This window comes from Shewanella kaireitica (genome assembly GCF_023284045.1).
Lineage (GTDB): Bacteria > Pseudomonadota > Gammaproteobacteria > Enterobacterales > Shewanellaceae > Shewanella > Shewanella kaireitica.
Genome location: NZ_JAKIKQ010000013.1, coordinates 57,672 through 153,453 on the forward strand (window position 1 = coordinate 57,672; position 95,782 = coordinate 153,453).

76 protein-coding genes, 9 tRNA genes, 1 pseudogene and 1 riboswitch (1 of these 87 running past the window's edge) are annotated in these 95,782 nt (G+C 42.3%); of the genes and pseudogenes, 46 read left to right on the forward strand and 40 right to left on the reverse strand.

The window, feature by feature from the left end:
• The 3 genes from L2730_RS15325 to L2730_RS15335 all read left to right on the forward strand — a co-directional run.
• Positions 1 to 1,544, forward strand: partial view of a Y-family DNA polymerase gene (locus L2730_RS15325; RefSeq protein WP_248975390.1) — the 3' portion only. 28 nt of this gene lie to the left of the window's left edge; the window shows 1,544 of its 1,572 coding nt (coding positions 29-1,572); the start codon falls outside the window, past its left edge; the stop codon is at positions 1,542 to 1,544.
• Positions 1,544 to 4,717, forward strand: a complete 3,174-nt coding sequence (locus L2730_RS15330) for an error-prone DNA polymerase (protein ID WP_248975391.1) — start codon at positions 1,544 to 1,546, stop codon at positions 4,715 to 4,717. Before L2730_RS15325 ends, L2730_RS15330 begins: the two co-directional genes overlap by 1 nt.
• Positions 4,718 to 4,802: 85 nt before the next feature.
• Positions 4,803 to 5,318 (forward strand): tRNA-uridine aminocarboxypropyltransferase, encoded by a 516-nt coding sequence (locus L2730_RS15335; protein ID WP_248975392.1) that lies wholly within the window; start codon positions 4,803 to 4,805, stop codon positions 5,316 to 5,318.
• Between the two features lie 60 nt (positions 5,319 to 5,378).
• Here L2730_RS15335 and trhA read toward each other — a convergent pair whose 3' ends face one another.
• Complete coding sequence (trhA, locus tag L2730_RS15340) at positions 5,379 to 6,068, reverse strand: PAQR family membrane homeostasis protein TrhA (protein ID WP_248975393.1); 690 nt, start codon at positions 6,066 to 6,068, stop codon at positions 5,379 to 5,381.
• Between the two features lie 357 nt (positions 6,069 to 6,425).
• Between trhA and L2730_RS15345 the strand changes: the two genes are divergently transcribed.
• The 8 genes and pseudogenes from L2730_RS15345 to L2730_RS15380 all read left to right on the forward strand — a co-directional run.
• Positions 6,426 to 7,421, forward strand: a complete 996-nt coding sequence (locus L2730_RS15345; RefSeq protein ID WP_248975394.1) for a hypothetical protein — start codon at positions 6,426 to 6,428, stop codon at positions 7,419 to 7,421.
• A 167-nt stretch (positions 7,422 to 7,588) separates the two neighbouring features.
• Positions 7,589 to 7,687, forward strand: a riboswitch (TPP riboswitch).
• A gap of 156 nt (positions 7,688 to 7,843) precedes the next feature.
• Entirely contained in the window at positions 7,844 to 9,856 is a 2,013-nt protein-coding gene (gene thiC / locus L2730_RS15350) for a phosphomethylpyrimidine synthase ThiC (RefSeq protein WP_248975395.1), read from the forward strand.
• A gap of 2 nt (positions 9,857 to 9,858) precedes the next feature.
• Positions 9,859 to 11,442 (forward strand): thiamine phosphate synthase, encoded by a 1,584-nt coding sequence (gene thiE, locus L2730_RS15355; protein ID WP_248975396.1) that lies wholly within the window; start codon positions 9,859 to 9,861, stop codon positions 11,440 to 11,442.
• Positions 11,442 to 12,257, forward strand: a complete 816-nt coding sequence (locus L2730_RS15360) for a HesA/MoeB/ThiF family protein (protein WP_248975397.1) — start codon at positions 11,442 to 11,444, stop codon at positions 12,255 to 12,257. The genes thiE and L2730_RS15360 overlap by 1 nt, the downstream gene beginning before the upstream one ends.
• 49 nt (positions 12,258 to 12,306) lie before the next feature.
• Positions 12,307 to 12,510 carry a sulfur carrier protein ThiS gene (thiS, locus tag L2730_RS15365; protein WP_248975398.1) on the forward strand — a complete coding sequence of 68 codons (204 nt, stop codon included), beginning with the start codon at positions 12,307 to 12,309 and terminating at the stop codon, positions 12,508 to 12,510.
• Between the two features lie 2 nt (positions 12,511 to 12,512).
• Complete coding sequence (locus L2730_RS15370; RefSeq protein WP_248975457.1) at positions 12,513 to 13,277, forward strand: thiazole synthase; 765 nt, start codon at positions 12,513 to 12,515, stop codon at positions 13,275 to 13,277.
• A gap of 36 nt (positions 13,278 to 13,313) precedes the next feature.
• Positions 13,314 to 14,423: a 2-iminoacetate synthase ThiH gene (thiH, locus tag L2730_RS15375; protein WP_248975399.1), complete on the forward strand. Its 1,110-nt coding sequence runs from the start codon at positions 13,314 to 13,316 to the stop codon at positions 14,421 to 14,423.
• Positions 14,424 to 14,849: 426 nt separating this feature from the next.
• Positions 14,850 to 15,200: pseudogene (locus L2730_RS15380) on the forward strand (GNAT family N-acetyltransferase); the annotation flags it as partial.
• Positions 15,201 to 15,206: 6 nt separating this feature from the next.
• Here the strand turns inward: L2730_RS15380 and L2730_RS15385 are convergent.
• Positions 15,207 to 15,572, reverse strand: a complete 366-nt coding sequence (locus L2730_RS15385) for a response regulator (protein ID WP_248975401.1) — start codon at positions 15,570 to 15,572, stop codon at positions 15,207 to 15,209.
• 381 nt (positions 15,573 to 15,953) lie between these two features.
• On the opposite strand from L2730_RS15385, the gene L2730_RS15390 reads away from it, so the two are divergent.
• Positions 15,954 to 16,214, forward strand: coding sequence for a chemotaxis protein (locus L2730_RS15390; protein ID WP_248975402.1), 261 nt, complete (start codon positions 15,954 to 15,956; stop codon positions 16,212 to 16,214).
• 35 nt (positions 16,215 to 16,249) lie between these two features.
• On the opposite strand, the gene L2730_RS15395 is transcribed toward L2730_RS15390, so the two are convergent.
• The 8 genes from L2730_RS15395 to cmoA are packed head-to-tail and all read right to left on the reverse strand — an operon-like array spanning position 16,250 to position 24,857.
• The gene (locus L2730_RS15395) at positions 16,250 to 17,149 is read right to left on the reverse strand and encodes a LysR family transcriptional regulator (RefSeq protein WP_248975403.1); all 900 of its coding nucleotides are present in this window, start codon (positions 17,147 to 17,149) and stop codon (positions 16,250 to 16,252) included.
• The gene (locus tag L2730_RS15400) at positions 17,149 to 18,225 is read right to left on the reverse strand and encodes a DUF3541 domain-containing protein (RefSeq protein WP_248975404.1); all 1,077 of its coding nucleotides are present in this window, start codon (positions 18,223 to 18,225) and stop codon (positions 17,149 to 17,151) included. Before L2730_RS15400 ends, L2730_RS15395 begins: the two co-directional genes overlap by 1 nt.
• The gene (locus L2730_RS15405) at positions 18,170 to 19,912 is read right to left on the reverse strand and encodes a M3 family metallopeptidase (RefSeq protein WP_248975405.1); all 1,743 of its coding nucleotides are present in this window, start codon (positions 19,910 to 19,912) and stop codon (positions 18,170 to 18,172) included. The genes L2730_RS15400 and L2730_RS15405 overlap by 56 nt, the downstream gene beginning before the upstream one ends.
• Positions 19,881 to 20,831, reverse strand: a complete 951-nt coding sequence (locus L2730_RS15410) for an alpha-L-glutamate ligase-like protein (protein WP_248975406.1) — start codon at positions 20,829 to 20,831, stop codon at positions 19,881 to 19,883. Before L2730_RS15410 ends, L2730_RS15405 begins: the two co-directional genes overlap by 32 nt.
• 1 nt (position 20,832) lies before the next feature.
• The gene (locus L2730_RS15415) at positions 20,833 to 22,338 is read right to left on the reverse strand and encodes a UUP1 family membrane protein (RefSeq protein ID WP_248975407.1); all 1,506 of its coding nucleotides are present in this window, start codon (positions 22,336 to 22,338) and stop codon (positions 20,833 to 20,835) included.
• Positions 22,339 to 22,352: 14 nt separating this feature from the next.
• A complete protein-coding gene (locus L2730_RS15420) occupies positions 22,353 to 23,102 on the reverse strand; it encodes an ATP-dependent zinc protease family protein (RefSeq protein ID WP_248975408.1) in 750 nt (249 codons plus the stop codon).
• 34 nt (positions 23,103 to 23,136) lie between these two features.
• Positions 23,137 to 24,129 carry a tRNA 5-methoxyuridine(34)/uridine 5-oxyacetic acid(34) synthase CmoB gene (gene cmoB, locus L2730_RS15425; protein WP_248975409.1) on the reverse strand — a complete coding sequence of 331 codons (993 nt, stop codon included), beginning with the start codon at positions 24,127 to 24,129 and terminating at the stop codon, positions 23,137 to 23,139.
• Entirely contained in the window at positions 24,126 to 24,857 is a 732-nt protein-coding gene (gene cmoA, locus L2730_RS15430; RefSeq protein WP_220738014.1) for a carboxy-S-adenosyl-L-methionine synthase CmoA, read from the reverse strand. Before cmoA ends, cmoB begins: the two co-directional genes overlap by 4 nt.
• Positions 24,858 to 25,008: 151 nt before the next feature.
• Here cmoA and L2730_RS15435 point away from each other — a divergent pair, with 151 nt between their 5' ends.
• The 6 genes from L2730_RS15435 (at position 25,009) to ruvB (ending at position 32,788) form a co-directional block, all read left to right on the forward strand.
• A complete protein-coding gene (locus tag L2730_RS15435) occupies positions 25,009 to 27,831 on the forward strand; it encodes a transporter substrate-binding domain-containing protein (protein WP_248975410.1) in 2,823 nt (940 codons plus the stop codon).
• Positions 27,832 to 27,993: 162 nt separating this feature from the next.
• Positions 27,994 to 29,775: an aspartate--tRNA ligase gene (aspS, locus tag L2730_RS15440; protein WP_248975411.1), complete on the forward strand. Its 1,782-nt coding sequence runs from the start codon at positions 27,994 to 27,996 to the stop codon at positions 29,773 to 29,775.
• Between the two features lie 108 nt (positions 29,776 to 29,883).
• The gene (locus tag L2730_RS15445) at positions 29,884 to 30,627 is read left to right on the forward strand and encodes a YebC/PmpR family DNA-binding transcriptional regulator (RefSeq protein ID WP_248975412.1); all 744 of its coding nucleotides are present in this window, start codon (positions 29,884 to 29,886) and stop codon (positions 30,625 to 30,627) included.
• Between the two features lie 5 nt (positions 30,628 to 30,632).
• Positions 30,633 to 31,154 carry a crossover junction endodeoxyribonuclease RuvC gene (gene ruvC, locus L2730_RS15450; protein ID WP_248975413.1) on the forward strand — a complete coding sequence of 174 codons (522 nt, stop codon included), beginning with the start codon at positions 30,633 to 30,635 and terminating at the stop codon, positions 31,152 to 31,154.
• Positions 31,151 to 31,768 (forward strand): Holliday junction branch migration protein RuvA, encoded by a 618-nt coding sequence (gene ruvA, locus L2730_RS15455; RefSeq protein WP_020912459.1) that lies wholly within the window; start codon positions 31,151 to 31,153, stop codon positions 31,766 to 31,768. The genes ruvC and ruvA overlap by 4 nt, the downstream gene beginning before the upstream one ends.
• A 9-nt stretch (positions 31,769 to 31,777) precedes the next feature.
• Positions 31,778 to 32,788: a Holliday junction branch migration DNA helicase RuvB gene (ruvB, locus tag L2730_RS15460; RefSeq protein WP_248975414.1), complete on the forward strand. Its 1,011-nt coding sequence runs from the start codon at positions 31,778 to 31,780 to the stop codon at positions 32,786 to 32,788.
• 29 nt (positions 32,789 to 32,817) lie between these two features.
• On the opposite strand, the gene L2730_RS15465 is transcribed toward ruvB, so the two are convergent.
• Positions 32,818 to 33,306: a hypothetical protein gene (locus tag L2730_RS15465; protein ID WP_248975415.1), complete on the reverse strand. Its 489-nt coding sequence runs from the start codon at positions 33,304 to 33,306 to the stop codon at positions 32,818 to 32,820.
• A gap of 510 nt (positions 33,307 to 33,816) precedes the next feature.
• On the opposite strand from L2730_RS15465, the gene L2730_RS15470 reads away from it, so the two are divergent.
• The 5 genes from L2730_RS15470 (at position 33,817) to L2730_RS15490 (ending at position 41,920) form a co-directional block, all read left to right on the forward strand.
• Positions 33,817 to 34,296, forward strand: coding sequence for a hypothetical protein (locus L2730_RS15470; RefSeq protein ID WP_248975416.1), 480 nt, complete (start codon positions 33,817 to 33,819; stop codon positions 34,294 to 34,296).
• Between the two features lie 174 nt (positions 34,297 to 34,470).
• The gene (locus L2730_RS15475) at positions 34,471 to 35,253 is read left to right on the forward strand and encodes a fimbrial biogenesis chaperone (RefSeq protein ID WP_248975417.1); all 783 of its coding nucleotides are present in this window, start codon (positions 34,471 to 34,473) and stop codon (positions 35,251 to 35,253) included.
• Between the two features lie 68 nt (positions 35,254 to 35,321).
• Positions 35,322 to 38,285: a carboxypeptidase regulatory-like domain-containing protein gene (locus tag L2730_RS15480; RefSeq protein ID WP_248975418.1), complete on the forward strand. Its 2,964-nt coding sequence runs from the start codon at positions 35,322 to 35,324 to the stop codon at positions 38,283 to 38,285.
• 35 nt (positions 38,286 to 38,320) lie between these two features.
• A complete protein-coding gene (locus tag L2730_RS15485) occupies positions 38,321 to 38,788 on the forward strand; it encodes a DUF4402 domain-containing protein (RefSeq protein ID WP_248975419.1) in 468 nt (155 codons plus the stop codon).
• A 618-nt stretch (positions 38,789 to 39,406) separates the two neighbouring features.
• A complete protein-coding gene (locus L2730_RS15490; RefSeq protein ID WP_248975420.1) occupies positions 39,407 to 41,920 on the forward strand; it encodes a TonB-dependent receptor plug domain-containing protein in 2,514 nt (837 codons plus the stop codon).
• A gap of 121 nt (positions 41,921 to 42,041) precedes the next feature.
• Here L2730_RS15490 and gloA read toward each other — a convergent pair whose 3' ends face one another.
• The 15 genes from gloA to L2730_RS15565 form a co-directional block, all read right to left on the reverse strand.
• Complete coding sequence (gene gloA / locus L2730_RS15495; RefSeq protein ID WP_248975421.1) at positions 42,042 to 42,452, reverse strand: lactoylglutathione lyase; 411 nt, start codon at positions 42,450 to 42,452, stop codon at positions 42,042 to 42,044.
• Positions 42,453 to 42,800: 348 nt separating this feature from the next.
• Positions 42,801 to 43,442 carry an endonuclease III gene (gene nth, locus L2730_RS15500; RefSeq protein WP_248975422.1) on the reverse strand — a complete coding sequence of 214 codons (642 nt, stop codon included), beginning with the start codon at positions 43,440 to 43,442 and terminating at the stop codon, positions 42,801 to 42,803.
• 64 nt (positions 43,443 to 43,506) lie between these two features.
• Entirely contained in the window at positions 43,507 to 44,202 is a 696-nt protein-coding gene (locus L2730_RS15505; RefSeq protein WP_220738027.1) for an electron transport complex subunit E, read from the reverse strand.
• On the reverse strand, positions 44,195 to 44,821 hold the full coding sequence (gene rsxG, locus L2730_RS15510; RefSeq protein WP_248975458.1) for an electron transport complex subunit RsxG: 627 nt from the start codon (positions 44,819 to 44,821) through the stop codon (positions 44,195 to 44,197). The genes L2730_RS15505 and rsxG overlap by 8 nt, the downstream gene beginning before the upstream one ends.
• A gap of 93 nt (positions 44,822 to 44,914) precedes the next feature.
• Positions 44,915 to 45,967 (reverse strand): electron transport complex subunit RsxD, encoded by a 1,053-nt coding sequence (rsxD, locus tag L2730_RS15515; protein ID WP_248975423.1) that lies wholly within the window; start codon positions 45,965 to 45,967, stop codon positions 44,915 to 44,917.
• Between the two features lie 3 nt (positions 45,968 to 45,970).
• Positions 45,971 to 48,649: an electron transport complex subunit RsxC gene (gene rsxC / locus L2730_RS15520; RefSeq protein WP_248975424.1), complete on the reverse strand. Its 2,679-nt coding sequence runs from the start codon at positions 48,647 to 48,649 to the stop codon at positions 45,971 to 45,973.
• Positions 48,643 to 49,212 carry an electron transport complex subunit RsxB gene (rsxB, locus tag L2730_RS15525; RefSeq protein ID WP_248975425.1) on the reverse strand — a complete coding sequence of 190 codons (570 nt, stop codon included), beginning with the start codon at positions 49,210 to 49,212 and terminating at the stop codon, positions 48,643 to 48,645. The genes rsxC and rsxB overlap by 7 nt, the downstream gene beginning before the upstream one ends.
• A 2-nt stretch (positions 49,213 to 49,214) precedes the next feature.
• Positions 49,215 to 49,793: an electron transport complex subunit RsxA gene (gene rsxA, locus L2730_RS15530; protein ID WP_020912475.1), complete on the reverse strand. Its 579-nt coding sequence runs from the start codon at positions 49,791 to 49,793 to the stop codon at positions 49,215 to 49,217.
• Positions 49,794 to 49,899: 106 nt separating this feature from the next.
• Positions 49,900 to 51,825, reverse strand: a complete 1,926-nt coding sequence (locus tag L2730_RS15535; RefSeq protein WP_248975426.1) for an EAL domain-containing protein — start codon at positions 51,823 to 51,825, stop codon at positions 49,900 to 49,902.
• A 244-nt stretch (positions 51,826 to 52,069) separates the two neighbouring features.
• Positions 52,070 to 52,145 (reverse strand) — tRNA-Asn (locus L2730_RS15540).
• A 34-nt stretch (positions 52,146 to 52,179) separates the two neighbouring features.
• A tRNA-Asn gene (locus tag L2730_RS15545) sits at positions 52,180 to 52,255 on the reverse strand.
• Between the two features lie 27 nt (positions 52,256 to 52,282).
• Positions 52,283 to 52,358: transfer RNA gene (locus L2730_RS15550), tRNA-Asn, on the reverse strand.
• Positions 52,359 to 52,392: 34 nt separating this feature from the next.
• A tRNA-Asn gene (locus tag L2730_RS15555) sits at positions 52,393 to 52,468 on the reverse strand.
• Positions 52,469 to 52,507: 39 nt separating this feature from the next.
• A tRNA-Asn gene (locus tag L2730_RS15560) sits at positions 52,508 to 52,583 on the reverse strand.
• Positions 52,584 to 52,629: 46 nt separating this feature from the next.
• A tRNA-Asn gene (locus L2730_RS15565) sits at positions 52,630 to 52,705 on the reverse strand.
• A 913-nt stretch (positions 52,706 to 53,618) separates the two neighbouring features.
• Here L2730_RS15565 and uvrB point away from each other — a divergent pair.
• Entirely contained in the window at positions 53,619 to 55,622 is a 2,004-nt protein-coding gene (gene uvrB, locus L2730_RS15570; RefSeq protein ID WP_346347827.1) for an excinuclease ABC subunit UvrB, read from the forward strand.
• A gap of 53 nt (positions 55,623 to 55,675) precedes the next feature.
• Here uvrB and rrtA read toward each other — a convergent pair whose 3' ends face one another.
• Both rrtA and queC read right to left on the reverse strand, forming a co-directional pair.
• Positions 55,676 to 56,266 carry a rhombosortase gene (gene rrtA / locus L2730_RS15575; protein ID WP_428848461.1) on the reverse strand — a complete coding sequence of 197 codons (591 nt, stop codon included), beginning with the start codon at positions 56,264 to 56,266 and terminating at the stop codon, positions 55,676 to 55,678.
• The gene (gene queC / locus L2730_RS15580; RefSeq protein WP_248975428.1) at positions 56,254 to 56,940 is read right to left on the reverse strand and encodes a 7-cyano-7-deazaguanine synthase QueC; all 687 of its coding nucleotides are present in this window, start codon (positions 56,938 to 56,940) and stop codon (positions 56,254 to 56,256) included. The genes rrtA and queC overlap by 13 nt, the downstream gene beginning before the upstream one ends.
• 131 nt (positions 56,941 to 57,071) lie before the next feature.
• Here queC and queE point away from each other — a divergent pair, with 131 nt between their 5' ends.
• Positions 57,072 to 57,740 carry a 7-carboxy-7-deazaguanine synthase QueE gene (gene queE, locus L2730_RS15585; RefSeq protein WP_248975460.1) on the forward strand — a complete coding sequence of 223 codons (669 nt, stop codon included), beginning with the start codon at positions 57,072 to 57,074 and terminating at the stop codon, positions 57,738 to 57,740.
• 114 nt (positions 57,741 to 57,854) lie between these two features.
• Here the strand turns inward: queE and L2730_RS15590 are convergent, their stop codons facing one another.
• From L2730_RS15590 to L2730_RS15605, 4 genes are all read right to left on the reverse strand, one after another.
• On the reverse strand, positions 57,855 to 58,928 hold the full coding sequence (locus L2730_RS15590) for a PLP-dependent cysteine synthase family protein (protein WP_346347828.1): 1,074 nt from the start codon (positions 58,926 to 58,928) through the stop codon (positions 57,855 to 57,857).
• Between the two features lie 226 nt (positions 58,929 to 59,154).
• Positions 59,155 to 59,239: transfer RNA gene (locus L2730_RS15595), tRNA-Tyr, on the reverse strand.
• Between the two features lie 72 nt (positions 59,240 to 59,311).
• Positions 59,312 to 59,396 (reverse strand) — tRNA-Tyr (locus L2730_RS15600).
• A 30-nt stretch (positions 59,397 to 59,426) separates the two neighbouring features.
• Positions 59,427 to 59,511, reverse strand: a tRNA-Tyr gene (locus L2730_RS15605).
• 141 nt (positions 59,512 to 59,652) lie between these two features.
• On the opposite strand from L2730_RS15605, the gene L2730_RS15610 reads away from it, so the two are divergent.
• The 3 genes from L2730_RS15610 (at position 59,653) to L2730_RS15620 (ending at position 62,793) form a co-directional block, all read left to right on the forward strand.
• Positions 59,653 to 60,135 carry a VC2046/SO_2500 family protein gene (locus tag L2730_RS15610; protein WP_248975429.1) on the forward strand — a complete coding sequence of 161 codons (483 nt, stop codon included), beginning with the start codon at positions 59,653 to 59,655 and terminating at the stop codon, positions 60,133 to 60,135.
• Positions 60,136 to 60,207: 72 nt separating this feature from the next.
• A complete protein-coding gene (locus L2730_RS15615) occupies positions 60,208 to 60,495 on the forward strand; it encodes a DUF406 family protein (RefSeq protein WP_248975430.1) in 288 nt (95 codons plus the stop codon).
• A gap of 135 nt (positions 60,496 to 60,630) precedes the next feature.
• Positions 60,631 to 62,793 carry a putative bifunctional diguanylate cyclase/phosphodiesterase gene (locus tag L2730_RS15620; RefSeq protein WP_248975431.1) on the forward strand — a complete coding sequence of 721 codons (2,163 nt, stop codon included), beginning with the start codon at positions 60,631 to 60,633 and terminating at the stop codon, positions 62,791 to 62,793.
• A gap of 11 nt (positions 62,794 to 62,804) precedes the next feature.
• Here L2730_RS15620 and L2730_RS15625 read toward each other — a convergent pair whose 3' ends face one another.
• Both L2730_RS15625 and L2730_RS15630 read right to left on the reverse strand, forming a co-directional pair.
• Positions 62,805 to 63,281, reverse strand: coding sequence for a YchJ family protein (locus tag L2730_RS15625; protein WP_248975432.1), 477 nt, complete (start codon positions 63,279 to 63,281; stop codon positions 62,805 to 62,807).
• Positions 63,262 to 63,852 (reverse strand): YybH family protein, encoded by a 591-nt coding sequence (locus L2730_RS15630; protein ID WP_248975433.1) that lies wholly within the window; start codon positions 63,850 to 63,852, stop codon positions 63,262 to 63,264. Before L2730_RS15630 ends, L2730_RS15625 begins: the two co-directional genes overlap by 20 nt.
• A gap of 307 nt (positions 63,853 to 64,159) precedes the next feature.
• Here L2730_RS15630 and smrA point away from each other — a divergent pair, with 307 nt between their 5' ends.
• Positions 64,160 to 64,750: a DNA endonuclease SmrA gene (smrA, locus tag L2730_RS15635; RefSeq protein WP_248975434.1), complete on the forward strand. Its 591-nt coding sequence runs from the start codon at positions 64,160 to 64,162 to the stop codon at positions 64,748 to 64,750.
• 135 nt (positions 64,751 to 64,885) lie between these two features.
• Here smrA and L2730_RS15640 read toward each other — a convergent pair whose 3' ends face one another.
• Positions 64,886 to 66,721 carry a M2 family metallopeptidase gene (locus tag L2730_RS15640; protein WP_248975435.1) on the reverse strand — a complete coding sequence of 612 codons (1,836 nt, stop codon included), beginning with the start codon at positions 66,719 to 66,721 and terminating at the stop codon, positions 64,886 to 64,888.
• Between the two features lie 186 nt (positions 66,722 to 66,907).
• Here L2730_RS15640 and psrA point away from each other — a divergent pair, with 186 nt between their 5' ends.
• Both psrA and L2730_RS15650 read left to right on the forward strand, forming a co-directional pair.
• Positions 66,908 to 67,555 carry a TetR family transcriptional repressor PsrA gene (psrA, locus tag L2730_RS15645; protein WP_248975436.1) on the forward strand — a complete coding sequence of 216 codons (648 nt, stop codon included), beginning with the start codon at positions 66,908 to 66,910 and terminating at the stop codon, positions 67,553 to 67,555.
• Positions 67,556 to 67,560: 5 nt separating this feature from the next.
• Positions 67,561 to 69,843 (forward strand): acyl-CoA dehydrogenase, encoded by a 2,283-nt coding sequence (locus L2730_RS15650; protein WP_248975437.1) that lies wholly within the window; start codon positions 67,561 to 67,563, stop codon positions 69,841 to 69,843.
• A 418-nt stretch (positions 69,844 to 70,261) separates the two neighbouring features.
• Here L2730_RS15650 and pyk read toward each other — a convergent pair whose 3' ends face one another.
• Positions 70,262 to 71,701 carry a pyruvate kinase gene (gene pyk, locus L2730_RS15655; protein WP_020912491.1) on the reverse strand — a complete coding sequence of 480 codons (1,440 nt, stop codon included), beginning with the start codon at positions 71,699 to 71,701 and terminating at the stop codon, positions 70,262 to 70,264.
• A 184-nt stretch (positions 71,702 to 71,885) separates the two neighbouring features.
• The gene (locus tag L2730_RS15660; RefSeq protein ID WP_020912492.1) at positions 71,886 to 72,740 is read right to left on the reverse strand and encodes a MurR/RpiR family transcriptional regulator; all 855 of its coding nucleotides are present in this window, start codon (positions 72,738 to 72,740) and stop codon (positions 71,886 to 71,888) included.
• Positions 72,741 to 73,053: 313 nt separating this feature from the next.
• Here L2730_RS15660 and zwf point away from each other — a divergent pair, with 313 nt between their 5' ends.
• Genes zwf through L2730_RS15680 form a run of 4 tightly spaced genes read left to right on the forward strand, consistent with a single transcriptional unit; the run spans position 73,054 to position 77,739 of the window.
• Positions 73,054 to 74,526, forward strand: a complete 1,473-nt coding sequence (gene zwf, locus L2730_RS15665) for a glucose-6-phosphate dehydrogenase (protein ID WP_248975438.1) — start codon at positions 73,054 to 73,056, stop codon at positions 74,524 to 74,526.
• A 9-nt stretch (positions 74,527 to 74,535) separates the two neighbouring features.
• Positions 74,536 to 75,240 (forward strand): 6-phosphogluconolactonase, encoded by a 705-nt coding sequence (gene pgl, locus L2730_RS15670; protein WP_248975439.1) that lies wholly within the window; start codon positions 74,536 to 74,538, stop codon positions 75,238 to 75,240.
• A 9-nt stretch (positions 75,241 to 75,249) separates the two neighbouring features.
• The gene (gene edd / locus L2730_RS15675) at positions 75,250 to 77,076 is read left to right on the forward strand and encodes a phosphogluconate dehydratase (protein ID WP_248975440.1); all 1,827 of its coding nucleotides are present in this window, start codon (positions 75,250 to 75,252) and stop codon (positions 77,074 to 77,076) included.
• Positions 77,077 to 77,097: 21 nt separating this feature from the next.
• The gene (locus tag L2730_RS15680; RefSeq protein WP_248975441.1) at positions 77,098 to 77,739 is read left to right on the forward strand and encodes a bifunctional 4-hydroxy-2-oxoglutarate aldolase/2-dehydro-3-deoxy-phosphogluconate aldolase; all 642 of its coding nucleotides are present in this window, start codon (positions 77,098 to 77,100) and stop codon (positions 77,737 to 77,739) included.
• Positions 77,740 to 77,829: 90 nt separating this feature from the next.
• On the opposite strand, the gene eco is transcribed toward L2730_RS15680, so the two are convergent.
• Entirely contained in the window at positions 77,830 to 78,411 is a 582-nt protein-coding gene (gene eco / locus L2730_RS15685) for a serine protease inhibitor ecotin (RefSeq protein ID WP_248975442.1), read from the reverse strand.
• A 516-nt stretch (positions 78,412 to 78,927) separates the two neighbouring features.
• Here eco and dmeF point away from each other — a divergent pair.
• The 4 genes from dmeF (at position 78,928) to L2730_RS15705 (ending at position 83,596) form a co-directional block, all read left to right on the forward strand.
• Entirely contained in the window at positions 78,928 to 79,890 is a 963-nt protein-coding gene (dmeF, locus tag L2730_RS15690) for a CDF family Co(II)/Ni(II) efflux transporter DmeF (protein WP_248975443.1), read from the forward strand.
• A gap of 29 nt (positions 79,891 to 79,919) precedes the next feature.
• The gene (locus tag L2730_RS15695; RefSeq protein WP_248975444.1) at positions 79,920 to 80,339 is read left to right on the forward strand and encodes a MarR family winged helix-turn-helix transcriptional regulator; all 420 of its coding nucleotides are present in this window, start codon (positions 79,920 to 79,922) and stop codon (positions 80,337 to 80,339) included.
• A gap of 482 nt (positions 80,340 to 80,821) precedes the next feature.
• Positions 80,822 to 82,447 (forward strand): phosphoethanolamine transferase, encoded by a 1,626-nt coding sequence (locus tag L2730_RS15700; protein ID WP_248975445.1) that lies wholly within the window; start codon positions 80,822 to 80,824, stop codon positions 82,445 to 82,447.
• 105 nt (positions 82,448 to 82,552) lie between these two features.
• On the forward strand, positions 82,553 to 83,596 hold the full coding sequence (locus tag L2730_RS15705) for a GGDEF domain-containing protein (RefSeq protein ID WP_248975446.1): 1,044 nt from the start codon (positions 82,553 to 82,555) through the stop codon (positions 83,594 to 83,596).
• A 97-nt stretch (positions 83,597 to 83,693) separates the two neighbouring features.
• On the opposite strand, the gene L2730_RS15710 is transcribed toward L2730_RS15705, so the two are convergent.
• Positions 83,694 to 86,387 (reverse strand): bifunctional acetate--CoA ligase family protein/GNAT family N-acetyltransferase, encoded by a 2,694-nt coding sequence (locus L2730_RS15710; protein ID WP_248975447.1) that lies wholly within the window; start codon positions 86,385 to 86,387, stop codon positions 83,694 to 83,696.
• A 604-nt stretch (positions 86,388 to 86,991) separates the two neighbouring features.
• Here L2730_RS15710 and L2730_RS15715 point away from each other — a divergent pair.
• Genes L2730_RS15715 through L2730_RS15740 form a run of 6 tightly spaced genes read left to right on the forward strand, consistent with a single transcriptional unit; the run spans position 86,992 to position 93,903 of the window.
• Positions 86,992 to 87,990: an AAA family ATPase gene (locus L2730_RS15715; protein WP_428848462.1), complete on the forward strand. Its 999-nt coding sequence runs from the start codon at positions 86,992 to 86,994 to the stop codon at positions 87,988 to 87,990.
• 4 nt (positions 87,991 to 87,994) lie between these two features.
• Positions 87,995 to 88,993: a DUF58 domain-containing protein gene (locus L2730_RS15720; protein ID WP_248975449.1), complete on the forward strand. Its 999-nt coding sequence runs from the start codon at positions 87,995 to 87,997 to the stop codon at positions 88,991 to 88,993.
• Entirely contained in the window at positions 88,993 to 89,655 is a 663-nt protein-coding gene (locus tag L2730_RS15725; protein WP_248975450.1) for a DUF4381 domain-containing protein, read from the forward strand. Before L2730_RS15720 ends, L2730_RS15725 begins: the two co-directional genes overlap by 1 nt.
• The gene (locus L2730_RS15730) at positions 89,648 to 90,730 is read left to right on the forward strand and encodes a VWA domain-containing protein (protein WP_248975451.1); all 1,083 of its coding nucleotides are present in this window, start codon (positions 89,648 to 89,650) and stop codon (positions 90,728 to 90,730) included. Before L2730_RS15725 ends, L2730_RS15730 begins: the two co-directional genes overlap by 8 nt.
• The gene (locus L2730_RS15735) at positions 90,730 to 92,466 is read left to right on the forward strand and encodes a vWA domain-containing protein (protein ID WP_248975452.1); all 1,737 of its coding nucleotides are present in this window, start codon (positions 90,730 to 90,732) and stop codon (positions 92,464 to 92,466) included. Before L2730_RS15730 ends, L2730_RS15735 begins: the two co-directional genes overlap by 1 nt.
• A gap of 15 nt (positions 92,467 to 92,481) precedes the next feature.
• Positions 92,482 to 93,903, forward strand: a complete 1,422-nt coding sequence (locus L2730_RS15740) for a hypothetical protein (RefSeq protein WP_248975453.1) — start codon at positions 92,482 to 92,484, stop codon at positions 93,901 to 93,903.
• Between the two features lie 129 nt (positions 93,904 to 94,032).
• On the opposite strand, the gene L2730_RS15745 is transcribed toward L2730_RS15740, so the two are convergent.
• Positions 94,033 to 94,593, reverse strand: coding sequence for a dihydrofolate reductase family protein (locus L2730_RS15745; RefSeq protein WP_248975454.1), 561 nt, complete (start codon positions 94,591 to 94,593; stop codon positions 94,033 to 94,035).
• A gap of 117 nt (positions 94,594 to 94,710) precedes the next feature.
• On the opposite strand from L2730_RS15745, the gene L2730_RS15750 reads away from it, so the two are divergent.
• The gene (locus L2730_RS15750; protein ID WP_248975455.1) at positions 94,711 to 95,286 is read left to right on the forward strand and encodes a TetR/AcrR family transcriptional regulator; all 576 of its coding nucleotides are present in this window, start codon (positions 94,711 to 94,713) and stop codon (positions 95,284 to 95,286) included.
• Positions 95,287 to 95,782: the final 496 nt, after the last annotated feature.

The window sequence follows — 95,782 nt, forward strand, 5'->3', positions numbered from 1 at the left end:
AATGGGCATTGCAATATTTTTATTATCGTAATGAGCTAGAGCAAAGCACAGCAGTATTACTGTATGAGCCGAAGTCACTGCTAGTGCTTGCGCTTGATAGTCAGAGTGAACAAGCTGGGGTGAAATTGGGAATGAGCCTGTCTACTGCGCAAAGTTTAATGCCATCGGCGATGTTGGTGGAGTTTGACGCCTCTATGAGTCAACAGGCTTCAGATTGGTTGTGTCAATGGAGCTACGAGTTCAGTGCTCGAGTCGTACCGCTACGTTGCTCCTTAACCGATGAGGATCAAAAAAAAACGTCGAAAACTAAGCTTGATGTTGATGAATTTGTGCCCAATACACTGCTACTAGAAGTCAGCTCAATGGCACTTATTTTTAATGGTATCGATAAGCTTATTGAGCAGTACCGCCAACGCGCTACAGCGTTAGGTTTAGAGGTTTCACTTGCACTCGCCAAGACCCCTTTAGCGGCGCAGTTACTTGCGTGTGATATTTCAATGAGGTCGCAACAAGCTAAGCTTACTGCTGAAGTTTTTAGTCCAAATGACTATCTTAATGCCGATAAAACTTTGCAGTTACTTAATCAACTACCGATTGCTTTATTGCCTTTATCAGATTTTTTAAAACAGAGTTTGCACGATATTGGCATCAAATCTTTTGCATCACTGTCTGCTTTACCTGATAAAGATCTTGGGCGACGCTTTGGAGCAAAACTGTTGCAGTTACTGGCTAAAATATCAGGTCGCTTACCTCAACCGTTAAGCTATTTTGAGCTAGAAGAAAGTTATCAACAAAAGCTCACCTTACTGCATGAGGTTGAATCAATGCAGGGAATTGTTTTCCCCTTGGGCAGAATGCTAAAAGAGATGGCAAGTTACTTACAGCTGCGCCAGGTTGCTATTCAAAAACTGAAATTGAGCCTCATCTATCGTGACAACGATCGAAGTCAGCTCGATATTGTTATTCATTATCCTTTTGCAGAGCATCGTAGTGATAGTTTACTGAGTTTATGCCGTATGCAACTTGAGCGGGTCACTCTGTATCAACCTGTGGTTGAAATGGTTATTCATGTCGACAAGTTCGTCCCCATTGCAGTTAATCATGACAGTTGGTTTGGGCAGCAAAAAGCAGCACAGGGGCAGAGATCAGAAAAAGCATTGCGGCTAATGGCTCTGCTGGAAGCAAGGCTTGGTAAAGGAAAAGTAAAAGGGTTACAGGCTACTTCTGCGCACCTGCCAGAGGAGAGTTGGATGGCTACCGACCTGTCAGTAACAGCTAAACGGCAGCAAACATTGCCTGAAGCTGCATCTGGCTCAAGTGCTCTGTGTGCTGGAGCATGTCGCCCAAGCTGGTTGTTAACCACGCCAGAGTTGATCGCAATTGAAAATATTGAGCTTTTAAAAGGACCTGAAAGGCTGCAAACCCTATGGTGGCAAGAGCCGCAAATATCTCGAGACTACTATGTTGCCAGCCATTATCAAGGTGGACTGTGTTGGGTCTTCAGAGACGGTAATCGCTTCTTCTTACAAGGCTGGTTTGGCTAATGTATGCCGAGTTACATGCTATCTCCAATTATACTTTTCTTAAAGGTGCCTCTCACCCCCATGAGCTGGTTGAGCAAGCCGCTGAGCTTGGTTACCAAGCGATTGCCATTACAGATGAGTGTTCATTTGCCGGGATAGTCAAAGCGCACGAGGCTGCTAAAAAATGTCAAATACAGCTGCTGGTGGGCACTGAGTTTCAGTTAGCTGAAGGCGTATTCGTATTACTTGCCATGAATCGTAAAGGCTATGGTCAGATCAGCCAATTGATCACCACTAGTCGCCGTCGAGCTGAAAAAGGCGAGTATCAGCTGCAACTCAGTGAATTGCAGCAGGGCTTAGACAACACAATCTTATTATGGCAACCCGCTTCGCTAAAATCGATCAACAGCACCCTTGGCGAGCTTCCGACACAAATTGCTACTTACCAGGCTGATGTATTAACGGTTGGACAATCTCTTTATCGGCAGTTTCCTCAGCGTTGCTATCTGTTGATGGAACGAAGCTTAGTGGCCGGTGAAGCTTTAAAAATCCAACTTTGGACACAGATTGCCAAGCAGCTGGATATGCCTTGCGTGGCAGCCGGTAGCGTGCGCATGCATTGTCAGCAGCGGCAAAAGTTACAAGACGTGCTTACTTGCATTCGATACGGTACTGAGCTGGCACAAGCAGGGGAGTTGCTACTGGCTAATGCTGAAACCGCGCTAAAGCCGATAGCTACACTCTATAAGCGCTATCCAAAGGAATGGATTGAGAATAGTTTATCGATAGCGGAAAGATGCAATTTTAATTTGCAGGAGCTTAAATATGAGTACCCAAGTGAGGTGGTGCCTAGTGAATTATCCGCAAGTGAATATTTAGCCCAAGAGGTTTATAAAGGTGCATTGCGCCGCTTTAATCATCAAGTACCAGCAAGTGTCACAGCGCAATATGAGAAAGAGCTGGTTTTGATTAAAGCGATGCAATATGAGTACTTTTTTTTAACTATCTATGACATTGTTCAATACGCAAAGTCACAACAGATTTTGCATCAAGGCCGCGGCTCTGCGGCAAACTCAGTCGTTTGTTACTGTCTTGGGATCACAGAGGTCGACCCCACTAAAGTTAATATGTTGTTTGAGCGCTTTGTCTCGAAAGAGCGCAATGAACCACCCGATATTGACGTTGATTTTGAGCATGAACGTCGTGAAGAGATCATTCAATATATCTATGGTAAGTATGGTCGGGAGCGGGCAGCATTAGCGGCGACAGTGATAAGTTATCGCTTTAAGAGTGCACTCGCAGATGTGGGCAAGGCGTTGGGGATCGATAAGCAATATTTAGATCATATCCAGCACAGTATCGATAGGCGCGACACTGAAGTTGACTGGTTGACGCAGCTACAGGAAAAGTCACTGTTACCTCGCGAAGGGATGGGAAAATACCTGTTTCCATTAGTGCAGAGCATTTTGGGCTTTCCAAGGCACCTGTCACAGCACGTTGGCGGTTTTATTATCTCCTCTGGCCCGTTAAGTGAGTTGGTACCTGTTGAAAATGCATCAATGGCGGACAGAACGGTTATTCAATGGGATAAAGATGATTTAGAAAGCTTAGGGCTGTTAAAAGTCGATGTGCTAGCACTAGGAATGCTAACGGCTATCAGAAAGTGTTTTGAGCTTATCAGTACGCCCGAGCAGCGCTTTACTATGGAGCAGGTTAAGTGGGAGCAAGCAGCTGTGTATCAGATGCTGCAGCGTGGCGATAGCATTGGAGTGTTTCAGGTCGAGTCCAGAGCGCAAACCTCAATGTTACCAAGGCTTAAACCCCGTTGTTATTATGACTTAGTGGTCCAAATTGCCATTGTTCGGCCAGGACCTATTCAGGGTGATATGGTACACCCCTATCTAAAGCGTAGAGATGGCTTAGAAAAAGTGACCTACCCAAGTAAAGAGGTTGAGTCGGTATTATCGCGCACCATGGGGGTGCCTATTTTCCAAGAGCAGGTGATTCAACTCGCGATGGTTGCAGCTGGCTTTTCTGGCGGTGAAGCTGACAAATTAAGACGAGCAATGGCGAGCTGGAAAAAGACTGGAGAACTGCAACAGTTTGAGGATAAGCTGCTTAAAGGGATGCTGAGCCGTGGTTATTCGGCTGAGTTTTCTAAACAGATCTATCGGCAAATAAGGGGGTTTGGAGAGTATGGATTTCCAGAGTCTCACTCGGCAAGTTTTGCATTGTTGGCATATGTGTCTGCTTATCTGAAGTATCACTATCCAGCAGCATTTTGCTGTTCGTTACTTAATAGCCAACCTATGGGTTTTTATAGCCCCTCGCAACTGCTCCAAGACGTGCAGCGCCATGGGGTGGCGGTACTCGCAGTGTGTGCGAATCGTAGCCAGTGGCAGCATACATTAGTGACAATAGCAGATAATCGTATCGCGATCCGTCTAGGTTTTCGCTTGGTAAAAGGCCTAAATAGACAAGAGATCGAGAAGCTGATTCAGCAGCGACCTGAGCAAGGCTTTACACACATTGATCAAATTTATTACTTAGGTATTGCGCGTCATGAATTGGAAACACTTGCCAGTGCCGATGCGTTTAGCCAAATTGCGGGCCATCGTCATCAAGTGCGTTGGCAACTCTCTGCATGCCAGCCAAGTTTGCCGTTATTTGATGATATGTTAGAAGCTGGCATGAACTGTAAACAGGAAGGAGAACGAGTATTACCAGCTCCCGGCGGATTGAATTCGGTTGCAGGCGTGACGCTCCCAAGCCCCAGTGTTGCTGAGTCTATGCAGGCTGACTACGCCTATACAGGAGTGACACTTGGCCAACATCCGATGAGTCTATTACGGGGGCAACCTTGCTTACATCATTGTTTGACTGCTGAGCAATTGGATGAATGTCGTAGTGGTCAAGTAGTCACAGTGGCTGGACTTGTGGTTGGACGACAGCGCCCAGGTACGGCTTCTGGCGTTACTTTTATTACGCTAGAAGATGAAACTGGCAACGTAAACTTAGTTGTATGGAGCGCGACGGCAAGAGCGCAAAGACGAGCTTATTTAGTTGCAAAAATCATGAAGGTGACTGGGGTTCTAGAGCGTAAATCGGGCGTGACTCATGTGGTCGCGGGTAGGTTGACTGATATCTCTGTGGCGTTAAATGAGTTAGTTATACGTTCAAGAGACTTTCATTAAACAGCCAAGGTAAAGGAGTAGTGATTTACTAGAGCTGGTAAGCTTGGTATATAATGACCGAGTCTATTGTAACCGAGCAAAACTATTGCAAATTATTCTGTTAACCCATGAGCGGGAAGTCACCCGTCCGACTAATACAGGGCAGATCGCTATCAATGTTTATCCTGAGCATTGCCAACGCATCATTTGGGCAAGAAAAGCACCGGATGAAACATTACTAAATCTTCTTAAAACAGAGGATTGCGCTTTGTTGTTTCCTGATGAGGCCGTAGCAGAAAAAGCTGGCTTAGCTGAAGTTAGTTGTACAGAAAACCATGAAAACTATATTAGCAAATCCAGGCCTAACACTTTGGTCATCTTAGATGCGACATGGCAAGAAGCGCGTAAGATGATCCGCCGAAGTCCATATCTCAAAGAGGCAAAGAAATACGCTTTAACAACGAGTCAAAACTCTCAATTTAACTTAAGACGTAACCAAGTTGACGGCGGACTTTGCACCGTTGAATGTATCATCGCACTTTTTAAACAAGCCAATATGCTAAATGAGGCCGAAGTATTAGCTATCGAGTTTGAACAAATGCTTAGCCAAGCTAAAGGTTAGCAAACAGCTTTATCATTATTTTGATAAAAACTGCTTGCATAGGCAGGATTAATGCAGGCTTTAAATCACGGTCAAGTAGATACACAGAAAATGACTGATCGCACCGCCTAATACAAACAGGTGCCATATGGCATGATTGTATGGAATGCGTTTAGCTACATAGAATATAACCCCTAAGCTATAAAACAACCCGCCAATAATTAACAGGTTAAAGCCCAAAGGCGACATGCCTGCAATCAACTCTTTCATTACTGTCACGCAAAGCCAGCCCATTGCAAGGTACAAGAGCAAACTGAATACTTTGAAGCGGTTAATAAACAGGGTCTTAAACAAAATACCACCAACGGCCAATGACCAGATTGCAATTAATACTAAGTTAGCATTCTCATTGCCGGTTTCACTGTTTAAGCTGATCAGCATTAATGGTGTATAGGTACCTGCTATAAGAAGGTAGATAGCACAATGATCTGCCACTTTAAGCTTATGTTTTAAAACAATATCGGTTGCACTGTGGTACAGCGTTGAGCAAAGGAAAAGTAAAATGATACTGGCGCAATAAACAATAACACCAGCCATTTGGACAAAGGATAAATGCTCATAACCTTTGAGGATGCACATGATCAAACCTACGACACCTGCAACGACACCTAGCCCGTGGCTTAAGCTGTTTGCAAGCTCCTCTTTAACACTATAACTCGCGTTAGTGACCACATTGGGTTTTGAAGAAAGGGTAGATTCTTGACTCGACATAGGGGGAAACGACTTCTGGTTAGACCACGATTATCTGCAGTGTATCAGCTTTAATCATAAAAGCCATAGTTTTAGCGTACACGTGTTAGCTTAAAGTGTTGCTCAATGTATCGTATTGATATTTAGTCATTTTACTAAAAACAATGTTGTTTCATACAGATGTTGAACTTTTGTAATAAAGCTGTCTCTAATGGTTTAAACTGCAATAAAAGTAGTGCTTGAAGTATGACTTTGGATCAAAGGGATACTAAATCAGGCATGTAGAGACACTCGAATATAAGCCGTTAAGTTACTTATCTCAGAGCTTTTTATGGACAAAAAATAAATCACCGGACTGAAAATTTGAAGAGATCTGTTATGCCATCTTTTACGGCGATTAGCGCTAATGGACAAGCGCAAAATGATTCAAAGTCTAAGCAAAGCTACAGCGGCATAGGGCCAATCAGTGCCAGTAGAGATCTTGCTGAAGCTGATTGTAATCGATTATTAGCGCCAATATATGGAAGTAACGCTACTGATGGAGTCGCAGAGATAACCACGGCGATAAAAAGAACCAACGAAAGCAAACAGCCATTAACCCCAGCGTCACCAAAGACGAATTACCCTGAGATTTTTCTACTTTTTTTGGTTATTGCTATGCATGTTTTAGTCATCGCAATAATTAATCAATTCTGGGCTAAGCAAGATTTGCATCTGCCAGATCTAACGCCAGTGAAAATTAGCTCTTATCTTTATGTCGCACCTAAAAAAGTACAGTTAGAGCCTATGGATGATGAAACTATCTCAAAAAAGACGTCTGTAGACAAAGTGCTTGTCGAAAAAACAGCAGAATTAAATGAAAAGCTTCAACCTGACACACCAGTAGAGAGTTTGCCTGTAGTATTAGAGCGCCAAACAACGGTAAGTCACAGTGCTGAAGCCACTAAAGAGAGTGTTATAGAGACTAGCGCTAAAATAGTGAGTAAAAGCAATCGCTATAACGCCATGGCTGCCGCACAATCATATTTACAACGTCAAAACAATGCGGCGCTGGATACACTGATCATTGACAAAGCTAATGAGTACACAGGCCCTCGATCCTTGAGTGTAATGGATGGTGATATGGAGGAGTTGGTGTTTCCTGAAGTAGATAAGTACAGCAAGGTACCAACTAACGATCATAGACTTGACCCTAACCGAGTGGTGCGCCAAGGTGATACTTGCTATCGGATTGTAAAGACCCCAACTCAGATTAATCCTTATGCTGAGAATATTGGTTTCCCTTTCAATTGTGGTGGCGATAAAGTTAAGCAAGCGATCAATGCAGCTATCTCTGCTCGGTTAGAAAAGCGCATGATCAGCCGAAAAAAATGATCTGTTTACATGATAATTTTTCACGCAAAAGGTGATGTTTAAAGCCATTTTTTATATTTAGTGCTTTATTTACAATAGTTTAAATCATGTATTTAATTGATAGTATTTTGATTTATTATTGTGGTTGTTAACTTGTGTCTAGACCTGAGATAGGCTTATACTGCAGCCTCATCTTGTCGGAGTGCCATATGGCTGAGACCGTTTATTCGGGATCCGTTGAACCTGATCAGGCTAGAACCTGCGAAGGAAACAAGCGAAATTTTTGCATTTTAAAAGCTATATTAAAATAGTTATCTGCAATATTTCGGTGGTTAAGTGCATCTGTAAACTGCGTGTAAATGCTGTTTAATTTTGAGCTTTCAACTTTTATATTCTCAACTCTCCTGACAAGCAACTTCATTTTTATAATAGTGAGTTTGCTAATGTCTAAACGCCGCGAAACCCGAGCTCAGGCTCAACAATTCATCGATAACTTAAAACCGCTACAGCATCCCAATTCAGAGAAAGTATATCTGCAAGGCAGCCGCCCAGATCTGAAAGTGGGTATGCGCCAAATTCACCAAGCTGACACGCTGCTTGGAGGAGATGAGAGTAACCCTCAATTTGAAACCAATCCGCCGCTTAAAGTTTATGATTGCGCTGGCGCCTATTCAGATCCAGATGCCAATATTGATGTGCGTAAAGGCTTGGAAAAATTCCGTAATAACTGGATTATTGAAAGAGATGACACTGAGCAATTGCGCGCAGTTAGCTCAGGCTTTACCCAGCAACGTTTAGCTGATGATGGTTTAGATCATCTACGCTTTGAATCTTTACTGCCTCCTCGCCGTGCAAAAGCGGGTAAGCGCGTCACCCAATTACACTACGCACGCCAAGGTATTATCACGCCTGAAATGGAATATATTGCCATTCGTGAGAATATGGCAATGGCAGAAGTGACCGATCCTATTCTGACCCAAAAAGATATAGGCGAAAGCTTTGGTGCCTCAATCAGTGAGCCTATTACTGCTGAGTTTGTACGTAGTGAGATTGCTCGAGGCCGCGCGATTATTCCACTAAACATTAATCATCCTGAAGCTGAGCCTATGATTATAGGGCGTAACTTTTTGGTAAAAGTGAACGCTAATATCGGTAACTCTGCAGTGACTTCATCTATCGAAGAAGAAGTTGAGAAGCTTGTTTGGTCAACACGCTGGGGCGCAGACACAGTAATGGACTTGTCTACTGGCCGCTACATCCATGAAACCCGCGAGTGGATCATTCGTAACTCTCCAGTGCCTATTGGTACCGTCCCTATCTATCAAGCATTAGAGAAGGTGAACGGCGTCGCTGAAGATCTTAATTGGGAAACGTTCCGCGACACATTGATAGAGCAAGCAGAGCAGGGCGTAGATTACTTTACTATCCATGCTGGCGTATTATTACGTTACGTACCAATGACGGCAAAACGTCTGACTGGTATTGTATCTCGTGGTGGTTCCATCATGGCTAAGTGGTGTTTGTCACACCACAAAGAAAACTTTTTATATGAGCACTTTAAAGAGATCTGTGAGATTTGTGCCGCCTATGATGTTTCACTGTCACTGGGTGACGGAATGCGCCCAGGCTCGATTGCAGATGCCAATGATGAAGCGCAGTTTGCTGAACTGGAAACATTAGGCGAACTGGTCAAAATAGCTTGGCAATATGATGTGCAAACTATCATAGAGGGCCCTGGCCATATTCCAATGAATTTGATCAAAGAGAATATGGATAAACAGCTAGATCTTTGTGATGAAGCGCCGTTCTACACCTTAGGCCCACAAACGACAGATATAGCGCCTGGTTATGATCACTTTACCTCTGGAATTGGTGCGGCGATGATCGCTTGGTATGGCTGCGCAATGCTTTGTTATGTTACGCCAAAAGAGCATTTAGGATTACCGAATAAAGAGGATGTTAAACAGGGCTTAATTGCATATAAGATTGCAGCCCATGCTGGTGATGTCGCTAAAGGTCATCCGAGCGCACAAATTCGTGATAATGCATTGTCAAAAGCGCGTTTTGAATTTAGATGGGAAGATCAATATAACTTAGGTTTAGATCCTGATACTGCGCGTGCTTATCATGATGAGTCACTGCCACAAGAGTCAGCTAAAGTGGCGCATTTCTGCTCTATGTGTGGTCCTAAATTTTGTTCAATGAAAATCACCCAAGAAGTGCGAGATTATGCGGCAGCGCAAGAGAAACAGGCTCTGGAAACGAGCGCTCTGGAAGTAAAGTCTGCTGCTGAATATCAAGCATACAGTGAACAGGTCACACCTACTGGGTTATCTGATACTGATATCAATAGTGGTATGGCGCAAATGTCAGCCAAATTTAAAGCCAAAGGCGCTGAGCTTTACCATGAAGCGAGCGTTGAACAAAACAGTAAAGAAGCTGCACTAGAGGAGTAAGCATGGCAAAGGTTAATTCTAACCCGATGCCAATGCGCAATCGTCCAATTGTATGGACGATTGCGGGATCTGATAGTGGCGGCGGGGCAGGTATTCAAGCTGATTTGGCGACAATCAATGATTTAGACGCTCATGGCTGCAGTGTTATTACAGCAGTGACAGCGCAAAGTTCTGTCACTGTCGCATCAGTTGAAGCGGTATCACCACAGATATTAATCGCGCAGCTTGATGTGTTGGCGACTGACCTTGCTCCACAAGCAATTAAAATAGGCCTGTTAGCCAACCAACAGCAGATAAATTTGGTGGCAAACTGGTTACAAAGAAGTCTCTTGCAGTGGCGAGATCGCGGCTTTACGGTAGCGGTTATTCTCGATCCCGTGATGGTAGCGACTTGTGGAGATGCACTTACAGGCGCAGAAGCACTCGACTTTACACCGTTTAAAGGGCTACTGACATTAATCACTCCTAATGTTACCGAACTTGCCACGTTAGCTGGACGTCAGTTGATAACACCGGAGCAGAGTGTTCAAGCGGCTCAAACGCTAGCTACACAGCTAAAAGTGTCAGTAATCGCCAAAGGAGGCGATATTGGACCTAATTGGGATAAGAAGCTTGCTCGGGATTTACTGGTTTGCCATCAGGTTACTGGGGTTTCGAGTTTACATAGTGAACATTCCTTTTGGCTCACCTCAAGCAGAATAGATACCAAGAACAACCATGGAACCGGTTGTACATTGTCTTCGGCAATTGCAGCGGTGATGGCGCATGGCTTTGTGCTAAATGATGCGGTGGTGGTTGCTAAAGCTTATGTTTCTCAAGGATTAGCTCGAAGTTATCAGCCTGGCAGCGGTTCAGGTTGTTTAGCGCGTTGCGGTTGGCCAAATACGTTGTCTATTTATCCATTTATCGAACCGCTTTTTGAAGTTGCTGAGAAAAATAATTCTAATAATCTGAGTACTCAAGGTTTTAAGAAACTCACTACGCAGTTAGGCGTTTACCCTGTAGTTGCTGAGCTTGATATGTTGCGAAAGCTGCTTAAAGCGGGAGCGAAGACGATTCAACTACGAGTAAAAGATCCCGCAGATCCGTTACTTGAGCAAAAAATTGTACAAGCAATTGCGCTCGGGCGAGATTATAGGGCTCAGGTCTTTATTAATGATCATTGGCAGTTAGCCATAAAACATCACGCGTTCGGGGTTCACTTAGGGCAAGAAGATCTTGTTGCTAGTAATTTAAAGCTGCTGAGTGAAGCTAATATCGCATTGGGATTATCGAGTCATAGTTACTTTGAGATCTTGTTAGCGATGCAACATAAACCTTCCTATATCGCTTTTGGGCATATTTTCCCTACAACGACGAAACAGATGCCATCCGCGCCCCAAGGGCTTAGAAAGCTAACTCGCTACGTAGACTTGATGCAGGGCGAGCTGCCAGTAGTAGCGATTGGCGGTATCGACTCAAGCACACTCGCTGAGGTGAAAAAAACCGGTGTGGGTGATATTGCCGTAGTGCGTGCTGTCACTGAAGCCGTTGATCCGGCTGGAGCCTACCAAGCTTTAGTTAAACAGTGGGCTGAGGGGGAATAATGGCCGTTACTGATAAGGAGTTTTTGCGCTACTCACGGCAAATTCTTTTACCTGAAGTCGGTGAACAGGGGCAAAATCGCTTTAAGCAATCCCATATATTGATCATAGGTGTTGGTGGGTTAGGCACATTGACGGCGCAGTATCTTGCTGCTGCTGGCATTGGCAAAATAACGCTGGTAGATGGCGATGTTGTTGAACTATCGAATCTTCCTAGGCAATTACTGTTCTCTAAAGAGGACTTAGGCGTCAATAAAGCGCAAGTTGCAGCTATAAAACTGATGCGTGCTTATGAAGATTGTGAGATCTACAGCTACTGCGAATATCTAAGTGCAGCTAATACTAATGATTTGTTTAGTAGCAAGCCATCGGAGTTTGATCTGTTACTCGATTGCAGCGATAACTTTGATGTGAGGCAACTGGTTAATCTACAAGCTATAAAGCAGGGGATCACTTTAGTTTCAGCATCCGCAGCTCACTTTCAAGGTCAGCTATTGAGTATTAACCAACAAATCTCGCCTGAGTCAGGCTGTTACCACTGCTTATATCCTAGTGATATGAGTGTGAGTCAAACCTGCCAAACTATCGGCGTGTTAGGGCCCATGGTGGGTACATTAGCGTCAATGCAGGCATTGATGAGTTTAAATCTGTTGTTGGATGTTGATGTTCTTAAACCATCTTTAGACGAAACTGCAGCAAAAACAAAGATTAACGGCAATCAATTACTGGGGAAGTTATTTCGCTTTGATGGTGGCAAATTTACTTGGCGACAAGCATCTCTTTTACGTGACCCAAACTGCAGCGTCTGTAGCGCTTGATGTATTTCACTTTGAAGTTGATAGCGAAACAGAATGAGGAGAATGATAAATGATTAGCATTTTTTTGAATGACGAAGTAATGAGTATCGCTGATGGTTCGTCGTTAACAGATGTATTAAAGCGGCGAACTATTGCAGAAAATGGTGTGGCTTTAGTACTCAATGCTGAAGTGGTACCTAGAAGTCGCTGGCCACATATCATGTGTCAGCAAGATGATACGTTAGAAGTTTTTTCCGTTGTCGCTGGAGGTTAATGATGTTGAAAATTGGTGATACAGAGTTTAGCTCTAGGCTGTTTACTGGCACCGGCAAGTTTGCTGATGAAAAGGCAATGCTCGCGGCGATTAGCGCTTCAAGTTCTGAACTGGTCACGCTGGCTGTTAAGCGGCTTGATCTGAAAACCGGTAGCGATAATATTTTAAAACCACTGCAACAGCGTGGGATAAAGTTACTGCCAAACACAGCTGGTGCACGCAATGTGAAAGAGGCCGTTTTTGCGGCTCATTTATCTCGAGAGATGTTGGGGACTAATTGGATAAAACTTGAGATCCACCCTGATCCTAAGTACCTGATGCCCGATCCTATCGAAACATTAGCCGCAGCACGGATTTTATGCGAACAAGGATATGTTGTTTTACCTTATGTACATGCCGATCCCGTCTTGTGTCGGCGTTTAGAAGAGGTTGGTTGCGCTGCTGTGATGCCTTTGGGCAGCCCGATAGGTTCAAATCAAGGTTTAGCTACAGAGCCATTTTTAAAAATCATCATCGAACAGTCACAAGTACCTGTGGTGATTGATGCAGGCATTGGGGCTCCTTCACAAGCGACTAGAGCGATGGAACTTGGTGCTGATGCTGTATTGGTTAATACGGCGATTGCAAGCAGTGCTGATCCAGTTGCTATGGGGCGCTGCTTCGCTCAAGCCGTAGATACCGGGCGAGCAGCATTTATTGCTGGGTTAGGAAGTGTCAGTAAGCAGGCAAATAATACAAGTCCATTAACGGGTTTTCTAAATGTTTAACCGCTTACACACCCAAGTTAGCCAAAAGGCGGCCTCATGAGTTTTGTCGACGAGTTTAAAAAACTGTCACGCAGTGAATTACAGATGTCTTTGTATTCAACAACTAAGCAAGATGTTGAGCGAGCACTTATCAATCCAGAGGGCAATTTATCGAGTTTACTTGCATTGCTGTCGCCAACTGCAGAACCTTACCTTGAGCAGATGGCGCAGCGATCAGTAGCACTCACCCGGCAACGTTTTGGCGCAAGCCTTGGTATGTATATTCCGCTTTACTTGTCTAACTTATGTGCCAATGAGTGTGACTATTGCGGCTTTACTATGAGCAATAAAATTAAGCGTAAGACTTTGTCTGAAAAAGAATTGGTTAGAGAGTTGTCATTGGTCAAAAAGATGGGCTATGACTCGATACTGTTGGTGTCAGGAGAGCATGAAACAAAAGTTGGTTTAGACTATTTTAAGCAGATGCTGCCATTGGTTAAACAGCAGTTTAGCCATGTTGCGTTGGAGGTTCAGCCGCTTGAGCAAACCGATTACCAATCATTGATCGAAGATGGCCTTGATGCGGTAATGCTTTATCAAGAAACCTATAACCCGGTGACTTATGCTAACCACCATACGCGTGGTAAGAAGAAAGATTTCAGTTTTCGACTCGAGTCCCCGGAAAGAGTGGCTAAAGCTGGAGTTGATAAAGTAGGCTTAGGGGTATTATTAGGCCTTGATGATTGGCGTTTAGATGCGTTGCTTATGGGTCATCATTTAGCTTATTTAGAAAAAAACTATTGGCGCAGTCGTTATAGCATCTCACTACCGCGTTTAAGACCCTGCACAGGCGGAGTACCACCTAAGGTGGAGTTGACCGATAAAGGCTTAGTGCAGATGATTTGTGCTTTTAGGTTGTTTAACCACCAACTTGAAATTAGTTTGTCTACCCGCGAAAGTCCTGCGCTTCGTGATAATCTGTTCACACTTGGCGTAACCAATGTCAGCGCAGGTAGTTCAACACAACCAGGTGGCTACGATGAACCCAACTCTCAGTTAGATCAATTTGAAATAAGTGACGAGCGCACGCCTATGGAAGTCGCCACTGCAATGAGTGCTCGAGGCTTAAACCCTGTTTGGAAAGACTGGGAGATGGGCTGGAAGTAAAAGGTAGGTAAAGCTGATACTAAGATAAATATGTAGATTTCTGTTAGCGGATAAAAGGGAAACTGAGTGAATATAGAAAAGATCTCAATTGATAAACTCGATGACTTAGTGCCTCTGTTTGATCAATACATGGTGATTTATACCAATTGCATTAAAAGTTTGACCATTCAGCGGGAATTCAAAACGCTGTAGGAAAGTAGTGGGATTTGAGCTAATAGTTATTCTATATCCAAATCCCATAGCGAATCATACAGCGTTTTGAAACCCGCACTACGTGAGCTCCTCAGTCTTTCCACTTCTGCTTTGCATTGGCTTAAAAGGGAACAACCATTTCTTTACCAATGCGCTTTGAATTGAAAAGGCTGGGGGGCTCTGAACTGGTCAAATACTTAATGCAATTGGTATTATAAGCAAGCTTCTGCACCAACTAAGTATCGTGACTATTTAAAACAGCGTTTGAATAATGGAGACGCGACAGTCTTTATTGCCTATAGCGATAAAGAGCCTGTAGGATTTGTGCTTAATTATCACACTTTTTCTTCTGTTTCATTAGCAAGAGTGATCGTTCTCAACGATCTATTTATCTGTGCATCACATCGGCAGCAAGGTATCGCGAATACGCTGATTGGAAATGTTATAGAGTTAGCTAAATGTACTAACTCTGCACGAATTGACCTAGGTACTGCTATTGATAATTACACTGCGCAAGCATTGTATGAAAAGATTGGTTTTATTAAAGATACTGAGTACTTTTCATATAGCCTATCAGTTACTTAAGTCACTTTAACCAAGGTGTTTTTTTAATTTGCTGTAAACATCAGCTGGGGTGATGGGCTTAAAGATGTAATCTTGAGCGCCTAACCTTAGCGCTAAGTTTTCATCTGAATTTTCATTTAAGCTACTAATAATAATGACAGGGATCGCGCGAGTTAAGTCATTATCCTTGATATCTTTTAGCACTTGATAGCCATTTTTATCTGGCATCATGATGTCGAGAAAAATACAGTTTGGCTGCAAACTGGTGGCAAGTTCTGTCGTTTGGATGCCTGAATTGGCTGTGGTGACATGGTAATCATCACCTAATATTGACAGTAAAAGGCTTGAGCAGATTGGGTCATCATCAATCACTAATATTTTGGGTTTTTCCATATTCAGGTTTACCTTTATTTCATATCTAATGATTTAGTTTTTACCGTATCATTTTAATCTGTTAGTGGCTAATTTAAAAAGGCCATAAGCGGTGTAATAACTCGCTTTTCTGTAGCGAACTTACCAGTGTTAAGGGCATTTTGCTGTGCCTAACTAATGATGCAAAATACTACACTCATTAACTTGTACTCGTGCTGAACAGCTAACCATATGCAGATTTTTTCAACTTGAAACCAAGTCGTAAAATGCTGTCAGCGTCGATTAATATCTAAATAAGTATAGCCGGTTAACTTATTGGAACTGTTAATTATGTTGATAATAGCTGTACAATTTTAGTACGTTACTTGATAATCTAATTTCTAATTACAAGAGAGCGCTGTTATGCAAATTCCTCCTAGTATTATTTCAGGACACAATGGCTTTCAAAGTGCGCAGTCAGATTTGACCCAAGCAACTGTTGATGTTGCCAGTTCAAGTCAATCTGCTGTAGCGACGACAAGTGCAAGTGTTGGCGATAGTAGTGCAGATATAAATAGCGCGCTTATCAATGCCACTCAGGCTGTCAATCATGCCGAAGCATCGGCTGAAGTCATTGAAGCTTCCTCTGAGATGATTGGCACTATCATTAATATCAAAGTCTGAAAATAAAAAACGCTCTAGCGAGCGTTTTTTATTGGTTAGATTGACTCAATTTGATGGTGTTTTTTAAATAATTGCTCAACCATTTCACTCGCAGGGCCTTGCTTATCACGGTTGGGGATCACTAAACTAAGTGTGGCTTTACGTTTTGTTGACCCTTTCAAGTTAAGCTTTTTCAGTTCACCATTTTCAATTGCAGCTTTTACTAGTGGTTCTGGAACCCAGCAAAAACCTAAGCCTTTTTTGAGAATGACGATGGCTTCATGAAAATTTGCAACAGTCCAACGCTGTTCAGCCTTAAGCCAGCCTAGGTCTGTATTAGGACCTTGGGACGTATCTTTGATCACAAGCTGAAGGTGCTGGGCAAGCGTTTGATCTTCTTCGATGACGTCGTACTGAGCTAATGGGTGGTTAGAGTGGCATACAAGACTAAAATTGATATCCACTAAGGGCTCAGCTAAATATCCCTTAGGCGGTGGTCCACCACAAATAGCAATATCAACCGCTTCATTATTGATGAGTTCAGCAGTGCCTGTTAAAACGGTATCGAGCACGGTGACTCTTGTACCACGGCTAACGGGGTAGAACTGGCTGAGTACATCAACAAGATCATCCATCGGATAGATGATCTCGCGGGCAATTGTTAGTGACGGCTCCCAGCCTGTTTCCAGGTTATTGGCCAATAACTCTAGCTCAGTCACTGACTGGGTAATATGCCGAGAACGACGAAGCAACACTTCGCCGCATTCAGTGAGGTAAGCTTTTCGGCCTTTGACCTCAAGTAGCTGCACACCTAACTGAAATTGGAGCTTAGCGACTGCGTGATTAAGTGAAGATTGGCTTTTATTTAGCTTCTCAGCAGCTTGGGCGTAACCGCCATAATCGACAACTGCTTGGATAATTCGCCATTGTTCTAATGTTGATTTTGCTCTGTCCATTACTTAGCTTTCACCTGTTTTGGCAGATACTTCTTAGTTGCTTTTAGTGTCGCAAGGTGAGGGCCTTGGTGAAGTTTCTCTGGCCAATCAAGCAACATCATTGCTAATACATTTCGGTGTTCACCCATGACAAGATCTGGGTTGCCGCGCGGTGAGGGAATTATCTGCTCTTTTCTGTCAAATGCGTTGACGATATGCTGTTGAGTTTTAGCCACCACCGGGTTATCTGCTTGCCCTGCTAAAAGAAAACTAATACCCACCTCGGCAATGATGTCATCAGTGGCATCCTTTAAAATACGATCAATGTTTTGCTCAAAATGATCTAATATCCAGGCAAACTCTTTAGCATCAACATTATGCTGGTAATACTCACTGGCAGCGAATATAAAATGCGTCATACCGTAGAGTTTGTTTCGGTATTGCTTTTTATCTAGCTGACTGTCTTTGCTATCAGGATAAACATCAATGAAGGCTTTTTTATAATCTGATAAGTAATCACCTACGCCAATCTGCTTAGCCCAGTAAACATAGTTAATCAACTGAGCTGCCCAAGTTTCAATCATGGCTTTATCTGTTAGGCCAGTTTTCAAATCGGCTTTTTTTAGCGTTTCAATTAGTTGCTCATGACAAGGACCGGTTAAATCAAATTCATCAATGCGACTGGAATAACGTAATAACACATCGGTATAGAAAATAAACTCAGGAAATGGCTTTAATGCTTTTTTACGTGCTTTGGCACGAGGACCTTTTCCTAATACAGAGATAGCCTTATTAGCTTCATTGCTAATAAAGTCTTTCTTATCCAGATTACAAGCGTAAAAAGCTTGGGCCTCAGTAACGGCATAAAGGTCGACTAATGCTGCGTTAGCGTATTTTACATCGCCAGTCATCCGGTATTGTCTAATACCATAATGGCCTTGAATACGCGGCGGTAGCTCAAACAGGTGCTTTTCAAGATTTGTTTTTATAGCGTGATAGACTTCAGCGTTTTCTGCTTCGTTGGCTGTTGGCGCTGCAAAACTACTGGCGCAAAAAAGTGCAGCTGCTAGGGTGCTTATTCTGAGCATCGAAGGCATGTTGAATCCTTTTTATAAGTGAATCGACGGTAACGGGCGAACCTAACAGCATTTTAAGAACTGTTTCAATGCTATTTGATGCCTCATTAACAACTAACATATCAAAAACGGCAGCTTGGTCTTGGCAGTTTTTGGTGGACTGATAAATATACTCTGCAACTTTCTGTTGCCATAACTTTTGGTAGTAAAGCGGTCCCTGGTAAACAATAGCGCTAAATGTGTAAGGTGCATCTTCTGTCTTATCCCAGTATTTACCAAAACTAAGATAAAATTGCTGATGAGGAACAAATGAATTTTTTTGTTGATGCGCTCTATATAGGTTTACCGCAATTTTAGCTCTAAAAACATTAAGTTGTTCTGAGTATAGTTGTAAAACGGCTTCACGAGAGCCGTCTTTTACCTGTGGAAGCATTCTATCTGCTAGCCAGTTTTCTAACCATAACGCATCCAAGTTACTGCTATCGTCTGTTTCGCTTATGGTATTGAGTAAGTAAAATTGCTGCCCTTTAGCTAACTTTGTGATTGCGGTTGAGATAGCTTTTATCGCTTGTTTTTGCTGCTGATATTTAGCAAGCTCGGTAGGGAATGACAACTCAATTTGGCCAAATTGTTGTCCAACCACCGGCTGTCTTATTGGTTTTACTGCGACTTTGTTACTTTCAGATAGATAGATATCACCAAGAAGACGGTTTCTATGCCATACCCGTATTATCTTGTTGTCTATCCAATCAAAACGAACCTCAAATGCCAGCAACTCTTTTTCAACCAAAACTAACCACTGTGTAGAGTTTATTTTGCTAACTTTTGTAGACGGAGCATTGGCAAGTTCGCTGCCGATATTCCAAGGCGCGATCGCTATATTATCTGTTTGAGTCAGTAAAAATTGCTCTACCAACTCTGGAGAGTGCAGCATTTGTCGTTGTAATCGGTACTTACTGTAACTAGCAAAACCTGCTTCTATAGCTTGCTGCTGTCTAAGCTGCTTAATTGTTGTTAGTGCGAGCTTATTTTTACCAGAGGCTCGTGATTGATAAGCTTGCCAGACTCGCTTTCTACATTGCTCGTTGTCCTGTTTAATCAGGTAACTGGCTAATGTACCATTAAAGTCCCGTGATATTGAGACTGTTCCCAGCTCTGAGATTTGGCAACTTGAGTCGGCAATATTTAAGCTGAGTGCTTGAGTGCTTATCTCCTGTTTAAAGGCGGCTTGGGCTGTATGCAGTTGTGCTTTGAGTTTCGGGGACATACTGCTCTTTGATAAGTGATTTATCCGTGTTAGCAGTGCACTCATCTGTGGTTGTTGGTTTTTAGCAAGGCTAAACTGTAGTGATTGGAAAGGGACTGAATCTAAGTAAAGTGCCAGTTCATCTGCAAGGTAGAGTTGGCACTGCAGTAGCAGTTCCCTATCTGCATAAGAGAGTGGGAAATGGCGATAATACTTAATGCGGTCATTAATGTTGAAAAAACCGATAAGTTGCCTTTCAAGGGTTATGGCATTGGTTTTACTATCTAAGCTTGGGTCAATGGCTAGCGTTGGAAAGTCGAAGCGAAGACATTGCTCCACTAAGAGTGGGATTGGAGATACGGCAGCGTTAGCTGCCGTATTGACCAAACTTGTAAGGACAATAAACAGTCCTACAAGGTGTTTTTTCAATTTAGCTGGTAGCACTAAAATGTATTTTTGCATATGCCACGCGTTCTTCAACTGACATATTATGGTTCTTCATCTGCTCAACATGGCGTAAATTACCTAAGATCCCACGACCGTTGGCGATTTGAATCGCCAAGCCTGGTCGAGCATTTAGCTCAAGTAATAAAGGCCCTTTATATTTGTCGAGCACCATATCGGTACCCAAATAACCAAGCTCTGACATTTCATAAGCTTTAGATGCTGTATGTAACAGCGTATCCCATTGTGGAACTTGGATTGCTGTCAGCTCTTTTTGTGTATCCGGGTGCAAGTCTATCGGTGTATCAAACTGCACCGCATGCAGGCCCTTACCGGTAGCAATATCAACTCCAACACCAACTGCGCCTTGGTGCAAATTTGCCTTACCGTCAGATGCTGCCGTGGATAGGCGGATCATCCCCATAATAGGGAAGCCTTTAAAGACAATTAGTCGAATATCTGGCACTCCTTCATAGGAATAGCCATCGAATACAGGATCAAACTGTATAAGCCCCTCTACAATGGCGACATCAGGATTACCACCTAGCGAAAAAAGTCCACTGAGTACGTTAGACACATGGCGATAGACTTCTGAAGGGGTTACCTCCTGGCCATTTGGCTTGTAATAACGACCATTCTCTACTTTCGTGACAACTAAGATCCCTTTACCACCAGAACCTTTTGAAGGCTTAATGACAAAACCATCTTTGTCATTAACCATTGCTGGTATCTCACCAATTTCATGCTGCTCAATAACCGTACCAATAAGGTCGGGTACGGCAATATCATTGGCAAGGGCTAACTGTTTGGTTGTTAGCTTATCATCGACTCGTTTATAGAACTTACGTGGATTATATCGGCCAATATAGTCGATATTACGTTTGTTCATACCCAAAATACCGCCGCGGGCAAGCGCTGAAGGGTTTGCGAGAAACATATTATTCTCCAGCCAGAGGCTTAAAGCGTTTCAGCTCAAGCAGACGGTAACCAGTATATTGACCCATTAATAGTACGAGAGCTAAAATGACTAAGTGGATCCCTAAGAAGTTAAACACCCAATGCTGCACCCAAGTCGCACTCATCGCTAGGTATGCCAATGTCGCAACGAATAGACTACCCCCACCTTGAATAACAACTTCTTTTGCGCCTTCCTCTTCCCACAGAATAGACATTCTTTCAATTGTCCAAGCTAAGATGATCATTGGGAAGAAGGTAATTGTTAGCCCTTCACTTAAGCCAAATTTGTAAGAGAGCAGGGTAAACAAGCCAATAATGCCGATAACCACGATAATAACCGCCGAGATCCGAGATATGAGCAATAGGTTAAGCTCAGATAGATATGAGCGGATCATTAGACCAAAGGCTACAATCAACAAAAAGCCTATAAGGCCAGTAAAAAGAGTAGTTTGTATAAACGCCAACGCAATAAGCACAGGCATAAAGGTACCTGAGGTTTTAATACCGATAAGTACTCGTAAGAATACCACCATCAAAACACCGATTGGGATCAGCAAAATGCCCTTAAATAGGCTCTGCTCTTCAAGTGGTAATTGATACAATGAAAAATCTAGTGCATTGTCATTTTTCATCACATCGATCGCGGTAGCGAGCGCTGAGCGCGTATCTTGCAACATGGAGAAGTTAACTTGAGAGTTCACTCCACCAATGACGTCGAGTACTGACTTACCTGAGCGATCCCAAAGTAATAGATCATCTGGACGACCTTGAGTACCATTTTCAGGGTTAAATAGGTGCCATTCACCGTCATTATAGACTTCAACAAATGTTGACAGCTGTTGTCTACGACGTTGATCTTCTAGAAATAAACCACTGACTTCTTGAGCTGGAATGCCTTTACTGTGTAGCATTCTAATGAACAATTTACTTGGTGAATTGCCCGCTAGCAGAAGCTCAATATTTTGGCTACGTTCTTCTGCATTAAGGTCTTTATTAAGTTGTTGTGCGAATGATAAGTTGGTTGCACTTTTAGCCCAAACTTCTTCTGCTGCTTGAGCAGCTGCTGCGCTTTCTGTTGCAGGCCACATGTATGCAGTTGGCGCTTCTGGCTCAACGTCAGTGAGCAATTGTGTTTGCCCTGTTGGGATCAAGGTGACTTTATAATATAAATCTTGTCGGCCTGTAGCACTTCGGATAGACCATATCGCTCGACGGTCTACTTTATTGTTGGTGATAGTCAAACCATAACCAGGTGAAGTGGCGTTTTCGACTAAGATCTCATAAGCAGGATCTTCCGGTAAAGAGAAAGAGACTTCAGCAGGTTCAGTCGTACCTTGGAAGCTGACTTTAGCATCTACTGCCCAGCTCTGTACTTGTTTGCCTGGCAAAAACGGCACGCTATGTTCAATGCCGCGATAGACGCTTGCTGAGATCCCTGCAATAAAAAGCAGGGCAACCAAAATATAAAAAGGCTTTCTTGAATGCATTATTATTATTCCTATTATTTAGAAGCTGACGATGCACTACCGCCTTTCTTCTTTCCGTGAATGAAGGTTTGACCTACATCTACCACGGCGATGTCTTGCATAAATTTGCGTCCCAGTAATAACGGGAACTCTAAATGACTACGATCAGTGAGGTTAAGATCTGTTTCCGCTTTATATTTGCCTATCTCAAGATGGGCATGGATAACTGGACGCCTATCAGTCTTATCATCTGCCTCTTTGATTCTTACAAAGCGTTCGACTTTCGATTCGAATGTTTGTGCTGGCTGTTTAGCACCATTGGTAAATACGTCGAAGCGTACCCATTGGTTGCCATCACGTTCGAACAAGATAATATTGTGAGCGTCGAGCGACGACGACTCTGCGCCAGTGTCGATACGGGTATTAAAGCTTGCTTTTAATTCATCAATAAAAACATCTTCAACTGCGCCTAGAATAAACTTACCTTGCAGCGGAGAAGGAGGGCATTGCGCTGGAGTGATGACCGGTACAACGGCTGTTTTGTCTTTCTTTAGCGTAGCGACTTGGGCGTTGAGCTGCTCTAATTGAGCCGATAACGTTGTCATGCTTGCGCTTTGTGCCTCTTTGCAAGAATCAATTGCATTAACAATATTAATTTCTTGTTGGTTCAAACTGGCTTCTAGCACAGTTGCATCAACAGGTACGGGTTTGTTTGCATCTTTAGTTGATGCACAACCAGTGATTACGGTTGCGATGGCGGCGATACAAATTATCTGCTTAAACATAGTGCTTCCCATTACTATCGGCTAGATTAAATCTTTACTTGGTTTCTTTATTTGGTTGGTTCTTTGTTGCGATTATAGTTGCTCTCTTCGGAGCGGGATAACCTTCAACGGTAAGGCTAACATCATTAGGATCTAAATAATCAACTAATGACTCATTGGGCATCCAATGAGTACTTCTTTGTTCTGCGAGAGAGGTGACATCAACATCTACACAGCGGATGTCGATAAAGTCACTCTTCTTTAGCCACAACATGAGTGCTTTTACAGAGGGCAAAAACCACACATTGTTCATTTTTCCATAGCGATCTTCTGGTACTAAAACAGTATTCTCGTCACCGTCTATGACCAAGGTTTCCAAAACGAGTTCACCACCGGTTCTTAACTGGTCTCTTAGTTGAATGAGATGATCAATCGGAGAACGGCGATGATAAAGTACTCCCATCGAAAAAACAGTGTCAAATGCGTCAAGTGGCGGTAGTTCTTCAATGCCTAAAGGTAGGAAGTGAATCGGGTGCTCATCACCTGCGATTCTTTTTACGGCTTCAAACTGGCACATGAACATTGGTGAAGGATCAATACCGACCACATGCTTGGCGCCATCACCTAGCATGCGCCACATGTGATAACCGCTGCCACAGCCAACATCAAGAACTGTACGATTTGCTAAAGGAGAAATATGCGGCGCAATGCGCTCCCATTTCCAATCTGAGCGCCATTCTGTGTCGATTTCAATGCCATGAATAGAGTAAGGACCTTTACGCCAAGGCTTGAATATTGCGAGCAAGTTTTCGAGTTTCTCTCGCTCACCAACTGACAACTGCTCACCAGAACCTATGGTGACACTTGTTTTAAAGTCGACTGTGTCAGGTTGTGGGTAGTGCAATTTATTAAGTACTTTTTCCCACTTAGGAAGTGAGCCATGCTTATGCTCGCGTTGCCACTGGCCTAAAATAGCCGGTAGCGTTTCTAACCAATGCTGCAGGCTAGAATCTGAAATTTGCTTATAAAAAGAACTAAAACTTATCACTTAATTGCCACCATAGATGCAAAGTTAAAACATTGGAACCAAACACTAAATTGGCTAAATCCCTGCTGTTTTATTCGTAATTCATGTTGTTGAAGCGTGTCAGGCTTCATTACGTGCTCGAGTGAGCTTCTTTTTTGGCTGATCTCTAACTCACTGTAACCATTTGCCCTTTTGAAATCGAGATGTAAATCATCTAATGTCGATTGTATTTGGTCTTGTTCGAAGTAAAGCTTCTCTGAAAGCACTAATAAACCACCTGGCAGTAAACCATCGTAGATTTTTTTTAGTAAGCTTTGTCTATGTTCAGGCGCCAAAAATTGCATGGTAAAATTGAGGATCACTAACGATGCATTTTCAATTTCAATATCACGGATATCACCACAAACTAACTTAACTGGTGTTTCACTGACGTAGGCTGACAAGTTCTCTTTACAGCGCTCGATCATAGATTCACTATTATCAACGGCGATAATCTGGCAATTTCGGCCCTCTACTCGGCGACGTACACTTAAGGTCGCGGCGCCTAATGAACAGCCAAGATCATATATTTTGCTGTTTGGCGTTGCATATTTTTGTGCTAAATCTCCAATAGTATTAATGATTTGTCCATAGCCCGGCACCGAACGACGGATCATATCATTAAACACACCAGCAACTTTATTATCGAACTGAAAGTCGCTGACTTGTTGGTAAGGTTTCGCGTATAAGTCGTCTTGTGAAGATTTCATGTGATCAAATAGTGGGAGTTCAACTCTTTATTCTAGCTAAACATATCCGTTACCAGCAAGACTAGTACTGGAAATTCCTCATAAAATTTTGTCTAATAGCTATATTGAAACAAATTATTTACAGATGTTTGACCTTTTATAGGGATTGTAATTGAAATATAACGCCTACGTGTTGCTCATTGTTTTATCACTCTTTTATACGCATCCAGTTATTTCGGCTCAAAATGATAATATTAAGCCATTGCTGATATCGATGAGTGACGACTCTTATCCCTTTCAGTATGTTGATGAAAACGGTGTTAAAAGCGGTTTACTGGTTGATTATTGGTTGCTATGGGCGAAGAAAAATCAACGGCAGATTGATTTTAGGCCTACAAATTGGCAGCAGTCTTTAAAAGATGTCGAAATCGGTTTAACCGATATTCACATGGGGATGGCAGATACCTTATCTCGTCGTAACACTTTTGATTTTTACCAACCGATTAGCAAAGTACAAAGCTACCTCTACATCAATAAAACTCTCGTTAATATTAAAGAGCTCTCACAGGTTAGTCCCTATCGAGTTGGGGTCGTTAAGGGAGCTGCACATATTGAATTATTGCAGCAAAAGTTACCTAATGTGTCATTTGCCTATTACGACAATCGCAAGCAGCTTATTGATGCAGTAAAAGCTAACGAAATTTTGGTTTTTGCCGGCCTAGAAGGCTACCTAAGAAAAAGTGAAGTCAGCCAACAGATACTGATGTCATTCCCGTTTAAACGTCGAATAACGCTTGATGAATTATCTTTCTATCCGGTGGTCAAGAAGGGAAATGCCTCTGAATTGCACAGCATAATGCAAGGTTTTGAGCAAATAGAGCAAGCTGAGCTGAATGGGGTAAAACGCAAGTGGTTAGGCCTTCAGCGTGGCCAAAATGAAGTGATCATTGCTATGCAAGCAGGCGTGGAACCGTATGCTGATATAGGGCCTAATGGCTTACCCCATGGCCTATTAGTTGATATTTGGAAGTTGTGGTCAGATAAAACGGGGTTACCTATAAAGTTTATCGCTGGCGATATGAAGCAGACTATAGATAATGTAAAAAGAGGCACTGCTGACGTGCAACTTGGCTATCCTGAAAGCGAATCGATGAAATCTGGGCTCAATCGTGCGCATCTCATTTATCAAGTCAGCAGTCGGTTATTTACTTTTAAGAAACAGTATAAGACGCTTACTGAGATGAAGGGCAAGGTATTTGCCGTTGCACCCACTTCGCCTTATCTGAGTGATTTAATCGAAGCTTTACCGGACTCAGATTTCCGCTACCTTTCTAGTGTAGAGAAGATGATAGAAGCAACAGAGGCTGGAGAAATTGATGGTTTTGTCGCTGCATCTGCTTGGACGCAACATTACTTGTTGTTGAAACAGCAATGGGAGGATTTTTATCAATTTCCAACATTGCATTTTAAAACCGATCTATACGCCCTAAATAGAGGAAATGATCCTGGATTTTCTGAACGCATAGCGGCAGGTTTTAACTCGATGACATCGGTAGAATTGGCTGCCATTGAAGCTAAATGGATTCTGAATCCACAAGATCGGATCTATTCTCCAACGAAAGAGTTATTGCTACTAAACGCCCAGCAACGCGCCATGATAAGAGGCCTAGGGAAGATAAAAGTAGGCTATGTTAATAACTGGGCGCCAATGGAATATAAAAATGCAGAGGGTCACTACGCAGGCATAAACAGTGAAGTCTTTAGCATCCTTAGCCGTGAACTGGGACTAAAACTCGAATACGTTGAATTTAGTGATTGGCAAGCACTGCTTGATGCTCTGTTAAAAGGCGATATTGATATGTCTGGCAGTATTGCGGCAACTGCAGAGCGTGAAACTGACTTGGTTTTTTCTCTACCATATTGGCCCTCTCCTTGGGGCGTTGTGACCTCGTTAGACAGCGTTAATATATTTAGCTTATCGGAACTCAATGGGCTACGACTCGCCGTTGTTGAAGGTTATCACATCGTTGCTGATCTTATGAGAGAGTATCCGAGCTTAAAGTTAGTGTTGGTTCCAAATAGTCATGCTGGACTTAATTCTGTCGAAGAGGGTAAAGCGGATGTCTTTATCGATAAAGTCATTAATTTGAGTTCTGGCCTGAAAAAAGGCCATTTTTCAAACTTAAAAATGTCGATGTTAGTTGATTTCGCTGAGCAGCGCAGCCACATTGGGATTAATAAGAGTAAGCAATCTTTACTCCCTTATATAAATGGCGTCATTTCTACTATTGATCGTGAGCAGCAGCAAGAGATCCACCATAAATGGGTATCGCAAACCATTGAGTTTGGTCGGGAAGATTTCGAGAATAGGTTACGAGTTAGTATTCTTGTATTCTGTGCCTTAGCTGTCTTTGTCGTCATGGCGCTTTTGGCAAATAGACGTCTACGTAGAGAGGTTACGTTAAGGATTGAAGCAGAAAACAAAATGGCACTATTTGCCAAGCATGACAGTTTAACCAAGCTTCCTAATCGCTCTATGATTGAAGAAAGAATAGAGCAAGCGATTTTAATCCATAGTCGTGAAATGTCACAGTTTGCGGTTATTTTTATTGATCTCGATGGTTTTAAAGCCATTAATGATGCACATGGCCACCATGTTGGTGATGACTATCTTGTTGCAGTGAGTGCTGCATTAGCCGCTTCAGTCCGGCGCTCTGATACGGTAGGCCGATTAGGCGGTGATGAATTTATTGTTATTCTTAATCAGGTAGAGTCGATGGCTGCGGTAGATATTGTCGTTGAGTTGCTACAGCAATGTTTAGCTAAATTGTTTGTTATCGATGATTTAAGCTTGTCTGCTTCTGCGAGTATGGGTATCGCTTTGTACCCTGCAGATGGCGACAGTGTCGATACACTGCTCAAAACGGCTGATACTCATATGTACCGTGCTAAAAATGCGGGCGGAAAATCATCAAGAAATTCACAGCAGCAGTAACGTCGGGTTAAATCTATTCATTTTTATTTAAAATTGACTGATACTTAACCGACTAGTCGATAAGTTATTTCGAAAACGGCAATATACCTCTATAATGCCGCTTTTGTCTTGTTTTGAACCAGAACCTCAAACATCGTTTTGCGGAATAAAGGAAAGAGCTAAATGCGCAGTCATTATTGTGGAGACGTTAATAAGTCTCACGTTGGTCAAGAAGTAACCCTAGTGGGTTGGGTTAATCGTAGCCGAGATTTAGGCGGCGTAGTTTTTCTCGATATGCGTGATAGAGAGGGGATTGTTCAAGTTGTCTATGATCCAGACCTTCCAGAAGTGTTTGAAGTTGCAAGCAGCTTGCGTAGTGAATTCTGTGTTCAAATTAAAGGCCTTGTAAGAGCAAGACCTGACAGCCAAGTCAACGCTGATATGCGTACTGGTGAAATTGAAATTCTTGGTCTTGAGCTCACAATATTAAATAGTTCTGCGCCGCTTCCAATTAACATGGACAAGAACCAGCACAATACTGAAGAGCAGCGTCTGAAATATCGCTATTTGGATCTGCGTCGTCCAGAAATGGCTGATCGTATTGTTTTCCGTTCAAAAGTGACCAGTGCCGTAAGACGTTTTCTTGATGGTAACGGTTTTCTAGACATCGAAACGCCTATTTTGACCAAAGCAACACCAGAAGGTGCTCGTGATTACTTAGTGCCAAGCCGTACTTATAAAGGTCAATTTTTTGCGCTACCGCAGTCTCCACAGCTATTTAAGCAGTTGTTGATGATGTCTGGTTTTGATCGCTACTACCAAATTGTAAAGTGTTTCCGAGACGAAGATTTACGTGCTGATCGTCAGCCTGAATTTACTCAAATAGATATCGAAACCTCTTTCATGACCTCTGAGCAGGTTATGGCTAAAACAGAAGAGATGACTCGTGGTCTATTTAAAGAGTTACTTGATGTTGACCTGGGCGAATTCCCGAGAATGACCTTTGCCGAAGCGATGCGTCGTTATGGCTCTGATAAGCCAGATCTTCGTAACCCACTAGAACTGATTGACATTGCAGATCTGGTAAAAGAGGTCGAATTCGCCGTATTTAATGGTCCTGCAAACGACCCTGAAGGACGTGTTGCTGTGCTTAGCATTCCAGGTGGCGCTAAGCTATCGCGTAAACAACTCGATGAATACGCCAAGTATGTCACCATTTATGGTGCTAAAGGCTTAGCATGGATGAAAGTTAATGATCTTGATAAAGGCATGGAAGGGATCCAATCTCCAGTGCTTAAGTTCTTAACTGAAGATGTGGTAAAAGCGTTACTTGAGCGCACTGGTGCACAAACTGGTGATGTTATTCTATTTGGTGCTGATAAAGCCAACGTTGTTGCAGAAGCTATGGGTGCACTACGTCTTAAAGCGGGTGAAGATTTTGACCTGCTTAAAGGTGACTGGAAGCCACTTTGGGTTGTTGACTTCCCTATGTTCGAGCGTACTTCAGATGGTGGCCTACACGCTATGCACCATCCATTTACAGCACCAAGCAATATGACACCAGCAGAACTAGAAGCTAACCCAACAGCCGCTATTTCAGATGCCTATGATATGGTATTAAATGGTTGTGAGCTGGGTGGTGGTTCAGTACGTATCCATAATAGCGAAATGCAATCCGCAGTGTTTAGAATACTGGGCATTAACGATGAAGAAGCAAACGAAAAGTTTGGCTTCTTATTAGAGGCGCTTCGCTACGGTACGCCACCTCATGCGGGGCTAGCGTTTGGTTTAGACCGTATAATTATGCTGATGACGGGCGCAAGCTCTATTCGCGATGTGATGGCTTTCCCTAAAACAACTACAGCGGCATGTCCGCTTACCAATGCACCAGGATTTGCCAATCCAGTGCAGTTAGTTGAGCTTGGGGTCAGCGTTATAGAGCCTGAAGTGAAAGACGGCGAATAACAACGCGCAACAAGAGCCGAGTTAAGACTCGGCTTTTTTTTCGGATAATTTTGGCAAACCACACATGTACAAAGTGGTTTACTTAAGCATCGAATGTAGGAGATAAACATGGCTGGTCATAGTAAGTGGGATAATATTAAGCACCGTAAAGCCGCGCAAGATGCTAAGCGTGGTAAGCTTTTTACTAAGTTTATTCGTGAGCTTACTGTTGCTGCTAGAGAAGGTGGTTCAGATCCAGATTCCAACCCAAGACTTCGTGCAGCCATCGATAAATCACTGTCAAATAATATGACGCGTGACACGGTAGAGCGTGCGATTAAACGTGGTGCAGGTGAATTAGATGGTCAAGTACTAGAGACCATTATCTATGAAGGTTACGGACCTGGTGGCACGGCTGTTTTAGTTGAAACCATGACTGATAATAAAAACCGCACAGTGTCTGGTGTAAGAAATGCGTTTAGCAAATCAGGGGGCAATCTAGGTACTGACGGTTCTGTTGCCTACCTTTTTGACAAAAAAGGCATTATTTCTTATCAAAACGCAGATGAAGATACGGTGATGGATGCGGCGTTAGAGGCTGGCGCAGATGATGTTGTGGCACATGAAGATAGCTCTATCGATGTGTTTACAACTCCAGAAGATTTTGGCGCGGTTAAAGACGCATTAGATGCTGCAGGGCTTGAAGCTGTCAATGCTGAAGTGACAATGCTACCGTCAACTAAAGCTGAATTAGATGCCAGTACCGCCCCTAAATTTTTGCGATTAATCGATAACCTTGAAGATCACGATGATGTGCAAGAGGTTTACCATAATGCTGATATTTCTGATGAAGTGATGGCAGGCTTGGAATAGATTTTATGGCCATTATTTTAGGCGTCGATCCGGGTTCAAGGATCACCGGATATGGCGTCATCAGCTGTGTTGGCAGGCAACAGGTTTATGTTGGCAGCGGTTGTATAAGAACCAGCTCTGATGAACTGCCGTTGCGCTTAAAACAAATTTTTGATGGTCTATCTGAAATTATCAGGCAGTATCAGCCTGATGAGTTTGCCATTGAGCGAGTTTTCATGGCAAAAAACGCAGATTCTGCATTGAAATTAGGCCAAGCTCGCGGGGCTGCTATAGTTGCAGCAACCGCTGCAAACTTGCCGGTTGCAGAATACAGTGCAACTCAGATAAAAAGTGCGGTTGTGGGCACAGGCCGGGCACAGAAGTCGCAAGTGCAGCATATGATCCAGCAACTGTTAAAGTTACCCAGTGCACCGCAAGCTGATGCGGCTGACGCATTAGGGGTCGCGGTGTGTCATTATCATACAAATCAAAGCTTAGCGGCCATGGGCGGCAGAGCAAACTCTAGAACATACGGAAGATATAAATGATTGGTCGGATACGAGGTTTACTTGTTGAGAAGCAAGCACCTGAAGTGCTTATTGATGTTTCTGGTGTTGGCTACGAAATCCAGATGCCACTGACTAGCTTTTATGAGTTACCTGAAATCGGTCTTGAGGCTGTAGTTTTTACCCACTTTGTTGTTAGAGAAGACGCACAGCTTTTATATGGCTTTATCTCAAAGCAAGAGCGTGCACTGTTTCGTTTATTGATTAAAACCAATGGCGTAGGGCCCAAGTTGGCGTTAACGATACTGTCCGGTATGACAGCAGGGGAATTTGTCGCTTGTGTTGAAAGAGATGATATTGCCACTTTGGTTAAACTTCCTGGTGTTGGTAAGAAAACAGCAGAGCGTTTACTGGTAGAAATGCGAGATAAACTCAAAAGTTTAATGGAAGCATCCGTTGGCTCAGAAAGAGAGTTTATGTTGCAGTCCAATTATACCGCTCCCGTCGTTGCTAATACTGCCGAAGAAGATGCTATTGCAGCTTTATTGTCGCTTGGTTACAAACCCGCGCAGGCCAGTAAAGCTGTATCTGCTGTTTATGTCGATGGAATCGATTCAGAATCGCTGATCAAATCAGCGCTGAAGTCGATGCTTTAAGGATAACCAATGATTGAAGCTGACAGACTAATACAACCGCAAGTTATCGAGCCTGACGAAGTTGTCGATAGAGCTATGCGTCCAAAATTGTTGGATGAATATACGGGGCAGGATGACACTCGTGCACAGTTAAAGATTTTTATTGAAGCTGCGCAAAAACGCGGTGAAGCGTTAGATCATATGCTTATATATGGCCCTCCTGGTCTGGGTAAGACAACACTGGCAATGATTGTTGCTAATGAGATGGGCGTTAATATCAAGTCAACTTCTGGGCCTGTTTTAGAAAAAGCGGGTGATTTGGCTGCGTTATTAACCAACCTTGAAGAAAATGATGTGTTGTTTATTGATGAAATCCATCGTCTAAGCCCCGTAGTTGAAGAGATCCTCTATCCAGCAATGGAGGATTATCAGCTTGACATAATGATCGGTGAAGGACCTGCTGCTCGTTCTATTAAGCTAGACTTGCCACCGTTTACCCTGGTTGGCGCCACAACCCGTGCAGGTTCATTAACGTCTCCTCTGCGAGCACGATTTGGTATTCCGCTGCGACTAGAGTTCTACAACATTAAAGATTTGTCGACGATTGTTATTCGCTCGGCAAAGGTGATGGAACTTGAGATAGATGAAGAGGGCGCTATTGAGATTGCAAGGCGTTCCCGTGGTACTCCAAGAATTGCGAATCGCTTACTGCGCAGAGTACGGGATTTTGCCGAAGTCAAGCATAGTGGTGCGGTGACTAAAATCGTCGCTGAATTAGCATTGGATATGTTAGATGTTGATGCTGAAGGGTTTGATTATATGGACCGAAAACTACTTTTGGCCATTATTGATAAGTTTATGGGCGGCCCGGTCGGGTTAGATAACTTAGCAGCCGCTATTGGTGAAGAGCGTGAAACCATTGAAGATGTATTAGAGCCGTTCTTAATTCAGCAGGGGTTTGTGCAGAGAACACCTCGCGGGCGTATCGCAACACAACGTGCCTATAATCACTTTAATCTGATTCAGCCTGAAGCCAAGTAAGCCCATGTCTCAATAGAGGAGCTGTCGTGTTACTGTTGCTCCTCTATCCTCAGAACATATTGTGGGTTTTTATCCCCCGCAGTAGCATTTTTTCCCGCTACGACTTTCGCTCCAATCGCAATAATCTCGCCATCTACGCCTGGGTTATCAAGGGGGATGGTTGGAAAACTCTTATAGGTTTTGTTTTTATATCTCACCCGTAGTGTTTTTAAGTTCACCTTACTCTCGTTACCTAATTGAAAAAATTCAATCGTGATAGGGAGGTTGGAATCTGAGCTGACGAGGTATTTGCCTTCATAATAATCATTATCAAGCAGTGTGGCGTTTGTTGCATTTCCAAGGTTTCCTTTCCAATTGACGAGCACAACTGTCGATTTACTCTGGTTTTTGACGGTGGAAGGGTATTTTATTGGTTGTAACTCAGTAATCGTAATTGCTGCTTCAGTGCTTACGGAGACGGTGGCTATCAGCAGCAAATGTATGTTTAACAGGACTTTCATTTTTTTGAGGCTTAACATTATATTCCCCTTTTTTAATCTAGGTTAACCTGAACCATTTTTAACAACAATAGAATTATCTATAAGGGTTAGCTCTGTAGTAGTTAAGTGTTACTAGACGTAGTTTTTTGTGGCTGTTTCAGTGAAATATCTCGCTTTGTAAGACTAAAGGCTTAGTGTTATTGGTTATTAGATATTACATATAGCTATTTAGTAAGGGCGGAAAATTAAATCCGTTGTGAATTTAAATCCCGTAGGTGGCGCTTGAAATGGAGTATGTCACTGTTTATTGCGCCTCTATTGGTGTTTAATATTTGAAAGCGCTACCGCTAAACCTTAGTATAACTAGGGGTAATAAATACCTAAAATTCATTTTGAGAATGAGTGGACCCTTCAAGGTTTAAAATATGTTGCTAAATGTAACGCAATTGTTATCTTTTGTTTCCGAGCTAATTAAAGTGCGGCTAAACAAGCGCTTAGGCTCTACCTAAAATTAATGATAATTTCTTGCGCTACAATGGGAACAACATAATGAATAAAAAAATACTCCTTTCATCTTTAATCGCTTCTTCTGTATTACTAACATCTCAGGTCGGAGCAAGCGACTTTACCGGTAAAGCTAACTTTAACTTAATCAAGCCACTCGTTATTTCTGAAACGACCCAACTTAATTTAGGTGATATAGATATCGGAACTACTGGCTCTTGTGGTTTTACGGCGGCTTCGTTAGCAACTGGAACAATTTGTTTAGCGACTGGTGCAGCACAAGTCGCTGGTGAATTTAAAGTTACTGGTACCGATGGTATTGTAAACGTTAGTGTTTCTGGTGCTGATACTTCTCTTGATGGTATTACTTTTACACCATCAGTTATTAACCCTACTGAGACTATTGGTGCTGTAACTTCAGGTGAAGTCAGCTTTAATGTTGGTGGTAATGTTGATGTAGATGCTAGTGGCACAGTCGCATCGGGTGCGCAAGTGTTAGATTATACTGTCTCTGTAACTTATTAAGAGAGTTGGATTCGAGATAGTCATAAAATAAGAAGCTGGCTGCGAATGCAGTTTCTTATTTTTATTAAAATATTCATTTTGGAAAATGACAAGATGACTTAACAGTTTTAAGCTCGAAGTAAGCTAAACAAATAACAATAATGAGGCTAAGCCTCACAATTAGCTGGGCGTATCATGAATAAACTATTTTTAGGCTGCTTTGCAGTGCTTTTTTCGTTTCAAGTATCAGCTAATTTGCTGGTTAATCCTACTCGTGTTGAACTCGATAACCTCAAGAATCGTAGCGCAGTATTCTCCTTAGTGAATAAAAGTTCTGCAAATTCACGTTATAACATCTACTTTGAAGATAAACAGATGTTGGATTCTGGAGAGTTTGTCACGTTAGATAAAAATGATGTTGATTTTTCAATATCTAACTATATCCGTTACTCACCACGTAGGATCAATATTCAACCTGAACAAGCGGTAAAAGTACGTATAGCAGCCAGATTACCAAAATCTATTGAAAAAGGTGAATACCGTAGCTACATTGTATTTCACCAAATTCCGTTGGCACCAGAGAAAAAAGACTCAGTCGCAGATGAGTCTGATGTTTTTAGTCTCAGTATTTCTGCTTACCTAAAAATATCGGTACCGGTTATATTAAGGGTTGGTGATTTAGATTCAGAACTCATTCTTAGTAATAGTGTACTTGATGCTGGTAGTAACACTCTGCAAGTCACGTTAAAAAGAGCCGGAAATAGAAGTACCTACGGTGACATTGAAGTTATTAACGCGGATACAAATGAAATAGTAGGTGCCTCAAAAAATGTTACTATTTATACAGAGCTTTCTGAGAGAACATTCTCTGTACCGATCACCGAAAGTGTAAGTCATAACGCAAGGTTAATTGTTCGCTACAGGGAAAATGATAAACTCAATAATTCTAAAAGCGTCGAGGTTAAGCTAGCACTTTAGTATTTTTGAACTTGGAACTTCTGCTAAAACTCCTTTCTTTATGTCGCTGGCTAACATTAGCAGCGATTTTGTCGATTACGCTAATTAGCCCACAAAACGTAGATGTAAATGATGAAAGGGCGCTATTGACACTGATTCAACTCCGTGATCACGATTATTCGGACTTACTCTCAACTCATTCCAAACATGAACTTATTATTGATCTGATTAGTGATGTAAATGCAACGGGCTGCAAGTTAGATGAAAGCTCACTTATTGTGTCGAACATTAAAAGTGATTCAAGTTATTTAACACCTTTGGCTGAACATGAAACCACAGTAAAACGGATGTCTATAACTAAGTTAAAGGCTAAAACGAAAACTAATCCGGACAGCAAGGCGAAAAAACTAAGCCAAGAAACACGCTCGAAAACTGAATTATCTACAGCTTTGAGCGCAGACAAGCAAAATACTTCTGCTGTACAGAACTCAAAAAATAACGTTACATCAGCCTTGATAGCTAAAAAAGAAGGGCTCGCTACTACTGTAATAACCAAACAAGTTAGTGACTTACAATGTAATAAACGTATAACAAGATCATATGATAGTCGCTCCATCGATGAGCAGAACGTCTTAGTCACACAAATCTCGTATGCAAAAATGCTATTAAGTGAAGAGATGTTTGTTTATCACCTAAATGGTAACTATTACTTGCCACTCGAATTTTTTGCAGAGCAGTTATTATTGCCTGTTCAGGTTGATATTGAGACTAAAAGTGCAGAAGGTTGGTTTATTGACGAAACACGGCTGATCGATATAAGTCAAAATTTGATGCAGTATTGGGCCAATAATGATGATTGTAATCACCGTAAAACGATAGTCTATCATGATGATTGGGATCTCTATATCGATGCCAATATTATCGCGCAGATGTATGGCCTTGTTATTGCTTTTGATTCTGCAAGGCAAAGCTACAGCATCGCAGAATCAGAGGCTATCCCTTTAAGTCAATTGATCGCGCGACAAAAACGCTTTGATTTATTTAATAAGAACAAATTGAATGTTAAAGAAGGGCTTGTTAAAAATATCCCAAAGCAATACGCAAATAGCGGGGATCTAGGGCTCAATATTGATATTGGTGCTAGAAGTCAGCGACTTAATCACCACACGACTACAGCGATAGATGGTGCAGTGCAAGGTCGATTTGATTTACTGCAACATAATGGCTATTTCTCCTATTCTTGGTCTGACAATAATACTGATCTTACTGCCTATGTCGATAAGGAGCTAACTGATAGTTGGGTGAGCCATTATCGATTAGGTAATATAACGTCGCATAATTTAGCGTTAGTCTCTGAAGCAAGTTCGGGTATTGGTGCTCAGTTATCAGCTGGTAGCGAGTTCCACAGTGATTTACGCCATATTGTTGTCGAAGGTGAAACGGAACCTGGTTGGGATGTCGAATTGTATCGAAATAATGGACTCATAGATGTTCAGCGAGTTAAGGCTGATGGGCTCTATCGTTTTATAAAAGTGCCGTACTACATCGGCATTAACCAGTATCAGCTGCGCTTTTATGGTCCTAATGGTGAGGTTCGCAGTGAATCTTTTAGTAAATTACTCGATACTTCAGTTATGGAGCAGGGCAGTTTCGGGATGAGTGCTGGCGCTATGTCTAGAGAGCAAGATGACTTGAAACAGTACTACACTAACTTTAACTGGGCATTGCTTGATAACTTAACAGCGGGACTGGCTTTGGTCCAGCAGCAAGATATTAATGAAAAGTGGCATTTTCTGCCAAAGTTATCAGTTAATCTCCTTAGTGACTTAAATTTACTTCAGCTCAATTACGTGCATAGTGAGGGAGGCCACGCAGCAAGTGTTGCGCTTCAAGGTAGTTTAGATGCTATTGACTGGCAGGCTGAGTGGAGCGGTTACAATAATTTCAGCTCTTGGAACAACGCAGAGGGCCGTATTAAGCAAGAAGCTAACGTAGATGTAAGTGGTTTTTTTGATGGCGCAGGCGTTAACTGGGGCTTAGGCGGAGACTGGCAGCGACTAAGCTCTGGCGGAGAGAGAACTCAAATCGGTTTTAGCCTATCTGGCCAGCTGTCAGTGATTAATTTAAATAATGAACTCCGTTGGTCTGCTTTCAGTAATGGCAGTAAACTCAATGAGAGGTTTGCAGTATCGGGCCGCATTGGCAGTTGGTCGTTAAGAAGTTATGTGGATATGAACTTATCTCCAGATATAGAATTTAATCAATGGGTTGCAAATATAAATACTACTTTAAATGATGTCGCAAATTATCAACTGGAATTGCGCTATCAACCGAGCTTAGACGGAGATTTTAGCAGCCGAAATTCACTTTCTTATTTGTTTGACTACGGCACATTGAGGTTAGCAGTCGACAACTATGCGACAGGCGACTGGCTAGCACAATTAAGATGGAACAGTTCATTACTGTGGGAAACGACAGATAATCGCTGGTTGATCGATCGAAACAGCTTTATTAATACTGGTAGCGTTAAAATTATAGCGTTTCAAGATGACAATGCTAATGGATTGTTTGATGCCAATGAAACCCCTCTTTCAGGATTACAGTTTTCAGGCCATAGCAGTCCTAATAGCATGACAGATAATAATGGTGAATTACTCATTACCCAACTTCACACTAGTCGTGGCCATAAGCTAGCACTTAATGAACGCAGCTTGCCAGACCCTTTTTTAGTACCCGTTGCTAGTGTGATTAAAGTTAATGCCCATCCAGGCTTTATCCAACCCATTGCTTTTCCAGTGATGTTTACCGCTGAAGTAGAAGGCTATATCTACCAATTGAGCGATGAAAATCAACAAGCTGCCAAAGGAGTAAAAGTTAGCCTTAAATCCACGGCCAGCGACAAGGAGTATTTTTCGCGTGTTGAGTACGATGGCGTTTTTATTTTTGAACAAATAACACCCGGAGAGTATGAGCTTTGGGTTAAGGATCGTCTTATCCAACTAGTTTCACTAAACCCCGGAGATTTTCAACAGCTAGATGAGATAGTGCTCTAGTAATCAATTGTGTGCTGCGTTGTTCGCGATGAGTAGTGACAGCACCTATAATAGTCCCAAATACTTTACTTCAATCAGTAGCAAGTATGCTTTCAGTTATAGTCTTAGCATCAGTCATGGGGCAAGCTCAGTTTAATCTTGTTTTACCTGTGAGCATTGCCCAGGTAAGCGAAATTGAGTTAGGCGATATTTACAATACTAAAAACAATATTTGCACGTTAACGACAAATAGCCGTACAGGTAGTGCTTGTGCCACATCTGATTTTTCCTTAGGGGAAATTCAGCTGCTGGGAAATGAAGAACAGTCCGTATTGATAAAGGTGTCAGGTAGTAATAGTAGCCATGTTGAGTTTACACCTTTATTACCGAATGGTGCGCAGCAACAGTTATTCTCGCTTTCTACCAATGCCTCCATCTATATAGGTGGCGAGATAAAAGTTATTTCTGATAATAAAGCAGGTAAAGGCAGTATCAGTTATACGATCGAAGTTAACTATCAATAAATCGCAGTAACTTTTTAGCCCCTCTCAATGCAATCACTGATTAAACCTTTTTACGTGGCGATTTTGTTTTATGCGATAAAAATGACTATTTATATATGTAACACTCACGGCGTTACTGGATAACAGTTGCTGCGGAGTTGTTATCGCGTCAATCGTAATTGTTACGCCGCTGCTACATGTTATCTTTTACTGAGCCCTCCATTTCTGAACAAATTCTTTATGACTAGTCTATTTAATATTAAAAAAATAGGAGCCAGCTCTAAAAATTGGCTATTTGTTTGGCTCGCTTACTAAAAAAATACCCCGAAAAGTGTGATATTTGTCACACTTTCTTTGTTTGGGTGGGTTACGTGCATGTTAACTTTTTTGCGGTTAAATATGCTGCTGAAGGTGTGTATTTTAGTGTATTGCGCTGGCGACCTCTGGTTTTGGATTTGCTTTAAACGCTGACTGATATTTATGGTTACCTTTTTTATCACCTTTATTAACATTGTAAAGTGAATGGTTAACGAGTTGGTGGATTGACGCTTTAAACGTGAAATTGCAGTATCCCTAGCAACGTCAGTGATAACAAATGACGTGCATATAAAAATAATTAAGTTAGGGAGTACGACATAAATGAACAGACCATCTAAATTGGCCTCAGCAATAAAGTTCGGATTAATCGCATCCGTCTCAACATCTGCAATTACAGTTTCAACCGCCGCATACGCAGAAGAGGAAGCTAAAGTAGAACGTATTGCTGTTACCGGCTCCCGCATTCAACGTCAAGATATGGAAACAGCTTCTCCAGTAACCGTTATTGACGCTGCCACTATTAAAGCTGAAGGTTTCACCTCTGTAGATCAAATGCTACAAGCACAAACATCTATGGCCGGCGCAGCAGTTGGCTCAAGTACCAATAACGGCGCTGACGGTGTTGCTCAAGTAGACCTGCGTGGTATGGGCTCACAGCGTACACTAGTATTGCTTAACGGCCGTCGTATGGTTAACTCTGGTTCTGGCGCAGACAGCGCTGTGGATCTTAACTCTATCCCAGTAGCAATGATTGCTCGCGTTGAAATCCTAAAAGACGGCGCATCCGCTGTTTATGGTTCAGATGCAATTGCTGGTGTTGTTAACATCATTACTAAGAAAGATTTTGAAGGCTTCCAGATTGACGTAACTGGTGGCATGACTGATAAGAGCGACGGTGAAAACGGCGAGGTCAGTGCGCTATATGGTTTTAATACAGATACAGGTAACTATACTTTCGGTGCTGCATATTCAGAACGCCGTGGGGTGGTTCAATCAGACCGCGACTGGACTGATCCAGGTGCAAGCTCGTTCATTCCAAATGGTTCTTTGGGCGGAATGGTTAAAGATGACAGCGGCAACTGGGTAGATCGTGAAGAAAGCTACGACTACACCCAAGATAGCTTCTATCAAACACCAAGTAAGCGCTACAGCTTATTCGCTAACATGACCCAAGAGCTAGGCGATGACTTAGTACTAACGGGTGATATTCTTTACACCAAGCGTAAGTCTAACCAGCAGTTAGCTCCTCAACCAGCAAACTTAGATCTCGCTGTTTGTGAGGCAGGCGTTGTTTCTGACTCATGTATCGAACTTGATGATGACATGATTGCAGCTGGTATTAAGCCAGACGATAAAGGCAATGTTAACTACAGAAAACGTATGAATGATGTAGGTCCTCGTATCTACAGCCAAGATACAGATACCTTACGTGTGTCAGCAGGTCTTGCCGGTTCAATTGATGTTAACACTGGTATGGATTGGGATCTTTCATACACATACGGTAAGAATAAAGCTGATACCAAAGTAGAAAACTCAATTAACGCTACTTTAATGACAGAAGCTATCTACGCTGATCAAGATGCATGGTTTACTGGTCAGCCTATGACTGACCAAGACTTGTTAAACAGCGTTGCTTACACTGAAGAAGCTGACGGTGGTAACGAGCAGCATGTTATTTCTGCAGGTATTAGTGGTGAGCTGTTTGACCTTGATGCTGGTGCGGTTGCATTTGCTATGGGCGCAGAGTACCGTTACGAAAGCGGTTACTACAATCCAGACCCAATAGTTGTTGCTGGTGAAAGTACAGCTGCACAGCAAGACCCAACAGACGGTAACTACAACGTTATTTCAGTGTTCCAAGAAGTTAGCGTACCATTTACTGATAAATTAACTGGTGAATTTGCGCTACGTTTTGATGATTACTCTACATTTGGTAATGCATCAACTTGGAAGATTGGTCTAACATACGAAGCAACTGATGACTTAATGATCCGTACAGTAGCGGCAACAGGGTTCCGTGCACCAAGCGTTAGCGAGCTATACGGCGGAAACTCTGGTTCATTCGATTACCTAGAAGATCCATGGAAAAATGAACAAGATCCACAAATCTTAGTTATCCGTACATCTGATGAAGATCTTCAACCTGAAGAGTCAGAGTCGTACACTGCTGGTTTAGTTTACTCGCCAAGCTATGTTGATGGTATGTCGCTAACGGTTGATTACTGGCGCTTCAAGGTTCAGAACGCAATTGCGCGTATGGACACTCAAAATGGTCTAAACAACTGTTATGCGGGTGACCAAGCAGCATGTGAAGCGTTTAACATTGGCCCTGATGGTGACTTATCTAACCTAACTAACTCACTAACTAACGTGGGTTACCAAGATACAAGCGGTATTGATTTCAACTTGGCTTATAGCTTTGAAGCGTTAAACTTAGATTGGACCGTAGCTAACGATACAACCTACTTGCTGAACTTTGAGCAAGATGGCGTTGATTACACTAACACTATCGATGGTAACTTCGGTGCATACGCTCAAGTACGTAACAACTTTAGTATTAAAGCTGGTCAAGACGATTGGAATGTTATGTACTTCAACCGTTACATCGGTGAGATGGATGACCTAGGTGCTGGCACTAAAGTTGATGCAGTGCTTTACCACAATGTTTCTGCTAGCTACTACATCAACGATACTTGGATGTTGAGCGCAGGTGTTAAGAACTTGACTGACGAAGAGCCTTCAACCGTTTCTAATGGTAGTGATGGCGGTACAGTTCCTGAAGTTTATGACACCATTGGTCGTCAGTACTTTGCTGGTGTAACTGTTAAGTTCTAATCTTAAAATCTAAAACTGAAAAAGCGCCGTAAGGCGCTTTTTTTATATCTTTAACTCTTGCATTTTAGTCATAGCTTTATGTGACTTTAAAGAGCGTTAACTTAGCAGGCTAATTAAGATTTTAACCCAGACCTTTTTGTGATGAGCTCATTTGGATTAACTCAATTTTGTAGCCATCTGGATCTTCAACAAATGCTATTTCAGTCGAGCCGCCTGCAACAGGACCCGCTGGGCGAGTAACCTTACCGCCAGCACTCGCAATAGCATCACAACGAGCATAAATGTCTTCTTCGCCAATGGCTATATGACCAAATGCGTTACCCATATCATAGGAATCAGTGTCCCAGTTATAAGTGAGTTCTATCACTGCGCTACCCGTTGATTCTTCGTCGTAACCGACGAATGCGAGCGTATATTTATATTCACTGTTTTCGCTTTTACGAAGCAGTTTCATACCCATGACTTGGGTATAAAATGCGATACTGCGCTCTAAATCTCCTACGCGAAGCATGGTATGTAGTAACTGTGCCATTTGAACCTCTTAATTTGTTGGTTTTTCTCAATGATTTATAGCAGAAGTATATCTAATTTATACGACTTGGGAACTATTTGTGCTTACCTTGCATACTTGCCAGAAAAAGTCTGTATCGAGATCACAAAACTTCAATTATTGCCTGAGAAAGTCTAAGGTTTCTTATAGTATTAAGTAACTACATTAAGGAGTTGTCGATGCAAACTGAACTAAAAATGTCGCTAGGTCTTAGCGCTATAATTGCGGTTTTTCTGTCTATTTTCTTTATCTGCATGTTTTAGAAAAAAAGCCGCATTAGCGGCTTTTTTTATTGGAACGGTGATGCGTGCTAACGCACGATAATAGCCACTATTCTTCTGGATAAACCTTATCTTTGAACTCACATAAGTCTTCAATAATGCAGCTACCGCAACGAGGCTTTCTAGCGATACAGGTATAGCGGCCATGTAATATCAACCAGTGGTGTACATCAACCTTGAACTCTGCAGGGACGACCTTTAAAAGTTTCTTTTCCACCTCTACAACATTCTTGCCCATTGCAAACTTAGTGCGGTTTGACACTCTATCTATGTGAGTATCTACCGCAATGGTAGGCCAGCCGAAAGCGGTATTAAGCACTACATTAGCAGTTTTTCTACCCACACCTGGAAGCGCTTCTAAGGCTTCTCGGTTTTCAGGGACTTCGCCGTCGTACTTTTCAACCAGTATTTCACAGGCTTTTACTACATTGATTGCTTTGTTGTTATAGAGCCCAATGGTTTTAATATAACCTTTAAGACCTTCTATGCCGAGTGCAGCGATAGACTGAGCGGTATTGGCCACAGGAAACAGTTTGTCTGTTGCTTTATTGACACTGACATCAGTTGCCTGCGCCGAGAGCGTGACTGCGACGAGCAGTTCAAAAGGGCTAGAGAAGTTGAGCTCAGTCTCAGGCTTTGGGTTATTCTCCCGTAAACGCTCCAAAATAAGGCGACGCTTTTCTGTGTTCATATGCCACTATCCATCTGTTGTTATTATTTAAGGATGTAACTCTTAATCGTCTATTTGTTCTGTACTAATTGACTTTAGTTATTCTGACTCTAGCCGGCGCTTCCTGTTCAACTTTAGGCTGTCTAGCTTCAATATAGTTATCAATAACATTTTTAAGTGCAATAAGCAGTCCCATACCGATAAAAGCACCAGGTGGGAGCATAGCCAGTAGGAAAGTTGTATCGACCTGCCAAATTTGAATTGTTAGCCCTTTAGCCCATTCACCTAATAACTGGTCTGCGCCATAAAATAGCGTGCCTTGCCCTAAGATTTCACGGCTTGCTCCGAGCACACAAAGCACTAGCGTAAAGCCTAACCCCATCATTAGTCCGTCAAATGTAGATTTAGCAACGCTATTACGAGAGGCGAATGCTTCAGCCCTGCCAATAATGACGCAGTTAGTTACAATCAGCGGCAAAAATATGCCAAGCGAAAGATAAAGTCCATAAGCATAAGCGTTAATAAAAAGCTGAACACTGGTGACTAACGCCGCGATAATCATAACAAATACAGGAATACGGATCTCTTTTGGTACGTAGTCTCTGACGAGTGAAACTAAAATATTCGATCCGATTAACACCAGCATGGTCGCTAAACCTAGCCCCAAGGCATTGGTCAACGTCGCCGTTACTGCGAGTAGGGGACACAAGCCTAACAGTTGAACCAATCCTGGATTGTTTTTCCATAGGCCTTGCCAGGCTAGTTCTTTGTAATCACTCATCATCTACCTCACAACTCGCTGGTGCGCTCAGTAACTCTTGTTTATGTTGATTGAAATACAGTGTCGCTAATTTCACTGCTTTAACGTAGGCACGCGGGGTGATGGTTGCACCAGTAAATTGATCTATTTCGCCACCATCTTTTTTTACATGCCAGCGTTTTTCTTTTTCAGAAGACACGCTAAGCCCATTAAACTTGGTTACCCAATCAGACTTGCGAAGTTCAATTTTATCACCCAGTCCAGGTGTTTCTTGGTGCGACAAAGTTCTCACTCCAAGTACTTCGCCTGCTTTATTTAAACCAATGATTACTTTTATATTACCGTTGTATCCGTCAGGCGCAACGGCTTCAATTGCGATCGCAACTCCGTCGCCATTACGAGTCGCGATATAAGCGGGCAAAGGTTTAGTCGTACCTAAAAAGTCGCTATTTTGAATGGTGATACAGTGCTCTGTAAGCTCATTATCATGGATCCCGTCAGGAATAATCTGATGCAGCACGCGCGAAAGCTCAATCTGCTCTTGTTGTTTAATTTTGGCAAAGGTAAGTTGATTCACTACCGCTACAAGCCCTGTACAGAGCAAGGCAAATAAACCGAGTAACAAGCCATTTTTCAACATTGATTTTTTCAAAATTTTGTCTTTAACCTAATCGTCGATAACGTCTATTCTTAGTCGCAGATTTTTACTGCTGCAATCGCAATTGCTATGTGATTAACTGCCTGCACGGTGACCGTAGCTTCTTGGCTTAATATAATAGTCGATAAATGGTGCACACAAATTGGCGAGTAAAATGGCGAATGCAAAGGCATCAGGATAGCCTCCATAAGTACGGATAACATAAACCAATACACCAATCAAAGCACCAAATAATAGTCGCCCACGTACACTGGTTGCTGCTGTAACAGGATCGGTAGCAATAAAAAATACCGCTAGCATAGTTGCACCAGAAAACAGCTGGAACAGCGGACCAATGTGCGTGTCTGGGCTTAAAAGATAACCAAAGCTACTGCAAACGAAAAGTGAAGCGAGTATACCGACGCTGATCTGCCAGCGGATCACTTTTAATTTGAGCATGGCTAAACCACCCACTAAATAGGCTACATTGACCCAGAACCAACCAACACCGAATCCGTCTGAAAAAATGGTTTTTGATAGGCTTTCAGTAATAGTGAGTCCAAGTGATAGATCTGTTTTAACTGTATCTAGAGGTGTGGCCATAGCGATACCATCTATGCCGTACTTATAGATAGACAGTTGTTCTGGCGTCATCGCACCAAAAATAGCGTTAAGGGTTAGGCCTAAATCCATCGGTGTTTGTGCTAGTGGTAACGGAACAGACCAACTTGTCATTTGAACAGGAAAAGAAATTAACAACATCACATATGCTGCCATTGCTGGGTTAAATATGTTCTGCCCGAGGCCTCCGTAGAGATGTTTAACGATTACAATGGCAAAAATAGTACCAACCACAACCACCCACCAAGGTGCAATAGAGGGGATAGATACACCAATCAGTAGCGCAGTAAGCACTGCACTGTTATCACTTAATGTTGGCAGTATTGGACGTTTACGCAATTTAAGCACCGCAGCTTCACTAAGGAGTGCAATGGCTATCGCCAGTATGACTTGTACTATCACGCCCCAGCCGAAAAAGTAAAACTGGGCTGCAATACCTGGTAATGCGCATAAAATGACTCTGCGCATTACGCTCTGCGTCTGTAGTTGCACTTTTAAGTGAGGCGATGACGCTAACTTAAATGCCATGAATTATTCCTTCTCTTCCAGTTTAGCTTTTGCCTTCGCTTTTGCCTTCGCTTTTGCCACCGCTGCGGCGATACGGGCTTTTTTGATATCTTCAGGCGACTGCGGAGCGTCAGCTTGCGAGATTACATCGCTAGGCGTTGCTGCATCTGTTTGAACTGTCTCAACATTGTTAGATGTGTGTGCCTTTTTGGCTTTCGCTTTGGCTACTGCTGCGGCGATACGCGCTTTCTTAATCTCTTCAGGCGACTGCGGAGCGTCAGCTTGCGAGATTACATCGCTAGGCGTTGCTGCAACTGTTTGAACTGTCTCAACATTGTCAGATGTGTGTGCCTTTTTGGCTTTCGCTTTGGCTACAGCTGCGGCGATACGAGCTTTCTTAATCTCTTCTGCAGACTGAGGAACGTCAGTTTGAGAGCTCTGCTGGCTACTCTCTGCTGCATCAATTTGTGTTGATTCAGTTGATTCAGTTGATTCAGTTGATTCAGCACTGCCTGTTGATTGCGCTTTTTTGGCCTTAGCTTTGGCTACTGCTGCAGCGATACGCGCTTTCTTTATCTCTTCAGGCGACTGAGTAACGTCAGCTTGTGAGTTCAACTCGCTCTCTTTTTCTACATCAGTCTCTACAGCATCAACTCGAGTTGATTCAGCACTGTCTGCTATTTGCGCTTTTTTAGCCCTAGCTTTGGCTACTGCTGCGGCGATACGCGCTTTCTTAATCTCTTCTGCAGACTGAGGAACGTCAGTTTGCACTTTAAATTCGCTAGCCGTTGCTTCACTAGCAACGGCTGCATTCGTGTGTTGATTGTGTTCACCATTACCCGCCTGAGCTTGCTTTTTAGCTTTGGCGCGTGCGATAGCTGCGGCTACTTTAGCCTTTTTATCATCGACTGCTACAGTGTTACTCGGTTCACTGGTAAGTCCTGAGTCTGCAGAGGCGGCCTGTTTTGCCTTTTTGGCTTTAGCTCTTGCGATCGCTGCGTTTATTTTAGCTTTCTTGTCGTCAACTACATCGGTTGTGTCTGCCGATATGGCTGTTGCTTCTGACGACAATGACTTTTTAGCTTTTGCGCGTGCTATAGCTGCAGCGACTTGTGCTTTTTTATCTTGAGCAGGTGTTGTAGAGGAGGTATCTGCGGATGCATCCGCAGCCTTTTTGGCTTTGATCCGTGCCATCGCTTCCGCGACCGCATTTTTATCAGTGCCGGTCATATTATTTTTACGGCGCTCGGCGGCTTCTTTAGCTTTGTTTTCGCGGGCTATTTTTTCATCTTCCAAGCGCTGCTGTCTTGCATCAAAACGTTGTTTAGCAAAATCGGCTTGTTTCTTTTCTTCTAACTGTGTGCGAAGTGCTGATTTCGCGACACGGTAATATTCCACCAATGGAATATCACTAGGACAGACATAGCTACAACAACCACACTCAATACAATCATTGAGATTGAAGCTGGCTGCTTTATCATATTCTTGTGCCTGGGCATGCCAAAATAATTGTTGTGGTAAGAGCAGTGCTGGGCAGGCCACAGCGCATTCACCACAACGGATGCATGGCATTTCTGGTTGCTCAGGTGCTATTTCGTCACTACTTGGCAGTAGAATGCAGTTAGTGCCTTTGAGCACTGGAGCTGCTATATCTGGCAATGAATGCCCCATCATAGGGCCACCTATAATGACTTTGTCCTGTTCAAGCTTGCCTTTAAAGCCATTAGTTTGCAGTACATAGTCAATCTGAGTACCAATCGGAACCCAGTAGTTACCTGGCTTTTCACTATTTTGCCCCGTTACAGTGACGACTCTTGAAATCAGCGGCTGCCCATTAATTACAGCATCCTGAATAGCGTAGGCCGTTCCAACATTTTGCACTAACATTCCCAATTGCGCAGGTATGGCACCTGATGGCACCTCTTGCCCCGTTAGGATTTGAATTAATTGCTTTTCTCCACCTGAAGGATATTTAGTTGGTACACTGGTTATTCGAGTTTTGTCGCTAGACAGTTCACTTCGATTCAGTGAATGCTGCATCGCTTCGAATGCTTCTGGTTTATTATCTTCTATGGCGATAATAATGCGCTTTGGCGTCAATAAACGTTCAATAATCGCGATGCCTGAAATAATTTCATCGCTGTACTCTTGCATCAGTCTATCGTCAGAGGTGATATAGGGCTCACACTCGATGCCATTGATGATCACAAGTTCTATATCGCTAGCGGGTCGCAGTTTTATGTGAGTGGGAAACGCCGCACCACCAAGACCAGCAATACCGGCGTCTTGGATTTTTTTTAAGATCTGCTGATTATCTAATTTCGAAATCTCACTCGTATGGGTTTCTATTGCTTCATCTTTGCCATCGGCGATTAAAATACAGCTTAACACTGGTAAACCTGACGCATGGTTACTTGGCATAGGTTTTATTGCCGTGATAGTGCCAGATGTAGGCGCGTGCACAGGACAATGAGTAAAGTTAGTCCCAGCTGTTAGAGTTTGTCCCTTTAGTACGCGTTCGCCAGCTGTGATAGTTAGCAGGGCAGTGTCGCCAACTTGCGGGATCGGTAAAATAAATTGCTTAGCTAAGGGCAATTTCTCGATAGCCGTTCTATTGGATAAGGCTTTTAATTCTGGTGGATGGATACCGCCATGGGAGCGCCAAATGGTTCCTTTATCAATTTGTTCTAATAAAGTTAGCACTGCGGTTCCTCTTGCACTTGTTTCACTGGGATGGCATTGAGCTGCCAATCCCATGTTTTAGTTGTTTGTTCTATCGGTAGCATGTCAATACAATCGACGGGGCAGGGAGCAACGCACAAATCGCATCCTGTGCAATAATCCGTGATAACGGTATGCATTAGCTTACCTGAACCTAATATGGCGTCCACAGGGCAAGCCTGAATGCATTTAGTACAACCAATGCATTCATCTTCGCGTATGAATGCGACTTTTTTCTCTTGTACTTCTTCTGTCGCATTTAAAGGTTCGGGATCGACGCCAACCAAGTCAGCAATCTTTTCCATGGTAGCTGTGCCACCTGGTGGGCATTTATTTATTTTGTCGCCGTTGGCAATAGCTTCTGCATAGGGTCTACAGCCTGGATAGCCACATTGGCCACACTGAGTTTGCGGCAGTAGTGCCTCGACTTGTTCAACGAGTGGATTACCTTCTACTTTGAACTTTTCGGCCGCGAAGCCAAGTAATACACCAAAGACAAGGGCGAGTATCGTGAGGACAACAATTGCGATAACAATACCTGACATGTTTATTTAACCAATCCTGTAAAGCCCATAAATGCGAGAGACATTAGACCTGCGGTTACCATGGCAATGGCTCCGCCTTTAAACGGCGCTGGAACATCTGCAGCCGCAAGCCGTTCACGCATAGCTGAAAATAGGATCAAGACTAAGGAAAACCCAACGGCAGCACCAAAACCAAATATCGCAGACTCGAAAAAGTTATGGTCTTCATTAATATTGAGTAGAGCAACACCTAGTACCGCACAGTTTGTCGTAATCAGTGGCAAGTAAATGCCCAATGCGCGATGTAATGATGCGCTGGTTTTCTGTACTAGCATTTCAGTAAATTGAACAACGACGGCAATGACTAGAATAAAGCTCATTGTTCTGAGGTAGCCAAGATCAAATGGCAACAGCAGGTACTGGTTCACGAGGTAGCTAAGAATAGATGCTAAGGTCAGCACAAAAGTGGTCGCCATTGACATGCCAATAGCAGACTCAAGTTTGCTCGATACCCCCATAAAAGGGCATAAACCAAGAAATTTAACTAATACAAAGTTGTTGACCAGCACAGTGCCGACCAATAACAGGAGATATTCACTCATCTCAATTCATTTTTTAGACAATCTTATCGCTATTATCGGCTTTTCCGCCGTCATAAACAACACAAAGAAAGCAGGGACAAATGAATTTGGTTTCTAGTGAGTGAATTTAAAGCACTATTTCTGCTTTTTCACTGTTACTTACTGTTAATAAAGGAGTTGGCTTTGCGATGTAGTAGCCTTGAAGCCCGTCCATTAACAGGTGCTCCATTGCCAGCTTTTCCTCTTGATTTTCTACACCTGTGGCAATCACTCGGATAGTGAGCTTTCTTGCTATATCAATAATCATTTTGACAAAGAACTGGTTGTGGGCGTCTGAATTTATCCCTTGGGTATAGCTACCGTCCAATTTGATAAAGTCTGGTCGAACATCTTTGAAAAACTTAAAAGAGGTGAAACCTAGGCCAAATCGTTCAATAGAGACACGTGCTCCAACACTGTGGATTTCATTAATAAAATGATAAGTAGCGGACAAATTAGTTTGCATACCTGACTCATTGACTTCAAAAACTAATCTGGCTGCTATGTGACGCTGACGAACTAATACATTTTTAAGCCAAGCGACAAAACTCTCTTGGTTTGCAGACGATGCCGATATATTTATGCCAAATAAACCTGACATTGATGGCGTTTCATTGAGCATACTCAGGGTTTTTAAGATGACGAGCTTATCGAGTTCCTCGCTCATTCCGTGACGTTCTGCCATTGCAATGACGGTTGTTGTGGGGAGAAATTTTCCTTGGTCATTATAAAATCGAGATAGTAGTTCTCGGTAGGACTCCACATCATTTCTACAAGGGCGAATAGGCTGGGCATAAAATTTGATTGCGCTGCGTTTTACTATGTCATCGATAGCGACTTTCCATCTGCTGTCTCCAAATAGCTCATCACCTTTGAGCCTTTGAAGTACATGTACACTATTAGGACCTAATGTTTGAGCGATGCTCACAGCGGTATCCGCTAGCGTCATTAAAGAAACTGGGTCGCTATTTTGTAGGTAGGGGCATAATCCAATATAGGCAACGGAATCGGTTCCCAAGTTTTGCTGATACTCATCGAATGCATTCTTTACCTGTTCGATAATACTTGTACCTTCTTTAAGCGTAACGTCGGGTAATATGAGCGCGAAATCTGCTGTCGAGATCCGGTAACAATAAGCATTAGGAGACTTAACTAACGATTTTCTAATGTGATTTGAGATACGGGTTAAGTAATCATCTCCAGCCTCACGACCATGTAATTGGTTTATAGCACCAAGCTCAGTGGCCTTTACCATCGCAAGTACACCGAACTGTTGGCTATTGGGTGAGCAAATATCATTTAGTTTTTCAGTGAATTTCGCGCGGGTTCCAAAACCTGTTATTGGATCTTGAAATGCTGCTCTTGACAGCTTTTCATTGGCATCGGTGAGTTTATCAATTTCTGCTTTCAAATTATGCTGACATGACTCTATAGCTGTCGTTAGAGGTTTGAATTCTCCTTTCAACTTAGACTTTTGTATTGAGTGGAAATCAAAATTCGGGAGATCTTCTATCAGTTTGGCGCTGTATCGTAACTTTTTGGCTTGGCGCAAAGTAAGCGCAAAACTGAAAACACTGATAAGCAAAAATGTGGTCCATATGAGTATCAGTTGTTTTTTAAACTTTATAACAGTCTGTGAAAAGGTGTTACCAATAGAGAGTCTTACTTGTAATCGACCGTTTTCTAAAGATTGCGTGTATGGAATATCTATTTGAAACAGTTCACTAATGATATCTTCATGCTGAGAGAGTAATCGGCCATGGGTGTAGCTTTTATCACTGTCATTACTATCTATATATTGGAAAAATTGAAAAGAGAACTGCTTATCTAGGCTTAGGTATAAAGCCTTACCATCGTCTTGCCAGCTAGTTGCAGCATCAATACTCGAAACGTACTGCGCTAGTGTACTTTCGCTGTATGTTAATATGTCGGCTCGATTAACTGTGTATGTAACGAACGTTAATCCACAGAAAATAGACACTAAAAAAAGCTGAAAATATCGGAAACTGGTCATATTGAGTCCATTCACGTTTATAGAAGACAGTGATAGTGCAGAAACTTTTTATCAACGGCCATTATAAACAGGTTTTGAATTTATTATCAGTTGCTTCACTTGAGTAATTTTTATTTAGTGGGAATGATGCTGAAATGCTGAAATGCTGAAATGCTGAAATGCTGAAATGCTGAAATGCTGAAATGCTGAAATGCTGAAATGCTGAAATGCTGAAATGCTGAAATGCTGAAATGCTGAATTAGATTGGCTCCCCAGACTGGACTCGAACCAGTGACATACGGATTAACAGTCCGCCGTTCTACCAACTGAACTACAGGGGAATCGTTTGTTACCTATAACATGTCTTAATTAGATTGGCTCCCCAGACTGGACTCGAACCAGTGACATACGGATTAACAGTCCGCCGTTCTACCAACTGAACTACAGGGGAATCGCATAAATCTAATTATAAATAAAGTGGCTCCCCAGACTGGACTCGAACCAGTGACATACGGATTAACAGTCCGCCGTTCTACCAACTGAACTACAGGGGAATTGCATTTTATTTATTAAATGTTGATAAAAAATTGGCTCCCCAGACTGGACTCGAACCAGTGACATACGGATTAACAGTCCGCCGTTCTACCAACTGAACTACAGGGGAATTGCATTTTTTATCAATATTTAGCTGTTTATATAAAAGTGGCTCCCCAGACTGGACTCGAACCAGTGACATACGGATTAACAGTCCGCCGTTCTACCAACTGAACTACAGGGGAATTGCTCTTTTATAATTTCAGATAAATATCTGATTAACTTAAACTTTGGCTCCCCAGACTGGACTCGAACCAGTGACATACGGATTAACAGTCCGCCGTTCTACCAACTGAACTACAGGGGAATCGAATAAGTTACGTCTCGTTGAAGACGGAGCGCATATTAAATCGCTCTTACAACTGAGTCAACTCGACAATGGAAAAAAAGTGGATTTATAGGGTTAAGTGTTCATCAAATGTGCATCATGGTGACGAATGCACCATATTTTACATTAAGTGAGCAGTTAGAATGCAAGTATATGAGTTAATCGTAGTTTTCGATTAGTTTTTAGTAAGGTAGAGTGAAAGTGTGCAAGTTGTGGACGGTACAATAGTTTCAAATGTAATAAAATTACAATATCTTTGTCTGTCATACTAAAGTAGCAGGGTTGGTTAAAAGTCCCGCTATAGCAAGGCTTAGATGAGTTATCCACTAAATCTGTGGATAAGCCTGTGGGTTAAGTGAAAAAATCTGTTGCAAACGCCTATGTATAGGGGCTTGAGCTTAAAATGCACAATTTTGCCAAGATTTTTTTTTATTGTTTAAAAACATATTGATGCAAAAATCAACAGTTAATTTCTGCCTTTCATCAAATTGTTGCTAATTTGTAACCAGCTAATGTAGCTGGATTGTGAATTAAAGTGCCATGTTTAGGCAAGTTCAAGGCAAGGCGGTGTCCTAAGCTATTGATTGTTGCGCTGTCACAAACTTTCACCAGAAGAAACAGAAACTGTCATATTAATTCGCTATAGGGACATCTGTTGATCAAGTCATTTTGCCATGTTGGGTAAAACTTATTGTCTATTGTCATCGCAAATTAGAAAATAGGCGAATGCTTCGGTTAGCCTAAAGGTGGGAGGTTTGTGGCATATTTTTTGGTTATTTGTAATGTTTTAATATGGTCGATAGTGAGACTCAACATAATTTTAGCGCATAGCCCCATCTGAATGTTCAAATAGGGTAAAATACATCCAAGAAAAATGAGGAAGCTTAACTTAGTGTCTGAATCTGTATTTCAATTGGAATCCCAGTATAAACCTGCTGGCGACCAGCCGACAGCCATTAATCAACTCGTTGATGGTTTAGAGTCTGGTTTGGCAAGCCAAACCTTGTTAGGGGTAACTGGCTCTGGCAAAACCTTTACTATTGCCAATGTAATAGAAAAAATGTCGCGTCCCACAATAATAATGGCACCTAATAAAACACTGGCGGCACAGCTTTATGGTGAGATGAAAGAGTTTTTTCCTCACAACGCCGTAGAGTATTTCGTTTCTTACTACGATTATTACCAACCTGAAGCCTATGTGCCTTCAACAGGGACGTTTATTGAAAAGGACGCTTCTGTCAATGCACATATTGAGCAGATGCGCTTGTCTGCCACTAAAGCATTATTAGAACGTAAAGACGTGGTGTTGATTGCATCAGTATCGGCGATTTATGGTTTGGGGGATCCTAAGTCCTATATGAAAATGTTATTGCACCTTAGAGAAGGTGCAATAATGGATCAGCGCGATATGCTCAAACGACTTAGTGAGCTGCAGTATACGCGCAATGATATCGAACTGCAGCGTGGTACGTATCGTGTTCGTGGTGAAGTGATTGATGTGTTTCCTGCAGATTCTGACAAGCATGCAATTAGAGTAGAGCTTTTCGATGATGAAATTGAGCGTTTGAGTTTATTCGATCCGCTAACAGGTCACATCATGAAGCGTATCGCCCGTATTACTGTTTATCCTAAGAGTCATTATGTGACACCTCGAGAATCGATCTTAGCGGCGACTGAACACATAAAAGAGGAACTTCGTGAACGTAAGAAGCAGTTATTAGACCTTAATAAACTCATAGAAGAGCAACGAATCACTGAGCGGGTACAATATGACGTAGAGATGATGACTGAACTTGGCTATTGCTCTGGTATCGAGAACTACTCTCGCTATCTATCTGGGCGTGCTTCTGGCGATGGTCCGCCAACATTACTCGATTACTTACCCGAGGATGGTTTGCTAATCATCGATGAGTCACACGTTACGGTTCCACAAATTGGCGCTATGTACAAAGGCGACCGTTCGCGAAAGATGAACTTAGTTGAGTATGGGTTTCGTTTACCGTCAGCGCTTGACAACCGACCGCTAAAGTTTGAAGAGTTTGAAGCCTTGATGCCGCAGAGTATTTTTGTTTCAGCGACCCCAAGTGAATATGAGATTGACAAGTCTGAGGGGGAGGTTGCAGAGCAAGTTGTAAGGCCTACTGGACTTCTTGATCCTGAGATCGAAGTTAGGCCAGTTGGCATACAGGTTGATGATCTACTCTCTGAAATCGGTAAACGTGTTGCAGTTAACGAACGGGTGCTTGTCACGACATTAACTAAAAGAATGTCGGAGGATCTGTCTGAATACTTGGATGAACATGGCGTTAAAGTAAGATATTTGCACTCAGATATTGATACTGTTGAGCGTGTTGAGATCATTCGTGATCTTAGACTGGGTGTATTCGATGTGCTTATTGGCATTAACTTACTCCGTGAAGGGTTAGACATGCCTGAAGTCTCTTTAGTTTGTATCCTTGATGCCGATAAAGAGGGCTTCTTACGTTCTGAGCGCTCTCTTATTCAAACTATTGGGCGCGCTGCACGTAATGTTAACGGCAAAGTTATTCTGTATGGCGACCGTATCACTAAGTCTATGGATAAAGCGATTACGGAAACAAATCGTCGCCGAGAGATGCAGCATCAGTACAATCTTGATAATGGTATTACACCTAAGGGTGTCATCAAGCGTATCACCGATGTTATGGATGTCGGGGATAGTGATAATGTGTCGAGTAAATTAGGCCAAGTCGCAGAGAGTGATGCTGATTATCATGCCAAACCTGCGGATATCAGTCATGAGATCGATAAGCTTGAAAAACAGATGCATGAACATGCTAAGAATTTAGAGTTTGAAGAGGCTGCAGCGATCAGAGACAGAGTTGGCAGATTACGTGAACAATTTATAAAGGCGTGACAGAAGCCAAATTGGAAATTTAATCGAATAGGAGACTGAGGTCTCCTATTTTTTTATCGATTACTCTTCACTAGATTAAAGCCATAAAGACACGCTAAGCAGATAAAACCACTGACTACGCCAATTAAATGCGCCTCAGTGGCAACACGAGCGCCAATGAGTGATGTTACTTCCTGGCTGGCACCAAATGTTTGCTCATAGATCACTTTTAAAATAACCCCCAGAGTTAATAAGTAACCTGTTTTGAGACCTTTGCTTATATCTAGTACGGCTCCATAAACAAAAAGTCCATGTAATAATCCACTCAGGCCAACGTAACCTAGTGTATTTGGGAAGAATATGAGTAATGCTAAGCCTTGGGTTAAACCTAAAGTTATAATCAAAAGAGTGAGTGATTTGGCACTGTAGTGTTGCTCAAACAGTAACACTATCACCCATAAACCAGCTAAGTTCATGGCTAAGTGCCAAAAGTTGGTGTGCAGGAAATTCCCACTCAATAATCGCCACCATTGACCCTCTAGAATATTATCTCGTCTATAGGCTAAAGCATCATCTAATCCTAAAGAGAATAGAGTGATGCAAAGCAAGCTTACTAATGTGACGACAAAGTACGGGCTTCTGACCATTGGCGTTATTTTGTGCATTTAGCGGTTAACTGCGCTTGGATCATTGTTGAATTAGCTAAATATTCATCGAGCCCACGTTGTCGCAATATACAGGCAGGGCATGTACCACAACCATCGCCCTTTAATCCGTTATAGCAAGTAAGAGTCTGATGACGAACTAACTCAAGGCTATTGTATTTGTCTGCAAGCGCCCAGGTTTCCGCTTTGTCGAGCCACATTAATGGGGTGCTAATGGTGAGCTGCTTATCCATCCCTTGCATCAGTGCTGTTTGCATTGATTTAATGAACTCATTACGACAATCAGGGTAGCCAGAGAAATCGGTTTCACAAACACCTGTAATAATAACGTCGGCATTTATTTGGTATGCGTAGATCCCTGCGAGAGTGAGAAATAAAATATTTCGGCCTGGAACAAATGTATTTGGGATTGCGTTACCGTCTTTATTCTCCTCGATTGGGATATCTCGGGTGAGGGCTGAAACTGTTAGATCATTTAAGATCCCAACATCTAGTACCTGATGGCTTTTAGCACCTAACTTAGAAGATAATTCTTTGGCTATCTCAATCTCTTGCCTATGTCTTTGCCCATAATCGAAAGTTACACAATGAACTTCATCATATTGGGTGAGTGCTTGAATTAGACAGGTCGTGGAATCTTGGCCACCAGAAAATACGACAATTGCTTTTGACATAATAATAGAACTTCAATTTATAAGGAGATGCGATGCGATAGTTTAACGCAGCGCGGTTTGCATTTAAACTACTTGCTACGCGGTTAAAAATCCTCTATAAATGCGCCCCTGCTGAACTCGAGGAAAAGATGATGAATTATCCAGTCAATGAAGTGTTTGAGACCATACAAGGTGAAGGCTATTTTACCGGAGTACCGGCCATTTTTGTTAGGCTTCAAGGTTGTCCTGTTGGCTGCGCTTGGTGTGATACTAAACACACCTGGGACGTTATCGAGGAAAATCGAGTCGCACCTGAGTTAGTGATCCAAGTTGACGGAACGATAGGGCGTTGGTCTGAGTTAACCAGTGAGCAATTGGTCGCTGCATTCAAGAGCAAGGGATTTACAGCTAAGCATATAGTGATCACTGGCGGCGAGCCTTGCATGTACGACCTGTCTGAGTTAACCCGCTACTTACATCAAAACGGCTATCAGACACAGATAGAAACGAGTGGCACCTTTGAGGTGGTATGCGACAGTTATACTTGGGTTACCGTCTCACCCAAGATCAATATGAAAGGTGGTTATAAGGTACTCGAACAAGCTCTTGAGCGTGCAAATGAAATTAAGCACCCTATTGCCACAAGCAATCATATTGATGAGCTCGATGCTCTCTTAGCCGATATTGATTTAGCAGATAAGACGGTCTGTTTACAACCTATTAGCCAAAAGTCTAGAGCGACTGAACTTGCGATGAAGACTTGTATAGAGAGAAATTGGCGCCTATCAATTCAAACCCATAAGTATCTAGATATCGATTAATAACGAAATTTGTATGAAGGCTTTTCGTTAACGGTATTAATCCGTTGCGAACGCTACAAAATACAGCCCTTGTGAGTAAGATTAAGCAAGGGCTTTTTTATGCTTATTACTTATTTAATTAGCCGGACAATTAAGCATACTTGTATCACTAAAGTGTGTGAGCGCATCATTGTAAGGTGTTAAGTCGCCTATATTGTCCTTAACCCATTGAGCATCGTAATAGGTGTCTAGGTAACGCTCGCCAGAGTCACAAATTAAGGTCACAATTGATCCAGTCTCTCCTCTCTTTGCCATCTCCGAGGCGAGCTGTAAGGCGCCGTAAAGGTTTGTACCTGTTGATGGGCCAGTTTTACGTCCAATAATTTTTTCTAGCCAGTTTATGGTAGCCAAAGATGCAGGATCTGGAATTTTTCGCATCTCATCGACAACGCCGGGTATAAAAGAGGGTTCAACTCTTGGGCGACCGATACCTTCAATTTTACTGCCATTGGCGCAGGTGATATCAGCGTTACCTGTATTAAAGTAATCAAAAAATACTGAATTTTCAGGGTCAACAACGCACAGCTTAGTCGCTAGTCGTTGATAGCGAATATAGCGTCCAATTGTCGCAGATGTGCCGCCAGTGCCAGGACTCATGACAATCCATGATGGGATAGAGTGTTGTTCTCTTTCCATTTGATTAAAGATGGAGTTGGCAATGTTATTGTTACCACGCCAATCGGTAGCACGCTCAGCGTAAGTAAACTGATCCATATAATGGCCGTCTAACTCTTTGGCTAAACGCTCTGATTCAGCGTAGATCTTACTTGAATGATCGACAAAATGGCATTGGCCACCGTAGAACTCTATTTGCTGTATTTTTTTCTTTGCGGTACTGCTTGGCATGACGGCAATAAAAGGCAGTCCAAGCAGGCGGGCAAAGTAGGCTTCTGATACCGCAGTGCTGCCTGAAGATGATTCGATAACTGTTGTGTTCTCTTTAATCCAGCCATTACATAGAGCGTAAAGAAAAAGCGAACGAGCGAGTCTATGTTTCAAGCTACCAGTAGGGTGGGTACTTTCATCTTTAAGGTAAATATCAATGCCACTCAAATTGGGAGTATCAAGTTTTATTAGGTGAGTGTCTGCACTTCGTTGAAAGTCTGCATCGATTTTTTCGATGGCTTGATTTACCCAAGAACTAGTCACAATAAGGCCTTTGATGTTGATCAGAAAGCTAAATCATAGTGAAATTAAGGGCACAATGGTAGAGACAATAACAGATAATAATCAGAAATTTAGAACCGTAACAATAGCTCATAACTTGATTAACTTCGAAGTTACAAATGAACACTGGTGAATGTTTTTAAATTAACGGAGAAAGAAGTTAATCAAGAAACTTGCGTCGAATAGATATAGAAGGGCAGTTAAGAAGTGGTGGAGGGAGAAGGATTCGAACCTTCGAAGGCTGAGCCATCAGATTTACAATCTGGTCCCTTTGGCCACTCGGGAACCCCTCCACATTTTCTTACTTTTTACTGCACACAATATTGGCCTACTGTGTTTATTACATTTTAATTTGTTGATAGAAGTGGTGGAGGGAGAAGGATTCGAACCTTCGAAGGCTGAGCCGTCAGATTTACAATCTGATCCCTTTGGCCACTCGGGAACCCCTCCACATATCTCTTTCTACAAATTGTGCGCAAATGGTGGAGGGAGAAGGATTCGAACCTTCGAAGGCTGAGCCGTCAGATTTACAATCTGATCCCTTTGGCCACTCGGGAACCCCTCCTCAATTGCGGCGGCAATAGTAGTCAGAATTTTTTCTCATGTAAAGCTTAAATTTAAAATAATTACTAAAGTAATCTGCTAAGTGGTCGATTAACTATCAACAGGTTGTTTTATCGGTTTTTTTTTATGCAAATAGCGCATTATGCAAGCAGTTAGCCCTTTAGTTAACGAATTACAATTAGGCTCGCGTCTCAACAGTGCTGTTGAGTCGAATCGCCGCGGTGAGTTTGCTTTATTGCTATCACTGTTGTCTGCAGATGCTCGTGATATGGCTCAATTTCATACACCAGAGTTCAAACAAGAAGATCTGCGTACCAAATTTGAACTAGGGGCAAGTCAGCCTTTGATAAAACGGCTTTCGACTGATTCTCCAGTGACGAATAACAGCACAGCATTTCAAAATGGTGGCGTGACAGCTTTTAGATTGAATAATGCAATGGATGAAGAGGCTCTTGTGATCCGCGGTAATGAGCAACTGGACATGGAAGAAGTATTAGCTAACTGTGATAACCATACACGTAATCGATACCAGAATATTGCGATTGATCAGAGCGTAAAATCCACGCACTTCGTTGACCAGTTGGTAATGCAGCGAAAAATGAGTGAATTAATTGCTCAAGCTTGAGAATGATCCCTTTGTTACACTCTAAGCTGATATATAATTAAGTCATAATTATTAGTTTGAGAATCGGTTAACATGAAAAATATTCAAAAAGCGCAGTCTGATTTAGTTAATGATACGTGTAATGATTGTGGTAGCTTTGTTGATGTTGGCGCTGTAATTGATGAGCACGACACTATTTTAGAGCTTACACTTACCGGCGAAAATGCGTCGACTTTAGCGAATGAGTTGGCTGAAAAAGCGAAAAACCGTTTCGAAGAGGTCGGTAGTGTCGTTACAACTCATGGCGATGAGCTTATATTAACGCTAACATTCTCATTTAGTGCAGAAAAAATGATCTTTCAATTAGAGAATAGTTTGTAACTTAAGGCAGTAATTGTTGCTGCTGTAACGGCTTTTCGTGTATCTTAATGCACTATAAAAAATATAATTTAGGTTTGGTGCGAAGGCGTCAAACCAATTGGTAGACCATTTGTTTACCGCTTTTTAGGATATCGAGTGAAGAAACATAGATACCAGAAATTGTTAGAACAAATTGTTAACTCAGAGGCTAAGCAATGTGGCGATTTTTCTGCCACTGCTAAATTGGCTGCTGAGTTGCTTTTAGAACAGCTCGCTGTATCTCGAGTTGTTGTTTCTGGTTTAAATGAAGAATCAAATATTCTTGAAAATATATTTAGCACATCAATCTCTGCAGACGTTTCACGCCCATTGCCATCTCATTGCCCCACTTTTGTAGAAGAGCTTAGGGTTAATCGCCATATCGCATCTGACAGCTGTATATCAGATCCGCGGCTTGTTGAACTTAATCCTTTCTATCGTCAACAGAACATAACAGCAGCTTTAGAAGTTGCTATACGGATTAATGGTCACCTAGAGGGAATATTGAGCTTAGAGCGCAATAGCGAACTATTGCCATGGCAAGAATCTGAAATACAGTTAGCGTCCCAAGTTGCTGATCAGCTTGCACTGACATTAGCGACTAAATACGCTTACGATAAAGACGAACGGTTAAAATTATTTTTGTCTGCAACGGAACAGTCAGATCAAATAATGATGGTGGTAAACCTCGCATCATCAACGATTGAATACGTTAATAACGCGCATTTTGTATTAACCCAAATACCCAAAGACCAGATCATTGGTCGGCCAGTACAAGATTTAGAATTCTTTAAACAATTCCCAGAAGAAGCTGAAATTGTGCTGAGTAAAGCGAAAGCTGGGGAAAGCTCTGAAGAAGAGATTAAACTTGTTCGTCGCGATGGAACTGACTACTGGGTGAGGCTCTCTGTTAAACGCTTCATCTCAGAAAGAGGCAATCACTTTGCTTTAATCAATGCCGATAACTGTACCGAGCAGCATCAACATCAAAGTGAGTTGGAGCGATTGGCTTGGCGCTGCGGGTTAACCGGTTTATATAATCGAACGCATTTTGGCAGAGTGTTAGATAGAGCCAAAGAGGGGCATCTTGTTCTCATCGACCTTCGTGGCTTTAAACGCTTTAACGATACTTACGGTCATGCCAATGGCGATTTAATGCTAGTAGAAGTTGCCAGGCGGATTAGACATTTCGCAGACATTAATCAGATAGAAGAAATAGCTCGAATTGGTAGTGATGAATTTGCAATCTTAATTAGCGACTCTCGTGATGTTACTGTCATCACTCCCCTAATCGAGCGTTTATATAATAATTTAGAACTACCGGTTAGCATAGGTACAGAGCAAATTGAACCTAAACCGGCTATAGCAGCAGTTGATATCGCCTCTATTGAGCAGTTATTCCCGGCACTAACCTGTGCAGATATTGCCCTGCAGTATGCAAAGAATAAACAGGGTAGTGCCATACAAGTATTCAACTCTGCTTTATTGAATGCATTTAAGGATGATGCACAGATAGAGCGTGACTTAGCGGTTGCGATAAAGGGACGTCAATTCGAGCTTTACTACCAGCCGTTAAAAGATTTGAGGAAGCAGGCTTATATCGGCGCAGAAGCACTCATTCGATGGCATCACCCTAAAAAAGGTGTGTTATACCCTGGGGCGTTTATTGATATTGCCGAGCAAACGGGACTTATCACTGATATCGGTTCATGGGTGCTTGAAGCTGCATGTAAACAGTTAAATTTGTGGCAGCATCGCCAAATTGATATCTCAATGCACGTTAATGTTTCCGCTAGGCAGTTTTTTAGCGGCACGTTGTTTGAGCAGGTTTGGGAGTTAATAGGCCGCTATCGTTTAAAACCTCATAGCTTGATATTGGAAATTACTGAAACTGAATTAATGGAAGATATTCGTTCTGCTACTAATTTATGTAACGAACTTGCAGAGTTAGGGGTGGGGCTTGCCATTGATGACTTTGGCACTGGTTATAGCTCAATGCGTTATCTCAAGCAATTTCCTATCAGTAAGCTTAAAATTGATCGCTCGTTTATATCAGATCTTACTGTTAGCCATGAAAGTCGTGAAATTGTCAGCGCAATTATCGCTATGGCATCAGCTCTCAATATCTCGCTGACAGCGGAAGGGGTTGAAACCAAAGAGCAGGAGCTTTTCTTAGCCGATCATCTATGTCACCAAGCTCAAGGTTTCTTATATAGCCCTGCGCTGAGAGTGTCTGAATTTGGTGAATTTCTAGAAGAGTCGTCAACACCAGTTCATTGATGAATTAGCATTTATAAACAGCACTGTTTAAACTTCTTTTTACTACCACAAACACATAGCTCATTTCGTTTTGGATATATAGGGTTATGTTGGACACCTTCAGTGTAATACCAACTACCATTTTCTTTTATAAAATCAGAACTCTCGTGAATGGCATCTAATTGATTATTATCTTTAAACCAAGCTTGAAAAGTCACCTTGCCTCGTAGAGCTGATTCTGACGAAGAGATAACGTCTAAACTAAGCCAATTAGGTTGAGTACCTTCACTTAAGAGCTGAGCTGTTAAGCCGCACAGGTGTTGTTGGTGATGAGTTTCAATTAGGTAATCAAAAAGTCCTAAATAAAAAGCAGTAAAGCGCGAGCGCATTAACTGCTCTGGATTAGATGCTTTCACCTTTTTTAAATGTAATGGCTCACAGCAGTGTTTGTAGTCTTTTCCTGAGCAACATGGACACTCTGTTACTGGGTCATTGTTTGGATTGGTCATCAAATTTAGGCTTTTCAAAGCTATTTAGGGCAGTAAATTGCCGACCATAATATAGGTTTGATGAGGGCTTAGCATTAAAATAAAAAGAAGCTTCAGCTCTATTGTTAGTATCTACGGTTAAATACCATTTACCATCAGCTTTCTTTTTAGACACTGTGACGAATTTACCCGCAAATTCGCTAACCGGTTCACCTGCATCGACAGAAGGATGGAAGCGAATAAGGTAGTAGCCAATATCCGTTGCGCTTGAGCCTTCGATGTTTCTTTCGATGACTCTAAAGTCGACTTCTATTTTGGCATTTTTATGCTTTATCTTACCAAAAAAGGTTTTGTACAATTCAACAATATTGTCACGGCCAACGGTGATCTCTTCGCCTTGGCTTTCTGGGATATAGCACGCATCCTCGGAGTAAATAGAGTGTAATCGGCTAACATCTAATTCATTAAATGCTTCATTGAAGTGATCATAAAGTTCATTCAACGCTTCGTTATCATTAGCGAAAGCGAGACCTATTGCCGATATATAGAGGCAAATAGCTAGCATTAAATGATTTATAGCTTTTTTAAACATGTATGGCTTCAAAACAGTAATTCCTACCATCACTATAATCGACCCTATGATTGAACAAAAGAATTAGATCTTTACAAAGTGTGTAGATTTAATGTTAAGGCGATTAAGTGAACGAATTCAGTTCAAACGGTTATTCGTAGCACTTGCTTAGACTAGTAGATAAATAACAATAAAATACAGTGATATTGCTTAGCATAATACAGTGCTGCATTCGTTGTATTTGTACTCACTTGAGTCGTGGCGATTTGGATTATGCGTGTTGCTGGAGTAGACTAATTTGAGTTTAACGAGCAGGTAGGAGATGGTGATGCTGGAAGAAGATATGGCAATGTTTATGGATGAGATGTCAGGCGTGACGCCGATGAAAAATAATCTCACCAATGCTTCAGTCAACAGTATTAATCCAACTGATTCACAACTACTGCGGCGTAAAGAACTTGAAGCCAGTGAGTCTTTGCTGAGATTAACGTTAGATGTTGACCAAATCAAAGCGCTTGAACCAGAGCAGGTTATAGGCTTCAAACGTGATGGTGTACAAAGCGCAGTGTTTGACAGGCTCAGCTGCGGTGGTTATAAGATTGCTAACGAAGTTGATATACATCCATTAAAGCTTGCTTTAGCCAGAGAGGTACTGTTTCAGTCGATTGAGCAGGCCATAGATTTTGGGCAGCGAAGTATATTGGTTATTCATGGTAAAGGTGCCAGAAGTAAACCTATTGCAGCCTTGATGAAGTCCTTTACCGTTGCTTGGTTAACTCAAATAGACTCAGTGTTAGCGTTTCACAGTGCCAAACCGCATCATGGTGGAACTGGAGCGCTTTATGTCATGTTAACTAAATCGGCACAAAAGCGAATTGAAACTCAAGAAGTTAATCACAAAGGTGCTAATACGCGCTAATAGAGTGTAAACCTAGCCAAGTTAACATGAGTTCACTATTAGAAAATTGCCGCTGTATTACTACCTAAATTAACAAAAAGGCCATTTAAACTGATTTAAATGGCCTTTGCTGAATGCTAATACCTTAGCTTGTTTTTACCAACCACATTGGCGATTTGCCGTTTTGTTTTGTTCATCTAACCAAACTTGCAATGGCGCAAAGTAATCAAGTACTGCGTTAGCGTCCATCTCTTTGGTACCCGTAACTGCTGCTAGTGCTTCAGGCCAAGGTTTGCTTTGTCCCATCTCGAGCATGGTGTTTAGCTTAGCTCCAGCTTCTTTATTGCCGTAAATGCTACAACGGTGAACAGGTCCGTTATCGCCAGCAATCTCACATAAGGATTTATGGAATTGAAATTGCAGTATATGGGCGAGGAAATAGCGAGTGTAAGGAACATTGCCTGGTACATGATATTTTGCACCGGGATCAAAATCTGACTCATTACGTGCAATTGGGGCTTTTACACCTTGATACTTTTCACGTAGGTCCCACCAAGCTTGGTTATATTGCTCAGGGGTGATCTCGCCGCTAAATACCTTCCAACGCCACTGATCGATCATTAATCCAAAAGGTAAAAAGGCTACTTTGTCTAATGCTTGTTTTAATAGTAAACCGATATCCTTTGAGGCGTCAGGCACTTGGTCAAGTAGGCCTATCTGTTTTAAATAGTTTGGCGTAATTGATAGTGCAACTGTGTCACCAATGGCTTCATGGAATCCATCGTTAGCACTGTTTTTAAAGATAAATGGTTGTTCTTTATAGGCGCGCTGATAGAAATTGTGTCCAAGCTCATGATGAATAACGGTAAAATCTTCAGCCGTTTTCTGGATACACATTTTAATGCGAATATCATCTTCGTTATCCAAGTCCCAAGCGGATGCATGACAAACTACGTCTCTATCTTTAGGCTGTACAAACAAAGATCGTTCCCAGAAAGTATCTGGTAATGCTTCGAAACCGAGTGAAGTGAAAAAGCTCTCGGCCTGTTTGACCATTTTGACTTCATCATAGTTATGCTTAGCTAGCAACTCAGTAACATCGTATCCTGGGTCAGCATCTTGCGGAGCGACTTGGTCGTATACGTTGCCCCAGCTCTGGGCCCACATATTACCTAAGAGGTGAGCTGGAATAGCGCCTGTTGCTGGTGCGACTGTGTCACCATATTGCTCATTAAGCTCGCCGCGTACGTAACAATGCAGTGAGTCATAGAGCGGTTTAACTTGGCCCCAAAGGCGGTCCAATTCATTTGAGAAATCGTCAGGTTTCATATCATATTGACTGCGCCATAACTCTGATAAGTTCTCATAGCCAAGATCTTGCGCACCTTCGTTTGCCAACTCGACTTCTCGTTCGAATAGCGGTCGCATAGGCTTCGAAATTTCACGCCAGCCTTGCCAAACTTCAAGCAGTTCTTCTGGGTTGTTAGATTCGCCCATTATCGCAGAAAGTTCAGGCTGGGTTAAACAGCGTCCATCTTCAAAGCAATATTTCCCTTTACCGTATAGTCCGTTTAGCTGGGCACTGATGTTGGCTAGCTCGGCATTCTTAGCTGGATCTAAAGGAGCAGGTAACACGATTGAACTGCGTAGTATGTTTAATTTTCTTTTGTCCGCAGGATCTAATGTTAAATCGGCATATTGAGCAGATTGGGTTGCTAGCTTGACAGAGGTACCGGTGTACTTCTCTGACACACTGGCTGAAAGTGCCGCTGTGTCTTCAGTAATAAAGTTACTGTAGATCCACTCGGAGCGATTTATCTCAATAGATAGATCAGCCATTGTAGATTCAGCGTCAGTAATAAACTGTTTAGCTTCAGCTATTTTATCAACAGCGGGTGTATCAGTTGCTTCTGTTTTATTACAGCCTACAACACCGAGCGAGATTGCTATCAATACTGATAGCTTAGAAACCTTGGTAAAGGTTATGTTCATCTGTCAAAATCCCTTGTTATTTTTGTGTTGCTTATTTTACTTATTTTGTTGCTGATTGATAGTGGTGAGACATAGATGAAGAAAATAGCGCACATATGTAAGGTAAACAGGGTTTTTGTTTGACAAAAAGCAAGCGAGTGTTTAATTTAAACGAGTGTTTAAATTGAATTAATATAAGGCAACGGAATGGCAAATCGCTCCGATACAAAAACAAGAATACTGGATGCAGCAGAAAAGCTATTTGCAGAAAGAGGATTTTCAGAAACTTCTCTTAGATTAATAACAAGCAAAGCTGAAGTAAACCTTGCATCAGTCAATTATCATTTTGGCTCTAAGAAAGAGCTGATTAGAGCGGTGCTAGCCCGTTACCTTGATGTTTTCATGCCTGCTGCTGCTGATGCTATTGTCGCGGTTCGCAGCGCCGATGCTAATGCTTCGCTAGATGATATCTTTTCAACTCTGGTAAATCCCTTACTTGAATTAAATAAGTTAAGAGCGGAAGGGACTACAACCTTCCTTCAGCTTCTAGGAAGAGGTTATATCGAGAGCCAAGGCCATCTACGCTGGTTCATCACGACTCATTATGGCAAGTATTTAAGCTTATTTGTAAAGGCTGTTAGCGAAAGTACACCACATATTCCTCCCGCAGAGATGTTTTGGCGATTACACTTTACCTTAGGTACCGTTGTTTTCACTATGGCGTCAGCAGATGCATTAACCGAAATTGCTGAGGCAGATTTTGGCGAACACAATGATATAGAAGCCGTTATCCGAAAAGTTATCCCTTATTTGTCGGCGGGGGTTTCAGTTCCAGTTAATAAGGATGCAAACTAGAAATTATGTTTATTACGCTATTAATACTGTTAATTATCGCTGTAGCAGTGATTTTTTCGGTGAAGAACATCAGAATGCAGTTAATCACGCGACCTGTATTTAGTTTTTTTAAAAAAGTGCTACCACCTTTATCGGACACTGAGAAAGAGGCGATGGAAGCCGGTGACGTTTGGTGGGAAGGAGAACTATTTAAAGGCAAGCCGAATTGGCAGATGCTGCATAGTTATGGCAAACCAGCGCTAACTTCGGATGAGCAAGATTTTATCAATAATCAAGTTCAAACAGCGTTATCGATGATTGACGACTATGACATTGTCAGCAATAGAAAGGATCTACCGCCTGAGCTGTGGGAATACTTTAAAAAAGAGGGCTTCTTTGCGCTTATAATTCCCAAAAAGTACGGTGGACGTGCATTTTCAGCCTACGCTAATTCAACGATTGTTAGCAAAATAGCCAGCAGAAGTGTCAGCGCTGCAGTAACCGTGATGGTGCCTAACTCATTAGGTCCTGGCGAGCTATTAACTCATTATGGCACCACTGAACAAAAAGATTTTTGGTTGCCAAAACTTGCAGATGGCCAAGCGATCCCTTGTTTTGCGCTAACTGGACCAGAGGCCGGCAGTGATGCTGGAGCAATACCTGATACTGGTATTGTTTGTCGTGAAGAGTTTAATGGTGAGCAAACCTTAGGTTTGAGGCTCAACTGGAATAAACGCTATATCACGCTTGCCCCCGTTGCTGATGTATTGGGTTTGGCGTTTCAAATGAATGATCCTGATGGTTTGCTAGGTGAGCAGAAGCAGATAGGTATTACCTGCGCACTTATTCCTACTGATCATCCTGGTGTAGAAATTGGTCGTCGCCATGATCCATTACACTTAGCCTTTATGAACGGTACCACTCAAGGTAAAGATGTATTTATCCCACTAGATTGGATTATCGGTGGGCCTCAATACGCAGGTCGTGGGTGGAGGATGCTAGTTGAGTGTTTATCTGCGGGCCGTGGAATTTCATTGCCCGCTCTATCTACTGCATTGGGGCACATGGCAACTAAAACAACCACGGCTTATAGCGCGGTGAGACAACAGTTTGGTATGCCGATCGGACAGTTTGAAGGGGTGCAAGAAGCACTTGCACGGATCATCAGTAATACTTACCAGTTGGAAGCGGCGAGACGCTTAACAACAACGGGTATCGACCTTAATGTCAAACCCTCTATTGTGACTGCAATTGCTAAGTACCATATGACAGAGCTTGGACGAAATGTCATCGATGATGCGATGGACATTCAGTCAGGAAAAGGGATTCAACTGGGCCCTAAAAATTACCTAGGAAACGCCTATATTGCACTGCCAATTTCAATCACTGTCGAAGGCGCAAATATCCTTACCCGTAGTTTAATGATATTTGGCCAAGGCGCTACGCGTTGTCACCCCTATGTACTTGCAGAGATGGAAGCAGCTGGAATGGAAGACAAAGCTGCGGGACTAGAGCGCTTTGATTCACTGCTTACTGGTCATATTGGTTATGCCGCTCGCAATGGTTTTAGCGCATTTAGCCATGCGTTAACGGGGAGTTTCTTCGCTTCATCGCCTGTTAGTGGTGATACTAAGGGTTATTACAAAAGTATGACTCGCTTATCAGCTGCGTTGGCGATAATGTCTGACATGTCTATGTTAATGCTTGGCGGCGATTTAAAACGTAAAGAGATGTTGAGCGCTAGATTAGGCGATGTCTTGAGTCAGCTTTACTTAGCATCAGCCACGTTAAAGCTTTTTGAAGACAATGGCCGTCAATTTGAAGATCTGCCTACAGTAAAGCATGTGATGGCAACTAGATTGCACCTTGCTGCAAAAGCGTTAGATGAAGCGATTCGAAATTTTCCAAATCGGATTGTTGCTGGTCTACTGCGGGTATTAATCTTCCCGTTAGGAAACCACTTTAAACAAGCTGATGACAAGCTGTCTATTGAAGTGGTTAATTCGATGAGTCGTCCAGGGCCAGCACGGGATAGATTGACTTTCTTATGTGCAGATGTCGAAAACGATACTAGCGGTATTGCCGATGTTGAGCGTGCATTTATCGCTAAGTATGAATGCAAAGAGCTATTTACTCGTATGAAACAGGCTCAGAAAGAGGGCAGCTTAGCAAGAAAATTAGCGCCTCAAATCTTGTTTGACTCGGCACTAGAAATTGACTTAATTAGCAAAGAGGAACATCAACAACTTGTTGTTGCAAATGAATTAAGGTTAGCAGCGATAAATGTCGATGACTTCGAAGCGCTTTAATTTGATCAAGACTGTTGTGATGTAATGAGCGTAACGTGTTTTTTGAAAGCCACTGAATCACTTTAGTGGCTTTTTTTTGGCTTCTGTTAACTGACTGACAAAAACAAAAAATGCTTGCAACTAAGGTATAAACTACTGATGTAGGACTCTATGAATGAGGGAAGCAAGGTCGCGCTATAACTCATCGTAGTTTATTTGTTTGAATGGCCAGCTAGTCAATGTCATGTGCGTATGGACTTAGGAGCTGAAAATGAGCAAAAGGCGTCAATAGTCAGCTATAACTTTTTGATTCTTTTTTGGATAAAAGGTTCATGGGTATTAGCACTTATATCGGAAGGCATGAAAATAAAAAAGCATGTCTGTTATAAACAGACATGCTTTAAAAGGGCACCTACAAGCCATTTAAATGGCTAGCAAATTAAGCTACAACAACAACCTTGCTAGTGTTAGTACCACCAACAGTTTCCATTGCATCACCTTTAGTCATCATCGCCATGTCACCACTTTGTAGGTAACCTGCTGCCGCTAATGTTTCAAGTGCTTTTTGTGCAACCGCTTCTGGAGCATGAGCCGTTGAGTCAAAATAGACTGGTTGAACACCACGGTAAAGCGCCATCTTAGCAAGAGTTACTTCATGACGAGACATCGCGAAAATAGGCAGCGCTGAACTAATGCGAGACATCATTTGCGGTGTCGCACCAGATTCCGTTAATGCAATAATTGCTTTAACACCATCTAAATGGTTAGCAGCGTACATAGTAGAAAGTGCGATAGTCTCTTCAATCGTAGTGAACTGTTGATCAAGTCTATGCTTTGATACCTGCACACTTGGGTGAGATTCAGCACCTAAACAGACTTCAGCCATTGCTTTAACAGTTTCTTCAGGGAAGTCACCTGCAGCCGTTTCAGCTGAAAGCATCACTGCATCAGTGCCATCAAGTACGGCGTTTGCAACGTCCATGACTTCTGCGCGAGTCGGCATTGGGCTTGTTATCATAGACTCCATCATCTGAGTCGCTGTGATAACAGGCTTGTTTAGCTGACGAGAACGGCTAATCAATTTCTTTTGCACTGCTACAAGCGCTGGATCGCCAATTTCAACACCTAGGTCGCCACGAGCAACCATTACTGCGTCAGAGGCAATGATCACATCATCCATCGCTTCGTCAGAAACAACGGCTTCAGCACGTTCAACTTTAGAAACGATGAGTGCATTACTACCCGCTTCTTGCGCCAATTCACGCGCATAATTTAGATCTGCACCGCTACGTGGGAAAGAAACCGCTAGGTAATCAACTTTAATTGCAGCTGCAGTGATAATGTCACGCTTATCTTTTTCAGTTAATGCTGCAGCAGATAGTCCGCCGCCTTGCTTGTTGATCCCTTTGTTATTAGACAAAGGACCAGCAACAGTAACAATAGTGTGAACCTTGTTACCTTCAACTTTTTCAACACGCAACTGAACACGACCATCATCAAGCATCAAAATGTCGCCTAGGCTGACATCTTTTGGTAGCTCCTTATAGTCGATACCCACTTGATTCTCATCGCCTTCACCTTTTTCAAGATCGCCGTCCAAGGTATAGGCTTGGCCTAACGCCAGCTGTACCTTTTTGTTATCTTTAAAAGTTGAAATACGAATTTTAGGACCTTGAAGGTCACCAAGAACAGCAACATGAACACCAAGCTCTTTTGCAATAGCTCGTGTATCGTCTGCGCGTTTTTTGTGGTCTTCTGGTGCACCGTGAGAAAAGTTTAAGCGAACAACGTTAGCGCCGGCAGCAATAATGCGGCGTAGGTTGTCATCACGGTCTGTGGCTGGGCCCAAAGTTGTTACAATTTTGGTTCTGCGGAACATGACATACTCCGTTAAGTTTTAAAAAATTCTGACACTATATTAACAGACAATACCCTTAAATGTAGTAAAATTACGAACAAAATGATCTATCTCAAGTTTTTAATTTTGTGAACCCTTGCAACATTATTAGACTAAAGGACAGTAGAGCGTTTGCTAAACTGTCCCAAAACATGTCGAAAGCCACTTACAGAATGGGATCTTTGTCTATTCTAGATTCTTTCAATACTTCTTTAACTCGCTTCAAATTCTCACGGAAACGAGGACCTCGTCTTAGTGTGAATCCTGTCGCTAGCACATCTATTATAACCAACTGTGCTAAACGTGATGCCATTGGTAGGTACATATCGGTGTCTTCAGGGACTTCCATCGTGACAGGCAGTGTACATACCGTAGAAAGCGGAGAGTTTCGTGCGGTAATGCCTATTACAGCCGCACCATTTTCACGAGCGAGTTTTGCTATATCAATGAGAGACTTAGTTCTACCTGTATGGGAGATTAGCACCACAACATCACCTTCATTACTGTTAATACAGCTCATACGTTGCATAAGAACATCGTCGAAGGAGATGACAGGAACATTAAATCGAAAAAATTTATTCTGTGCGTCATGGGCAACAGACGCTGACGCGCCAAGACCAAAGAAAGAAATTTTCTTTGCTTGAGTTAAGACGTCAACGGCCTTATTAATCGCGGTGGTATCGATGCTTTGTCTTGCTGTATCTAGCGATGCCATTGAAGATTCGAATATTTTAGTGGTATATGAATCAGGACTATCGTCCTCTTCAACATGGCGACTGACGTAAGGAGTACCATTAGCTAGGCTTTGGGCTAAATGTAACTTAAAGTCTGGAAACCCTTTAGTATCTAGTCGACGGCAAAAACGGTTTACCGTTGGCTCGCTGACATCTGCCATTTTGGCAAGTGTAGCTATACTAGAGTGAATCGCGGTTTGCGGTGAAGAAAGAATAACTTCTGCAACTTTACGTTCAGATTTACTAAAATGGGTAAGGCTTTTTTGAACCTTTTCTAGGGTATTCATATACGTACGTCCACTCAATAGTAATGTAGTTTTATTATATTTTTGTAGTGCTTTCGAAAGCTAAGCAAGTACAACACTGGCTAAACATTTAAGCTTGGATAAAATTATAAAGATAACAGGTACAAAGATGATAAAATTTAGTAATTTTATCACGAAAGCATATCAGAGATTGTGTCAACATGCCTAATAGACTGACTTGAAGTTTATTATAGAATTTAGATGCAATTACCAATTTCTGTTGTTATATTACAACAAACATGTGAAATCTCATCAAAAATGGTGGGACACAGGATCAAAAGGAGATTTTGAAGCTATGGGCATAACAACACCAGAAGCCAAAGCTTGTGATTTTGTTCTATTTGGTACCAAAGGTGACCTCGCTAAGCGAAAGTTACTACCGTCTCTATATCAGCTTGATAAAGCAAACCTACTCAATATAGATACTAAGGTACTGGGCGTTGCCAAAGATGACTTTACTCAAGAAGAGTATCGTGAACTTGTGATGACGGCATTGAAGACATTTGTAAAAGACGAATTGTGTGACGAAACCGTCAATCGCTTTTTAGATCGTTGTCATTATGTAGGAACAAACTTTACGGTTTCTGAAGGCTATAAAGCATTTCACGATGTACTAGAGCCTGAAAAGAGAGTGATGGTGAGCTATTTTGCGACGCCACCCTCAATATTCGGTGATATCTGTCGTTGCCTAAATGAACAAAACCTTATCTTCCCTGATTCTCGTGTTGTATTAGAAAAACCTATCGGTTCAGATCTCGCCACCTCTAAGATCATTAACGATCAAGTCTCAGCTTACTTCAATGAAAATCAAGTCTACCGTATTGACCATTACCTAGGTAAAGAGACTGTACAGAATTTGCTAGCGCTGCGTTTCGCTAACTCTCTGTTCGCCTCTAAATGGGATAACCGTACCATAGACCATGTGCAGCTAACCGTCGCTGAAGAGGTTGGTATTGAAGGGCGTTGGGGCTACTTTGATAAAGCTGGACAGATGCGTGACATGATCCAAAACCATCTGCTGCAAGTTTTAACCTTAGTTGCTATGGATCCTCCTGTTAACTTAGACGCCGATAATATCCGTGATGAAAAAGTGAAAGTGCTTAAATCACTGCGCCCAATTAATTCCGATAATATTTACGAAAATACAGTTCGAGGCCAATATTCAAGTGGGTTCCTAAAAGGTGCACCAGTACCTGGCTACCTAGAAGAAGAGGGCGCTAATGTTCAGTCAAACGCTGAAACCTTTGTAGCGCTTCGCGTTGATATCGATAACTGGCGCTGGGCAGGCGTTCCCTTCTATTTAAGAAGTGGTAAGCGTATGCCGTTTAAGAGTTCTGAAATTGTGGTTTATTTTAAGAACCCACCACACAATCTTTACAGCTCCAACTACCGTAATTTACCACCTAACAAGCTGACTATTCGTCTACAACCTCATGAAGGGGTTGAGATCCAGATGTTGAACAAGGTTCCAGGCCTAGGTGAGAAGCAACGTTTGCAAACGACTAAGCTTGATTTAAGTTTCTCTGATACGTTTAAAAATGAGCGTATTGCAGATGCATATGAGCGTTTGTTGTTAGAAGCAATGCTCGGTAATCAAGCATTATTTGTTCGTCGTGATGAAGTTGAACAAGCATGGAGTTGGGTCGATGGCATCATCCAAGCTTGGGAAGAAACAGACGAGAAACCAAAGTCTTACCCAGCAGGCACATGGGGCCCAGTTGCTTCCGTCGCGCTTATCACTAAAGACGGTCGTTCTTGGGACGAGTAGGGGATCAAGATGATTAAAGAAAGTGTTTTTAAATCCTTTGACAATAAAGCTGCGCTTGAAGCGCAACTTGCAGATCGTATCGCTAATCAGTTGCAAGAAGCAGTTGATGCTAGGGGCAAAGCGAGTCTAGTTGTCTCTGGTGGTTCGACACCATTAAAGCTTTTTGAATTACTGAGTAAAAAAGCCATAGATTGGAACGATGTTTACATTACATTAGCGGATGAGCGCTGGGTCGATAACGATCACAGTGACTCTAACGAGCGGTTAGTCAGAAACAATTTGCTGCAAAATCGAGCTGCTAGTGCCAAATTTTGTGGCTTAAAAAATATGTATTCAACGCCTTATGAAGGTCAAGTTATGACCTCGGAACAGTTAGCACATTTCCCAAAGCCATTTGATGTCGTTGTTCTGGGTATGGGCAACGATGGACATACTTGTTCTTGGTTCCCTTGCGCTGATGCAAAAGAACTTGAACATGCATTAACAAGTGATGACTTATGTGTAGCGGTTACCCCAGGTAATGCGCCGCATGCACGTATATCACTTTCAAAGGCTGGCATTCTTGCAAGCCGTCAAATCTATTTACATATCGTTGGTGAGCAGAAACTTGATGTTTACCGACAAGCACTGGCAGATAACGATAGCAGTGAAATGCCGATCAGAGCCGTTCTCGATCAGCACAAAACACCCGTCGATGTTTACTGGAGCGCCTAAGGAGTAATTATGCACACCGTTGTACAGTCTGTGACAGACAGAATTATTGAACGAAGCAAAGATTCCCGCGCTAAGTACCTCGCGGCTTTAGAAGATGCGAAAAATAGAGGCGTACATCGTAGCGCATTGAGCTGCGGTAACTTAGCCCATGGTTTTGCTGCATGTAATCCAGCTGATAAATCATCGATTAAGCAGCTAACCAAAGCTAACATCGGTATCGTTACCTCATTTAACGACATGTTATCTGCGCATCAACCTTATGGCGAGTACCCAGATCTGCTTAAACGGGCCTGTAATGAAGTGGGTAGCGTTGCCCAAGTTGCTGGTGGCGTTCCTGCGATGTGTGACGGTGTCACTCAAGGTCAGCCTGGTATGGAGCTGAGCTTGTTAAGCCGTGAAGTGATTGCTATGGGCACTGCGGTTGGCTTGTCTCACAATATGTTTGACGGTGCGCTACTACTCGGTATTTGCGATAAAATTGTACCAGGCTTACTCATCGGCGCATTGAGTTTTGGTCACCTGCCAATGTTATTTGTCCCTGCGGGGCCAATGAAGTCAGGTATTCCTAACAAAGAGAAGGCGCGAATTCGTCAAAAGTATGCTCAAGGCGAAGTCGACAGAGAAGCGCTGCTAGATGCAGAATCAAAATCCTATCATAGCGCAGGTACTTGTACTTTCTACGGTACTGCAAATAGCAATCAGTTGATGCTTGAAGTGATGGGGCTACAGCTGCCAGGCTCATCTTTCGTCAATCCAGATGATCCTTTACGTGAAGTCTTAAGCAAAACAGCGGCTAAACAGGTGTGTCGTTTGACTGAAATGGGTACGCAGTACACGCCTATTGGTAAAATCGTTTCTGAAAAATCTATTGTTAACGGCATCGTTGCATTGTTGGCAACAGGTGGTTCAACAAACCTGACCATGCATATTGTTGCTGCTGCACGTGCTGCCGGTGTCATCATTAACTGGGATGACTTCTCAGAGTTATCTGATGCGGTACCACTGCTAGCTCGTGTTTATCCAAATGGACATGCTGATATTAACCATTTCCACGCTGCTGGTGGCATGGCTTTCTTGATTAAAGAACTGCTTGATGGTGGACTTTTACATGAGGACGTTGAGACTGTTGCAGGCTTTGGATTGAAGCGTTACACCCAAGAACCGCAGATCCGTGATGGTGAATTGACCTGGGTTGATGGCCAGAAAACAAGCTTAGACTCAGAAGTGCTAACCAGCTTAGACAGTCCTTTCCAAGCTAATGGTGGTTTAAAGCTACTAAAAGGTAACTTGGGCCGAGCAGTGATAAAAGTCTCAGCAGTACAAGAGCAGCACCGTATTGTTGAAGCCCCAGCTGTTGTTATCGATGATCAAAATAAGCTTGAAGCGATCTTTAAAGCAGGCGAGTTAGATAAAGACTGTGTCGTGGTTGTAAAAGGCCAAGGGCCAAAAGCCATTGGTATGCCAGAACTGCATAAACTGACACCTATATTAGGTACCTTGCAAGATAGAGGTTTTAAAGTAGCACTGCTTACCGATGGCCGTATGTCTGGGGCATCAGGCAAGGTGCCAGCTGCTATACACTTAACACCAGAAGCGTTAGATGGTGGCATGATTGCCAAGATCCATAATGGTGACTTGGTTAGAGTCGATGCTACTACAGGTGAGTTAAGTCTTCTGGTTGATGAAGCTGAACTGCAGGCAAGAACGCCTGAAAAGGTTGACCTACACAAAACAAGCTATGGCATGGGACGTGAACTCTTCGGAGCACTAAGAGCTAGCTTAAGTAGTCCTGAAACCGGTGCGCGCAGTACTAGCGCCATAGATGAAATTTATTAAAGACAAAGGAAGAGTAACGCAATGCTTGAGAATAACTGGTTAATTCAACCACAAGATATTTTTAATCGCAGCCCTATTGTTCCTGTCATGGTGATCAATAAGATTGAACATGCTGTGCCATTGGCAAAAGCACTCGTTGCTGGCGGTATTAGTGTGCTAGAGGTGACATTACGTACTGATTGCGCGCTTGAAGCCATCAGCAAAATCGCAAAAGAAGTACCCGAAGCATTAGTTGGCGCGGGTACGATTTTGAATGAAGCGCAGCTAACTCAAGCGGTTAATGCAGGTGCACAGTTTGTTATCACCCCTGGTGCAACGACAGATCTACTAAAAGCTGCGATGGCTGGGACTACACCGTTAATACCTGGTGTGGCTAGTATCTCTGAAGTTATGGAAGGGATGGCACTTGGATATACCAACTTTAAGTTCTTCCCTGCAGAAGCTTCAGGTGGCGTGAATGCACTTAAGGCATTCTCAGGACCACTTGCTGATATTCGCTTTTGCCCAACAGGCGGGATAACGCCGAGTAGTTACAAAGACTACTTAGCGCTAAAAAATGTAGATTGTATTGGCGGTAGTTGGATTGCGCCAACAGATGCAATGGAGCAGGGTGATTGGAATAGAATTACCGCGCTATGTAAAGAAGCCATCGGCGCACTTTAAAAACTACAAACGCAGGCCTTATTATAGATATGGCTGCCAGGAACTAAAAAAAGCTACCTTGAGGTAGCTTTTTTTAGTTCCAAATAAATATTATTTAGCTTTAGTGCCTGAATAAGCGAATGGCGCATCCACTTTCCAAACTCTGTAGCGTACCTGGCTGTTTTCTGGTAAATAAATCACTTTAGGTAAACGGCTGTCATAAGGAATTTTTAGACTACCTGGAATGGGTAAAAACTGTTCAGTTAATGCTTTATCAAAACAGGCCATCATAGTGCTTGGCCCTTCATTAATCGTATCGACCTGGTAATAGTTGTAGCCCCATCCCTTTACTGATAATTGCTTTAACTCACCAGTAAGGCCATGTTTATTGCAATCTACCATTTTAGTTTGACCTACCTGGACCTCAAGTATGTAATCTGCTTCATTATCTAATGAGTCCAGCGTCAATATGTGTTGTACCTGCCCCTCTTTTGGAGCTGGAAACATTTTAGAGGCTTCTTGTGAGACATAATCTGTCGCTGAATAGACCTGTGCATTGATCATAGGTTGTACCGTTTGGTCAGGTTTTACTGGTGACGTAGCGCTAGCTGAAAAAGTCGCTGCGGTGAGAAGAAGGCCCGATGCTAGGGTTAAACTACGTACTTGCTTGTTTGAAAATGCGTTCAAAATCATAATGGCTCCAAAATATAAAATGATTAAACTGACTTGTGATACCTCTACTAACGGCATTAAAACCAAAAGGGGTTAAATATTACTTAATTATTTATAGTTTATTTCCATTTTTTTGTAAAAACCAAATAAAACAAAGCACTATGTATTTTTCCTATTCCCCGTGTAATGTTTTTTGCCTTAGTAAAATAAGCTTTCTTCAGCAGTAGGGTACAAAAGTAGCAATTCTTTTTTTACGTTAGGTCACATCTTTTTAAATTTTTGTTGTCGTTACACTCATATTGCTGGAATAATAGTTTGATAGTCAAAATATCTATTTTTGGAGATAATTGATATCCAAGCTAACTCTGCAGCATACTTGTCAAAGGTTCATTATGCATAACAGCAAAATAATGATGCCAACATAAGCGTGCTGCAGATAAAAGTTGAATACAGATCTAGTCGCCATAGATAGGGTGAAATTTGACTATAGAACATTAAATGATAAGACAACAAACGTTGCATAAAGGATCGGGGATTATGGGAAACGCTGAACAATTACGCCAACAATGGACGCACAAGCACAACTTTGCTGCGCACAATAGTAGTGGAGAGCGCAATACTGCCATTGTATTGCTATTAACTGTTGTGACTATGTTTGCAGAGATTATTGCTGGAACTATTTACGGCTCTATGGCTCTGCTAGCAGACGGCTGGCACATGGGGACTCATGCTGCAGCCTTTCTAATTACCTTATTCGCATATCGTTATGCACGCAAGCATGCAAACTCGCCAACATTCTCCTACGGTACGGGTAAAGTGAGTGTGCTGGGAGGGTTTACTAGTGCGGTAGCCTTAGGACTTGTCGCATTAGTGATGTTAGTCGAATCAGCTGTTAGATTGGTTAATCCGCAAGACATTCATTTCGATCAAGCCATAATGGTTGCTGTAATAGGTTTGATTGTTAATGTCGTCAGTGTATTTCTATTAAAAGATCATCATAATCACGACCATGGACATAGCCATGGAGATAGTCATCAGCACAGTCACGAGCATAATCACTCACACGGTCATGAAGATCATAATCTCAAAGCTGCATATTTCCATGTGCTCGCTGATGCATTGACATCACTGCTAGCAATTTGTGCATTGCTTTTAGGAAAATATGTGGGTCTTAATTGGTTGGATCCAGTCATGGGAATTGTAGGTGCTGTAATTATTTCTCGTTGGGCCTGGGGGCTGATGCATCAAACCGCGCCGATTTTGCTCGACGCTAGCATGAAGCAAAAACCTTTAGCAGAAATAAAACAATTAATAGAGAAAGAGGGTGATAGCTTGGTTGACCTGCACGTTTGGAAAGTCAGTGCTGATCACTATGCAGCAAGCTTAATCGTTGTGAGTGAAAGTGGTGCAAATTGTGATGATATTAAAAAGAAATTATCGGAAATTAAGGCTTTAAGTCATGTAACCGTTGAAGTGCATAAGGTCTGTCAGGCACAATAACGTTTCAACCGCTCAGGAAACAAAATTAGATGAAAAACCAAGACGATCACTTAAATCACGCCATCATTGAGTTTTATGAAAAGTTATCGTCTTGGGAAATGGCTGTTGTTAAAGACAATGGCTTTAGCTTACCCCAAGTACATACCGTTGAGATTTTAGGCTTGAATGGTCCAATGAGAATGAAAGAGTTGGCAGAGAAAATAGGTGTCACTACAGGCACACTAACCGTTCAAATTGATAAAATGGTAAAAGCTGGCTTAGTGTTGCGTCGCGCCCACGAAACTGATCGTCGTTCGATATTAGTGGAATTAACTGATGCTGGCCAAGTGATGTTTGAAGAGCATGATAAACTCCACATGCAACTTACCGCAGATCTTACAGTAAATTTTAGCGAACAAGAGCGTAGTCTGATGTTAGATTTCTTTAAGCGTATCAATAATGAGTTTTGATTTTTTCGCTTAAGTAGAAAGTCTACACAAACCATAATTTCAACCTAATTACTTCGGTTAATCTACTAAAGCAATCAAATCTTGCCATTATGTTGCAGATTAAAACAGCGTCACTAGACACACGCCTTCTAGGAAAACACTTTCTTCAACAAACTGTTCCTTCAACAAACTGTTCCTTCAACAAACACTAACATCAAAAATACGATGAACTTATTGATTGATTTAGTGCCTACTATTGGGTCTATTTCGAGTTTTCTGCTGTTTTTATTCGATCGTCAGCAAATTAATATGATTAGGCAAAGAAATGCGTAAAACAATTTAACAAGTATTGAGCTAGTGTTAATATGTTTGCACTATTGTTGCGCTGCCATTGTTGCGTGACAGTCGTGCTAAAAGGAGATAATGACATTATCAATTAGCACACACCGAATACCGTCAAAAGTAGTTATGATCCTGGTCAAATAATAAGAGAGTGCCTCACTGTGTTATCTCGTTTAAAAAGCCTTAGCAGTAATCAGTTTACAGTCATACTAGCGCTTTATTATGTCTGTGTTTTTAATATTCCATTTTTTCAAATCGTTAAACAGGGAGTAGAGAAGCAAGCGGATGTAAACCTTGTTTTTATCGCAACTATTCCACTCTTTCTAATTTTTGCACTCAGTTTTATATTTAGCATTTTTTCATTCAAGTACCTTGCGAAACCGTTTTTCATCCTGCTCACGCTAATGTCATCAAGCGTGTTTTTTGCTGCGTTGCAGTACGGCGTGGTTTTTGATTACGGGATGATTGAAAATACCTTTGAGACAAACTCTGCTGAAGCTGTGACCTATTTAAATTGGGCTTCAGTGCTTAACTTTGTTGTGACTGGCGTTGTTCCTGCGGTGCTTATCTTTAAGGCTAATATTGAATTTAAACCACTGGTTAAAGAGCTGTTGTATAAGTTTGTTCTTATGGCTGCCATGCTTATTGGTATTGGTATTATCGCGATTTTCTACTATCAAAATTATGTTTCGTTTGGCCGTAATAATGACATCATAAAACGCCATATCATTCCTACATATTTTATAGGTTCTACTGCAAAATACATTAATACCAATTATCTGCAAGAGCCAATTAAGTACAAGCAACTCGGTCTAGATGCAAAGAACACCACAGATAAACAAAATGACAAGCCGAACCTAGTGGTACTGGTAGTGGGTGAAACCGCACGTGAGATGAATTATGAATACTATGGCTATGGCAAACCGACGAATACACATACGAAAGGACAAGGTTTATTAACGTTTAAAGATACGCACTCTTGCGGGACGGCTACCGCTGTGTCACTGCCTTGCATGTTCTCCAGAATGGATAGAAAGCACTACGAGTCTAGACAGGCAAAAGCACAGGACAATGCTATAGATGTGCTAAATCATGCAGGTATAGGGCTAGACTGGCTTGATAATGACAGTGGCTGTAAAGGTGTCTGTCGTAATATTGATAATATACTTATTGCACACGACAGTGATCCTGATTTATGTAATGGACAATACTGTTATGATCAGGTCCTACTCAATACACTTGATGATCGCCTTAGTGGTATAAGCAGAAAAGATAGCCTTATTGTACTGCATATTATTGGTTCACATGGTCCAACTTACTACCTGCGCTACCCAGATGAACATCGCTTTTTTACGCCAGATTGTCAGCGCAGTGATATTCAAAATTGTAGTGATGAAGAGTTGGTGAATACCTATGACAATACGATTTTATATACCGATTACATTGTGTCGCAGGTGGTGAAAAAGCTTCAGGCAAAAAACGAAGAGTTCGATACAGCAATGCTCTATATAAGCGATCATGGTGAGTCGTTAGGTGAAAGTGGCATGTATTTGCATGGTGCACCCTATGCGTTTGCACCAGAGGAGCAAACTAAAGTTCCTTTCTTGGGTTGGTTCTCTGCAGGTTTTGCAAAACAAAATAAACTGGATCTGAGTTGTCTGGCCAAGGAAGCAGAGCAAGGAGGTTACTCTCACGATAACCTGTTTGATAGTTTATTAGGCTTAATGAATGTCAGTACAGAGGTTTATCAGCAAGAGAAAGATATTTTCTCTAGCTGTAGACAGTAGTAATCAGTCAAAAGTAGTAAATAAATGATAAAAGAGGATGGCAACATCCTCTTTTTTGTTTATTGTATTGATAAGTATGATATTTAGTCCTGGGGAAGATAATTTATGGATATGGCTCAACATTTGTCCGAGACCGAGCTGTCAGCTCGAATTCTAAGGCATGCAGTTCCCAAGATGTCAGAACTGAACATTCCAGTTACACCGAATAACTATTCCGTTTGGTATGAGTATTACTTAGGAATTAATTTAGATCTAAAAAGGGCCATAGATGGCTTGCTGGCAAACGAAGTCAGTTTTACCGCGACGGTATGTGAAGGTTTGTTTACCACGTATATACAGCAACATTCACCCGAAGTGATGGAGAATGTGCAGATAGAAACGCAATTATTAATTAATCAGTTGCTTGCTAAAATTGCTGGAATGAGTCACGGAAATGTAAAGTTTTCATCGTCGTTAAAGGCGTTTGATAAGGCACTTAAAACTAATCCAAGCTCTGAAGTCTTACAGCAACTTGTCGATGATATTACCACCGAATTAGATGGTATTATTGATGCTAATATTGCCATGGATCAAAGCCTTAATACCATTAATCAAGAGGTTTCAGCACTTAAATCTGAGATGTCTGAACTTCGCTCTGTTGTCATGACCGATCAACTGACATCACTTAATAATCGCCGCGCTTTTGACGAAGAAGTGATAAGTCATATTGACACCTTCAACCAGAAAGAGTTTGAAAGTAGTTTACTGGTGGTTGATATTGATCATTTCAAAAAGTTCAACGATGTACATGGCCATTTAATCGGCGACAAGGTGTTAACATACGTAGCTCAAGCCCTGAAGCAGAGTGTTAAAGGCGATGATTTTGTTGCTCGGTACGGCGGCGAGGAGTTTGTCATCTTGTTGCCTAATACGGGAATCGCTGAAGCTAAAATTGTCGCTAATAATTTGCGACAAAAAATAGCAAAACGGAACCTGACCATAGGCAAAGAGAAAAAACTCCCTTTGGGCAACATTACGGTTTCAGTTGGCTGTGCGTCATTGAAACATGAAGATAGCAAAGATAGCTACTTTATTCGTGCTGATGAGGCGCTGTATCGTGCTAAATCAGCGGGCCGTAACTGTGTGATGGTCGAATCAGAGTCTGGTTAGACAGGTTTTCTCAATCGTTGTAGAAGAAAGTGGGCGCTAATTTGCCCACTTAAATTGTGCTGCATCACTAAACCCTGATCTAAGCGTTAAGCTAAAATTATGCCTTAAGATCCATATGCATTTTAATCAAGCGCTCTTCCATATCAAAGGTTACTGTGAAACCTAAGTGTTTAGCCAAACTTGCCATATTGCGATTCTCAAACATGGTAAACCCAGTGAGTACGAGTGTGTCATTAGCTTTATAATACTTTATGAGTTTTTCAAGCAGTAATTTGCCCAACCCTTGCCCTTGAAAATTACTGCGTACAGCCATGGCAAATTCCGCTTCTGTATTATCTGGGTCAATTGAAGCTCTGATTGCGCCTAGCGTTATATCATCGCCATCATCTCCTTTAGCTGTTGCAATAAATGCCATCTCTCTGGCGTAATCTATCTGAGTTAGAACCGCCATCTCTTCGTGGGTCATTTTTGAACGTACGCCAAAGTAGCGCTTGTATCTATCTTCATCAGAGAGTGAATTATCAAAGGCTAAATGCTTCGGCTCATCCTCAGGAAGGATGGGTCTAAGCATCACTTCATTACCATTTTTCAGCGTTGCTAATTGTTCAAGCTCTTTAGGGTAAGGAGAGATAGCAAGCCTTGCAGCATTATCGACGGGTTCTTTGTGCAATTGAATATTGACGTCAAGCAAGGTGATTGACTCTCCGGCACATAGAACGGGGTTGAGATCCAGTGATGCTATTTCAGGGCAGTCGATAATTAAATGCGATATTTGTGTCAGTAAAACACACAATGCATTCATATTAAGACCAAGTGGAAGGTGACGATCTTTTAACTTTTTAGTTTTTAGTGCCTGGATCACCATATAACGAGCTAACGTCATGTTTAGTGGCGGTAGGGCTACTGATGCATCTTGAGTAGGATCCCATTCAGAACCGCCTTCTCCAAGAAGTATCGCAGGGCCAAAAACCGGATCATTAGCTACTGCGACTCTTATTTCTTGAGCACCAGCTGTAAGCGCCATTTTTTGTACAATTAATCCTTCAATTTTAGCATCTGGATCCAAAGATATTACGCGATCAATGATGGCTTTAGCTGCATGCTCAACTTCATTATCAGAGGTGAGGTTGAGCATAACACCGTGCACATCTGATTTGTGGTGTATATCAGGTGACTGTACTTTTAGTGCAATGGGGTAACCTGCTTTTCTAGCTAAATCAACCGCTTCCTCGGCTGTGCTGGCGAACCAAGTATCGATAGTATTAAGACCATAGGCACCTAATATACTGCTAGATTCGTGTGTTTCTAATATGGTCTTGCCTTGGCTTAACGCCGTTTGTAATTTTTCTCGTGCTACGGCTGTGTTGGCTGGAATATTATCCGGGATCGATAGCGGAACCTCTTGCAGTAACTTTTGATTACGTCGATATTCTACCATGTGCATAAATGCGCCTACTGCACCTTCTGGTGTGCGGTAGGTCGGGATACCTGATTTAGAAAAATGTCTACGGGCTTCGTAAGCTGAATCTTCGCCGCTCCAATTGGTTAATATATTGACTCTGTTCCTATTGGGATGCTTTGCGATGGTATCCGCAATCGCTTGGGCGACTTGTATGCTTTCCCCTAATGCGGATGGCGAATGCAATATTAAGATGGCATCTAAATTATCGCTATCCATCATTATTTCAAGAGATTTTGCATAACGGATCGCATCTGAATCGCCACCTATATCGACAGGGTTTTGTCCTGACCAACTTTTTGGCAAAAGAGCATTGAGTTTTTGGTAGACGTCTGCTGCTAGCGGAGGTAGTTTGCCACCGCTAAGGATAAGCTCATCGAGAGCCAAAACCGCAGGGCCGCCACCATTACTGATTATCCCAAGGCGTTCACCTTGTAATGGTGTTGAGTGAGCTAAGGTTTCTACTGCTGCGAATAGTTCAATTAAGTCATTAACTCGTAACATACCTGCACGCCTAAAAGCTGCTTCATAAACGGCATCGTTACCGGCTACACCGCCTGTATGGAGTTTAGCTGCGCTTGTGCCTTCAGCGCTGCGACCAGACTTAATGACTAAAATAGGTTTATTTCTTGATGCTGCTCGCGCTGCAGATAGAAACAAACGTTTTTCATTTACGGAATCGATATAGAGCATAATTGCATCGGTTTTTGAATCTCGACCCAAATAATCCAATAGTTCATCAAAATCGATATCGTTTGCATCACCGAGTGATATAAAAGAGGAAAAACCTATTCCCTTATTGTTTGCCCAATCAAGTACCGTAGTACAGATTGCTGCTGATTGTGATACAAATGCGATTTTTCCAGGAAGAGCACTGGTGTGGGCTAAACTGGCATTCAAGCCAATGTTCGGTAATATCATTCCAAGACTATTAGGTCCTAGGATCCGCATGCCATAACGAACAGCATATTGCTCCATTTGATGCAGCAGACTGATTCCATCTTTATTGAGTTCGTCGGCCATTCCCGACGCCATGACAATTGCCACTTTACAGCCAAACTGTGCGAGCGTTTCGATAATGGCGGGCACTTTATTGGCTGCGGTGCAGACAATGGCAAGATCAGGCTTAAGTGGTAATGACTCTATATTAGGATAGGCTAGTACGCCCATTACTGCCTCGTACTTAGGTGTTACCGGCATAATCGGCCCTGAAAAGCCACCGGATAACAGGTTTTTTATCAGTACATTGCCGGCTCGCTTCGGCTGGTTAGACGCACCTATTATCGCAACGGATCTAGGCTTGAAAAGTGTATGAAGAGTACGTTGGCTCATGAACTTATCCACTAAGTCAGTATGTTATGAGTGTACATGAGCAATTTGATTTTTCCATAAGAGTTTAGTCTTGTATCAAGCCAATTGTGGTCTAATATGCGTTCAATCAATTCATAGGGGGATTGTTTGATAATTTTTATCCATTTCCATGGTCTATACCCATCCGACCTGAAAGTGCAGGATTCAGTGGGAGTTTAATGGGCTTTAGTCAAAGGTTATTGCTCCATGCTGAACCTAAACACTTATATCCATGTAGGCGAGGCATTGATTGCAGCTAATGGTCACTCCCTTGGTAAAATCAATAACACAGAGTAAAGCCCATGCTTTTTATATAAGAAACGCCCATCGAAGAAGGGGTTGTGCAAGCCCACTTCGTTGTTGCGATAACTTAAAAGGGAATAACCATTTCCACGTTAACGCGCCTAGAATTGAACTAGCACAACACCTCTGAAACGAGCATTTTCAAGTGGGATGGGTATATTGTAATTACTCTCGCAATTATTTGAAATTAAGACAAAGCGCTTGAAACACGAGTTTCAAGTATTTTTCCCAGTGTTGAGGACCTATGTAACCCTTTAAAATCAAACCATAGTCTTTGTTTGCTATGGAAATTCGAGTGAATTCATCTCAAAAAGCAGTAAGCGCTTTATACACTGCAGTGTGTAAAAGTGTTGTTGGTCAAGATCATGTCGTTAAGTCTCTAATAATAGCTCTGCTGACTCGAGGTCACGTGTTGTTAGAAGGATTACCTGGAACTGCAAAAACACGTTCCATAAAAGCGCTCGCAAAATCAATGCAAGCTAATTTCGGTCGTGTACAGTTTACCCCAGATCTTTTACCGTCTGATGTCACTGGCTCTGAAGTTTATCGAGAGGTCGCCTGCAAACCGCAACTAGACTTTCAACCCGGCCCAATTTTTAACAACTTAGTACTAGCCGACGAGATAAACAGGGCGCCAGCCAAAGTACAAGCGGCTCTACTTGAAGCGATGGCTGAAGGAACGGTAACTGCAGCTGGTCATACTCGAAAGTTACCAGATCTATTTATGGTTTTAGCAACGCAGAACCCTGTTGATCAAGAGGGAACTTACCCGTTACCTGAAGCACAAATGGATCGCTTTACGTTAAAGGTTAATGTGGCTTACCCAGATAAGACAGCTGAACTGGCCATTATTAAGTTAGTTAGGCAGGAAGAAAGTTGCACTGTGAACCTAAATCAAACTGACAGTGCATTGGTCGTTTCGCCAATAGATATTATTACTGGGCAGCAAGAGCTCGCCGATATCTATGTCTCGCCAGTCATGGAAAACTACATCGTTGACCTCATTATGGCGACTCGTTATGTTGATATATATGACAACGCTCAATTCCCTAAGTGGATAGAAGTCGGTGCGAGTCCAAGGGCTAGTATAGCGCTGGATCGCTGCGCGAGGGCACACGCTTGGCTTGATGGGCGTGACTTTGTTTGCCCTGATGATGTGCGAGCTGTACTGCACAGTGTTCTGGGACACCGTCTTATGTTGAGCTACGACGCCGCTGCATCGGGTATTAAGCCTGAGCAGGTTGTCGATGACATACTCAAATACGTTCCGTATGGACAGTAATTAAGTGGATTTTAAATCAAAGCGGCTACGTAAAACTATTACGAGAAGTGATTTCGACTTGCAATCGCTGGATCCTCGCATCTATTGTGAATTACAAACACTGGTGGCGTTAAAGCCTGCAGCCGAAAAATTGTCTTTTCAGCAAGGGCAATTTAGAACCAGTGCCCAAGTAGGCCGCCATAACTCTAAAGTTCGTGGTCGCGGGCTTAACTTTGAAGAGCTTAGGCATTACCAAGACGGTGATGACGTAAAGAATATGGACTGGCGCACGACAATGCGAACGGGTAAACCTCATGTTCGTGCTTACAGCGAAGAAAAAGAGCGCCAAGCATTGATCGTTGTCGACCAACGCGCTTCGATGTTTTTTGGATCGGAGCATGCGATGAAATCTGTTGTTGCTGCTCAATTATCCGCATTGTCTGCTTGGACCCTATTACGAAGTGGTGACAGAGTTGGCGGTTTGGTGTTCGATGACCATCAAAGTCATTATACAAAACCACGTCGTAGTAGCGCCAATGTATTATCTTTGTTCCAATCAATTATAGTAAAAAATCATAAGCTTAACGCTGAAAGCTATGCGACAAAAAGCCACTTTTCTTTAAATAAAACCCTACTACAGCTCGACAAAATCAGCAGTGGAAATTCAACAATCATCATTGTCAGTGACTGGCAGGGATTCAATGATGAGTCGCTTACTTTGCTAAAACATTTACAACGCAAAAATGACGTTGTTTTAGTTTATGTCCATGACCAGTTTGAACGAGAACTTCACCATATAAGTGATCTAGTCGCTACTGACGGTAGTGATCAGTTATCGATGATCCCGAAACAGATAAATCACCAATCCCCGAATTTTTATAAACACTATAGCGATCAATTTAAGCAGAAACTCCACGTGCTTAATTGTGCTAGCCGGACACAAATTTTACCTGTGATAGAAATTGATACTGATGGCAGTGAGTTAAATCAATTTTGCTCTGCATTAGGTAGGAGGGCTAATTGATGCTGAGCATAAATCATATTCAAAGGGCATCAGAACAAAGCGAGTTTAGCTTTGGTAATCCGATGCTGCAACTGAATGAGTTTGTGGGGATTGAAATGCCTAAAGCTGTTGCATTTGTACCGCAAACTTGGGGCTGGTGGCTGTTGTTATCCTCTGTGATTGCGCTCGTTGCAGTATATTCTTATAGACGGGTGAGACATTGGCGACAAAATCGCTACCGTAAGCAAGCTGTCAAAAAAGTAATGGCAGCAAAAGGTAAACCGCTAGCAGAGTTTTCAGTCATAGTGCTAAAAGAGATCAAGCAGGCCATTTCTATTGCCTACGGAGCTTCAACGTTGGTGGTTCCGTCAAACATAAGCCTGTCGAGCAGTCTCAAAGGCACTGCAGCGACTCAAGCAACAGCTTCCCCTGATCGCATTACCTTAGCTGCGCTTGACGGGCATGCATTCCTGCTGTTGTTAGATATAACGGCTGAACACAACACTAGCTTTAATACTCCATTAGGTGATGCGTGGCTGCTTAGTTTACTATCCAAAATTGAAGCTAAGGATGCTATTGCGGTCCAGAACAACCTGGCACAGCAGTGTTGTGTTTGGTTAATGCATCATACGCCAAAATTGCCTAGTAGTTTGATTGTCGAAAAGGCGAGTGCAGATGCTTGAATTTAACTATCCTCTTTGGGCGTTGGTGCTACCCTTACCTTGGTTAATAAACTATTTTTTGCCCGCTTTTAAAGTCAAACAGGCCGCAATTAGGGTTCCGTTTTTTAATACTATCGTGGCTCTATTGAAGTCAGCACCTAACTCAGCGCTGCAATACCTAAAGCCGTCGCGTTGGCAACAATGTGCGCTATTTATTGTATGGTTGCTGCTAGTTACAGCCATGACCCAACCAGTGATCCTTGGTGAACCACAAACACGGCTGCAAATAGGCCGCGATCTAATGGTCGTGGTCGATATATCTGGCTCAATGGACACTAAAGATTTCACCTTGCACGCTAAACAACAAATAGCCGGCGGAGTCGCAAACTCCTCGGTTACTGCATTTTCTGATGAATATATTTCAAGGTTGGATGCAGTTAAGCGCGTACTGCATGAGTTTTCTGAGCAGCGACAGGGTGACAGGCTCGGACTTATTCTATTTGGTGACGCGGCTTATCTACAGGCTCCTTTTACAGCAGACTTGCCTTCTTGGTTAAGGTTACTTAATGAAAGTCGCGTGGCTATGGCAGGTCAAAGTACTCATGTCGGTGATGCATTAGGTTTAGCGATTAAGGTGATGTCAAGCGATGAAATAAAATCATCACAAAAAAATAAAGTGGTGTTATTGCTAACCGATGGTAATGACACCGACAGTTCCGTCCCGCCACTTGAGGCGGCTAAAATCGCGGCTAAAAAAGGTATAAGAGTCCATGTTATAGCCATTGGCGATCCGCAAACCGTTGGTGAACAAGCAATGGATATGGAAGTGATTGAAGGTGTTGCTGCGCTCACCGGAGGTAAAGCATTTAACGCTATTTCGACACAAGAGCTCAATAAGGTCTATCAAACGATAAGTAAACTGGAGCCTGCAAAGTTTGCTAGCTTTACTTATCAGCCGAAAAAAAGTGTCCATTACTTGCCCATAGCAGCCGCACTCGTCATCTATCTGGTTACTTACATTATGGTATTTGTTTTACGTCGGTTCAACGTTAACAAACCCAGTCAGAACGACTCAGAAATCGAGGGGAAGGCGTGATGGATATTGACACAGTGTTAACACAGTTTCATTTTATTAGGCCTTACTGGTTACTGCTAATCATACCTTTTGCTTGGCAACTAGTGGCGCACTTAGGTAATAGAGTGGCCGTTAAACATCGAAAAATGGTGCTTCCTAAACATCTAGAAAAAGCGCTTAGAATTGGTGATGCGAGCTGGCGAAAACGGCTACCGCTTCTATTTTGGGGATTTGGATTTTGTATCGCGATAATAATAGCTGCTGGCCCTACGTGGCAGCGACAAGCTTCTCCTTTTGGAGAGGATAACGCGCCTTTAGTCATCCTATTGGATGTCTCAGAGTCGATGTTACAAACTGATGTTCAGCCTTCTCGGCTCGGTCGTGCTAAGCAAAAAATCTCCGATCTGCTTGCTATTAGAGATGGAGGCAACACTGCACTAATTGTCTATTCAGGTAGTGCGCATATAGCCATGCCTTTGACCAAAGATAACGCTGTATTCCTCCCGTTGCTGGAGGCTATTACACCAAAAATTATGCCGCGAAAAGGTAAGTTTGCTGAGCATGGGTTAGCTGAGATAGACAAGCTATTCACGCAGGGCGATTTTGCAACTCAACCTGTCACAGTGCTCTGGATAACCGATGGGATCGGTACTGGTAGTGAGAAAGCTTTTATTGATTATTTTAATAGGCCGAAAGAGCTAGCAGAGTTGGGTTCACAACAAGAGGGGAACTATGCGAATGACCATACCTTACAGCTAATAGTATTAGGTAGTGGTGATAATAAGCGCGAAGCCGATATTGAGTTTCAGGGTGAAGAATTAGATTCTCTGGCTAGTCATTTAGGTGGGGTCTATCAACAAATATCAGTCGATAATAGCGATGTTGGATCAATCAATAGATTGATAGAACGCAATGTTATTATCAATAGCAATAGCGCTGAGCCTTGGCAAGAAATGAGCTACCCACTAGTGTTTATCTTAGTAGCAGTCTTTCTCCTGTGGTTTCGTAAAGGCTGGACCGTTCAATGGTGTTTTGTTGGCATGTTAATGTTTACCGCGCCGGGGCAGAGCGCAGCCGCTAGTGACTCTGCTAATACTGTTGAAACAGCTGAAATGGACGCTCCAATGGCAGAAAAGCAAAACCTGCAGCAAATAAAGCTTACGGTTAGCCAGTTTTGGTTTGACGCATGGTTAACGCCAGATCAGCAAGGGCAGCGTTATTTTAAAAAGCGGGAATACAGAAAAGCAGCGCAGAGTTTCACTCAGCCTTATAGCAAAGCCACCGCTTTTTATTTAGCAGAAGAGTTTAAGTCCGCTTATATCTATTTTATACGAGTCGACAGCGCCGAGGCTTTGTTTGGCGCTGCTAACGCGTTAGCGCAACAACGAGAGTACATTGCTGCTAGGCAGCTATACCAACAAGTCGTGCAGCAGTATCCCGCCTTTAAGCCTGCACAAACTAATTTGAGAAAAATCCAGAAGATCATTGATGATATAAACCGTCAAAGTGAAAGCCAAGCCAATACTGAAGATGAAACTTCTACAGAGTTAGGTGATGAACCTCAGACAGGCGAGGGAGCTGATGAGAAAATCTCCGCGCAAATGCTAATTAAGCAAACCTATACCGCTGAACAATTACTCGCAGATGATGCGCTAACTCAGGCATGGATGAAGCGGGTAGAAGGTTCACCCAGTAGGTTTTTGGCAACAAAATTCAGAACGCAGCTTAATCAACGTCAGCAATTGACATCAAACTAATGATGAGAATCACTTATGTTAGCCAATAAACAGGCTCTAATAGACGATGAGAGCTTGGAGAGACTATTTCCTATTCTAGCATCACTAAATACGCTATTTAAAGTCGTTGTTATCACACTAATATGGCTGGTCACTCTAGGAAGTCTGCTAGTAATAAGTAGCTTTCCTAATCTTGCTTTCGCAAGTGATGATGGGATTCTAACGACTATCACTCCCAGTACTATTAATGAATTGCAGCAGGCAGGAAAGTTAAAAATTACCACTCGGCTAGCGCCGACTAGCCTTGTTGTACCGCAGCAGCAAGTTGATCTTTATATACAGATCTCGACCGATACATGGTTTGCAGGTGGTAGCCATATTAGTGCTTTTGATGTAGATGATACGATAGTACTTCGACGTAAAAAATTAGCCAATAACTACACCGATCGAATTGACGGTAAAACATGGTCAGTGCAGGAGTGGCAACTGACGCTCTATCCGCAAGCGGTAGGCGCTATCACCGTTCCTAAAATAGCGGTAACCGTGAATGTTGCTGATAAACCAGGGTCTAGCATTAAAGGTACGTTATACACCCAAGCTCAGCACTTTACTGTTGCATTCCCTAATAAAGCGTTAGCTAACGCAAATCACTATATTGCGGCGCCGAAGGTAACATTCAGACAAAAAATAACGCCAGGAAAGGGGAGTGAATTGCATATTGGTGATGCAATCACTCGTACGTTAACCATTAATGCGACCGATACTAGTGCTATGTTGTTTCCAGACTTCCCGCTTTCAAAGTCAGACATCCTATATGGTTATCGAGGCCCTGTAGAGAGTGAAGATCGCCAGAATCGGGGGGATTTCAGCGCGAGTAAAGTTTACCAGCAAACTTATATCGTGCAGCAAAGTGGCGAAGTGACTCTACCTGAACTGTCTTTTTACTGGTGGAATACCAATGATGAAGAGTTAACAACACTTACTGCTAAGGCGCTATCATGGCAAGTCACTCACACACCATTGAGCTTTGTTAAAGCTTACTGGCTATATGGTCTACTGTTGTTAGGATTACTCGCTTTAACGATGAAATTCGTGTTTTTTGCCTGCAAGCGTATTAAAAAGCAGTTGTTTCCGCTGGTCATTCTATTCGCTCATACTGTTATTAACAAACAGTACGCACGTGCAGAGCAATATTTATATTGGCGTAATAGCGACAAGAATAAGCGCGTGGCATATAACCCTAGCTTGAGACTATTAGATGATTCATTGGATGATTTAACTCATGAGTTAAAGGACAATAAATCATTGAATAGAAACCAAGGACAGACTAAAGAGAACTTGTTTGATCGTTGGCAGCAGGGTTTTAATAGATCAAATACAGAGTCTGGACAGTCAGTAAAAACTCGTAGGTTTTATATTATGTTTTGGCGGTTCATTTCAAATAAAAGCGTCAAGTAACTCTGATATAGCTTCATTTGTCGACTCCCCAGGTTACTGGCGATAGATATGCTCCATTAGCTAGACTCTGCTAGCCAGTTCCTTCTAGCTAGAGCAGTCTAAATGTTAAACGGAACTAATAACTAACAACTAATAGCTAACTTGATAATTTACTTGTACAAAGTCATTGGCAAACGCAATAGCGCTTGCTTTAACTAGTTTGATATCCGTAGCCGTTTTGCCAAATAGCGCAATTCCTTCACCTAAGATAACGGGCGCGAGCGTAATGGTCATTTCATTGATTAACTTAAGGTTTAAGAATGATTGGATGGTGGTGCCACCATCAATGTATGCATGCTGATGTCCCTCACTTTCGAGCATAGCAACTAACGTTGTCAGATCCCCTGAGTACATTTCTACTTTATCTTGTAAGTTGCTAGGAGCTTGTTTAAGAGTATTGCTGAGCACAATGATGCGTGTATCTCCATAGGGCCATTGTTCAGGAGATAGTTCCATGCTGGCAATCATTTCCATACACTTACGGCCCATGATTAAGCAATCAACTGAAGATATGTATTCAGCAAAACCCATATCGGCGTGGCTTCCCATATCTGCTTGTGAGTTGCCAGCGCTATGCAGCCAATCAACACTGCCATCCTTTCTTGCTATGTAGCCGTCAGTGCTGGTTGCGATATAAACAGAACATTTCATATTTTAACTCTCATATCAGTTTTTTACTGTAACTCTAGCCCATTGCTTGGCATTCTGTCGGGCTTTCAATTACAATATTCTACACTGTAGAAATAAAGGTGGTCAAGTGAGGGATTGATGTCAATTATAGAGAAAAAACGCGGACGGCCTAAAGGTTCGGACAACCAGTTAAATGCAAAGATTATTATCGATAGCGCTAAGCTAATGATGCAACAGCAGGGAAAAATCCCCAGCATCCGTAGCCTGGCGAACACGCTAAATGTCGATGGAATGGCTATTTACTACTATTTTAGTAACAAAAATGCGCTATTGGAGGCTATTACGATATCGCTGATAGACGAAGTTTACCAGCCTAAGCTTGACGAGAACTGGAAGTTAGCGCTTAAAAAGCTGTGTAGCAGCTATTTAAACTTACTTAATGATTATCCTGGGTTATTAGAAACGCTATTAAATATGGAATCAAATAACCCCGCAGAGATTTTTATAGAGAGATTTAATACGATCATAGCACCTATAGGGTTAGACGATAAAAGTGCAAAAGATGCACTCGACCTGTTGGTCGATTATCTACACGGTTATGCACTGGCATTAAATTGCAGCGCTAGCAAGGGGAGGTTAGACATTGGTATGATCTCTGGCCCGCTTCAAATTTACTGTTTAGCATTGGAAGGGGCTAGGAAAGTGAAGCTGTAGGCTTGAGCACAAACAATACTGGTGCAATACAGATCAACAAGCTGTAGATACTAATAGTATTTCTGGTGGAACTTCGCTGCTACAGGCTTCTTTATATTGTACGTAACAGCTTGATTTTTCGTAACCAACTTTGATTGACCAGCAGTTAGGAACAGCTCTTTCTTCAGCAAAAACTTGAATATATTTGACGTCTAAAGATATTAACTCGGCGATGCCATAACCGACGCCTTGCTCACCTAATGTTTCTGGGTACTTGTACCAAGAATCAACAGGCCCGAGGTTTGTTTGAATCGCACGTTCTGCATTTGGTCGGGTATCGGGAGTGTTATTATACCAATTGCATTAAAAGTTTGACCATTCAGCGGGAATTCAAAACGCTGTAGGAAAGTAGTGGGATTTGAGCTAATAGTTATTCTCGGCTCTGGCATCCTGCTTCGCTCTCGATAATTGCTCCTGCATTATTCTACCTTCGACCATCCTTGGTCTCGTACCTCCT

What these genes read in the sequence shown, in the direction of transcription:
- L2730_RS15330 (WP_248975391.1), top strand. Translation starts at nt 1,544, where the DNA reads ATGTATGCCGAGTTACATGCTATCTCCAATTATACTTTTCTTAAAGGT.
- trhA (WP_248975393.1), bottom strand. Translation starts at nt 6,068, where the DNA reads ATGTCGAGTCAAGAATCTACCCTTTCTTCAAAACCCAATGTGGTCACT.
- L2730_RS15345 (WP_248975394.1), top strand. Translation starts at nt 6,426, where the DNA reads ATGCCATCTTTTACGGCGATTAGCGCTAATGGACAAGCGCAAAATGAT.
- thiC (WP_248975395.1), top strand. Translation starts at nt 7,844, where the DNA reads ATGTCTAAACGCCGCGAAACCCGAGCTCAGGCTCAACAATTCATCGAT.
- thiE (WP_248975396.1), top strand. Translation starts at nt 9,859, where the DNA reads ATGGCAAAGGTTAATTCTAACCCGATGCCAATGCGCAATCGTCCAATT.
- L2730_RS15360 (WP_248975397.1), top strand. Translation starts at nt 11,442, where the DNA reads ATGGCCGTTACTGATAAGGAGTTTTTGCGCTACTCACGGCAAATTCTT.
- thiS (WP_248975398.1), top strand. Translation starts at nt 12,307, where the DNA reads ATGATTAGCATTTTTTTGAATGACGAAGTAATGAGTATCGCTGATGGT.
- L2730_RS15370 (WP_248975457.1), top strand. Translation starts at nt 12,513, where the DNA reads ATGTTGAAAATTGGTGATACAGAGTTTAGCTCTAGGCTGTTTACTGGC.
- thiH (WP_248975399.1), top strand. Translation starts at nt 13,314, where the DNA reads ATGAGTTTTGTCGACGAGTTTAAAAAACTGTCACGCAGTGAATTACAG.
- L2730_RS15385 (WP_248975401.1), bottom strand. Translation starts at nt 15,572, where the DNA reads ATGGAAAAACCCAAAATATTAGTGATTGATGATGACCCAATCTGCTCA.
- L2730_RS15390 (WP_248975402.1), top strand. Translation starts at nt 15,954, where the DNA reads ATGCAAATTCCTCCTAGTATTATTTCAGGACACAATGGCTTTCAAAGT.
- L2730_RS15395 (WP_248975403.1), bottom strand. Translation starts at nt 17,149, where the DNA reads ATGGACAGAGCAAAATCAACATTAGAACAATGGCGAATTATCCAAGCA.
- L2730_RS15400 (WP_248975404.1), bottom strand. Translation starts at nt 18,225, where the DNA reads ATGCCTTCGATGCTCAGAATAAGCACCCTAGCAGCTGCACTTTTTTGC.
- L2730_RS15405 (WP_248975405.1), bottom strand. Translation starts at nt 19,912, where the DNA reads ATGCAAAAATACATTTTAGTGCTACCAGCTAAATTGAAAAAACACCTT.
- L2730_RS15410 (WP_248975406.1), bottom strand. Translation starts at nt 20,831, where the DNA reads ATGTTTCTCGCAAACCCTTCAGCGCTTGCCCGCGGCGGTATTTTGGGT.
- L2730_RS15415 (WP_248975407.1), bottom strand. Translation starts at nt 22,338, where the DNA reads ATGCATTCAAGAAAGCCTTTTTATATTTTGGTTGCCCTGCTTTTTATT.
- L2730_RS15420 (WP_248975408.1), bottom strand. Translation starts at nt 23,102, where the DNA reads ATGTTTAAGCAGATAATTTGTATCGCCGCCATCGCAACCGTAATCACT.
- cmoA (WP_220738014.1), bottom strand. Translation starts at nt 24,857, where the DNA reads ATGAAATCTTCACAAGACGACTTATACGCGAAACCTTACCAACAAGTC.
- aspS (WP_248975411.1), top strand. Translation starts at nt 27,994, where the DNA reads ATGCGCAGTCATTATTGTGGAGACGTTAATAAGTCTCACGTTGGTCAA.
- L2730_RS15445 (WP_248975412.1), top strand. Translation starts at nt 29,884, where the DNA reads ATGGCTGGTCATAGTAAGTGGGATAATATTAAGCACCGTAAAGCCGCG.
- ruvC (WP_248975413.1), top strand. Translation starts at nt 30,633, where the DNA reads ATGGCCATTATTTTAGGCGTCGATCCGGGTTCAAGGATCACCGGATAT.
- ruvA (WP_020912459.1), top strand. Translation starts at nt 31,151, where the DNA reads ATGATTGGTCGGATACGAGGTTTACTTGTTGAGAAGCAAGCACCTGAA.
- ruvB (WP_248975414.1), top strand. Translation starts at nt 31,778, where the DNA reads ATGATTGAAGCTGACAGACTAATACAACCGCAAGTTATCGAGCCTGAC.
- L2730_RS15465 (WP_248975415.1), bottom strand. Translation starts at nt 33,306, where the DNA reads ATGTTAAGCCTCAAAAAAATGAAAGTCCTGTTAAACATACATTTGCTG.
- L2730_RS15470 (WP_248975416.1), top strand. Translation starts at nt 33,817, where the DNA reads ATGAATAAAAAAATACTCCTTTCATCTTTAATCGCTTCTTCTGTATTA.
- L2730_RS15475 (WP_248975417.1), top strand. Translation starts at nt 34,471, where the DNA reads ATGAATAAACTATTTTTAGGCTGCTTTGCAGTGCTTTTTTCGTTTCAA.
- L2730_RS15490 (WP_248975420.1), top strand. Translation starts at nt 39,407, where the DNA reads ATGAACAGACCATCTAAATTGGCCTCAGCAATAAAGTTCGGATTAATC.
- gloA (WP_248975421.1), bottom strand. Translation starts at nt 42,452, where the DNA reads ATGGCACAGTTACTACATACCATGCTTCGCGTAGGAGATTTAGAGCGC.
- nth (WP_248975422.1), bottom strand. Translation starts at nt 43,442, where the DNA reads ATGAACACAGAAAAGCGTCGCCTTATTTTGGAGCGTTTACGGGAGAAT.
- L2730_RS15505 (WP_220738027.1), bottom strand. Translation starts at nt 44,202, where the DNA reads ATGAGTGATTACAAAGAACTAGCCTGGCAAGGCCTATGGAAAAACAAT.
- rsxG (WP_248975458.1), bottom strand. Translation starts at nt 44,821, where the DNA reads ATGTTGAAAAATGGCTTGTTACTCGGTTTATTTGCCTTGCTCTGTACA.
- rsxD (WP_248975423.1), bottom strand. Translation starts at nt 45,967, where the DNA reads ATGGCATTTAAGTTAGCGTCATCGCCTCACTTAAAAGTGCAACTACAG.
- rsxB (WP_248975425.1), bottom strand. Translation starts at nt 49,212, where the DNA reads ATGTCAGGTATTGTTATCGCAATTGTTGTCCTCACGATACTCGCCCTT.
- rsxA (WP_020912475.1), bottom strand. Translation starts at nt 49,793, where the DNA reads ATGAGTGAATATCTCCTGTTATTGGTCGGCACTGTGCTGGTCAACAAC.
- L2730_RS15535 (WP_248975426.1), bottom strand. Translation starts at nt 51,825, where the DNA reads ATGACCAGTTTCCGATATTTTCAGCTTTTTTTAGTGTCTATTTTCTGT.
- rrtA (WP_428848461.1), bottom strand. Translation starts at nt 56,266, where the DNA reads ATGCACAAAATAACGCCAATGGTCAGAAGCCCGTACTTTGTCGTCACA.
- queC (WP_248975428.1), bottom strand. Translation starts at nt 56,940, where the DNA reads ATGTCAAAAGCAATTGTCGTATTTTCTGGTGGCCAAGATTCCACGACC.
- queE (WP_248975460.1), top strand. Translation starts at nt 57,072, where the DNA reads ATGAATTATCCAGTCAATGAAGTGTTTGAGACCATACAAGGTGAAGGC.
- L2730_RS15610 (WP_248975429.1), top strand. Translation starts at nt 59,653, where the DNA reads ATGCAAGCAGTTAGCCCTTTAGTTAACGAATTACAATTAGGCTCGCGT.
- L2730_RS15615 (WP_248975430.1), top strand. Translation starts at nt 60,208, where the DNA reads ATGAAAAATATTCAAAAAGCGCAGTCTGATTTAGTTAATGATACGTGT.
- L2730_RS15625 (WP_248975432.1), bottom strand. Translation starts at nt 63,281, where the DNA reads ATGACCAATCCAAACAATGACCCAGTAACAGAGTGTCCATGTTGCTCA.
- L2730_RS15630 (WP_248975433.1), bottom strand. Translation starts at nt 63,852, where the DNA reads ATGTTTAAAAAAGCTATAAATCATTTAATGCTAGCTATTTGCCTCTAT.
- smrA (WP_248975434.1), top strand. Translation starts at nt 64,160, where the DNA reads ATGCTGGAAGAAGATATGGCAATGTTTATGGATGAGATGTCAGGCGTG.
- L2730_RS15640 (WP_248975435.1), bottom strand. Translation starts at nt 66,721, where the DNA reads ATGAACATAACCTTTACCAAGGTTTCTAAGCTATCAGTATTGATAGCA.
- psrA (WP_248975436.1), top strand. Translation starts at nt 66,908, where the DNA reads ATGGCAAATCGCTCCGATACAAAAACAAGAATACTGGATGCAGCAGAA.
- L2730_RS15650 (WP_248975437.1), top strand. Translation starts at nt 67,561, where the DNA reads ATGTTTATTACGCTATTAATACTGTTAATTATCGCTGTAGCAGTGATT.
- pyk (WP_020912491.1), bottom strand. Translation starts at nt 71,701, where the DNA reads ATGTTCCGCAGAACCAAAATTGTAACAACTTTGGGCCCAGCCACAGAC.
- L2730_RS15660 (WP_020912492.1), bottom strand. Translation starts at nt 72,740, where the DNA reads ATGAATACCCTAGAAAAGGTTCAAAAAAGCCTTACCCATTTTAGTAAA.
- zwf (WP_248975438.1), top strand. Translation starts at nt 73,054, where the DNA reads ATGGGCATAACAACACCAGAAGCCAAAGCTTGTGATTTTGTTCTATTT.
- pgl (WP_248975439.1), top strand. Translation starts at nt 74,536, where the DNA reads ATGATTAAAGAAAGTGTTTTTAAATCCTTTGACAATAAAGCTGCGCTT.
- edd (WP_248975440.1), top strand. Translation starts at nt 75,250, where the DNA reads ATGCACACCGTTGTACAGTCTGTGACAGACAGAATTATTGAACGAAGC.
- L2730_RS15680 (WP_248975441.1), top strand. Translation starts at nt 77,098, where the DNA reads ATGCTTGAGAATAACTGGTTAATTCAACCACAAGATATTTTTAATCGC.
- eco (WP_248975442.1), bottom strand. Translation starts at nt 78,411, where the DNA reads ATGATTTTGAACGCATTTTCAAACAAGCAAGTACGTAGTTTAACCCTA.
- dmeF (WP_248975443.1), top strand. Translation starts at nt 78,928, where the DNA reads ATGGGAAACGCTGAACAATTACGCCAACAATGGACGCACAAGCACAAC.
- L2730_RS15695 (WP_248975444.1), top strand. Translation starts at nt 79,920, where the DNA reads ATGAAAAACCAAGACGATCACTTAAATCACGCCATCATTGAGTTTTAT.
- L2730_RS15705 (WP_248975446.1), top strand. Translation starts at nt 82,553, where the DNA reads ATGGATATGGCTCAACATTTGTCCGAGACCGAGCTGTCAGCTCGAATT.
- L2730_RS15710 (WP_248975447.1), bottom strand. Translation starts at nt 86,387, where the DNA reads ATGAGCCAACGTACTCTTCATACACTTTTCAAGCCTAGATCCGTTGCG.
- L2730_RS15715 (WP_428848462.1), top strand. Translation starts at nt 86,992, where the DNA reads ATGGAAATTCGAGTGAATTCATCTCAAAAAGCAGTAAGCGCTTTATAC.
- L2730_RS15725 (WP_248975450.1), top strand. Translation starts at nt 88,993, where the DNA reads ATGCTGAGCATAAATCATATTCAAAGGGCATCAGAACAAAGCGAGTTT.
- L2730_RS15730 (WP_248975451.1), top strand. Translation starts at nt 89,648, where the DNA reads ATGCTTGAATTTAACTATCCTCTTTGGGCGTTGGTGCTACCCTTACCT.
- L2730_RS15735 (WP_248975452.1), top strand. Translation starts at nt 90,730, where the DNA reads ATGGATATTGACACAGTGTTAACACAGTTTCATTTTATTAGGCCTTAC.
- L2730_RS15740 (WP_248975453.1), top strand. Translation starts at nt 92,482, where the DNA reads ATGTTAGCCAATAAACAGGCTCTAATAGACGATGAGAGCTTGGAGAGA.
- L2730_RS15745 (WP_248975454.1), bottom strand. Translation starts at nt 94,593, where the DNA reads ATGAAATGTTCTGTTTATATCGCAACCAGCACTGACGGCTACATAGCA.
- L2730_RS15750 (WP_248975455.1), top strand. Translation starts at nt 94,711, where the DNA reads ATGTCAATTATAGAGAAAAAACGCGGACGGCCTAAAGGTTCGGACAAC.